Origin of the sequence: Edwardsiella sp. EA181011 (assembly GCF_000800725.1) — a bacterium.
GTDB classification, from domain to species: domain Bacteria; phylum Pseudomonadota; class Gammaproteobacteria; order Enterobacterales; family Enterobacteriaceae; genus Edwardsiella; species Edwardsiella anguillarum.
Window position 1 is genome coordinate 2469371 of the sequence record NZ_CP011364.1, and the last position, 115343, is coordinate 2584713.

The window sequence follows — 115343 nt, forward strand, 5'->3', positions numbered from 1 at the left end:
AAAGCCTTGGCCGCCGCCGGACGCCGATGGGCGGATGTGCCGTCCGGCAAGGGGCGCGGACGGCGGTGTGGCGGCGCTTAGCGCGGCGCCTGCTGGTTGAGGCGGGCGTAGGCCTTCTCATGAAAGCCCTGGCGGCGGGCATAGAACATCAGGATGCTCAGGCTGATGATGAAGGTCAGCGCCAGCTTGACCGACTCCGCGCCGCTTAACGCGATGAAGCAGAACAGGCAGCCCAGGGTGGCGGCCGTCAGGCTCAGCACGTGGTGCAGGGAGGGCCCCTCCAGGCGGATCAGCGCAACGCAAGAGTAGAAGTAGGGCAGCATGGTTAACAGCACGGCAATGCCGATCAAATCGCCGAAGATATCGGAGGTTTTGGCGCCGCTGGCGGCCAAGAAGGTCATCAGCGCCATCAGGGCGGTCATCTTCAGCGCCGACAGCACGATCCCTTTACGCGGTACCCCGTGGGCGTCAACCCCGCCGTAGATGCGGGGGAAGTTACCGTCGCGGGCGGCGCGTACCCCGGCCTGGCCCACCAGCATCATCCACGATCCCAGTGCGGCCAGACAGGCGAAGGCGGTGAAGGCCGAGACCACCGGAGCGGCCCAGGGGCCGAGGATCATCGAGGCGCTGGCGGCGAAGGGGGCGCCGGTGTTGGCCATGGTCTGCGCCGGGAACATTCCGCTCATCACCTGGGTCGCCAGAATGTAGATCAGTCCGGCCAGTGCGGTTCCCAGCATGGTGGCCAGCGGCACGGTGCGCTTGGCGTTCTTCACCAGCCCGGAGCTGACCGCGGCGCTCTCTACGCCGACAAAGGCCCACAGGCAGATCAGAATGCTGTGCAGTACGGCGCTGCCGCTGCTGCTCCGGGTGGTGTTCCAGTTGGCATGATACAGCGCCGGATCAAACCAGTGCCAGCCGGCGATGACGGTACCGACCACCGGGATCAGCACCAGGATCAGCCCCAGGGTCGTCAGACGGCTCACCCAGGTTCCGCCCATCATATTAATGAAGGCCATGATCCAGATGATGACGATACTGGCGATGCCCGCCGGTATCGGGTCGTTGAGCATCGGGAAGAAGACCGACAGATAGGCGACCCCGGCCAGGCAGTCGGCCAGGTTACCGATCCAGTTTGCGTGATAGTAGAGCACGGCGGTCTGGAAGCCAAAGGCTGGGCCCAGACGACCCGCGTAGGCGATAGGGCCGCCTACCTGTGGATCGCGTGTAGTCAAACGAGCGAAGACAAAGGCCAGCGACATTGCGCCGACCAAGGCAATTAACCAACCAAAAATAGAGATGGAACCAATTTTGGCGAGGTTTGCCGGCAGCAGGGCGATACCGCTGCCCATCATATTGCCGGCAACGATTCCCGTGCAGGCAAAAAGCCCGATTTTTTTTGTAGAAGACGCCATTTTAGCCCCGTTTTGTCTTATGTCAGACGTGGTGACCGTACTCCCTCACGGTGCGCGCCGCTTAATTAATCAAGTCCTGGTCGTAATTATATGACTATTTGCGAATCAGATCACAGTACAAGGTATGACCAATGCTATTTTGCATTCTAATCTGAGCAGTTGGTACGGTAATTTCCCGCTGCGCTGCGTCATTTTGAGCGGGGCGGCCGATCGGGGGTACCCGGCGGGGGGCGGGGAGACATTTTCACGCCAAAATGCGGCACAGTACGCATAGCAGGGGGGAAATCGCCCGACCTGAGGAGCGGGCATCTGAATATTTTAATGCAGTAGCAAAAAAAGATAATCGGCGCCGCCGGGTGGGGGGCCACGGCGAGACGGGCGGTGCAGCGGCCGCCCGTCTCGGGGCTAGCTGCGGGTGCGGTCGCGCAGGATCAGCTGGCTGGCGAGCACCAGCAGCAACGACAGCGCCAGCAGGATGGTGGCCAGGGCGTTGACCTCCGGGGAGACCCCCACCTTGACCATCGAGTAGATTTTCAGCGGCAGGATCTCATAGCCCGGACCGGTGACAAAGGAGGAGACCACGACATCGTCCATCGACAGCGTGAAGCTCAGCAGCCAGCCGGCGGCCACCGCCGGCATGGCCAGCGGCAGCAGGATTTTGCGCAGGATAACCAGCTCGCTGGCGCCGAGATCGCGGGCGGCCTCCAGCATGCGGACGTCAAAGCCCCGCAGGCGGGAGTAGACGGTGACCACCACGAAGGGCAGGCAGAAGGTAATGTGCGAGAACAGCAGGGACCAGAAGCCCAGGGAGACCCCTAGCAACATAAACAGCACCAGCAGGGAGATGGCCATGACGATATCCGGGGACATCATGACCACAAACAGCATGCCGCTGACGAAGGGCTTGCCGCGGAAGTGGTAGCGGAACAGCGCCACGGCGGTCAGGGAGCCTATCAGAGTGGCAAAGGTGGCGGAGAGCACGGCCATGGTGATCGAGTGGCCCGCCGCCTGCAGCAGGCTATCGTTGTTCATCAGCGTGCTGTACCAGCTCAGGGTAAAGCTTTTCCAGTTGATGCCGAAGCGCGAGCTGTTAAACGAGTTCGCGATCAAAATAATGATAGGGATATATAAGTAAGCGTAGATGAGGGACATGAAGCCCCCGCGCATCAGGCGTCCGAGCATGGCAGATCCTCCCGGGCGGCGCGGCATACGCACGCGTTATACTTATGCAGATTAGACAATTTTGTTATCTTCTCCAAACCATTCGACAAAATTTTGTCAAACAAAACAAATGGATATTAAACTTTGACCTCTCGGCACGGCGCGGGCGCCGCGCCTATCCGTCAGTCTGCCAAATCGCTGGCCTTGCGGTTGAGCAGCTTACCGACCCGGTAGTAGATCAGCAGCATTACCCCCATCACCAGCGTCAGGCAGATGCTGGTGGCGGCGCCAAACGGCCAGTCGCGGATATTGAGGAACTGGCTCTTGATGACGTTGCCGATCAGCAGGTTTTTGGCGCCGCCCAGCAGGTCGGCGATGTAGAACATGCCCAGCGACGGCAGCAACACCAGCAGGCAGCCGGCGACGATCCCCGGCATGGTCAGCGGGACGATGATGCGCATGAAGGTCTGTAGCCGGTTGGCGCCCAGGTCGCGCGCCGCCTCCAGCACCGAGCGATCCAGCTTTTCAATGCTGGAGTAGAGCGGCATCACCATAAAGGGCAGCAGAATGTAAATCAGCCCCAGCACCACCGCCGTGGAGGTGTACATCAGCCGCAGCGGCTGATCGATGATGCCGACCCAGAGCAGGAATTCGTTGAGGTAGCCGCGGGTGCTGAGGAACAGCTTCAGCCCGTAAATCCGGATCAGCGAGTTGGTCCAGAATGGGACGATCAGCAGAAACAGCAGCAGCGGACGTACCCGGTGGGGCAGCCGCGCCAGAATAAAGGCAAAGGGATAGCCGATGATCAGACAGCACAGGGTGGCGATCAGCGCCATGTTGAGCGAGTGCAGCAGCACCTCGGCATACAGCGGATCGAACAGCCGGGCGTAGTTGCCCCAGGTGAACACCATCTGTACCAGGTTGGCGTCGTCGCGGGTCAGAAAGCTGGTGCCGATGATCATCAGGTTAGGCAGGAAGACGAACAGCGACAGCCAGCCAACCACCAGTGCGATCACGACATTTTGAAACAGTTTACGCGATTTCTTCATCAGGCAACACCACCTCCCAGCTTTCGACCCAGGTGACCGCGACCTTCTGATCGAGCGAATGGTCTACGTCGGGATCGTCCTCGTTGAAAAACTCGCTGACCATCACCATCTTGCCGTTTTCCAGCTCTACGGTGGACTCCAGGGTCATCCCTTTGTAGTTGCGCTCGCGCACATAGCCGATGATACCGTCGACCTGCTCGCTGTCGCTGATCTCCTCCACGCGCAGGTCTTCCGGCCGCAGCAGCACCTTGAGCCGGTCGCCCTGGCTGACCGGCAGCGCCGGGTTGACGTAGATATCGCACTCGCGCCCCTCTACGTTGGCGCGCACCCGCTGCTCATCGATGCGCTGCAGCACTTCGGCATCGAATATGTTGATTTCGCCGATAAAGCTGGCCACAAACAGGTTTTTCGGCTCCTCATAGATCTCGCGCGGCGAGCCGTCCTGCTCGATACGCCCATCGCGCATCACGATGATGCGGTCGGACATGGTCAGCGCCTCTTCCTGATCGTGGGTGACGAAGATAAAGGTGATTCCCAGCTTGCGCTGCAGCGCTTTCAGCTCGTTCTGCATCTGCTTGCGCAGCTTGTAGTCCAGCGCCGACAGCGACTCGTCCAGCAGCAGCACCCGCGGCTTATTGACCACCGCGCGGGCGATGGCCACCCGCTGCTGCTGGCCGCCGGAGAGCTGATGCGGGCGGCGTTGGGCCAGCTCGTCCAACTGCACCATGCGCAGGGCATCCATGACGCGCGGCGCGATGTCATGGTGTGGGGTTTTCTGCATGCGCAGGCCAAAGGCCACGTTTTCAAAGACGCTCATGTGCGGAAACAGGGCGTAGCTTTGGAAGACGGTATTGACATGGCGCTGCTCGGCTGGCTGGTGGGTGATCTCTTCGCCGTCCAGCGCGACATGGCCGCTGTCGACCTCTTCCAGACCGGCGATCAGACGCAGCACGGTGGTCTTGCCGCAGCCGGAGGGGCCAAGGATGGTGACAAATTCACCGTGATTAATGCTCAGGTCGAGATCGGGAATGATCGCTTTGCCGTCAAAGGATTTGCGGATATGGGTCAGGCATACGACCGGAAGCGCCTGGGCGTCTACAGAGGAAGTTTCAGTCATTTAGTGGTTACTCTATCCCGAGAGATGTTGCAGATAGAACCGCCGCTGAAAAAGACTGCGTGAGCGCACCGGAACTCCCGGCGCTCGAAACCAGCGGCGTCGATCAAATTTTTAGAGCGCGCATGATAGACCCTGCGGACAATAATTGAAAGCTGAGGCGCGCAGAATTCACGGATTTCCTGCGTAAATCCCGGCATTTGCTTCGATTCGTTTACAAATCATTCACCGCTTTCGCTGAATCGGGGCAGAGGTCAGATTTTTTCTGTCAGGAGAAAAGGCAAACCCCGGTAAAAATGACCTGACGCAATATTTCGCCGGAGGTGGCTCCGCATAATGGGGCAACAAGAAGGGAGAAAATACCAAATGAATAACTTACTTGATCGTTTTCTTAACTATGTTTCTTTTGACACACAGTCCAAACCAGGGGTACGTCAGGTCCCGAGTACCGAGGGGCAGTTCAGGCTGGCCCGTGCGCTGCAGAGCGAGCTGCTGGCGCTGGGGCTGGAGCAGGTCACGCTCAGCGAACACGGTTGCGTGATGGCGACGCTGCCCGCCAACGTGGCCTGGCCGGTACCGACCATCGGTTTTATCGCCCATATGGACACGGCGCCGGACGCCAGCGGTAAAAACGTGAATCCGCAGATCGTCGAAAACTACCGCGGTGGCGATATCGCCCTGGGGATCGGCGATGAAATTCTCTCTCCGGTGATGTTTCCGGTGCTGCACCAGCTGCTGGGGCAGACCCTGATCACCACCGACGGTAAAACCCTGCTGGGGGCCGACGATAAATCGGGGATCGCTGAAATTATGACGGCGATGATGCGTCTCAAGCTGGGGAACACCCCCCACGGTGAGATCCGGGTGGCCTTTACCCCGGATGAAGAGGTGGGCAAGGGTGCCCAGCATTTCGACGTCGCGGCCTTTGGTGCGGAGTGGGCCTACACCGTGGATGGCGGCGGCGTGGGCGAGCTGGAGTGCGAAAACTTTAACGCGGCCTCCGTCAACATCAAGATCATCGGCAATAACGTGCATCCAGGTAGTGCCAAGGGGGTGATGGTTAACGCCCTGGGGCTGGCCAACCGCATTCACGCGCTGCTGCCGGCGGCGGAGGTGCCGGAGCAGACCGACGGCTATGAGGGGTTCTACCATCTGGTGTCGATGAAGGGCAGCGTAGAGAAGGCCGAGATGCACTATATCGTGCGCGACTTCAGCCGCGAGGGATTTGAGGCGCGCAAGAAGCACATGATGACGATCGCCAAGCAGGTGGGCCAGGGGATGCATCCGGACTGCTACATTGAGGTGACGCTGGACGACAGCTACTACAATATGCGCGACGAGGTGGCGAAGCATCCGCACATCGTCGCCCTGGCGCGTCAGGCGATGCGCGATCTGGCGATCGAGCCCATCGAACGGCCGATCCGCGGCGGCACTGACGGGGCGCAGCTGTCATTCCGCGGCCTGCCGTGCCCGAACCTGTTTACCGGCGGCTATAACTTCCACGGTAAACATGAGTTTATTACGCTGGAAGGGATGGAGAAGGCGGTATCGGTGATCATGCGTATCGCCGAGCTGACCGCCGAGCGCGCGCGCGTCGCCGAATAACCTAGACCGCTGTACGGCGGCCGGGGATGGCCACCGTATCCGGGGTGTCTCGCGATGGGCGAGACACCCCGTTTTTTTGCGTCGGATTCAGCGGGCGTCGTCGGTAAACAGGCGCGTCAGGTGCTCACGGTAGCGCGCCACGTTGTGCTCGACGTCCGGACGCTTGATGACGTCGGTGCACAGGAAGGTCGGCAGGGGCGCCATTCCGAGGAACTGGTTGGCCTTGTGAAAGTGCAGGTAGACGCCGTCGATTCCCTGGCCGTGGAAGAACTGGGCCGGATCGTCAAAGGCCTCCTGCGGCGCGTTCCAGGTCAGGGAGAGCATATATTTTTTGCCCTGCAGCAGTCCGCCGGAGCCATATTTCTTGCTGGCGTCGGCGCGGGTGCGGCCATCGTTGGTGTACAGACGGCCGTGGCCGGCGGTAAAGACCTCATCAAGGTATTTTTTGACGATCCAGGGTTCCCCCATCCACCATCCCGGCATCTGATAGATGATGCAGTCCGCCCACAGGAGATTCTCCACCTCTTGGGCTATCTGGTATCCCTGGTCGATCGTCGTCGCGCGCAGCGTGTGTCCCAGCGCGCCTAGGCACTCCCGGGCGGTATCGTGCAGCGTGGTGTTCAGCTGGCCGTTAGAGTGGCCGAAGGGTTTCATGCCGTTAAGCAACAGAATATGACTCATGACTGGCTCCAGTGCGCCCGGTGGGCGGCGTTAGGGATACGTAAATCAATGCGTGTAAAACTATCACTGTGATTACTATATTGGAACGCGTCGCGGCGGGAGAGGGCACAAAAAGGGCCGTTGGGCGTCAGGAGATCGCCTAAAAACTGGCCCGCGCGGGGCGGGCCAGAGCCTTCGGCATCAGGCGCTGAAGGGGCGGGCGATCAGGCTGCGGGTATCGAGACGTACCTCGCTCAGGGTCACCGGGATAGTATCGCCCTGGCGGTAGACGACGTTGCCTTTCACCTGAAGGGTGCCGTTCTCCTGGCTGCATACCATCTCGTCGCGCACGGCATGGATAAAGGAGGCCGGAATAAAGGCCACCGCGCCGTTCTCCAGCAGGCGGACGCGCATACCGCCGCGTGAGATATCGATGATCTCGGCGTTGAACGGGGTCGGGGCGTTGACCTTGTCCTTCAGGAAGCGGGCGTACAGCCAGTCGCCGACGTCGCGCTCCGCCATCCGGTTCTGGCGGCGGCGCTCGGCCAGCTGCAGCGTCATCGCTGAGTCCGGCCGCGTCGCCGGCTTACCGGCGATCAGCGCCTTCAGCAGGCGGTGGTTGACCATATCGCCATACTTGCGGATCGGCGAGGTCCAGGTAGCGTAGGCCTCCAGCCCTAGGCCAAAGTGCGGCCCCGGCTCGGTGCTGATTTCGGCAAAGGTCTGGAAGCGGCGGATACGGCTATCCAAGAAGGTGCTCGGCAGCGAGTCGAGATGGCGGCGTAGGGTGCAGAAGCCATCCAGCGTCAGCAGTGCTTCGGCGTTGGCGGCGACGTCGTTGGCGTTCAGTAACGAGACGGCCTGCTCCACCAGCGCCGGATCGAAGCCGGTATGGACGTTGTAGATCCCGAAGCCGAGGCGTTCGCGCAGCACCAGCGCCGCACAGACGTTGGCGGTGATCATGCACTCTTCCACGATACGGTTGGCCACGCGGCGCGGCTCCGCGACGATATCGGTAACGTCGCCGTGATCGTCGAGAACAAAGCGGTAGTCCGGGCGATCGCGGAACACCAGGGCATGCCGTTGACGCCACTGGGTGCGGGCGTTGGCCACGCGGTGCAGCAGTCGGATCTGGGCGGCGATAGCGTCGCTCGGCGGCTGCCAGTCGCCGCAGCCCTCCAGCCAGTCGGAGACCCGATCGTAGACCAGCTTGGCCCTGGACTCGATCCAGCCGCAGAAGAAGCGGATGTCGTCGCGCAGGCCGCCGTCGGCGTCGAGGGTAACCTCGCAGGCCAGCACCGGACGGCGCTGCCCTTCGCGCAGCGAGCACAGGTCGTCAGAGAGATCGCGCGGCAGCATCGGGATGTTAAAGCCCGGGAGATAGGTGGTGAAGGCGCGGTGGCGCGCTTCGGCGTCCAGCGGGCTGTCGGCGCTGACGTAGGCCGTCGGATCGGCGATGGCGATGGTCAGACGCAGGCTGCCGTCGGCGTTCTCGCGCACGTGCAGCGCATCATCCATGTCTTCGGTGCTGGCGCTGTCGATGGTGACAAACGGCAGCGCGCACAGATCTTCGCGCTCCAGCCCCTCTTCCTGCAGGACTCCCGCCTGCCACTGCGGCGCGCTGCGCGCCAGATCGTGGCGGGTCAGGGTCACCCACCAGGGGGCGAAGTGGTCGCCGCCGTCGGTGATGAAGGCGGTGATCTCGGCAAAGAAGCTGCGGTCACCCTTCAGCGGATGGCGGCGCATTTCGGCCAGCACCCAGTCTCCCTGCTTGAAGGCGCGATCCAGACCGCGTGCCGGACGACAGCCGATGGCGTCTTTCAGCAGCGGATGATCCGGGATGATGGACAGGCGTTCATCGTTCTCTTTTTTCTGAATACGCCCGACAAAACGGGTCAGGAACGGCTCCAGCAGCTCTTCCGGCTCGGCGATTTCGCGCTCTTTATCAACCTGAACGGCGGCACGGACGCGGTCGCCGTGCATCACTTTCTTCATTTGCGGCGGCGGAATGAAATAGCTTTTCTGCGCGTCGACCTCTAAAAAGCCAAAGCCTTTGTCGGTTCCCTTGACCACGCCTTCCACGCGGGGAGTCTGCGAGTGAAGTTGCTGTTTTAGCTGGGCAAGCAGCGGGTTGTCCTGAAACATAGTGTGAAATAGTGATTCCGGCTGGTGAGCGATCGTGATGACCAAAAAAAGTGGCTGCCATTGTTACGCAAAGTGGCCCGCCGGGGCAAGCGCGGCAGGCCAGAGAGGCGAATTCAGCTGCGTGGACGCCCACGCTAGCGGAACGGCGGCTCATTGAAGGTGCGCAGCTTGCGGGAGTGCATGCGGTCGCCCTCGGCGCGCAGCAGATCCAGCGCGTAGATCCCGATTTGCAGGTGCTCGGAGATGGCGCCCTGATAGAAGCGGTTGGCCTGGGCGGGCAGCTTGATCTCTCCGTGCAGCGGCTTGTCCGAGACGCACAGCAGGGTGCCATAGGGCACGCGAAAACGGTAGCCCTGGGCGGCGATGGTGGCGCTCTCCATATCGACCGCTACCGCGCGGCTGAGGTTAAAGCGCCGGGCCGAGGCGCTGTAGCGCAGCTCCCAGTTACGGTCGTCGGTGGTTACCACCGTGCCGGTGCGCAGCCGCTGCTTGACCTGTTCGCCGGGCATGCCGCTGATCTGCTTGGTGGCGTCGTACAGCGCCCGCTGCACCTCGGCGATGCTGGGGATCGGGATGTCCGGCGGCAGCACCGCGTCCAGCACATGGTCGTCGCGCAGGTAGGCGTGGGCCAGCACATAGTCGCCGATGGTCTGGCTTTGACGCAGGCCGCCGCAGTGGCCGATCATCAGCCAGGCGTGGGGGCGCAGCACCGCCAGATGGTCGCAGATGGTCTTGGCGTTGGACGGGCCGACGCCGATATTGACCAGGGTGATACCGGTGCCATCGTCGCCGATCAGGTGATAGGCGGGCATCTGATGGTTTTTCCATGCCAGATCGCTGACCAGCTGATCGTCGTCCGCGTTGGCGGCATCGATGTAAATGCCGCCGGCGCCGGAGAGCGCCCGATAGCCGCTGTTGGGGTTGCCTATCTGGCGCCGGGCCCAGCGTACGAACTCATCGACGTAGCGGGTGTAGTTGGTGAACAGAATATAGGGCTGCACGTGCTCGGGCGGGGTGCCGGTGTAGTGGCGCAGGCGGGCCAGAGAGAAGTCGGTGCGCAGGGCGTCAAAGTGGGAGAGTGGGGCATCCTGCCGCCCCAGCAGCGCACCGTCGGCGGTTTCATCGCCGATGCTGGCGAGATCCGGCGTCGGAAAGTGGCGGGCCAGCGCGGCGCTCAGCATGCGGTCAAGCCCCAGCTCGGCGCCGTCGATAACATAGGGGTAGGGGATCTCCTGGTCTGAGGGGTGAACCTCGATGCGGGCGCCATATTCGCGCACCAGCAGGGTCAGTTGCTCCAGCAGATAACCGCGGAACAGCTCCGGCCGGGTGACGGTGGTGACATAGTGGCCGGGATGGTTGAAGCGGCCGTAGGCGCGGGTGCGCTCGCCGGGCTTACCTTCACCGTCCCAGGAGACGTGCAGCGCCGGGTAGACAAAGCACCCGGCGGCGCGCGACGCGGGGTCGGGCACCTCGCCGCGCTCGACAAAGGCGCCGATGGCGTCGCGCAGGGCGCGCACGGCGCCGTCATAGTAAGCGCCCAGGCGATTGATCGCCTGCTCCGGCGTGAGTGGGGTCGCACTGCTGGCTGGACTCATGGCTTCTCCCTGATGGATAACAGTGACGCTGCCGACGCGCGCAGCGATCGGTACTGCAAGCCTAGTCGAGAGCGGCGTCGGGGAAAAGGGGGACACGCGGGACTTTTTCGCCGCGGACAACACATCAGAGCACCCAATTGGGGTACAATGCGCTATCTTATGCCCTGATTTCATCCATAAAACGGATAAGAGACACTATGATTATCAAACCCAAGGTTCGCGGTTTTATCTGCACCACTACCCATCCGGTTGGCTGTGAGGCCAACGTCCGTCGTCAGATCGCCTATACCCAGGCTAAAGGGCCGATTGAGAACGGCCCTAAAAAAGTGCTGGTGATCGGTGCGTCGACCGGTTATGGCCTGGCGTCGCGGATCGCCGCAGCCTTTGGCGCCGGCGCCGCCACCATCGGCGTGTTCTTTGAGAAGCCGGGTACGGAAACCAAGACCGGGAGCGCCGGCTGGTACAACGCCGCCGCGTTTGACAAGGCGGCCAAAGAGGCGGGCCTCTACGCCAAGAGCGTTAACGGCGATGCCTTCTCCAACGAATGCCGCCAGCAGGTGATCGAGCTGATTAAGCAGGATCTGGGGCAGGTGGATCTGGTGGTCTACTCGCTGGCCTCACCGGTGCGCAAGCTGCCGGAGACGGGCGAGGTGGTTCGCTCGGCGCTGAAGCCTATCGGGGAGGTGTATACCACCACCGCCATCGACACCAACAAGGATCAGATCATCTCCGCCAGCGTCGAGCCGGCGACGGAAGAAGAGATCCAGAACACCATCACCGTGATGGGGGGCAGGACTGGGAACTGTGGATGTCCGCGCTGCGTGACGCCGGGGTCCTGGCCGACGGCGCCAAGTCTGTGGCGTACTCCTACATCGGTACCGATCTGACCTGGCCTATCTACTGGCACGGCACGCTGGGCCGCGCGAAGGAAGATCTGGACCGCGCCGCGGCGGGCATCCGCGGCGATCTCGCCGCCCACGGCGGTACGGCCCACGTCGCCGTGCTGAAGTCGGTGGTGACGCAGGCCTCCAGCGCGATCCCGGTGATGCCGCTGTACATCTCGATGTCCTTCAAGATCATGAAGGAAAAGGGCATCCACGAAGGCTGCATGGAGCAGGTTGACCGTATGATGCGCACGCGCCTGTACGGCAGCGACATGGCGCTGGACGATCACGCCCGCATCCGCATGGATGACTGGGAGCTGCGCGACGACGTACAGCAGACCTGCCGCGATCTGTGGCCGTCTATCACCAGCGAGAACCTCAGCCAGCTGACCGACTACAGCGGCTACAAACAGGAGTTTCTGCGCCTGTTCGGCTTCGGTCTGGACGGGGTAGATTACGACGCCGATGTGAATCCGGACGTGCAGTTCGACGTGGTGACGCTGTAACGTACCACCGACGCCAACGTCACATGCTAAAAAGGCCGCGAATGCGGCCTTTTTTGATCGCCCCGAGCGCTGCCGATCAGCAGGTGACCTCCAGCCCCTGCGCGCTGGCGGCGTCGACGGTGTAGACGATCAGGCTCTGCCTGAGCGCCAGATAGACCTCGTAGTCACGGGTGTTGGCGAACAGGCTAATCAGGATCTGGATACCATCCTTGGTAATACTGTGCATATGAATGAAGGTATCCAGCTGTCCGTTGACCCGCGGATCCTGCGCCACTTTATCGCCGATCAGCCCCAGCAGGGCGTTGACCTGCTGTGCATCAAAGCTTTTGACGATCGCCGCCAGCTCGACCTTGCGGTAGTCGCTGCGCCCGGGATTTTCGATCATGATCGATGAAAAGACCGCGTTGGGAATATACAGCGGCTTCTGGTCGAAGGTGACGATCTTGGTGGTGCGCAGGCTGATCTCGGTCACCACGCCTTCGGTATTCTTCTCCGGCAGCCGGATCCAGTCACCGACGTTGAAGGGCCGATCGAAGTAAAGCATCACGCCGGACAGCAGGTTGCTAAGGATGTTGCGGCTGGCGATGCCGATGGCGACGCCGCCGACGCCGCCAAAGGTCAGCAGCCCGGACATATTCAGCCCCAGCTGCTCGCCGAATAGGGTCGCCAATAGGAACAGGGTGATGATGTTAATGGCGCGGATCACCACCAGGGTCTTCGAGCGGTTGATCCCGTTTTTAACCTGTCGGTCGGCGATGATATTGATGGCCGATGAGATGGCCTTAAACAGGACAAAGATGATCAGGATCGTCTGGCAGAAGGAGATATATTTAATCCACGGCCACAGTCCGACCATGACCAGGTATTTTTTGATCCCTTCGCACAGCAGCAGTACCAGCAGCAGCCACAGCAGGGTCTGCGCCACCTGGAGCAGGGCGGTGCCGCGGTTTCCCCGGCACTTGCGCAGGCCATATACCATCGCGCTGAGCAGCAGCAGTACGGCGGCCAGTATCAGATGCGCATGCAGTTTTTCGACAATCAGAGCCACAAGCAGTTTACCTCAAACAGATTCATGGACGCCCGCGGGTCGCGGCGTTCGTCTCCTTCGCTAAGGGGGGGCCGGGCGACGACGCCCGGCGCGGGTTAAAAGCCGCCGCCGTCGCGGCGCCAGGCGTCGGCGGTCAGGGCCTCGCCAAAGTGGCTGGTGATCAGACGCTTGGTCAAATCATGCAGCGGGGCGGCGAGCACCTCGGCGGTGCTGCCGCGCTCGACGACCTCGCCCGCCTGCATTACCAGAACCTGATCGCTGATGTGCTTCATCATGCCGAGGTGCTGAGTGACGTAGATATAGGCGATGCCGTGCGTTTGCTGCAGCTCCAGCATCAGGTTGATGATCTGTGAGCGCATGGACATGTCCAGAGAGGCCAGGGCCTCATCGGCGACGATGACCTTGGGCTGCAGGATCAGCGCGCGCGCCAGGGCGATGCGCTGCAGCTGGCCGGCGGCCAGCATATGCGGATAGTAGTAGGCGTGATCGTTGCGCAGCCCGACCTGACGCAGCGTCTGATTGATCCGCTCCTCGCGCGCCGGGGCATCCAGATCGGTATTCAGCCGCAGCGGTACGTCCAGGATTTGGCCGATGCGCTGACGCGGGTTGAGCGAGGTGGCGGGATCCTGAAAAATCATTCGGATACACTGGCTGCGGTAGCGGTAATCGCCGTAGCGCAGCGGCTGATCGTCGATGACGATCTCGCCGCCGCTCGGTTCGACCATGCCGGCGATCATCTTGGCCAGGGTCGATTTCCCCGAGCCGTTTTCACCGATGATCGCCAGCGTCTGTCCCTCGCGCAGGGTGAAGCTGAGGGGTTTGACCGCATCGACCCGCTGGCGGCGAAACCAGCCGGTGCGGTAGCGGAAGGTCTTTTCCAGGCCGTGGACCTCCAGCAGCGTTTTCATCACTGGGCCTCCTCCGTGTTGAGCGGGAAATGGCAGGCAAAACGGTGGTTTTTCACGCTGCGCAGGGTCGGGGTCTGAATACACTTTTTCTGGGCGTAGGGGCAACGAGGCCCCAGGCGGCAGCCGATCGGCAGATGCTCCAGCGACGGAATGGCGCCGGGCAGGGTATTCAGGCGGCTCTTGGGCGGCAGCGCCCGGCCAAAGTCGGGCATCGCGCGGATCAACGCCTGGGTATAGGGATGGTGCGGCGCGCTGAGGATCTCTTCACAGCTGGCGCTCTCCACCGTCTGCCCGCAGTACATGACGTTAATGCGGTCGGCCCACTTACTCATCGTCTGCAGATCGTGGCTGATCAGCAGAATAGTGGTGTTGTTGTTCTGGTTCATGCGCGCCAGCAGGCGGAAGATCTGCGCCTGGGTGGTCGGCTCCATGGCGTTGGTCGGTTCATCGGCGATCAGCAGACGCGGCTGGTTGGCCAGCGCGATGGCGATCATCACCTTCTGGCATTCGCCCTCCGTCAGCTCGTAGGGTAGGCTGCGCATGGCGTCACGGTGATCTTTGATGCCGACGCGGTGCAGCAGCTCAATGGCGCGGCGGTGGCGCCAGCGAAAGCGCTGCCACCAACGGCCTTTATAGGTCCAGCCGGGGATCGCCTGGATCAGCTGGCGGCCAATGCGCTCGGAGGGGTCGAGACAGGACTGCGGCTCCTGGAAGATCATTGAGACGTTATGGCCGACCAGGCGGCGTCGCTGACGTGGCGACAGGCGCAGCAGGTCGATGTCGTCGAAGCGCATTCGGTCGGCGGTCACCCGCCAGTTCTCCTTGGTTACCCCGCAGATGGCTTTGGCGATCAGGCTCTTGCCGGAGCCGGACTCACCGACCAAGCCGCGGATTTCACCTTCGCTGAGGGTCAGGCTGACGCGGTCGACGGCCTTGACCGGGCCCTCGGGGGTCATGAACTCAATGGTCAGGTTGCGGATATCGAGTAGCGGCATTATTTTACCCCGGCGTTGACGGCGCGACGCAACCCGTCGCCCAGCAGGTTGACCAACAGCACACTGATCATAATGGCGCCGCCCGGCAGCATGACGCTCCAGGGGGCCACGTACAGCAGCTCCAGCGAGTCCCCCAGCATGGCGCCCCACTCCGGCGACGGCAGCTGGGCGCCGAGATCGAGAAAGCCGAGCGCGGCAATATCGATGATCGCCATGGAGAGCGCGCGGGTGAATTCAGAAACCAGCACCCCGGCGATATTGGGCATCACGGCGTCCCACAGAATAAACCAGGTCGAGGCGCCGTCCAGGCGCGCCGCGACCACGTACTCCTTCTCCAGCTCCTCATGCACCGCGCTGTAGACCGCGCGCACGATGCGCGGCAGCAGCGCCAGCCATACCGCCAGCATGGCGTGCTCCAGGCGCGGCCCGATAAAGGCCACCACGATGATCGCCAGCAGCAGCGAGGGAATCGCCAGCAGGGTATCGAGAATATGGTTAAGGATCGCCGATCGCAGTCCGTGCGTGACGCCGGCCAGCACCCCGATCAGCACGCCGCACAGGCTGGCGGCGATGGTGACGGTCAGCGCGGCGCCAAAGGTTGGCGCCGCGCCGCACAGCAGGCGGCTGAGCAGATCACGTCCCAGATCGTCGGTGCCGAGGAAGAAGGAGACGTTGCCATAGCGCGACCAGGAGGGGGGCAGCAGCTGGTAGCCGAGAAACTGCTGATCCAGCCCATAGGGCGCCAACAGGCTGCCAAACAGACACAGCAGCAGCAGCGCGGCGACGCCATACAGGCCGATCATGGCCAGCGAGTCGGCGTGAAAGTGATACCAGGTCTGCCGCAGCGGACTGGGGACCTTTTTCTCGCGGTAGACGTTATCGAAGTGCATACCACTCCTTATGTTTCAGCGGACTGGTGACGGCGCCGATGATATCGCACAGAACGTTGACCACCAGAACCAGCGTGCCGATCACCATGACGCCGGCCGAGATGGCGGCGAAGTCCTGCTGGCGGATGGCGTTGATCAGCCAGCGCCCCAGCCCCGGCCAGCTGAACACCACCTCGGTGATCATCGTCAGGGTCAGCATGGTGGAAAACTGGAGGCCCAACTGGGGAATGATCGGCGGCAGGGCGTTGTGCAGCACGTGGCGGCGAATGATGGTCAGCCGCGATAGGCCGCGGGTTGCCGCTGCTTTGATGTAGTTCTGGCCGACCACGCCGTCGGTGCTGAGGCGCATTAGGCGGATGACTTCGGTCATCGGTACCAGCGCCAGCACGCTGACCGGCAGTACCAGGTGGCGCAGCACGCTGAGCAGCATCTGCCGGCGGTAGGGGGAGTCGGAGAGCCAGGCATCCACCAGGGCAAAGCCGCTGATGTTGGGCACCGGGTAGAGCAGGTCGTAGCGCCCGGAGACCGGCAGCCAGCCCAGGTGCAGGGCAAAAAACAGCATCAGCAGCAGCGCCAGCCAGAATACCGGCATGGAGTAGCCGAGCAGCGCCAGGGTGCTGATGGCGCCGTCCGGCCAGCGTCCGCGCATCATCCCGGCGGCAATGCCCATGGGGATGCCGCAGAACAGCGCCAGCAGGAATCCCAGGATACACAGCTCCAGGGTGGCGGGGACCACCTCACGCAGCTGTCCGACGATGGTCTGCCCGTTGATGCTGGAGACGCCGAAGTCGCCCTGCAACAGGCTGTGCAGGTAAAAGCGATAGGCGTCGGTGAGCGACGCCCCGGAAAGCGGAGCATGGGGCGTGAAGTAGAGCAGGCTGAAGCTGACGAGGGTCAGGAAAAACAGCGTGACCAGCAGCAGCAGCAGGCGCCGCAGGGTAAAAATAATCATGGTTTCTCCTTGTCCTGCGGCATGGGCGTGGGTGCCGGGGGCGGCGGGGGCATATCGCGATAGACCCCGGCGAACGAGGCGTTGCCGAACGGGCTGAGCACTAGCCCTTTGATGTCATGGCGATAGGCCTGCAGGCGCAGCGAGGAGGCCAGCGGCAGGATCGGCAGCTGCTGCTCCAGGATTTTTTGCGCCGCCTGATAGTCGTCAATTCGCTGGGAGAGCTGCTGGGACTGCAGCGCCTGGTGCAGGAGAGTATCGAACGCCGGATCGCACCAGTGGGCCAGGTTGGTCTGGGACTGAATGGCGGCGCAACTGAGCAGCGGCCGGAAGAAGCTGTCCGGATCGTTGCTGTCGGTCGCCCAGCCGGAGAGGGTCATATCATGGCTCATGTCGTTCAGACGGGCCTCCTGAAAGCGCCCCTCCACCGGCACAATGGTGACCTTGATGCCGACCTGGGCCATGTCAGCCTGGATCAGCTCGGCGGTTTTCAGCGGACTGGGGTTATAGGCCTGGGAGGCGGTCGGCACCCACAGCTGCAGGCGCAGGTTGCTGATCCCGGCGGCCTTAAGCATGGCGCGGGCCTTCTCCGGGTTGTAGTCGGTAACGCGCGCGTCGTTGTCGTAGGCCCAGGAGGCGCGCGGCAGCAGGGAGGCCGCCGTCTCCGCCGTACCATAGTAGATGGACTGCATCAGGCGCTGGTTATTGATCGAATAGGCGATGGCGCGGCGGACGTCGACGTTGTCCAGCGGCGGCTTGCGGGTGTTAAACGCCAGATAGGCGACGTTCATCCCCGGGCGCAGGGTGAGGCGCAGGCGCGGATCGTCGCGCAGGATACCCAGTTGGCTGGCCGCGGGATAGGCCAGCACATCGCACTCGCCGGTCAGCAGCTTGGAGATCCGCCCGGTGCCGCCGGCGCCCAGGTCGATGACCACCTGCGCCATGCGCGGCGTCCCTTTCCAGTAGCGGGGGTTACGCGCCAGACGGATAAACTGCCCGGCGCGATACTCCTCCAGCATAAAGGGGCCGGTGCCGACTGGCAGCCGGTCTATCTGCGCCTGGTGGCCGCGCTTGGCCAGCGCCTCGGCGTACTGGGCCGAGAGCACCGGCGCATAGTGGGTCGCCAGGTGCCAGAGGAAAGAGGCGTCGGGCTGCTTCAGGCGAATCTCGATGCTGTTATCGTCCAGCCTGCGGATGCTCTGCACCGCATTGCTGAACTGCAGACTGTCGAAGTAGGGATAGTGACCGCCGTTGACGTCGTGATAGGGGTGCTTGGGATCGAACATGCGCTCGAAGCTGAACAGTACATCGTCGGCGTTCATGTTGCGGGTCGGGGTGAACCAGGCGGTTTTCTGGAACGGGACATCGCGGCGCAGATGCAGAATATAGGTCGCGCCGCCGTCGAGCACCTCCCAGCTTTGAGCCAGCTCGGGGATCAGGCGATAGGTATAGGGATCGACATCCAGCAGCCGGTCGTAGAGCTGGGCCGCCAGGGTATCCACCGTCACGCCGCTGCTGGCCATCTGCGGATTGAACGTATTGACGATCCCGTTGACGCAATAGATAAATCCGCTCTGGCGGATATCCGGCACAGCGGGGGCAGGCTGCGGCGCCGGTTTCTCGGCCGCCGTGACCGCTGCCGACAGGAGCAGCAGCGGAATAAACAGTGTTTTCAGAGCGCGCATAGGGGTTTCAACAGGTTGTTGGCTGTGCTGCCGGGCGGCACAGGTAGGGACGCCCGGCACGCTGCCGGCGTCGGAACCATAACACGACGGAGCAGCGGCAGTTCATTGAACGATAGCCTAGTGTAACGTACATTGCCGGCCGGCCCAATCGCTGGCGCCGCCGATGCGGATTATTTGCTCTGTGATTAAACAATTGGCGCCGTGCGACGCCGGTTGGGCGCGGTTTTTATCGTCGGAGGCAAAAAAACTTTGCAAACGATATTGATAAACATTATCATTCAAATCGCACCTCAATGGTCTGTTTAACAGGCGCCTGCGAGGAGCACGACATTGCTCACATTGCTTACAGTTTCATTTTAATGCCAGCGCGGGTGCTGGCTTTTTTTTATCCCGTCGTCGGCCTCATTCGCGCGGTGCCATTGCCGCGGTATCGTCGGCCGTCTGCGGTGGTATCGCCGCGATCCCCTGCTTTTTCATAATGCCGCGCAGCTGATGGTAGGTGATGCCGAGCAGGTCGGCGGCGCGCCGCTGGTTATAGTGCGCCTGACGCAGCGCGTGTCGCAGCAGGCGGCACTCCTGCTCGCCCTGCCAGGCGCGCAGATCCAGCGGCAGCGCGGCAACCCTCTCATCGTCCGCGGCGACGTCGGGGGGGGGAAGGGATTAAGCACGATGTTCTCCAGCGCGCCCTCGCCGTCGCCGTGGCGAAACACAGAGCGCTCCACCACGTTTTTCAGCTCGCGGATGTTGCCGGGCCAGCGGTAGTCGAGCAGCGTACGCTGCGCGCGGGCGCTGAAGCCACCGAACAGCGCTCGCCCCAGCTCTCGGCACATCTGCATGGCGAAGTGCTCCGCCAGCGGCAGGATGTCAGCCCGGCGCCGGCGCAGCGGCGGCAGGGCGATGACCTCAAACGCCAGACGATCCAGCAGATCGGCGCGAAACTGCCCCGCGGCGGCCAGCGCCGGCAGATCGGCGTTGGTGGCACAGACCAGGCGTACGTCCACCTGCAGCGACTGGCTGCCGCCGACGCGCTCCAGATGGCCATACTCGATGACTCGCAGCAGCTTTTCCTGGATCAGCATCGGCGCGGTGGCCAGCTCATCGAGAAACAGGGTGCCGCCGTCGGCGCGCTCAAAGCGCCCTAGATGACGACGCTGGGCGCCGGTGAAGGCGCCGGCCTCATGGCCGAACAGTTCGGAGTCCAGCAGGGTCTCGCTGAGCGCGGCGCAGTTCAGGGAGATAAACGGTCCCTGCCAGCGCGGCGAAAGATAGTGCAGACGCTGGGCGATCAGCTCCTTACCGGTGCCGCGTTCGCCGAGGATCAGCAGCGGCTTGTTCAATTGAGCCAGGCGTGAGGTCTGCTCCAGCACCTCCAGAAACGCGTTGTCTTCGCCCAGCAGGGTATCGCGATCGGCCATCTCTCACCTTAATGTGGTTATTTTCACTATCTTTTAGTAAAACTCATCACTTCTTTTTCTGCAATCCTCCGAAGGGAATATAATTAACATTTTGAATTGTAATGATTATTCGCCACGGCGTAGACTTGGCATGGCTCTTGTATATATCAACGTACACCGTGGCGGCCGCGGGTATAGCACGGCGGCCGCAATACTGACTGAGCTGAGGATAACATCATGGGTATTTTTTCGCGTTTTGCCGATATCGTAAATGCCAATATCAACACGCTGTTGGATAAGGCCGAAGATCCGCAGAAGCTGGTGCGCCTGATGATCCAGGAGATGGAGGATACGCTGGTCGAGGTACGTTCCACCTCCGCCCGCGCGCTGGCGGAGAAGAAACAGCTGCTGCGCCGCATCGAACAGGCATCATTACAGTGTCACGAATGGCAGGAGAAAGCAGAGCTGGCCCTGCGTAAAGAGAAAGAGGATCTGGCGCGGGCGGCGCTGATCGAAAAACAGCGCGTCGCCGACCTGTTGCTGACGCTGCGGCATGAGGTGGAGAGCATTGATGAGACCCTTGAGCGAATGAAGCGTGAAATCAGCGAGCTGGAGAGTAAACTGAGTGAAACCCGCGCCCGCCAGCAGGCGCTGGCGCTGCGCCAGCAGGCCGCTGCCTCCTCGCGCGATGTTCGCCGTCAGCTGGACAGCGGCAAGCTGGATGAGGCGATGGCGCGCTTCGAGCAGTTTGAGCGCCGCATCGATCAGATGGAGGCCGAGGCCGAGAGCGTGGGGCTGGGCAAAAAGAAGAGCCTGGATCAGGAGTTTGCTGAATTAAAGGCCGATGATGAAATCAGTCGTCAGCTGAGTGAAATGAAGGCCCGTCTGCAGCGCGGCGAATAGGCGCGCCGCGGTTCGGCGCACTGACCCATCCATCCAAGGAGCATCTATGGGCTATCTGTTTCTCGCCATTCCATTGACTCTGTTCGTGCTGTTTGTCCTGCCTATCTGGCTGTGGCTGCACTACGGCAACCGCCAGCGCAGCGACAGCGTGCTGCAGGCGCAGGAGCAGCAGCGCCTGACTCAGCTGAGCGAGGAGGCGCAGCGGATGCGCCAGCGTATCGGCGCCCTGGAGGCGATTCTGGATGCGGAGCATCCCAGCTGGAGGGACGCCTGATGAGCCCGTCGTTGTCTCCGCGTCGTTTGTACCGCCTGCCTCAGCGCGGGGTGTTCAAGGGGGTCTGCGCCGGGATCGCCGACTACTTTGATGTTCCGGTTGCTCTGGTGCGGGCGATGGCGGTCGTGTCGATCTTCTGCGGCCTGTTTGTCATTACGCTGGCGGCGTACCTGATCCTGGCCTTTACGCTGCCGGTGGCACAGGGCGAACGGCCGCCCGAGGCGCCGGGCGTGCGGGCGCAGCTGGCGCGCACCGCCGGGGAGCTGGAGGCGTGCGAACAGCGGCTGCGTCGTCTGGAGCGCTATGTGACCTCGCCGGCGTTTAGCCTGAACCGGCGCTTCCGTCAGCTATAGCCCTATCAGCGCCGCCGGATACCCGAGGAGAGGCATATGACCTTCTTTCGTCAGGCGCGCCGCGCCGGACCGCTGTGCGCCGCACTGCTGCGTCACGCCGCACCGCTGCTGCTGTGCGCCGCCCCGGCGGGCATCGCCGGCGGCGTCACCCGCTATGTCGCCTGGCGCCCGCTGCGTCTGATCCTGCGCTGGACGCTGGCGTCCGCGCTGCGCCGCAGCGTACGCTATGTGACGGCGCACCATTTTCAGCAGGGTGTCCGGCGCGATGCGTCAGCCGGACAACGGCAAGGAGAGATATGAAGAAGAGGCTACAGCACGATATCAACGCGTTGGTTAATCGCGGCCTGGATCGCCATCTGTGTCTGGCGGTCACCGGCCTGAGCCGCAGCGGCAAGACGGCGTTCATTACGTCGCTGGTCAATCAGCTGCTGCATCTCCACAGCGGCGCGCGCCTGCCGCTGTTTTCCGCGGCGCGCGAGGAGCGGATCCTGGGGGTAAAACGGGTGCCGCAGCGTGAGCTGGGGGTGGCCCGTTTCACCTATGACGAAGGGATGGCCCAGCTGTACGGCGAGCCGCCCGACTGGCCCACGCCGACCCGCGGCGTCAGCGAAATCCGTCTGGCGCTGCGCTATCGCAGTCGGGAGTCGCTGCTGCGCCACTTCAAAGAGACCTCGACGCTGTACCTGGAGATCGTGGACTACCCCGGCGAATGGCTGCTGGATCTGCCGATGCTCGATCAGCGCTATCTGGCGTGGTCGCGCCAGATGAATGGTCTGCTGCAGGGTGAGCGGCGGACGCTGGCCGAGCCGTTTCTGCGCCTGTGCGCCGCCTGCGATCCGCTGGCGGCGGCGGACGAGCGCCAGCTGGCGGCCATCGCGCAGGCCTATACCGACTATCTGCTGCAGTGCAAACAGCGCGGCCTGCATTTTATTCAGCCGGGCCGCTTTGTGCTGCCGGGGGATATGGCCGGCGCGCCTGCGCTGCAGTTTTTCCCCTGGCCGGGGCTGGATGAGGCGGGTGAGGCCCGCCTGGCCAGCGCCGATCGGCACAGCAATATTGGCATGCTGCGCCAGCGCTACGACTATTACTGCCGCGAAGTGGTGAAGGGGTTTTACCGTCGGCACTTCGCACGCTTCGACCGCCAGATTGTCCTGGTGGACTGCCTGCAGCCCCTCAACAGCGGGCCGCAGACGTTTAATGATATGCGGCTGGCCCTCAGCCAGCTGATGCAGAGCTTTAACTACGGTAAGCGCACGCTGTACCGCCGCCTGTTCTCGCCCTGTATCGATCGGCTGATGTTTGCCGCCAGCAAGGCCGACCATGTGACCGCCGATCAGCACGCCAACCTGGTCTCGCTGCTGCAGCAGCTGGTGCAGGATGCCTGGCAAAACGCCGCCTTTGAGGGGATCAGCATGGACTGCGCCGGCATCGCGGCGATCCAGGCGACTCAGAGCGGCGTGGTGGATCACCAGGGGCAGACGATCCCGGCCCTGCGCGGGGAGCGCTTGAGCGATGGCGCGGCGCTGACGGTGTATCCGGGCGAGGTGCCGGCGCGTCTGCCGCAGGCCGCATTCTGGCAGCAGCAGGGGTTTCATTTTGAACAGTTCCGGCCGCAGCGCACGGCGGTGGATACGCCGCTGCCGCATATCCGTATGGACAGCGTGATGGAATTTTTGCTGGGAGATAAATTACGGTGAACGATCCGATTAAACCGCGCATCGATTTCGATGCGTCGCTGAGCGCGGAGCCGACGCCGTCGCTGCAGCCGGGCATGGCATTCGACGCGCATCAGGCCGAGGCATTTACGCCATCGGCGCCGCCAGAGACCGAGGCGGAGCAGGATGAGGGGCGGTTGGAAGGGATGGTCAGCATGGCCCTGCGTCCGCGTCGCAGCCTGTGGCGGCGTATCGCGGCGGGCGGGCATTCTGCGAGCGCCTGCTGCGCCAGGCCGGGCTGGATGGCAGCCACCCGGCGGTGCAGCGCTGGCAGGCGGCGCTGCACGAGACCCACAGCGACCGCGAGGTGGTCTCCCTGTACGCCACGCTGGTACAGCCGGTGCTGGACAGCCAGGCGCGGCGGGAGATCAGCCGCTACGCCGCCGAGTCGACCCTGATGATCGCCGTCAGTCCACTGGCGCTGGTGGATATGGCCTTTATCGCCTGGCGCAATCTGCGCCTGATCAATCGCATCGCCGCGCTGTACGGCATTGAGCTGGGCTATTACAGCCGCCTGCGCCTGTTCCGCCTGGTGCTGCTGAACATCGCCTTTGCCGGTGCGTCGGAGCTGGTGCGGGAGGTGGGCATGGACTGGGTCTCCCAGGATCTGGCGGCCCGGCTGTCGGCGCGGGCGGCGCAGGGGATCGGCGCGGGGCTGCTGACCGCGCGGCTGGGGATCAAGGCGATGGAGCTGTGCCGTCCGCTGCCGTGGATCGGCGACGATCGCCCGCGTCTGGGTGATTTTCGCCGAGAGCTGATAGCCCAGCTGCGGCGGACGCTACCTGCGGCAAAGGCAGAGCGCAGAACCTAGCCCGCCGCGGGGCTGTGCCCCGGCGGGCTCCGGCTGACCCTCGTCAGCATAGCCGGGTTATCGCGCAATGGGCAGCGTATCGTCTGCCCCCCATTCGCTCCAGGCGCCGTCGTACAGCGCCGTCTCCTCAATGCCCAGCGCCGCCAGCGCCAGCAGCAGCACCGCGGCGGTGACGCCGGAGCCACAGCTGGCGATAATCGGGCGCTGCAGGTCAATACCGGCCTGCCTGAACAGCGTCCGCAACTCTTCCGGCGTCTTGAGGGCGCCGTCCCGCACGACGCTGTCCCACGGCAGGTTATGGCTGCCGGGAATGTGGCCGCTGCGCAGGCCGAGGCGTGGCTCCGGCGCCGCGCCGCGGAAGCGGGCGGCGGCCCGGGCATCGATGAGTTGTGTATGGCTATCCCCCAGCGCGTCCAACACCTGCGCGGCGCTGCGCAGGCGGCGGGTATCCAACTGAGCAGGGAAGTGACCCTGCGGGGTGATGGCCTGCGCCGCCGGCCGCAGAGGAAGTCCCAGACGTTGCCAGGCAGCCAGCCCACCGGCGAGCAGCGAGACACGCTGCGCGCCGAAGGCCCGCAGCATCCACCAGGCGCGCGGAGCGCTGAACAGCGTACCGTCATCGTAGATCACCAGATGGCGCCGGCTGTCGACGCCCAGCGCCCGCATGGCGGCGCCAAAATCGGCGGCGGACGGCAGCATGTGGGGCAGCGGACTGGCGTGGTCGGACAGGGCATCGATATCAAAGCGCAGGGCGCCGGGGAGGCGCTCCGGCTCGACGCGGGCGACGGGATCGGTGCGCGGCCCCGGGGGGCCAGACGGGCGTCGAGCAGCTGAATATCCTGATCCGCCAGGTGGGCGGCCAGCCACTGCGGGGTGACAAACAGAGAGGATGACATGGTAGCTCCGGATGCGTGGCAAAGGGGATCCGATTGTATACCGCAACCTTGGCGCAGGGTATGGCCATGCGCATGGATGCATGACCTATGCCAGCCTTCCGCGATCTTCGGCTAAAATGTATGATAAATGTGTGGTAAGATGCTGTACGCGTTGGCTTACGCCCATGGCAGCCCGACGTCTGCGGCGTCCACACCCGCGATGGGGCGCTCGACGTAGGTCAACGGCGCTCATCAACCGATGAAAATCGGGGAAGATGACTGGCATATAACAGAAAAATCTGTCAACTTTGGGTGACAGGTAATAGCTTCAGCCGCTGTGCTGGTGGTTTGGGCAAACAACGGCTGTTTTTCGCGTACACACGCAGCATAAGCAGAGTAAGGTCAAAACTAATGCGTCTGGAAGTTTTTTGTGAAGATCGTATCGGTCTAACGCGTGAACTGCTGGATCTTCTCGCCGCCCGAAATATTGATCTGCGCGGTATTGAGATTGATACCATCGGGCGAATTTATCTGAACTTCAATGAGCTGGATTTTGAGGTGTTCCGTCAGCTGATGGCGGAGATCCGCCGCATCAGCGGGGTAACCGACGTCCGGACCGTGCCGTTTATGCCCTCCGAGCGTGAGCACCGGGCCATGTGGGCGCTGCTGGAGTCGCTGCCGGAGCCGGTCTTCTCCATCGACATGAAGGGCAAGGTCGAGCTGGCCAACCAGGCGGCGCTCTCCCTGTTTGCCACCAGCGAGGAGAAAATCTGCCACCAGACCGCGGCGACGCTGATCGGCGGCTACAACTTTATGCGCTGGCTGGAGGACGATGACGTCGCGCCGCACAGCGAGAAGGTGGTGATCCGTGGTCAGGATTACCTGATGGATATCATGCCCATCTATTTGGATGACAGCAAACAGACGCACCGCACCCCGGTTGGCGCGGTGGTGGTGCTGAAGTCGGCGGTGCGCATGGGGCGCCAGCTGCAGAATCTGGCGGTTAACGACAACAGCGAGTTCGACCATATCATCGGCGTCAGCTCCAAGATGCGTCAGTTGCTGGAGCAGGCGCGTAAGCTGGCGATGCTGGATGCGCCGCTGCTGCTGGTCGGCGAGACCGGCACCGGCAAGGATGTGCTGGCTCGCGCCTGCCATCTGCGCAGCCCGCGCGGCAAAAAGCCGTTCCTGGCTCTGAACTGCGCTGCGCTGCCCGACGAAGTGGCGGAGAGTGAACTGTTCGGCCATGCGCCGGGAGCCTATCCCAACGCGCTGGAAGGCAAGAAGGGCTTCTTTGAGCAGGCCAACGGCGGCACCGTACTGCTGGATGAGATCGGCGAGATGTCGCCGCGCATGCAGGCCAAGTTGCTGCGCTTCCTCAATGATGGCACCTTCCGCCGCGTCGGCGAGGAGCACGAGGTGCGCGTCGACGTGAGGGTGATCTGCGCGACCCAGAAGAACCTGATCGATCTGGTGCAGCGGGGGCTGTTCCGCGAGGATCTCTACTATCGCCTCAACGTATTAACCCTCAACCTGCCGCCGCTGCGCGAACGCACGCAGGATATCATGCCGCTGACGGAGCTGTTTGTCGCGCGCTTTGCCGACGAGCAGGGGATGCCGCGGCCTAAGCTGGCGCCGGAGCTGAGCGCGTTTCTCAGCCAGTATGGCTGGCCGGGCAACGTTCGTCAGCTGAAGAACGCCGTGTACCGTGCCCTGACGCAGCTACAGGGCTACGAGCTGCGCCCGCAGGACATTGTGCTGCCGGAGTTTGAGGCTGAGATGGCGCTGGGCGACGAGGTGCTGGACGGTTCGTTGGATGAGATTTGCAAGCGCTTTGAACGCTCGGTGCTGACCCGCCTGTACCGTAACTACCCGAGCACCCGTAAGCTGGCAAAACGGCTGGGCGTTTCCCATACCGCCATCGCCAACAAGCTGCGCGAATACGGGCTAAGCAGCCGCCGTCACCAAGAGGCCGATCCCCACCAGGGGGAGTAAAGGGCGTTCGACGCCGTAGCGCGGCCCGCACTACGGCGTCTGTCCAGGCGTTACCTCAGCGCGGCCAGGGCGGCCTCGTAGTCCGGCTCGTCGGCGATCTCCGCTACCAGCTGGCTGTAAATCACCCGATTCTCACCATCCAAAATCACCACCGCGCGGGCCGTCAGCCCGGCCAGCGGTCCCTCTGCGATCGCCACGCCATACGCCTGCTTGAACTCGCCGCCGCGCAGGGTGGACAGGGTAATCACGTTATTCAGCCCTTCGGCGCCGCAGAAGCGCGCCTGGGCGAAAGGTAGGTCGGCGGAGATGCACAGCACGACGGCGTTGGCGGCCTCGGCGGCCAGCTGGTTGAAGCGCCGCACCGAGGTGGCGCAGACACCGGTGTCAATGCTGGGGAAAATATTGAGAATTTTACGCTGCTGACCAAAGCTTGCCAGGCTCAGATCCGCCAGATCTTTCGAGACCAGGGAAAACGGCTGCGCCGCTTCGCCGGGGCGTGGAAAGTGACCGCTGAGCGTGACCGGTGTGCCACGGAATAAAACAGTCTGCGTCATAAATGCTCCCTCTTGTTTACGTATTGTTAACAATGGGTCAGTGTATGCCAATTACTGCGCGGTGAACAGATGATTTATGTTAAAAATTTGTTTCATTGTGTAGCGGTTCCGCCCGGCAATAATTAAAAGTGGTGATGAATGTGCGCTTCAGGCAGAGTAGGGGCATGGTGCCGACCGGGCGCCCTACGGGTAGAGTGACCAACACAGGATAGTGAACGATGCAGCTTTTTCGTCTGGCCGCCGCGGTGGCCATTGGGGTCGTAGTCGGAAGTCAGGGCGTCCTAGCGGCGCAGGTGCCGCCGGGCACAGTTCTGGCCGAGACGCAGACCGTGGTACGCCATCTGAAGGATGAGCCGGTGTCGCTGGATCCCGTCGCCGCCGTCGGCTTGACGGAGGCACAGGTACTGCGCGATCTGTTTGAGGGGTTGGTGAACCAGGGGCCGGACGGCAGCGTCCAACCCGGCGTGGCTGTCGCCTGGCACAGTAAGGATCAGCAGCGCTATGTCTTTCAGCTGCGCGATACGGCGCGCTGGTCCAACGGCGATGCCGTGACAGCCTATGACTTTGTCTATGCCTGGCGGCGACTGGTCGATCCGCAGACCCATTCCCCCTTTGCCTGGTTTGCCGAGACGGCGGGGATCGCCAACGCCGCGGAGATCGTCAGCGGTCAGCTGCCCCCCGATCGGCTGGGCGTGGCGGCTCCGGACGCCCGTACGCTGGTGGTGCAGCTGAACCGTCCGCTGCCCTATTTTCCACAGCTGTGCGCCCATTTCAGTCTATTCCCGCAGCCGCAGAAGGTGGTCGAGCGCTACGGTCAGGCGTGGACACGCCCGGGCAACCTGGTGGGCAACGGCGCTTTCCAGCTGGCGCAGCGGGTGGTCAACGAGCATATCGTGCTGACGCCGAACCCCTATTACTGGGATCACGCCCAGACCCAGCTGACGAGGGTGACCTTTGTTCCGATAAACCAGGAGAGCGCGGCGACCAAACGCTATCTGGCCGGGGATCTGGATATCACTGAATCTTTCCCGAAAAACCTGTATCAGACGCTGAAAAAGCGCATCCCCGGCGAGGTATTCACTCCGGTTCAGCTGGGCACCTACTACTATGCGTTCAATACCCGCCGGGCCCCGCTGAACGATGCACGGGTGCGGCGTGCGCTCTCCTATGCCATCGATCGCGAGATCATCGCCGGCAAGGTGGTAGGCAGCGGAGAGAAGCCCGCCTACCGGTTGACACCGGATGTGACCGACGGCGTGGTGCCGCAGCCGCTGCCGATGCAGCGGATGAGCCAGGCGGAGCGTAACCGTCAGGCGCGGGCCTGGCTGCGCGAGGCGGGCTACGGGCCATCGCGGCCGCTCCGGCTGACGCTGCTGTATAACACGGCGGAGAATCACCAGAAAATTGCCATCGCCGTGGCATCGATGTGGAAGAAGAACCTGGGGGTGCAGGTCAAGCTGACTAACCAGGAGTGGAAAACCTACGTCGATAGTCGTAACAGCGGCCAGTTCGACGTGGTGCGGGCGTCGTGGATTGCCGACTACAACGAGGCCTCTAGCTTTCTGGGGCTGCTGGGGAGTCGCCACAGCGGCAATCTAAGCGGCTTTAGCCAGCCGGGATACGATGCGCTGCTGCAGCAGGCCGCGCGGGAGGGGAACGGGCAGAAGCGCAGCGCCATCTACCAGCAGGCAGAGCGCATGCTAGCGGAGGCGGCGCCGATCGCCCCGCTGTACCAATACACCAATGCCCGGCTGATTAAGCCTTGGGTAAAGGGATATCCCATCAATAACCCGGAGGATGTCGCCTACAGCCAGCAGCTGTATATCGTACAGCACTAGCCGGTATTGCGAGGTGGCGATATTTTCCGCGCCGGGCCATGGCGCTAAAATAAGCGTGCCATGGCCATTCTATTATGCTTATTTAAGTAAAAAGCATATTTAACCTATTTTCCCTGACTATCCCGCGTAAATAGGCGCTCAGAATAAAGAAAAAAATAACGTTTTATTTCATTCCGCGTCTGTAATAGCGATAAAAACAGGCCTCATCTCCCCTCAGGCGCCTCATTTCATCTCAGAAGGTCAAAACTGACGTTTTTGGCTGTGCGCGCGCCGGTAACAGATCCTCCGCCGCATTCTCTCCCGTGGTTCCCCACGCGCGGAGGCCGCCGGGGATTTCTCCGGCTATATTTTAGTAATCATTTGAAAACAAGTGTAAATTGCAGAATTATTTAGAGCAATGCTGGCAGAATAAATTGCCATTACGTAAGTAAATATTAATATTTATGTAGAGCGCCTGCGGCTATCGCCTCAGGCCGGTATCCGGCGCGGCGGCGTCGGTGGACACAGAACAGATCGGGAACCCAGCATGAAACGTGCACTGACTGCAGTAAGCCTTGTGCTGTCGCTATGGATGGCGGCAGGGAGCGGCGCCCACGCGGCGGACTATCCATTACCGGCGACGGACAGCCGCCTCATCGGCGAAAACTTCATCCACACCGTTCCTCGCGATGGCAAACCGCTGGAAGCGACCGCTGCACGCTTTCAGATAGGGCTGCTGGGGATGCTGGAGGCCAATCCCGGGGTGGATCCCTTCCTGCCCCGGCCGGGCAGCGAGCTGATCATCCCGGCCCAGATGCTGTTGCCGGACGCGCCGCGCGAGGGGATCGTGATCAATCTTGCCGAGCTGCGCCTGTTTTACTATCCGCCGGGAGAGAATCGGGTGGAGGTGTATCCGATCGGCATCGGTCAGCTGGGGCGCAATACGCCGGAGATGGTGACCCGGGTCTCTCAGCATATCAAGGATCCGACCTGGACGCCGACCGCCAATATCCGCCGCAACTATCAGGCACAGGGGATCACTCTGCCGGCGGTAATGCCCGCCGGGCCGGATAACCCGATGGGGCGCTTTGCGCTGCGCCTGGCCGCCCAGGGCGGGGTCTATCTGATCCACGGCACCAACGCCGACTTTGGCATCGGTATGCGGGTCAGCTCCGGCTGTATCCGCCTGCGCCCGGATGATATCGAAGCGCTGTTTCGCAGCGTACCAGGCGGTACCCGAGTACAGATCGTCAATCAGCCGGTGAAGACGTCGGTGGAGCCGGACGGTAAACGCTACGTGGAGGTGCACCAGCCGCTGTCGCGCTCCGAGCGTGACGATCCGCAGACGATGCCGATCGCGCTGAACGGCCGGCTGTCCGCCTTCGCCGCCAGTCCGCTGACGGATCGCGCGGCGTTTGAGGGGGCGATGGCGCGCCGCTCCGGGATGCCGGTGCTGGTGAGCCATGCCGTGCCGGTCAACGACGGGGCTGCGGTGACCACGCAGGCAGCGGCTAGCGCGCCGGCTCCGGTGACTACGCCGGCATCTACTAGTACTAGCGCGCCGGCGCCGATCGACGCTGCGCTCCCCGAGGCGGTATTAAACGGCCGCTAAGGGGGCTAGGGGCGCGTGGTGTATCCTAAGGGGAGGGCAGCCTCCCTTTTTTCGGCGTGTCGCTGCGTGGCGCAGAGCGCCCTGTGGCGTGCGGGGACTGGATACGTTGAACGCTGGCGCTGAAGGGAGCGATAGAAATAAAAAAGGCGCACCGAGGTGCGCCTTTTTCGCTCAGCTCAAGAAATCTTATTTCTTGTAAGCGTGAGCCATGTTGTCCAGACGCTGGTTAGCGCGAGCTGCGTCGTCTTTAGCAGCCTGAACGTCAGCGCGCATTGCGTTCACGTCAGAAGACAGCTGGTCAACTTTGGTGTTCAGAGTCTGAACGTCAGAGGACAGCTGGTCGATTTTAGCGTTGGAAGAGCAGCCAGCCAGCAGAGTAGAACCCAGGATAACAGCGCCCAGTACCAGTTTAGTACGATTCATTATAAAACCCTCTAGATTGAGTTAATCTCCATGTAGCGTTACAAGTATTACACAAACCATTTTCTAAAGAGAATAAATTTTTCATGCTAAAGCGTTTTATTTTGATCGTTCGCTCAAAGAACCACCTTGTTTTGCGGGAAGGTTAAAAAAGAGAGACAAAACAGGTCGCTTCTATTGGAATCCTCTTATTTCACTATTCAGTTAATTCTATTAATAATATCAATTCAAGAGATAAAAATGTTGTACCAGGATAAAAAAAGCGCCGCAGAGCGGCGCTTGAATTTAATTATTTTTGTGCTATCAGAGCACGTGTACTGACGCGGTGTTGGTGGTGCCACTCGGTACCAGCGCGCCGGAAACCATGACCACGACGTCGCCTTTCTGAGCCAGGCCGCTTTCCAGGGCGGCATCTTTACCGATGCGGTAGAAATCGTCGGTAGAGGCGATCTCTTTGACCATCATCGGGATGACGCCTTTGCTCAGGATCAGCTGGCGGGCGGTGACCGGGTTGGTGGTCAGGGCCAGGATCATCGCATCCGGGAAGTATTTACGGATGGCCTTGGCGGATTTGCCACCGGCGGTGGCAACGACGATCAGCGGGGCATCCAGCTTCTCGGCGGTCTCTACCGCGCCGCGGCATACCGCTTCGGTGATGCGCAGCTTGCGTGAGTCGTGCAGGGTATCGATACGGCTCTGCATGACGCGATCGGTACGCTCACAGATGGTCGCCATGATGCCGACGGCCTCCAGCGGGTACTTACCCTTGGCGCTTTCGCCGGACAGCATGACGGCGTCGGTGCCGTCGAGGATGGCGTTGGCAACGTCACCGGCTTCCGCACGGGTCGGACGCGGGTTTTTGATCATGGAGTCCAGCATCTGGGTCGCGGTGATGACCACTTTGCGGGCGCGGTTGCATTTTTCGATCATCATCTTCTGCGCGAAGATAACCTCTTCTACCGGGATTTCCACGCCCAGATCGCCACGGGCAACCATGATGCCGTCGGAGGCTTCCAGGATTTCGTCGAAGTTGTTCAGGCCTTCCTGGTTTTCGATCTTGGAGATGATCTGGATCTGCTCACCGCCGTGGGCCTTCAGGTGCTCACGGATTTCCAGCACGTCGGCGCGCTTACGGATGAAAGAAGCGGCGACGAAGTCAACGCCCTGTTCGCAGCCAAAGATCAGGTCGCGCTTGTCTTTTTCGGCCAGCGCCGGCAGCTGGATGGAAACGCCCGGCAGGTTAACGCCTTTGTTCTCGCCCAGGTCGCCGTTGTTCAGAACCTTGCACACCACGGTGCTTTCGGTGACATCGGTCACTTCCATGCCGATCAGGCCATCGTCCACCAGCACGGTGTTGCCGATGCGCAGGTCGGCGGCGAAGCCCGGGTAGGTGACGGCGACGCGGTCGCTGTTGCCGATGACGCTCTGGTCGGTGGTGAAGGTGAAGGTCTGGCCGGCGGTCAGGGAGACGTCATTGCCGCCTTCCAGCTTCATGGTGCGGATTTCCGGGCCCTTGGTGTCCAGCAGGATAGCGGCTTTCTGGCCGGTCTTCTCCATGACAGCGCGCAGGTTTTTGATGCGCTGGCCGTGTTCTTCATAGTCACCGTGGGAGAAGTTCAGACGCATTACGTTCATGCCTGCGTTCAGCAGTTTACCCAGCATCTCTTCGGATTCGGTCTTCGGACCGATGGTGCATACGATTTTGGTCTTTTTCATGACATTCATTTCTGCAAGTTGTGATGGATTGGAAAAAGCTTACTCCCACCGCCAGTGGCTGGGAGGACAGGGGGTAAAACAGGTGATGCGAAAATAGAACTACTAAGAAGAATAGGCGACAGCCGACGTGCCGGGGCAAAAAATGCGTGCCCGTGGGGAGGTGACCAGTGCAAAGGCCGCGTTGTTATGTAGTAGGCGCTGCGACGAATCAAGGGCTGAAACCATTCAACAAAATTGACGCCGGGTATTATACGTATTTAACCGCAAGAAAGACAACGAATTTGGAGACCGAGCGCGCAATGATGAAAAAAGGGTGCGCAAAGGCCGGTTTCGTTGCGCAACCGCACGCTGTCAAGTGCGTAAGGTTACACTCTGCCGCGATCGGCGCGTCCCAGATGACGGCGCCGCCGCGGGCCGGGGGCATGGAGAGAGCCCCGCTTGGCCTGACTCAGCGCGGCGCTAGCCTGCGCTGAGGCAGGCGCGCAGGGCGGCGATCAGCCGCAGGTTGTCGGGGCGCAGGCGCACGCAAACCCGGTAGTAGCGCGAGTCCAGCCCCGGGTAGTCGGCGCAGCGGCGGATCAGTAGGCCGTGGGGCAGCAGGGCCTGCTGCAGGCAGAGCTGCGGACGATCGCAGCGCAGAAACAGATAGTTGGCGCGGCCGGGCCACACCTGAAGCGACGGCAGCGCCGCCAGCGCCGAGTGCAGAAAAGGGCGCTCCTGCGCCAGCCAGCGGTGGGTGGCCTGCTGATAGACGCGGTCGCGCAGCACGACCTCGCCGGCCAGTGCGGCGAAGGCATTGATGCTCCAGGGCATCTGTCGCGCCCGCAGCCGCGCGGTCAGTGACGCATCGGCGCTCAGCAGGTAGCCCAGGCGCAGTCCGGCGATGGCGTAAAACTTGGTCAGGGAACGCAGTACGCAGAGACAGGGAAAGCGCGCCAGCTGCGGGATCATCCCCGCCTGATCGGCGATAAAGTCCCAGAAGGCCTCATCGACGATCAGACGGATGCCCAGGCGCTGGCAGCGCTCCGCCAGCGCCAGCAGCAGCGCAGGATCGGGGGTGAGGCCGGTCGGGTTATTGGGAGTACAGATGAAGAGGCAGTCCAGATCGGCCGTCAGCGCCGCCAGCAGATCCGCATCCACCTGAAATCCATTCTCGGCCTTGAGCGAGTGGGTCTGAATGGTGCAGCCCACCCGCTGCAGCGCACGACGGTATTCGGCGAAGCCGGGCGTCAGCAGCAGGGCGCGCCGCGGACGCAGGGCATCGGCCAGGGCAAAAATCAGCTCCGTCTCGCCGTTGCCGGCGACGATCCATCCGGCGTCAACGCCGTGATGGGCGGCCAGAGCACGGTGCAGCGCGCGGTATTCAATGTCGGGATAGGGCTGAGCCAACGCTAGGTGGTCACTCAGGGCCTGGCGTAGGCTGTCGGGCATGCCGAGGGGGTTAATGTTGGCGCTAAAGTCGGTGAGACTGAGCGCGCTGACGCCTAGGTGCTCTGCGACGCCGATAACGTCGCCGCCGTGCTGGCTGTGTAACATCGCGGTGCTCCAAAAGGGAGGCCGGCGCCCCGCATCGTCGTCACGGCGGGTGCCGGCGCCCTCGGTTAATGGGACGCCCCTGATCGGATACATTCTGCGCACGGGGCGCCGTTTGTCTGTCCATCAGCTCCTTCAATGAGGGGTAAGGCTACTCTTTTGATGATTTTGCTGTAATTTATGCGCTTCGGGCGCCTTTCTGCAAGCGCGCCGTAGGCGCACGGCGGTTTATCGCTGCGATGCGTTCGGGAAGGCGGCGCGACTTCGCCGAAGGCCACCGATCGCCAGGGGGAAGGCGCGGGCACGCGTGAGTCCAAGCCAGAATACCGGCCGTCATGACATAGCGGCGCAATGCCCTCCGGTGAGAGGCGCAGGGGCGGCCGGCGCCGCAGAGCGCCGTTCGCGCGGCGGAGGGTCAACTCGCTTCGGCGGTTTTTTTATGGGGTAAACGACGATGAGAATGCGACGGTTCGGCGCCAGCGCTAACCCGGCCTTGACCGGCTGGCCGCCGCGCACCCAGGGGGAGGGAGAATGACTCTATCGATCATGATACAGGGCACCGCCTCCGACGCGGGGAAAAGCGTTCTGTGCGCCGGGCTGTGCCGGGTGTTTTCCCAGGATGGCTACCGGGTGGCGCCGTTTAAGTCACAGAATATGGCGCTGAACTCCGGGATCACCGCCGACGGCGGTGAGATGGGGCGGGCGCAGATGATGCAGGCCGAGGCCGCCAACATCGCCCCGGACGTACGGATGAACCCGATCCTGCTTAAGCCCACCAGCGATTGTCATGCCCAGGTGGTGCTGATGGGGCGGGTGCTGCAGGATATGGACGCCGTCCACTATCACCGCTACAAGCCCCGGCTGCTAGAGCAGGTGGCGCAGGTCTACCGCGAGTTGGCCAGCCAAGTCGACATCATGGTGCTGGAGGGGGCGGGCAGTCCGGCGGAGATCAATCTGCGCGATCGCGATATCGTCAATATGGGAATGGCGGAGGCGATCGACGCGCCGGTGCTGCTGGTGGCCGATATCGATCGCGGCGGCGTGTTCGCCGCCATCTATGGCACTCTGGCGCTGTTGACGCCGCAGGAGCGCGCGCGGGTCAAGGGGGTCATCATCAATAAGTTTCGCGGTGACGTTAGCCTGCTGACCCCAGGCCTGCGCCAGATAGAGTCCCTTACCGGCGTGCCGGTGCTGGGGGTCGTGCCGTGGCTGACGCTCGATTTGGACGACGAGGACGGCGTGGCGCTGCAGCGCGGCAAGTACCGTCACGCGGCGGGGCGGGCGCTGGATATCGCGGTGCTGCAGCTCCCCTATATCGCTAACTTTACCGACTTCTCGCCGCTGAATGCCCAGCCGGACGTTGCCCTGCGCTATGTCACTGAGCACGATGAGATTGGTCAGCCGGACCTGCTGATTCTGCCGGGCAGCAAAAGCACGCTGGCCGATCTGCGCTATCTGCGCGACTGCGGCCTAGCCCATCAGATCCTCTGCGCCCGTCAGTCCGGTACGCCGATTCTGGGCATCTGCGGCGGCTACCAGATGCTGGGACGGCGGATCGTTGATGGCGTGGAGTCGGCGCAGGCGGCCATGAGCGGCCTGGGGCTGCTGGACTGCGAAACCTGGTTTGCCCGGGAGAAGACCACCGCACAGGTGCGGGGCGCGGCGCTGGATGGGTTGCCCGGTCCGTGGGCGGGATGCAGTGCGATTTCGCTGGCGGGCTATGAGATCCACATGGGGGTGACCCAGCGTGGCACCGGATGTTCCCCATTCTGTCGCCTGCTGTCGGTCAATGGGACAGCAGACGAACGGGAGGAGGGGGCCATCAGCGCCGATGGTCTGGTGATGGGCACCTATCTGCATGGGCTGTTTGATACCCCGGCGCTAACGCGGACGCTGCTCGACGCGCTGCGCGAGCGTAAGGGGCTGGCGCCGGACGGTGCTCCGACCCTCAACTACCCCGCCTGGCGCGAGCAGCAGTTTGACACGCTGGCGGCGGCGCTACGCGAGCATGTGGACATCGCGCGGATCTATCAGCTGATGCGCGCCCACGCGTGCGGGGCGCCGTCATCATGATGATGCGAACGGTGCGCCCCGCATGACATTAACCTTAAGAGATACGCAACGATGACCCATTATGCACAGGCGTTGGCGGAGATCGTCGCCGCCATTCGTCCGCTGGACGACGCGGCCCAGGCGCAGGCGCGCCGGCGCCAGGACAGTTTACTGAAGCCCCCCGGCAGTCTGGGACGGCTGGAGCAGCTCGCCGTTCAGCTGGCCGGGATCTTTGCGCCGCGGCCGCCGGCCGTGACGAAGAAACAGATCTTCGTTATCGCCGCCGATCACGGCGTATACCGGGAAGGGGTCGCCATTTCGCCGCAGGCGGTGACCGCAATCCAGGCGCAGAATATGGCGCTGGGGATCACCGGCGTGTGTGTGCTGGCGCAGCAGGCCGGCGCCGCCGTTACGCTGGTGGATGCCGGCATTGACGCCGATCCCCTGCCACAGGCGGTCAATATGCGCATGGGGCGGGGCTGTGGCAATATTGCACAGGGTCCGGCGATGACCCGAACGCAGGCCGAAGAGCTGCTGGTGCGCTGTGCCAGGCTGGCGATGGCGCAGGCAAAGGCCGGGGTCGATCTGTTGGGGATAGGCGAGCTGGGCATCGCCAACACTACGCCGGCGGCGGCACTGGTCAGCGTGCTGACCGGCAGCGCGCCGGCGCAGACGGTGGGTCTGGGCGCCAACCTGCCGGCCGATCGCCTGCGCCATAAAGTGGCGGTGGTGGAGCAGGCCATCCGTATCAATGCGCCGGATCCCCAAGACGGCGTGGCGACGCTGGCGGCGCTGGGCGGGTTCGATCTGGTCGGCATGGCCGGCGTGATGATCGGGGCGGCGGCGGCGCGGGTTCCGCTGGTGCTGGATGGCTTTCTTTCCTATGCCGCGGCGTTGGCTGCCTGCCGGATCGCGCCGGGGGTGCACCCCTATCTGATCCCGTCTCACCATTCGGCAGAGAAGGGCGCCGCGCTGGCGCTGGCGGCGCTGGGTCTGACGCCCTATCTGCATATGGAGATGCGCCTGGGGGAGGGCAGCGGCGCGGCGCTGATGATGCCGATCGTGGAGGCGGCCTGCGCCGTCCATCAGCGGATGGGGCTGTTGAGCCAGAGCAATATTGTGCTGCCGTAGCCGTGCGCTAACGGGATATCCGGCGATCGCGGTGCGTAGGTATCGCGATCGCCGCGGTAAACGGCGGGGGAATTATCGGGGGCGTACTGGCCTTGCCATGAATATGTTGATGGGATCCCATATCGTTATTTATTGAATATGCCATAAATCCACCTCTTCTATTTTTATCGCGCTTGGGTGAAATGTTGCGAAAAGGTTTATTGGATATGCCAATAAATATATTGCGCAGCGCCAGATTATCCCTGGCTTAATTGTACCGATTAATTGAATATGCCACTCCAAAACCGTTTTATGTTAGCCGAACTACTCTTTTTTAAGCCCCGCCGCGGGCGTTATCCGAGGACGTATGCCGGCATCTACGGCAGCCCGCCGCGCATGGCGCGCCGTTCAGGGCAGAGACGCGTGAACGATGGAATAAAGAAATGAGACGCTATACTATTAGCGGCGTTTACTGTGTATTATTGCTTTATCTGGTAATGATATTTTTTATTTATCTATTTCTTTGATATATATCGATGCAACATATATTTACATTTATTTATCATGTTGGCTTCAGCACCGGAAAAATAATTTTGTGCGCGCTACTGATTTGCTGATGAGCTCAAATAATAAAGCTATTTTCTCCCTATAATCATTTTGTATAATAAAAAGGAGATTATATGAGCATCAGTCGTCGTTCTTTTCTTAAAGGCATTGGAATAGGCTGTAGTGGATGTGCCCTAAGCAGTTTTCCGCCCGGGGCGCTGGCGTTGAACCGACCCGATGAAATAAAAGGTAAGGCCAGGCTGACGCCCAGCCTATGTGAGATGTGCTCTTTCCGCTGCCCGATCCAGGCGCAGGTGGTGAATAATAAAACGGTTTTTATTCAGGGTAATCCGCAGGCGGCGCACCAGGGCACCCGGATCTGCGCCCGCGGCGGCAGCGGGGTGAGCCTGGTGAACGATCCGCAGCGTATCGTCAAGCCGATGAAGCGCAGCGGCCCGCGCGGCGCCGGGGAGTGGCAGACGATCAGTTGGCAGCAGGCCTACCGTGAGATCGCTGAAAAGATGAATGCCATCAAGGCGCAGCACGGCGCGCAAAGCCTGGCCTTTTCCTCCAAGTCCGGCTCCCTCTCGGGACACCTGTTCCATTTGGCCTCCGCCTATGGCTCACCGAATACCTTCACCCATGCCTCGACCTGTCCGGCGGGTAAGTCGATCGCCGCCAAGGTGATGATGGGCGGCGATCTGGCGATGGACATCGTCAATACCCGCTATATGGTGGCCTTCGGTCATAATCTGTATGAGGGGATCGAGGTCGCCGATACGCATGAAATGATGATGGCGCAGGAGCGGGGCGCCAAGGTGGTCAGCTTCGATCCGCGGCTGTCGGTCTTCTCCAGCAAGGCCGATGAATGGCATGCGATCCGCCCCGGCGGCGACCTGCCGGTGCTGATGGCGATGTGTCACGTGATGATCGCCGAGCGCCTGTACGATGCGGCCTTTGTCGATCGCTATACCCTGGGATTCGATCGGCTAGCGGAGGCGGTCAGTGAGACCACGCCGGCGTGGGCGCAGCAGCATTCGGATATCCCGGCGCAGGTCATCGTACGGGTGACCCGTGAGCTGGCTGCCAGTGCGCCCCACGCCATTGTCAATCCGGGCCACCGTGCGACCTATTCGCAAGAAGAGATCGATATGCGGCGGATGATCTTTACCCTGAATGCCCTGCTGGGTAACGTGGAGCGTCAGGGGGGGCTGTATCAGAAGAAGGGGGCCTCCGTCTATAACACGCTGGCCGGCGAGACGGTGGCGCCGACGCTGGCCAAGCCCGGCGTAAAGGGGATGCCATCCATCCAGGCGCCGCGTATTGACGCAACGGCGCCGCAGTTTACCTATATCACCGCCAGCGGCGGCGTGGTGCAAAGCATTATCGATGCCGCGCTGAAGCAGACGCCTTATCCGCTGAAGGGGTGGATTATGTCGCGTCATAATCCGTTTCAGACCGTCACCTGTCGGCCCGACCTGGTCAAAACCGTCGAGAGCCTGGATCTGGTGGTGAGCTGCGATGTGTATCTGAGCGAAAGCGCTGCCTATGCCGACTATCTGCTGCCGGAGTGCACCTATCTGGAGCGCGATGAGGAGGTCAGCGATGTGTCCGGCCTCAACCCGGCCTATGCGCTGCGTCAGCAGGTGGTGGAGACCATCGGCGAAGCGCGGCCCAGCTGGCAGATCTGGAAGGAGCTGGGGGAGGCGCTGGGGCTGGGCCAGTACTACCCCTGGGAGACGATGGCGACGCGTCAGCTGTTTCAGCTGGGTGGCGATCGGGCGCTGTACGGCGCGCTGCGCGAAAAGGGATATCTCAGCTGGGGGGTGCCGCTGCTGCTGCGCGAGCCGGCTTCGGTTGAGCGGTTTGTCGAGCGCTACCCTCAGGCGGCGGCGCAGCGGGATAGCGACGGCACACTGGGCGGGGCCCTGCGCTTTAAGTCGCCCAGCGGACGTATTGAACTCTATTCGGCGGCGCTGGAGGCGCTACTGCCGGGCTATGGCGCCCCGCGCTTTCGCGACCTGCCCCTTAAGCAGCCGGATCAGCTCTATTTCATTCAGGGCAAGGTGGCGGTGCACACCAACGGTGCGACGCAGTATGTGCCGCTGTTGAGCGAGCTGATGTGGGACAACGCGGTGTGGGTGCATCCCCAGACGGCGCAGGCGCGCGGTATCCGCAGCGGCGATACGGTGTGGCTGGAAAACGCGACCGGTCGGGAGAAGGGACGGGCGCTGGTGACGCCGGCGATCCGCCCCGATACCCTGTTTGTCTATATGGGCTTTGGCGCCAAGGCCGGCGCCCGTACGGAGGCCACCCGCCACGGGATCCACTGCGGCAATCTGCTGCCCCATGAAACCAGCCCGGTGTCTGGCACCGTGGTACACACCGCCGGGGTTACCCTGAGCCGCGCCTGAAGGAGCCGTCGATGAATCAGAACAACAACCACTACGTCATGCTGCATGACGAGAAACGCTGCATTGGCTGCCAGGCCTGTACCGTCGCCTGCCGGGTGCTGAACGATGTGCCTGTGGCGTACAGTCGGCTGCAGGTGCAGATCCATCTGCCGGAGCAGGAGATGGAGGGGCGCTTTCGCTTTGTCCGAGTCTCGTGCCAGCACTGCGCCGATGCGCCCTGCGTCAGCGTGTGTCCGACCGGTGCCTCTTTCCGGGATGATAACGGGATCGTGCAGGTCGATAAGTCCCGCTGCATCGGCTGTGACTACTGCGTCGCCGCCTGTCCTTTCCACGTGCGCTATCTGGATCCGCGCAGCGGCGTCGCGGATAAGTGCAACTTCTGCAGCGACAGCCGCCTGTCGGAGGGGCTGGCGCCCGCCTGTGTCTCGGTCTGTCCGACCGATGCGCTGCACTTCGGTCGCCTTGAGTCGGCGGAGGTGCAGAGCTGGATCGGCCAGGAGGAGGTCTATCGCCAGCGGGATGCGCGCAGCGGAGAGGTTAGCCTGTATCGTCGTAAAGAGATCCACCGGGAGGAGCAAGCATGAACAGCATTTGGGGTGCGGAGTTACACTATACGCCGGACTACTGGCCACAGTGGCTGGTGCTGGCGGCGGCGCTGGTCGCCGCGCTGCTGGCCGGGCTGGCGCTGCACGGGGCGCTGCGCTGCGCCCTGGCGCCGAAGCATGCCCCGGGGATACCAACGAGGCTGTATCTCTACTCGGCGGTGGTGCGCAGCTGGCACTGGAGCAACGCGCTGCTGTTTGTTCTGCTGCTGCTGAGCGGGCTGTGTGGCCACTTTTCGCTGGGGCCGGTGGCGCAGTGGGTCGCCCTGCATACGCTGTGCGGCTATGTGCTGATCGTCGCCTGGGTCGGCTTTGTGCTGATCAACCTGCTGAGCGGCAACGGACGCCATTATCGCGTCCGCTGGCGGGGGCTGATCTCGCGCTGCCTGAGCCAGGCGCGCTTCTATCTGTTCGGCATCATGAAGGGGGAGGCGCACCCCTTTATCGCGGATGCCCGGGGCAAGTTTAACCCGCTGCAGCAGCTGGCCTATCTGGCCATCATGTATGCGCTGGTGCCGCTGTTGATGGTCAGCGGTCTGCTGTGTCTCTATCCGCAGTTTAGCGCCGGACAGGCGCCGCTGATGCTGACGCTGCACATGCTGCTGGCGGTGGTCGCGCTGATGTTCCTGTGCGCGCATATCTATCTGTGTACGCTGGGGGATACGCCGGGGCAGATCTTCCGTAGCATGCTGGATGGCTACCATCGCCACCGCGAGCACGATGGCGCGCCGGACGCGCGTCCGTAGCGCGATAGGGGGAGCGGGTAAGACAGCGGGGGCGAATGCCCCCGCTGTGCTATCACCGCGGCGGCGTTGCCTCAGCCGCACTGCACCTTGATAGCCAGGCCGCCGCGAGAGGTTTCCCGGTACTTGGCGTTGATGTCTTTGCCGGTCTCGTACATGGTCTCAATCACCTTGTCCAGGGAGACGCGCGGCGCGGAGGTGCGCTGCAGCGCCATTCGGGCCGCGTTGATCGCTTTCACCGAGGCGATGGCGTTGCGTTCGATGCACGGCACCTGTACCTGACCGGCGACCGGATCGCAGGTCAGCCCCAGGTTGTGCTCCATGCCGATCTCCGCGGCGATGCACACCTGCACCGGGCTGCCGCCCAGCAGCTCAGCCAGCCCGGCGGCGGCCATGGAGCAGGCGACGCCCACCTCGCCCTGACAGCCGACCTCAGCGCCGGAGATCGAGGCGTTCATCTTATACAGGGCGCCGATAGCGCCGCTGGCCAAGAAGTAGCGTACGAAGACGTCTGGGGTCACGGGCTCGATAAAGTGGTCGTAGTAGGCCAGCACGGCCGGTACGATGCCGCAGGCACCGTTGGTCGGCGCGGTGACGACGCGTCCGCCGGCGGCGTTTTCTTCATTGACCGCCAGGGCAAACATGTTGACCCAGTCGATCACATTCATCGGATCGCGTGAGTATTTGTCGCTGGTGACCAGCATCCGGCGCAGCGCGGCGGCGCGGCGCGGCACCCGCAGCGGCCCCGGCAGTATGCCTTCGGTGTTCAGTCCGCGCTCGATGCAGGCCTGCATCGTGTCCCAGATGGCGGTGAAGTAGGCGTAAATCTCCTCTTTGCCGTGCAGCGCCAGCTCATTTTTCATTACCAGCCCGCTGATGGAGAGCCCGGTATCTTCACAATAGTCCAGCAGCGCCTGCGCGGAGTGGAACGGGTAGGGGACCGTGACGCCGTCGCTGTTTTCCTGGCCGAAGTGCTCCTCATCAACGATAAAGCCGCCGCCGATGGAGTAATAGGTTTTGCTGTACAGCGGTGCGTCACCGGCGCCGTAGGCGCGGATGGTCATGCCGTTTTCATGCAGCGGCAGGTTATCGCTGCGGAAGACCATTCCGCCGTCGCGGGGGAAGATGACCGGGTGGCCTTCGCGGCCCAGGGGCAGGCGTTCGCTGCTCTCCACGCTGCGGATAAACGCGGGGATGGCGTCGATGTCGACGCTGTCCGGCAGGTTTCCCGCCAGCCCCATAATGATGGCGATATCGGTGTGATGGCCTTTGCCGGTCAGTGAGAGCGAGCCGTAAACGTCAACGGCAACGCGCGTGACCGACGGCAACAGACCCTGCGCCGCCAAATCATCGACAAACTGTTTCCCGGCTTTCATCGGGCCGACCGTATGGGAGCTGGAGGGGCCAATGCCGATCTTGAACATGTCGAAAATGCTAATCACGCTAAAGCTCCTTAAAGAGGCTATGTCTTGTGCTGCTGGTGTAAAGTCGTCGACCGGCGCAATCGCGGGTCACGTGTCACCCAGGGGCGCCGTCGCGGCGGCGGCGGGTGGAGTTGTTATCGCCGATTCGCATTAAATAATTTAATGCTGCGCAGGCCCCTTTAATGGGGCGCCAACAATAACCGAACTGCGGCATCGGCGCACGCGCAATTGTGCCACTGGCGTGCTCTCCCGCGCGGGAACGCGGCGATCGGCGGTACGGCAAGCTGCGCAAAATAACCATGGGAATATGCTGCCAACTTCCACTTTTCTATCATATGACCCTGTGAAGAGTGAAAATCAAGACATATTCACATTGTTGCTCCGCTTAGGGCCGGCGACGGTCCGTTTTTGTCGGGTAGCTAGCAAAAACGCGCGCCGCGGCGGTGCGCTGCTCGGATAAACTGAGGTAGGGAGCGGGTGCCGATTCAGGGGGCGCGGGTCTGCAGGGCCAGGCGGCGGATCATCGCCGCCGTCAGTCCCCAGATCAGAAATTCCCGGTAGCGGGACAGATAAAGACGGTGCGCCGCGCCGGCGCGGGTCACATCCAGCGGGTGATAGCGGCCCGGCTCCAGCGCTTGCGCCAGGGGCAGCTCAAAGATCTGCGCGACCTCGTCGCGGTTGGGGCACAGGCGCAGCGGCGTAGCAAGGATGGCGACCACCGGCGTGACGCAGAAGCCGCTGCTGCTGTCCTGCGGCGGCAGATGGCCGAGGATCCTGACCCCGGCGGGATCCAGTCCGATCTCCTCCTGCGCTTCGCGTAGGGCGGTGGCATACAGAGAGCTGTCCTGCCTATCGCGCGCACCGCCGGGAAAGGCGACCTGACCGGGATGCTTACGCATGTCGGCTGCGCGTCGGGTCAGCAGCAGGGTCGGCTGTGGGCGGTTGACGATGGGGATCAGCACCGCCGCCTGGCGCGCGTGGTGCGTCGGGCGCTCCGGCAGCGGGCTATTCAGTTGAAAATGGGTCACAAAGCGGGCCAACGCCGGGCTTAGTCGCATCGCGCAGGCGCTCCGTCCGCCAGCAGCGGCAGGATCCGGCTGACCTTGTCCAGCGTCTCCTGGTACTCGGCCTCAGCCTCGCTGTCGGCGACGATGCCGCCGCCCGCCCAGCAGTGCAGGCGTCCATGCTCCGCCAACAGGGTACGGATCGTGATGCTAGTATCCATATTGCCGCAGGCGCTGATATAGCCAACGGAACCGCAGTAGAGGTTACGCCGCTGCGGCTCCAGCGCATCGATGATCTCCATGGCGCGGATCTTGGGGGCGCCGGTAATCGAGCCGCCCGGAAAGCAGGCGCGCAGCAGATCGCAGGCGTCCAGCCCCCCGGCCAGACGGGCGCGGACGGTGCTGACCAGATGGTGAACGGCGGGGAAGGTTTCCACCGCGAACAGTTCGGGCACGCTGACGCTGCCCGGCGCGGCGATCCGGCCAACGTCGTTACGCATCAGATCGACAATCATCAGGTTTTCCGCGCGATCTTTGGCCGAGGCGGCCAGGCGCAGACGCTGCTGGGCATCGTCATGGGGCGCCGGACACCGGGGCAGGGTGCCTTTGATCGGGCGGGTTACGATATCGCCCTGGGTGAGCTGCAGGAAACGCTCCGGCGAGACGCTGAGCACGGCGCTGTGCGGCAGGCGCAGGAAGGCGGAAAACGGCGCCCGGTTGGCCTGGGTCAGTCGCAGGAAGGCCTGCCATTCATCGCCGCGGTAGTCGGCGCTGAAGCGCTGGGTCAGATTGATTTGGTAGCAGTCGCCGGCCTGTAAGTGGGCCTGTATCCGCTGGAAGGCTTGGCGGTACGCGTGTCGGCTCAGGTTTGCCTGCCACGCAGACGTCAGGCTGAAGGGGGCGGCGGGGGCAGGCGTCTGCGCCAGCAGCCAGGCCAGCCGCGCCCCGGCGTCCCGCCAGCTGAGCAGCGTCACCCGGCGCCGCTGATGATCGACGATCAGCGCCCAGTCGTAGATCCCCTGCGCCATGTCCGGGGTCTGCAGATCGGCGCAGGCTAGGCTGGGCAGGCGTTCGAAGCGTCGCCCGAGATCGTAGCCCCACAGCCCGAGCGCCCCCCCGCAAAACGGCAGATCCGGCTGCGGCGGGCAGCGGGGAAGATAGCGCGCTATCGCCGCGCGCAGCAGGGTCAGCGGATCGCCATCGTCGTTACGGCAGGCGCCCTCCCGCGAGGCGATCTGTGTCCGTCCGCCGCGGGTCTGCAGTGTGGCGCAGGGGTCGGCCACGACAATATCATAGCGGTTGTGGGCGTGGTCGGCGGCGGCGGAGCTGAGCAGCATGGCCCAGGGATGGTGCGCCAGCGGGGCAAAGTAGCGCAGCGCCGCATCGGGCTGGTAGGGAAGATCACGCTGTGTCAGTTCGGGGATAGCGGTCATGGCGGCGCGGGTGTCTCATCGGTCTGTATATGATTTAGGTCAATTATCTACGGATGGCGCCTGCGCGGCAATCACCACGGCGCTGTTCCGTCCGCTGGCTTGGCTATATACTGCAGCGGAAATAACCGAGAGGAGACGTTGTATGGTTGGCGGTATGCCGGCATTAACCCATGAACAGCAGCAGGCGGCGGCGGAGCGCATCCAGACGCTGATGACGCAGGGGATGAGCAGCGGAGAGGCGATTGCCCAGGTCGCCGCAGAGATCCGCGCCAGCCACCGCGGTGAGCAGATCCGCGTGGCGTTTGACGAGACGGACGACGACGAGGCGTCGCAGTAGGGCGGGGCGCCAGCGGCACCCCGGGGACGCTCAGGGGCGGATAACCACCGACGCCGCGCTGTCCCTGGCGCGCTGGCGCGCCGTTTCCGTACTCTCTCCCCAGGCCAGCGCGACGCCGAGGCGCCGCACGCCGTCGATGTGCGGCTTGCCAAACAGGCGCAGCTGGGTTGCCGGGCGCAGCGCCTGCGAGAGATTGGCGAAGGTGACGTCGTCGCTGTGCAGCGACGGCAGCAGTACGGCGGATGCGCTGGGGCCAAACTGGCGAATCACGCCGATCGGCAGCCCGAGAAACGCGCGGACATGCAGCGCAAACTCAGAGAGATCCTGCGAGACCAGCGTGACCAGCCCGGTGTCGTGGGGGCGGGGGGAGACCTCGCTGAAGATCACCTCATCGCCGCAGACAAACAGCTCTACCCCAAATAGACCATATCCCCCCAGCGCTCGGACGACCGAGGCGGCGATCGCCTGCGCCCGCGCCAGCGCGGTAGGGCTCATCGCTTGCGGCTGCCAGGACTCGCGGTAGTCGCCCTCCTGCTGGCGGTGCCCGATCGGCGCGCAAAAGTGGATCCCGTCGCTGGCCTGTACGGTCAGCAGGGTTATCTCGAAATCGAAGCGAACCTCTCCCTCGACGATGACGCTGTCGGCGTCGCCGCGGGCACCCTGGCGGGCGTATTGCCAGGCAGGTGCCACGTCGTCGTCGCAGCGCACAACGCTCTGCCCCTTGCCCGATGAGCTCATGACGGGCTTGACGAAGCAGGGATAGCCGATCTCTGCCACCGCCTGGCGAAACGCCTCGATGCTGCCGGCAAAGCGATAGGGGGAGGTGGGCAGAGCCAGGGTCTCGGCCGCCAGGCGGCGGATCCCCTCGCGGTTCATCGTAAGCTGTACCGCCCGGGCGCAGGGAACGACCCGCTGGCCGTCGCTCTCCAGCTGCAGCAGCGTTTGCGTTGCGATGGCCTCTATTTCTGGCACGATATAGTCAGGGCGCTCGCGTTCGATAAGCGCCCGCAGGCTGTCGCCGTCGCGCATATCCATGACGTGGCTACGGTGGGCGACCTGCATGGCCGGCGCATCGGCATAGCGATCCACGGCAATCACTTCCAGACCGAGACGCTGGCTCTCAATAGCGACCTCTTTGCCGAGCTCTCCGGCGCCTAGCAGCATGACGCGGGTTGCGTGGGGACGAAGGGCGGTTCCGATTGGCTGCATGGATTCTGTTCCTGTTTACTCGGGGAAATCATCGTCGGCAGTATATACGAAACCGTTTGCGTGGCAACGGGAAAGATTTTATTACAATGAGCAACAAAGCGAAAATATTTAAATAACCATTTGTATTTCATTATGTTGACTATGATCTGTCGGGGCTGCCTTACACAATTGTGCGCTATGTCTCATTAGAGCGTTTTCGCCGTCGGAGGCAGGGATATACTGGAAAAACGGGGAATAGGCGGGGTGCCGGATGCGCACATTTAGCACTGTTTTTTCCTCATCGGCGCGCGAGGCGCCGCAACTTGAAGATTTGTATTATAAATAATATTGTATGATCAATTGATTTGGTCGGAAGGACGCCGGCCGCTTAAGACTCCAACAGCGTTGCGCAAATGCAGGAGTGCATCGGGTGCAGCGGGAAGGTATGTGGAATGAGTAGTGCGACCTGCATTGAAGAAAGCGGATTAAAACAGGATAACTGGTATCGTATCGCGGAAGAGATGCTGAGCCGGGCGGGGATTACCATCAATGGCACACAGCCTTATGATATTCAGGTAAAAAACCCGCAGTTTTTTCACCGTGTACTGCAAGAGGGATCCCTGGGACTGGGCGAAAGCTACATGGATGGCTGGTGGGAGTGCGAACGGCTGGATATCTTCTTCCAGCGCATTCTGACCGCCGGTCTGGATACCCAGCTCCCGAAGCACGTTGCTGACATGGTACGCATCGCGTCCGCGCGGATCTTTAATCTACAGAGCCGTAAACGCGCCTGGATCGTCGGGAAAGAGCACTACGATTTGGGGAACGATCTGTTTAGCCGGATGCTTGACCCGCATATGCAGTACTCCTGTGCCTATTGGAAAACGGCGCAGACGCTGGAGCAGGCCCAGCAGGATAAGCTGAAACTGATCTGTGAGAAGCTGCAGCTGCAGCCGGGCATGAGGCTGTTGGATATCGGCTGCGGCTGGGGCGGGCTGGCGCAGTATGCGGCGGAAAACTACGGCGTCTCCGTGGACGGCGTGACGATTTCTGCCGAACAGCAGAAGATGGCGCAGGCGCGCTGTCAGGGGCTGGATGTCAATATTCTGCTGCAGGACTATCGCGATCTGAACAACCGCTACGATCGCATTGTATCGGTGGGGATGTTCGAGCACGTCGGCCCTAAAAACTATCGCACCTACTTTGAGGTGGCCGCGCGTAATCTGAAGGCGGATGGCCTGTTCCTGCTGCATACCATCGGCTCTAACCAGACTGACCTGAACGTGGATGCCTGGATCAATAAGTATATCTTCCCTAACGGCTGTCTGCCGTCGGTGGCGCATATCGCCAACCACAGCGAAGGGCTGTTTGTCATGGAGGACTGGCACAGTTTTGGGCCGGACTACGATCGCACCCTGATGGCGTGGCTCCAGCGTTTCCAGACGTGCTGGCCCGAGATCAGCGATAGCTACAGCGAGCGTTTTTACCGCATGTTCTGCTATTACCTTACGGCCTGTGCCGGGGCATTCCGCGCCCGCAACATTCAGCTGTGGCAGGTCCTGTTAAGCCCGCAGGGAATTGAGGGGGGATGCGCGTACCGCGTTAATCTCAGCACCTGCGCGGGGGCGCAGAACAGAAAACAGGCGGCGCCGGATTAATGCCAGCGTCGCCTGCTGATTATGTCTGACAATATACGCGGGGCGAGGGGAAGGTGAGGCAAGGGGAGATGTTTTTATGCGCCGAGTAACGTTGATAAATGTGATTGCCATTTCGTAAATTGCGTTAAAAAACCATATTCTGCTGTTTGAAAGATTTGCGTGTATATCATAATGCAATGAAATTTATAATATTTTATATTTAATTTCATTTTATCAACATCCTGTAATAATAATCCGCAGTGCGGCCTTTTTTGCGCCATGATTAAAAATAACGGCTAATCATTTGCACCTTGAAGTGAAGTATGTCATTAATAATGGCGCCTTAAAACGGGGCGTTGTCTGCGCTGAGGAAATATCTGGATTGATGATTTCTTTAGCATGGCGACGACCTGATTAATAGAGTCAAGTATGCCTTAGGGCAGTTTTTCAAAGTGAAGGAAAGCGTAATGAGCAAGAAAACCGGTCAGGTCAAATGGTTCAACGAAAGCAAGGGATTTGGTTTCATCACGCCAGCTGATGGCTCCAAAGATGTCTTCGTCCATTTTTCTGCCATCCAGAGCGAGGGGTTCAAGACCCTGGCAGAAGGTCAGCAGGTTGAGTTCTCTATCCAGGACTCCCAGCGTGGCCCGGCCGCAGCCGACGTGGTTGCGCTGTAAGTAAACCGCTTCACCACGGTTGATAAAACCCGCCATCGGCGGGTTTTTCTGTTTTTGGCTGCGAAATCAACCGAACGGCAGCCATTGCTGCGCTGGAGGCTTGCAGATAGCCCCTCGGATCATTTACTGTATATAAAAACAGTATCAAGGTGAGAGTGGGTAAGATGGCCGTAAATATTCAATATGTTGTGGTGCGCGATGGGGTGGAAAAAATGACCTTTACCAGTAAGAAAGAGGCGGATGCCTATGACAGGATGCTGGATTTGGCGGATAGCCTGAGCGAGTGGCTGGCGCAGGCGCCGCTGACGCTGGAGGAGGGGCAGCGTGAAGCACTGAGCTTTTACCTGGCTGAACAGAAAGAGAGCCTGGGACGCCTGCTGCGCGGGGCTAGCGTGGCATCGCTGGTGGATGCGTCATCGTCGGCGCCGGCTAGCGCAGCGGCCGACGGGGAGGCACGCGCGGCCGAAAGGGCGCAGGCTGCCTAGCGTACCGTCGTCGTCGGCGAGCCCTCGACGGGAGCGCATGCCGATGCTGGCAGTGTTGGCAGCGGGGGGCGCGCAGGATATCATGCCGCTCTTTCCCGTTGATCGCCGCAGAGGAGCGACAGATGACACCCGATATCACTTTTTATCGCCGCTTTCAGGCGGATATTCTCGCTGGCCGTAAGACGATTACCATCCGTGATGACAGCGAGTCACATTTTCAGCCGGGACAGCGGCTTACGGTAGGGCGCTACGAGGATGGGATCCCCTTTTGTGAGATTGAGGTGATTGACGTGACGCCGGTGACGCTGGCGCAGCTGAACGCGCAGCATGCCGCTCAGGAGAATATGACGCTGGATGCGCTGCGTGGCGTGATCGGAGAGATCTATCCGCAAGTCGATCGGCTTTATGTCATCGCCTTTTCACTGGTGCGCGCGCTGGCGGGCTGAGGCCCGGGTGCAGACGCTTTTCCGCAGGCAGCGCTGCCGCCGTCGGCGATACGCGCTCTGATGACGCGCCGCCGCCGTTATTTCCACGGCGACTCGCCTTGGTGCCCTGGTTTATTCTTCGGCGACCGCTCTTTGTGGTTATATGCGCAATATATTACCCGTGGGGCCATCAATGGATGATTCTACGCACGGGGCCGCGTTATCGCCGATGCTATTGGCGGTAGGTATGGGGGGACGCGGCGTCCATTAATTTAGCCGCGGCTGTTGGGTTATTTTAATTCATGGCTAATTATTGCGTGCATTATATTAATGATGCGAATCATAATGCGCCTATGCTCTGCTCCCGCACGCCGTATCGATAGCGCAAAGGCGTGCGCTCTGCCGTGGCGCATCCCGCGGCGAGAGATCCCGTATGGCGTGCGCGGAGCATCGCCGGCGGGTGCGGCGGTTCCTGTCAAGCGCCGGCGTGGCTATCAATGTGCTTTTTGTATAATTCATTTATATTTAATAGGTTATTTTAATATACGGCGGGGCCGCCCGTCGCTGTCAGACGTTTGCGGCTGGTGAACGACGCCGCCGGCGCCAGTCGTCATCGCGCGATATTCCCCCGGCGCCCTGTACGCTTGACCCGTGCGGGGCAGGGCTATCCGGCGTGGGATAAGCGCATCATCGATACATTTATTAAATATTTTGCATGGTTACCATAGCGTTCGGTCATGATGCTGAAAGGGGGCGGGATATCCTCCGGCGCTGGCGTGTTAGCTGCGCCGTTCTCGATATCCTCGAGCCTCACTTCACCGGGGGAATTTATTGCATGCGCCGCGCGGCATCATCTTCCGCGCCGATGGACACGCCTATGGGATGAATAATTAAATGGATCATATATATCTTATTTTAAGTTGCCATTTTATCCTGTGATGAAAAGGAGACGCCTGCGGCGGAGAGGTCAAGGTATCGCCGGGCGCTGAGGCGGGTTGATGGGAGGAGAGAGCGCGACTCCCGTTGGCCCACGTCGCTCCGGCGCGTGAGTGCACCACCCGATCGTTTGGCTATCCGCCGGGCGCTATGCGCGAGGATGCCCCGTAGCCCTGCGGCGTTACCTGGCGCAGCGAGGGACGAGCCGATGGAGGGCTATCCGGCATACAAGATGCGCGCTAAACGCGGCGGATTGCGCGCGCCAAAGCCGGATGAGACGGCGTACGTATCTCTGACCCCGGGCGCGAGATTGTTAAGCTCAAAGCATCGTTTCCTTCACGAATGTGATCTGATAGACATATTAATATATTTAGCTATAAAAATAGGTTCTAATTCTGTTTTTTTTGATATATGAAGGTTTTTTGTTCTGATTTGCTGCAAATTATCGGATTATATCGTCATTCTCATCATATTACCCTCTAAGCGCATGGTTAATTATATCTATTCATTTACCCACTATCAGCTAGAATAGTGGCTGAATCCGCTGGATTAGATAAACTTTGCTAATATGCCAAGGATGATTGATGCAATGTTCCAGAATAATAAATATTCACTTTAGTAAATACTGACGTAGCAGATACTTTAGCAGCGATTAATTTTTGTTGTAATAATGGCAAGCTGTCAACTTTGACACTACACGCAGTCAATACCAGTGCCTCCTCATATGAGAAGGCAAATAGAATTAGATAGCATAATGAATAGTGAACATTACCATCTCTTAAGTGATGTCAGATCGGTAGCGCCGTCTCATAAGCAGGCTGAGGCGCTGCGGGTCAGGCTGCAATATGCACTCGCTAGCGACGAGTTTTATCTGGAGTACCAGCCGCAGTGGAATGTTCATGGGCACATCCAGGGCGCGGAGCTATTGATTCGCTGGCAGCATCCTCGCTATGGCGTACTGTTGCCCGAGCGGTTTATGGATGCGCTGATGAGCTGTCAACTGGGGCCCGCGCTATTTGGCTGGTTAGCCGAGCGCGCGCTGCCGCTGCTGCAGCGCCTGCGTAGCGAGATCACGCCGGACTTCAGCCTGTCCTTGGCCCTACCGCTGAGCCTTGCCGCCAATGAGGCCGTGCTGGCCCCCTTTACCCACCTGCTGTCCCAGTATGGTTTGACGCCAGCGGCGATTGCGCTGATCTGGCAGGGGAGCGACGATCTGCTGTCGAATCCCGCCTGCCTGGCGGGCATGCACGCCCTACGTGAGCAGGGATATGGGGCCGCGCTGGCGGAGTACGGCGAGGGATATCGGCAGCTGGCGGCCCTGAGCCAGCTGCCGCTGGATCGGATGCATATTCCCCCGGGGGTGATCGGCCTGCTGCCGCACCCGGATGCCATGGTGATGGTTCAGCTGATGCTGCGCCTGGCGGATAAAATGGCCATGCGCTGCTGCGCGCAGCGGGTCGACAGCGTACAGCAGTTTGAGTGTCTGTCGGCAGCGGGATGCCGCGATTTTCAGGGTTCCTATCTTTTCCGTCCCCTGAGCGCGGATCAGCTGGCGGTCGTATGCCACATTTTGAGCGACGCCGACGAAGAGGAGTCACCCTCAGGCGGGTGACCCGCCGCGTTATCTCACGTAATTCCGCTTATCCTATCAGGCATACGACGGTATTTTTGCATTTTCACCGCCCGCGGATTGTGTCACCCTGTTATAAGATGGCTTGTGTGATGAATCCGTTAGGCATTAACAATGAAAAAGGCACCAAAAGCAGCAAAACATCCCTATGAGATCGTGACGCATGGGGATCGCCGGGTTGATGATTATTACTGGCTGCGCGACGATACCCGCAGCGATCCACAGATGTTAGCCTACCTTAACGCGGAAAACGCCTATAGCGAGCGCTGCCTGGCGCCGCAGTCGGCGCTTCGATCGGCGCTCTTGGCAGAGATGGTGGCGCGTATTCCCCAGCAGGATGCCTCCGTTCCCTATGTGCGCAACGGTTACCGCTACCAGCACCGCTACCGGCCCGCCGCCGAATATGCCGAGTATTGGCGCCAGCCTGAGTCGGCGAGCCCGGAGAGCGAGACGGCGTGGCAGCTGCTGCTGGATACCAATCAGCGTGCCGAGGGGCATGATTTTTATGCGTTGGGCGCACTGGAGGTTAGCCCGGATAACCGTCTGCTGGCCGTCAGCGAGGACACGGTGTCCCGGCGGCAATACACGCTGCGCGTAAAATCTCTGACGGATGACGACGTCTGGCTGGAGGAGTCGATCGAGGGGTGCGATGGGCATATCGAATGGTGTAACGACTCCCGCGCCTTTTACTATATCCGTCTGGATCCACAGACCCTGCTGCCTTATCAGGTCTATCGCCACCGCCTGGGCACGCCCTGCAGCCAGGATTGCCTGATCTATCAGGAGTTGGATGACGCATTTTACCTGGGGCTGGAAAAGTCGCTCTCTCAGCGCTACGTGATGATCCATATCAGCAGCACGACGACCTCCGAGGTTCTACTGCTGGATGCCGATGACCCCGAGGCGCGGGCGCACTGCTTCCTGTCGCGTAGGCGCGACCACGAGTATTCGCTGGAGCACTATGACTCGCGCTTTTATATCCGCTCTAACCGGGAAGGGCAGAATTTTGCCCTGTACTGTGGGCCGGATGGCGATGTGCTGAGCTGGCAGACGCTGGTGCCGCCCCGCGATGCGGTCATGCTGGAGGACTTCTGCCTGTTTCAGGAGTGGCTGGTGGTGGAGGAGCGCACCCATGGGTTGACGACGCTGCGCCAGATCCGTCGCGACGGCGGAGAGGAGCGGCTGATCCATTTCGACGATCCAACCTATGTCACCTGGCTGGGCTATAACCCGCAGCCAGAGATTGCCAAACTGCGCTACGGTTACGCATCAATGACGACGCCGGGCAGCGTCTACGAGCTGGATTTGAACAGCGGTGAGCGGCGCCTGCTGAAGCAGCAGAGCGTGGCGGACTTTAGCCCGCAGGACTACGCCAGCGAACGCATCTGGCTGCGGGCGCGGGACGGCGTGGATGTGCCGGTCTCCCTGGTCTACCGGCGCGATCGCTTTGTGCGCGGACAGAATCCGATCCTGATCTATGGCTACGGTGCCTATGGCAGCAGCATGGATCCCGGCTTTAGCACCAGTCGTCTGAGCCTGCTCGACCGGGGCTTTGTGTTTGCGCTCGCCCACGTTCGCGGCGGCGCCGATCTGGGGCAGCAGTGGTATGAGGACGGTAAGCTGCTGCACAAGCTGAACTCATTTTATGATTTTATCGATGTCACGCAGGGGCTGGTCCGTCAGGGGTATGCCGCCGCCGATCAGGTCTATGCCATGGGCGGCAGCGCCGGTGGGCTGCTGGTGGGTGCGGTGCTTAATATGGCTCCCCAGCTTTATCGCGGGGCAGTCGCCCAGGTGCCTTTTGTCGACGTCGTGACGACCATGCTGGACGCCTCGATCCCGCTGACGACCGGTGAGTACGATGAGTGGGGGAATCCGGAGGATCCCGAATACTACCATTACATGCGGCGCTACAGCCCCTATGATGGAGTCCGGGCACAGGCCTATCCCCATCTGTTGGTGACCACCGGACTCCATGACTCCCAGGTGCAATACTGGGAGCCTGCCAAGTGGGTGGCACGCCTGCGTGAGATGAAATGCGATGATAACCTGCTGCTACTGTATACCGATATGGAGGCGGGGCACGGGGGAAAATCGGGGCGCTTTAAAGCCTATGAAGATATTGCGTTGGAATATGCGTTTATTTTAACGCTGTCTGGCGTAACACAATAGACCCACTTGGGTGAGCTTTAGCAAGGAGTCGTATGCCAATACTGCATTTACACCAGCGCGATATGTACTATGAGGACCACGGCAGCGGCTTTCCGCTGGTGTTGGGCCACAGCTACCTGTTCGATGCCGATATGTGGCGTCCGCAGATCGAGGCGCTGAGCGCCCGCTACCGCGTCATCGTACCGGAGCTGTGGGGACACGGCCGCTCTGCGGCGCTACCGGAGGGGCACCGCTCGCTGACCTGTCTGGCACAGGATACCCTGGCGCTGCTGGACAGCCTGGGGATCGATCGCTTTGCGATGGTGGGGCTGTCCGTCGGTGGAATGTGGGGAACCGAGCTGGCGGCGCTGGCCGGCGATCGCTGTGCGGCGCTGGTTCTGATGGATACGTTCGTGGGACGTGAGCCGGAGGTAACCCATCAGCGCTATTTTGCCATGCTGGAGGCTATCGAGCAGGCCGGGGCTATCCCGCCGCCGCTGCTGGCGCAGATAGCGCCGCTGTTCTTCCGCCAGACGCCGGAGCCCGACCTGATCGCCGCGCTGAGCCAGCGTCTGTCCAGGCTACCCGCTGAGACGCTGCGCAACAGCATCGTTCCGCTGGGGCGGATGATCTTTGGTCGTCCGGATCGCTGCGATCTGTTGAGCCGGCTGCGCATGCCTGCGCTGGTGATCACCGGGGCGGAGGATCGACCGCGCCCACCGCTGGAAGGATACCTGATGGCTGAGATGTTGAACTGCCGTCAGGAGGTGGTTGCTGAGGCCGGGCATATCTGTACGCTGGAGCAGCCGCAGCGGGTGAACCAGCTGCTGCTGGCGTTTTTGCAGCAGAGTCTGCCAGGCTAAGCCGGTATCGGCGTGAGACAGATAAAAAAAGGGGCCTGAGGCCCCTTTTTGCTATCCACAGGAGTGGAATTAGAACTGGTAAACCAGACCCAGCGCAACGATGTCATCGGTGTTGATGCTGTTAGCACGGGTGAAGTCATTCTCATCCAGCAGGTTGATTTTGTAATCAACGTAGGTGGACATGTTCTTGTTGAAGTAGTAGGTCGCACCCAGGTCAACGTATTTCACCAGGTCAGCCTTGCCACCGTTAAAGCCGTTGTAGGAGTTCAGCTCAGAGGCCTTAGACTGCAGGTAGGCGATGGACGGACGCAGACCGAAGTCGAACTGATACTGGGCCACGGCTTCGAAGTTCTTCGCCTTGTTGGCAATACCGGTGGAGCCGAACGGGGTCATGTTCTGGGTTTCAGTGTACATGGTAGCCAGGTAGATGTTGTTGGCATCATACTTCAGACCCGCGCCCCAGGACTGGGCTTTGTTACCGCCGGCAACGTTGGAGTTAGCCTGATTGCCGTGCCACTTCTGATCGGTAGTACGGTTAGAGGTGGTGTACGCCGCACCGGCGCTGATGCCCCAGCCCAGATCGTAGGAGGTGGACATACCGAAGCCGTCGCCGTTCTGCTCAGTCAGCTCGTTACGGCCGTTGTTGCTTTCGCCTTTGGCATCGTTTTTACCCTGATACTGCAGGGCGAAGTTCAGACCGTCAACCAGACCAAAGAAGCCGTTGTTGCGGTAGGTGGCCAGGTTGTTGGAACGCTGGGCCATAAAGTTATCGGACTGGGCAGAGGTGTCGCCGCCGAACTCAGGCAGCACGTCGGTCCAGCCTTCGATATCGTACAGCACGCCGTAGTTACGACCGTAGTCGATAGAGCCGTAGTTGCCATACTTCAGGCCGGCAAAGCCCAGACGGGTGAAGAAGTTAGAGGAGTTGCTTTCCGGCTGGTTAACGTTAGCCTGTGCTTCCCACTGGCCATAACCGGTCAGTTGATCGTTAATCTGGGTTTCGCCTTTGAAGCCGAAACGGACGTAGGACTGGTCGCCATCTTTGTTATGGTCCTGAGAGAAGTAATGCAGACCATCTACTTTACCGTACAGATCCAGCTTGTTGCCGTCTTTGTTGTAGATTTCCGCAGCGTTAGCTGCGCCTGCAACTAACAGAGCAGGAATAACGACTGCCAGCAGATTACGTTTCACAATAATATTCCTTCTTAGTTGCTGACCGGTGCGGTCAGGTATGAGATGCCACTGCTTATTTTGTCTTTTCGTGCTGCGAGTGAGAACTAAATTGCGTTCCATCTGTCGAAGTAAACACATCGGGCACGCCCTAATCATAGGTGTTTTTTCAGCTAAATAAAAAGCAGAGTTCCATTTAATTTATTAAATGGCGTAATTAATTATGTATAAATGTAAAATGCGCTATATTTTATGACATTACGTATGTTTTTTGCGCGCCCACCGGATGCTCAACATTTTGTTATTCATTACGCTCTTTACGCTCTTTGTCTTGACGGTGAGGTCGAATTTTTGGCGATCACACAAAATGTCAATGTTATTCCTATTGTTGTTGTATACTTAAATCTCATCATTGTTACTGCATTTTATTTTTACTGTGTCTTAAATATTTTTAAGCTAACCCTTCGGGTTGGCTTTTTTTTTATAAAAATACCTTACAAATCATCGAGTTCATCTGTTGTTGTTAGCCTTTGAACCGGCGGAACCTGGTCTAACTCATTAATAATATTAATTCAGGATACGCTTTTCTAGTTATTCTACGCTGTATTGTCAGACGCGTCGTGCGTGTCTCAGAATCATGCTTGATTATTTGTGCTGTGGCCTCGATAAGCGCTCAACCGGGTGAGGTGTCCAACGATACTTCTCCGGTGTTATATCGGTTTCGATTTTTATTTTTAACAAAAGATGCGTTTCGAAGATGGCCGGACAGGGTATAAACATAATGCTCTTGGCAGGTGTTTTTTAAGCGTTGTCTGAGATCTGAGAGGCGTCGATGGTGATTATTTTCCAAGAGGGAGAGGGGGAGAAACGTCACGGCATCGTCAATATCCGGCGAAGGTACCTATGCCAGTGCTACCTGCACTCCGCACGCCCATCGGGAGCTGCGCAGAGGATCCTCCGCTCCCGCATATAATACAAAAACCCGCCGTAGCGGGTTTATTTGCTAAGAATCATTGCCGTTTTTATTCTACCACATCCTCCGTGTGGGCGCGTTTAGCGCGTTTTGCCGCGCGCTTTTCCACCAGCGTTTTCTGCGGTTTTTTCTTAGCATTTTTTTTGCTATCCATTCCCTTACTCATAGTAGCCTCTCTTTAACTATCGTTGGGTAGGTTGCCTAGTTACTTAAGCGCCGTTGCGACTGAGTTGCAAGGCCATATTCATGGATTTGTGGCAATCTATTGTTATGAATGGAATTATTTGCAGGGGATAGCTGGCAAGTAACGCTGCCATGCACGGTTTTCACCCCGGCAGTGCGCCGTGGCGCCAGGGGTGGAAGATAGCGATCTCGGATCGGGGCAGCGCGGTCTGCGTGCCCCTGGTTTTTTAGGCTGCGGTTGGCATACCGCACAGCTTGGTCAGATTGCGGGCGCCGACCATGACGGTCGCGACATAGGATTGCCGTCGAGTGACGACCTCTACGGCAATGAGCTTATCTCGGTATTTAAGGTGGTAGATGCAAGGCCATCCCTGACGGGTGCGGCCGAAGGCGTTTGCATGTTGGTCGATGGCCGCATGGGCAACAACAAGGTGAGAGAAGTTTGTATCGCCTTTAATGATTCGCTTCATACAGGCTCCCTACATAAATCCATCAATTTGCTCTGTTCAGCCTAGGCTGACCTTTCTGTTATAACACCATTCCCTATACTTCGACATGTTTCAGTCAGAATTTCCGCTATTTAGTTAACCATATCGATCGACTACGCTTAGCGGGATCCCCTATCGCAATCCGTGGGATGCGGGGAGGCCAGGCATGCTACGCTAAAGCGAATCCTACCGATTAAGGAGCGCATATGAACCCTATCTATACCCTTACGCTGTCTCCCTCACTGGACTGTTCGACCAGCACGGCCAAAATATATCCGGAGGGTAAGCTACGCTGCAGCCAGGCCCTATACCAACCGGGCGGCGGTGGGATCAACGTGGCCAGGGCCATTCATCGTATGGGGGGAAGCGCCGTGGCCATCTATCCGGCGGGAGGATCGACCGGCGCGCACTTAACCACGCTGCTACAGGAGGAGGGGGTGGCGGTTGATCCGATCGCGGCACAGGCCTGGACGCGTCAGAATATGCATGTCAGTGCGACGGCGACCGGCGAGCAGTTCCGTTTTGTGATGCCCGGTGCAGCGCTGACGCCGCGGGAGTTCGATCTCCTAGCGCAGCGGCTTGATCAGATCCCCGCTGATGCCCTTTTGGTGGTGAGCGGGAGTCTGCCGGAGAACATTACGCCGTCGCGGTTTTCCGCGCTGCTGCGCCACCTTCGCCAGCGCGGTATTCGCTGCGTCGTCGATACCTCGGGCGATGCCCTGATGGCGGCGGTGAGCCTGGGGGACTGACGCTGATTAAACCCAATCAAAAGGAGCTGGCGACGCTGAGCGGGCGGGATATGACTCAACCGGCCTCGGTTCTGCAGGCGGCCCACGCGCTGGTATTACAGGGCGCCGCGCAGTATGTGGTGGTTTCGCTGGGGGCGCAGGGCGCGATCGCCGTCGATCGCCGGGCCTGGATCCAGGTGACACCGCCGCCGATTAAGGCGCTGACGACGGTGGGCGCCGGCGACAGTATGGTCGCGGCGATGACGCTGCAGCTGGCCCAGGGAGGATCGCTGAGCGCGCTGGCGATCGGCGGCGTTGCGGCCGGAACCGCGGCGACGCTGCGCCATGGCACCGAGCTCTGTCAGGCGAGCGATGTCGCCGAGATCGCGGCCTATATTGAGGCCCACCACCCGCAGCCGCACCCCTTTTAATCCGCCGCGGATGGCGTGGATCAGGAAAGACGCGGGGGGCATCCGCCGTCCCGCGTCGATAGCGCATCGCCTAGGGCTAGTCGGCCAGATGGGCCTCGATGAACCACAGAAACTTATCCAGATCGCGCGAGGCGGCGGTCAGCATGTCTGCGCTGTCCTCATCCTGGGTAGCGCTAATCGCCGCCCGGGTGTGGTTAGCGACGACGGCATAGCGCTCCGCCAGGGCGGACAGATGCTCGCGGACGCGGGTAATATTCAGCGGGTAGGGGGCCAGCGATGAGGCGGCGGCGGTCGTTTGCAGCGTCCCCAGAGCGACGCCGCCCAGCTGAACGATACGTTCGGCGAAGATGTCCTGGTGATTCAGTAGCGCGGTACGAAAGCCATCCAGCATTTCATGCACCGCGATAAAGTTTTTCCCTTTCATGTTCCAGTGCGCCTGCTTAGTCAGCAGAGCCAGATCGATGAACTCAGCGACCAGGGGCTGTAACTGGGCGATGGTCTGCTGCTTGATCTCCGGTGCCAGATCGTTGCGGGTGGTCGCCAGGGCGGCGTCCAGAGCGGTGTTATTCAGCGGGGTTACGTTCATTATTATTTCTCCCATTGATTTACTTCGTTTATTCAATTGGACAGCGCAAGAATACGTACTGTTTGTGTCAGTATAGGGAGCGAAGCGGGATGATAGCTAAGGGGTTGTCGGTATCGATTGAATAGGTATCACCTATCGTTTGTGGTCGTCGTGTGTTTTATTTTTCACTCTCTGGCCGCGGAGGCTACGCCGGCATGTGCCTTATCGCCGGATGTGCATGGCCGTCAGGCGCCCGATGCGTGACGGCTGCGGGCTATCGCGCCCGCGGCCTCGTCGGGGGAGGCAGCCCGACTCACGGCGGGGCTACTGCCCCAGGGGGGGCTGATGGCTTTAAACAGCGGGCATTCGGCGATACCGATGACGCCGTTGCTATCGTGGATCTGTGTCTGGGTTACCAGCGAACGGGCGGTCAGATACTGGCACTGGAGCCCCAGGCCGCCTAGGTTTTTACGGCTGCTGATCAGAAATCCATAGCCGCTGAATAGCAGGACCAGATAGATGACGATCAGCAGGATTAGGGTGGTTTTTAGCAGACGCATGACAACTCCTTAGGCCTGGCGCCGGCCTGCGGCGCTCACGGTAGAAAATTAGTGAAATATTATCATAATCAGTCAGATGGGCGAGCTTTTTCCCATCGACTGAGGCGCCGATATCCGTCTGCGTGCGGATAGTCGAGGGTGATTATTTTATGCGCTCCTTAAATACCAGAGATGGCCTTGTTTTTATTTTTTGCCTTTGCTATTAATGAGCCTGCGGATATGAAGATGTTTGGTTTCCCGAAACTGAGTACTATCAAAAATAAGCGAGGTGTTTATGAGTAGAGGAAAGGATAAGGCCACCAAGAAGAAATCAGAGAAGACGCTGAAGGAAAGGCGGGCGGAGAAAAGAAATAAACGCGACGCGCCAGAATAAGTATTCTAAATAACAACCCGGGATGCGCCGGGTTTTTTATTTTTCCGAGTGCGGCTCTATCGCGCTGGCCGAAGGCCAGGCTGCGGCTTAGCCTAGGGGGTTTTAGCGCGAGCGGGAGCCGGCGCAGACAATAAAATGGGTCGCCACGCTAAGCGCGGGGAGAGGTGTGAATGCGCGCGCAAAAGCGTAAAGAGGCCTCACGAATGAGGCCTCAGATAATGGAGTGCTACATATTAAGGGCATGACCACCGCGAGGCAGAAATCCCGCGCCGTTTACTCAGTGGCTTATTCCGGGCAGGCCAAGACGAGGGTCCGTTGGGTGCTACAACTCACTGCCGTCACGAACGTAATTAAATGTACCATTTAACTCCTTTCGTTGCCTCGGATGAAATAAACATAGCGGAATCTTCAGCGACCGAGTGTGATATAGCTCACCGATCTGTCTCTTTTTTTGCGCTCGGGGAAGAGCCTTGCGCAACGCCCGCCGCCTTGGCCACCGCGGGAAATTTTACCCTAGAGATTGAGTTGTGGCGTACGCTTGCTATCATCGCGGCCTACCTAGCGAGGAATATGTGATGAAACAATATCTTTCACTGCTGGCGGCGTGTCTGCTGGCCGGCTGCAGCGCTGGCCCGCAGGCGACGGAGAGCGTGCCGCAGACGCTGCGCAGCAGCTATCAGTGCGATGTGCCGCAGGCGCAGACGTTTCCCCCGTTACAGACGGCGGCGGATCTGGTGGTCAATATGCGCCATCTCTCTCAACATGCCCAGGCGCGAAACTTCGTTGCCGGTCAATGGCTGACCCACAGTGTCCCTCTGCCTGAGCGCGATCGCATCAACGCCTGCAGCACGCAGATCTTACAGGCGTCGCGCCAGATTATCGATGCCCAGTATCAGACGGTATACCCCACGCTCAATAGCCAGGCGCAGCGTGATGCGCTGAAGGAGAGCGTCGCGACATGGCGCGTGGCGATGCAGGGGATCACGCTGCAGGGCGTTAACGATACGGCGCTCTCGGCGTTCAATACGGCGGCGGAGCGCCTGCTTGCGCTGCTGCAGCCGCGCTGAGTCCGGATGCGCCGGGGCGGGGCCTGCGGTGAATTCGCGCGTCTTCGCCCGCCCGCCGCGTGGGCAGCGGGAACGCCTGACGCCGGAGCAATGCGCATGGCGCAAGCCATGCGTTAACGGGGGCAGGGCCTGGATTCGGTCGGGGGCAATCATGGCTGCCGCATCTCACGCCGCCGGGGAGAATGGGGGGATACCATCGTGATTGCCGGGCTAGCGCGGTTAATTATCGCCCCATTTTGCGCTAGATTATCGCCGTAAAATAGGCCGCCGCGAAGCCGATGATAAAGGGACGCCGCGCCGTGATAGCGCGCTTTTTTTGCGCCATCATTTCTGTAAAATTAGCTGTATTCATTGAAATCAACCATGTTTTTCCTTATGATCTTGCCGTTCTTCTTCCATCGTCCTCTCTTTTTTTGCTGCGGGCGTTCATTTTAACCGGGTAATTTTCACATTAAGGATGAGTAAATTGCACGCATTATAAACTCAACGTGAGGGTATAACATGAGTCATAATGGCACGAATATAGATAAGCAACATCGAACGATTAACCCCCCCGTATTTATTATTTCAGCCGTCCTTATTATTGCGCTTGTGCTGTTTGCCGGGATGTTACCGCAGCAGGCGGATCGCTGGTTTCAGTCCATACAACAAGGGATATTTGCCAACGCCAGTTGGTTTTATATTTTAGCCGTCGCATTAATTCTGTTAAGCGTGACCTACTTAGGATTTTCACGCTATGGATGCATTAAGCTTGGGCCGGATCATGCCGAGCCGGAGTTTAGCTATTTTTCCTGGTTTGCCATGCTGTTTTCCGCTGGCATGGGGATCGGTCTGATGTTTTTTGGGGTGGCGGAGCCCGCCATGCATTACCTGTCGCCGCCGCAGGGCAGCGCCGAGACGATCGCCGCGGCCAAGCAGGCGATGACGCTGACCTTTTTTCACTGGGGGCTGCACGCCTGGGCTATCTACGCCATCGTCGGCCTGATCCTGGCGTTCTTTAGCTATCGCCATGGGCTGCCGCTGACCCTGCGCTCTGCGCTGTACCCGCTGATCGGCGAGCGCATCTATGGCCCTGCGGGCCACGCGGTCGATATTTTTGCCGTCATCGGTACCGTCTTGGGGGTGGCCACCTCGCTGGGCTACGGCGTGCTGCAGGTGAACGCCGGGCTTAATCATCTCTTTGGCCTGCCCATTTCCGCCGGCGTGCAGGTGGCGCTGATCGTGGGGATCACGACGCTGGCGACGCTGTCGGTGGTCTCCGGGTTGGATCGCGGTATCCGTATGCTGTCGGAGCTGAACCTGGGGCTGGCGGTGCTGTTGATGATCCTGGTCGCTGCGCTGGGACCGACGGTGCTGCTGCTCAAATCCTTTGTTGAGAACACCGGCGGCTATCTGTCGCAGATTATTAGCAAGACCTTCAATCTTTATGCCTATGAGCCGAAATCGAGCGATTGGCTAGGAGGCTGGACGCTGCTCTACTGGGGCTGGTGGCTCTCTTGGTCGCCTTTTGTCGGCATGTTTATCGCCCGCGTGTCGCGCGGCAGAACCATCCGGGAGTTTGTGACCGGCGTGCTGCTGGTCCCCGCCGGTTTTACCCTGCTGTGGATGACGGTGTTTGGCAACAGCGCCATTGAGCTGATCGCCCACCGCGGCGCCGCCGATCTGGCGCGAACGGTGCAGACGGATGTCTCGCTGGCGCTGTTTAACTTCCTGGAGCACTTTCCGTTTCCGACCGCGCTGTCGTTTATCGCCATGGTGATGGTGGTGGTGTTTTTTGTCACCTCGGCCGACTCCGGGGCGATGGTGGTGGACACTCTGGCCTCCGGTGGCGTCAAACATACGCCGCTGTGGCAGCGTGTCTTTTGGGCTGCGCTGATGGGGGTGGTGGCGATCGTCCTGCTGCTGGCCGGAGGGCTGCGCGCGCTGCAGACCGTCACTATCGCCAGCGCGCTGCCGTTTGCGCTGATCCTGCTGCTGGCGATCTATGGTTTGCTCAAGGCGCTGCGGGTCGACATCTATAAAAAGGAGAGTCAGCAGATGACCACCATTGCGCCGCCGGCCAGCCGTAACCCGATCCCCTGGCAGCGCCGCCTGCGCAATATCGTCTATTATCCCAAGCGCTCGCAGGTGCGTCGCTTTATTGCCGAGGTGATCCGTCCGGCGATGCTGATGGTGCAGGAGGAGCTGGGGCGGCAGGGCAAGTCGGCCAGCCTGACGGAGGAGGCGGACGATCGCCTTAGCCTGCGGGTCGACTTTGGCGATGATATGGACTTTTGCTACGGCGTGCGGCCGCGTACCTATCGCAAGCCGGCCTTCGCCATGGCCGGGCTGGATGAAGAGGAGAGCCCGCGCGAGGATGAGGCCTACTATCGCGCCGAGGTATATCTGAAAGAGGGTGGCCAGGATTACGATCTGATGGGCTGGACCCAGGAGCAGGTGCTGCACGATATTCTGGATCAGTATGAAAAGCACATTCACTTTTTGCACCTGATACGCGGCGAGCGCGTGCCGGAGTAGGGCAATCCCTTCCGCGGCCGGGATTGCGGTTGGCAATTGCGGCCGCAGGGGGGTAATATTGCCCGGTGCGGTGTTAGTCCGCTGTGCTATCCGCAGAGTTGTTGATGGTGCAGCGTACGCGTCTTGCTAAGTAGAGCAGGAACGCACCGACAATCCTTGAAACTCAACAAAACTTTTTTCTATATGTGACCTGTCGTGTGGGTCACCACTGTAGATAAGGAATTCAAATGCCTGTTATTACGCTTCCTGACGGCAGTCAGCGTCATTTCGACCATCCCGTATCTGTCATGGACATCGCCCGCGATATCGGCCCGGGTCTGGCAAAAGCCTGTATCGCCGGCCGCGTCAACGGTGAGCTGGTCGACGCCTGCGATTTAATCGATGCCGACGCAACGGTCGCCATCATTACCGCCAAGGATCAGGAAGGGGTAGACATTCTGCGTCACTCCTGCGCCCATCTGCTGGGGCATGCCATTAAGCAGCTGTGGCCACAAACCAAAATGGCCATCGGCCCGGTGATCGACAACGGCTTCTATTATGACGTCGATTTGGATCACACGCTGACCCAGGAAGATCTCGATCGCCTGGATAAGCGTATGCATGAGCTGGCGGAAAAAGACTACGACGTCATCAAGAAAAAAGTCAGCTGGCAAGAGGCGCGTGACGCTTTTGTCGCGCGCGATGAGCCGTACAAAGTGGCGATCCTCGACGAGAACATCAGCCGCGACGATCGTCCCGGCCTGTACCATCATGAAGAGTATGTCGACATGTGCCGCGGTCCGCACGTGCCGAACATGCGCTTCTGCCACCACTTTAAGCTGCAGAAGTCCTCCGGCGCCTACTGGCGCGGCGACAGCGATAACAAGATGCTGCAGCGCATCTATGGTACCGCCTGGGCAGACAAGAAGCAGCTGAACGCCTACCTGCAGCGCCTGGAAGAGGCGGCCAAGCGTGACCACCGCAAGATCGGTAAACAGCTCGACCTGTATCATATGCAGGAAGAGGCGCCGGGCATGGTGTTCTGGCACAACGACGGCTGGACCATCTTCCGCGAGCTGGAAGCGTTTGTGCGCATGAAGCTGAAAGAGTACCAGTACCAGGAAGTGAAGGGTCCGTTCATGATGGACCGCGTGCTGTGGGAGAAGACCGGCCACTGGGAAAACTACAAGGATGCGATGTTCACCACCTCATCAGAGAACCGTGAATACTGCATCAAGCCGATGAACTGCCCGGGTCACGTACAGATCTTCAACCAGGGGCTGAAGTCCTACCGCGATCTGCCGCTGCGCATGGCCGAGTTTGGCAGCTGTCACCGCAACGAGCCGTCGGGCTCCCTGCACGGCCTGATGCGCGTCCGCGGCTTTACCCAGGACGATGCGCACATTTTCTGTACCGAAGAGCAGATCCGCGACGAGGTCAACAGCTGCATTAAGATGGTGTACGACATGTACAGCACCTTCGGCTTTGAAAAAATCGTAGTGAAGCTGTCTACCCGTCCGGAGAAGCGCATCGGCAGCGATGAGATCTGGGATCGCGCGGAAGAGGACCTGGCCGCGGCGCTGCAGGAGAACGGGATTCCGTTTGAATATCAGCCGGGTGAGGGGGCCTTCTACGGGCCGAAGATCGAGTTTACCCTGCATGATTGCTTGGATCGCGCCTGGCAGTGTGGTACCGTGCAGCTCGACTTCTCTCTTCCGGGTCGCTTGAGCGCCTCTTACGTTGGCGAAAACAACGAACGCGTGGTGCCGGTGATGATCCACCGCGCTATCCTGGGCTCCATGGAGCGCTTTATCGGTATTCTGACCGAAGAGTTTGCCGGCTTCTTCCCAACCTGGCTGGCGCCGGTACAGGCTGTAGTGATGAATATAACCGATTCTCAGGCTGAATATGTCGAAGAATTGAGCAAAAAACTGCAGGCCGCCGGTATTCGCGCAAAATCAGACTTGAGAAACGAGAAGATTGGCTTTAAAATTCGCGAACATACTTTACGTCGCGTCCCCTATATGCTGGTTTGCGGTGACAAAGAAGTCGAAGCCGGCAAAGTGGCAGTGCGTACGCGCCGCGGTAAAGACCTGGGCGTAATGAGCATTGACGACGTAATCGAGAAGCTGCAGCAAGAGATTCGCAGCCGTAGTCTTCATCAGTTGGAGGAATAAGGTATTAAAGGCGGAAAACGAGTTCAAACGGCGCGTCCTAATCGTATTAACGGGGAAATTCGCGCCCAAGAGGTTCGCTTGACAGGTGTGGATGGCGAGCAGATTGGTATTGTCAGTCTGAGAGAAGCTCTTGAGAAGGCCGAGGAAGCTGGCGTCGACCTGGTCGAAATCAGCCCCAACGCTGAACCGCCGGTTTGTCGTATCATGGATTACGGCAAATTCCTCTATGAGAAGAGTAAGGCTAGCAAAGAGCAGAAGAAAAAACAGAAAGTTGTCCAGATCAAGGAAATCAAATTCCGTCCTGGCACAGATGATGGCGACTACCAGGTAAAACTCCGCAGCCTGGTTCGCTTTCTGGAAGATGGCGATAAAGCCAAGATCACGCTGCGTTTTCGCGGTCGTGAGATGGCGCACCAACAGATCGGTATTGAAGTGCTTAACCGCGTCAAGAACGATCTGAGTGAACTGGCAGTGGTCGAGTCCTTCCCGTCGAAGATCGAAGGCCGCCAGATGATCATGGTGCTCGCTCCCAAGAAGAAACAGTAAGGCTATCAAGTAAGGGTTCTGCGGTTCGGTTTTCCGACCGTAGAACCGTTCGCCTCACTGATTCGTTGTAATTAACAATGCGAAGTGGAAATCGAAATGCCTAAGATTAAAACTGTGCGTGGCGCGGCCAAGCGCTTTAAGAAAACCGCCGGTGGTGGTTTCAAGCGTAAACATGCTAACCTGCGTCATATTCTGACCAAAAAATCTACCAAGCGTAAGCGTCACCTGCGTCCGAAGTCTCAGGTCTCCAAAGGCGATCTGGGTCTGGTTGTAGCGTGCCTGCCGTACGCATAAGTAATTTTTTTTGAATCAAGAATAAGACTTTAGGAGAGAGCATATGGCTCGCGTAAAACGTGGTGTGATTGCACGTGCACGTCACAAGAAAGTATTGAAGCAGGCGAAAGGTTACTACGGTGCCCGTTCGCGCGTATATCGTGTTGCCTTCCAGGCAGTGATCAAAGCAGGCCAGTATGCTTACCGTGACCGTCGTCAGCGTAAGCGTCAGTTCCGTCAGCTGTGGATCGCACGTATCAACGCTGCTGCCCGTCAGAACGGCATTTCTTACAGCCGTTTCATCAATGGCCTGAAAAAGGCTTCTGTTGAAATCGACCGTAAGATCCTGGCCGACATCGCTGTATTCGACAAAGTGGCGTTCACCGCCCTGGTTGAAAAAGCGAAAGCGGCTCTGGCGTAAGTCAGATGAAAGAGGGAGCTTGCTCCCTCTTTTGCTTTTGAGCCTGGAGCATTGTTCGTCAGAACTGCGCAGGGCTAGCGATAATTTATTGACATTCTCCGCGCTGGATCTTTCAATAGACAGAGATTTCAATACGTTCTGAATGTTCAAGGTAACGCAAGCATGAACGCTGCTATTTTCCGTTTCTTTTTTTACTTTAGCGCCTGATCGTCAGGAGGCTTTGCGCATAAGAAAAGAAACGGAAAATAGCGCCAAAAGCCTCCCTCGTGGAGGCTTTTTTTTTATTATCGCCGCGCGTTGCGCGGCGTGCGAAGCGGCGCGCCGTAGTACGATGAGCCGTCATCGCTCAACATCGACCATCGGGCCATACTGGCCGGAAGAAGAGGAAAGTCATGTCACATCTCGCCGAGTTGGTTGCCCAGGCGAAGGCAGCCGTAGAGAGTGCCCAGGACGTCGCCGCGCTGGATAGCGTACGCGTCGAGTTTCTGGGTAAGAAGGGTCATTTAACGCTGCAGATGACGTCACTGCGCGATTTGCCGGCAGAAGAGCGTCCGGCGGCCGGGGCGGTCATCAACCAGGCCAAGCAGGAGGTTCAGGAGACCCTGAACGCCCGTAAGGCGGCGCTGGAGTCGGCGGCGCTGAATGCCCGCCTTGCGCAGGAGACCATCGATGTCTCCCTGCCGGGCCGGCGGATGGAAAACGGTGGCCTGCACCCGGTTACGCGCACCATCGAACGCATTGAATCCTTCTTCTCCGAGCTGGGCTTTGCCGTTGCCACCGGGCCGGAGATCGAGGACGACTACCATAACTTTGACGCGCTGAATATTCCGGCTCATCACCCGGCGCGCGCCGACCACGATACCTTCTGGTTCGATGCGACCCGTCTGCTGCGCACCCAGACCTCCGGTGTACAGATCCGTACCATGCAGCAGCAGGAGCCGCCGATCCGCATCATCGCGCCGGGGCGCGTCTACCGCAACGACTACGACCAGACCCATACCCCGATGTTCCATCAGATGGAAGGGCTGATCGTGGATAAAGATATCAGCTTTACCAATCTGAAGGGGACGCTGCACGACTTCCTGCGCAACTTCTTTGAGCAGGATCTGCAGATCCGTTTCCGTCCCTCCTACTTTCCGTTCACCGAACCCTCTGCCGAGGTGGATGTGATGGGGAAAAACGGCAAGTGGCTGGAGGTGCTGGGCTGCGGCATGGTACACCCCAGCGTACTGCGCAACGTCGGCATCGATCCGCAGGTCTACTCCGGCTTTGCCTTTGGGATGGGCATGGAGCGACTGACGATGCTGCGTTACGGTGTCACCGACTTGCGCGCATTTTTCGAAAACGATCTGCGTTTCCTCAAACAGTTCAAATAAGGCAGGATTAACACATGAAATTCAGTGAGCTTTGGTTGCGCGAGTGGGTAAACCCTGCCATCAGCAGCGATGCATTGTCCGAACAAATCACCATGGCCGGCCTGGAAGTGGACGGCGTAGAGCCGGTTGCCGGCGTGTTCCACGGCGTGGTGGTCGGTGAGGTGGTCGAATGCCATCAACACCCTAATGCCGATAAGCTGCGGGTCACCAAGGTCAACGTCGGCGGTGAGCGCCTACTGGACATCGTCTGCGGCGCGTCGAACTGCCGTCAGGGGCTGCGCGTGGCCGTGGCCACCATTGGCGCCGTTCTGCCGGGTGACTTCAAAATCAAAGCGGCTAAGCTGCGCGGCGAGCCCTCCGAAGGGATGCTGTGCTCTTTCTCCGAGCTGGGCATCTGTGAGGATCACAGCGGCATCATCGAATTGGCGCAGGATGCGCCGATCGGCTGCGATCTGCGGGAATATCTGCAGCTGGATGACCACGCGATCGAAATCAGCGTGACCCCTAACCGCGCCGACTGCCTCGGTATTCTGGGCGTTGCCCGCGATGTCGCGGTGCTTAATCGCCTGCCGCTGAATCTGCCGCAGACGGTGCCGGTAGCGGTCAGCATCGATGACCGTTTCCCGATCGCCGTTGAGGCGCCGGAAGCCTGTCCGCGCTACCTTGGCCGCGTGGTGCGCGGCATCGACGTAACGGCGAAGACGCCGCTGTGGATGAGCGAAAAGCTGCGTCGCTGCGGCATTCGCTCCATCGATCCGGTGGTGGACGTGACCAACTACGTCCTGATGGAGCTGGGGCAGCCGATGCACGCCTTCGATCTCAACCGTCTACAGGGCGGTATCGTGGTGCGCATGGCCCGTGAAGGGGAGACCCTGACGCTGCTGGACAGCAGTCAGGCGACGCTGAGCGGCGATACGCTGGTCATTGCCGACCATCAGCAGGCGCTGGCGCTGGGCGGCATTTTCGGCGGCGAGCACTCCGGCGTTAACGCGGAAACCCGCGACGTGCTGCTGGAGTGCGCCTATTTTAACCCGCTGGCGATTACCGGCCGCGCCCGTCGCTATGGGCTGCACACCGACGCATCGCACCGCTATGAGCGCGGCGTCGATCCGCAGCTGCAGCTGCGTGCCATGGAACGTGCTACCGAGCTGCTGCTGGCGCTGTGCGGCGGCCAGGCCGGCCCGGTCATCGATGTGACCAACGATGCCTATCTGCCGCAGCCGGCCAGCATCGTGCTGCAGCGCAGCAAACTGGATCGTCTGATCGGCCATCATATCGATGACGCGCAGGTGCTGGATATTCTGCAGCGTCTAGGCTGCCAGGTCACGGCCGTGGACGGCGGCTGGCAGGCTGTCGCGCCGAGCTGGCGTTTTGATATGGCCATCGAAGAGGATCTGATCGAAGAGGTGGCGCGTGTCTACGGTTACAACAACATTCCGGATGTGCCGCTACGCGCCGATCTGGTGATGACCGCGCACCGTGAGGCGAATCTGCCCCTGAAGCGGGTCAAGACCCTGCTGGTCGATCGCGGCTATCAGGAAGCCATCACCTACAGCTTTGTCGATCCTAAAGTTCAGGCGCTGCTGCACCCGCAGCAGACGCCGCTGATCCTGCCGAACCCGATCTCCGCCGATATGTCCGCCATGCGCCTGTCGCTGTGGACCGGTCTGCTGGGCGCCGTGGTATATAACCAGAACCGCCAGCAGCCACGGGTGCGTCTGTTTGAAAGCGGCCTGCGCTTTGTCCCAGACGAGGGGGCGAACCTGGGGATCCGCCAGGACGTGATGCTGGCCGGGGTGATCGCCGGTCACCGCGACGAAGAGCACTGGGGCATCGAGCGCCAGGCCGTCGATTTCTACGATCTGAAAGGCGACCTGGAGGCGGTGCTGGAGCTGACCGGTAAACTGGACGCGGTGCAGTTCCGCGCCGAAGCCCACGATGCCTTGCATCCGGGGCAGAGCGCCGCGCTGTATCTGCACGGCGAGCGCATCGGTTTCATTGGCGTGGTGCATCCGGAGCTGGAGCGTAAGCTGGATCTCAACGGCCGTACCGTGGTGTTCGAGGTGTGCTGGAGTGCCCTGGCAGAGCGCCTGATCCCGCAGGCGCGCGAGATCTCCCGCTACCCCGCGAACCGCCGTGATATCGCGGTTGTGGTGGCTGAAAATGTGCCTGCGGAAGATGTTTTGGCCGAATGTAAGAAAGTTGGCGCAAATCAGGTAGTTGGCGTAAACTTATTTGACGTGTATTGTGGTAAGGGTGTTGCCGAGGGTTATAAGAGCCTCGCGATCAGTCTGGTGTTGCAAGACACCACGCGTACACTGGAAGAAGAGGAAATTGCCGCTACCGTCGCAAAATGCGTAGAGGCGTTAAAACAGCGATTCCAAGCATCCTTGAGGGATTGAATCTATGGCGCTTACAAAAGCTGAAATGTCTGAACACCTGTTTGAAAAGCTTGGGCTGAGCAAACGGGACGCCAAAGACCTCGTCGAGCTGTTTTTCGAAGAGATACGCCGCGCGCTGGAAAATGGCGAGCAGGTCAAGCTGTCCGGTTTCGGCAACTTTGATCTGCGCGACAAGAACCAGAGGCCGGGGCGCAACCCGAAAACCGGGGAAGATATCCCGATTACGGCGCGCCGTGTTGTGACATTCCGTCCGGGACAGAAGTTAAAGAGCCGGGTCGAGAACGCGACACCCAAGGATTAATCAGGCAAACAGGACAAAAGGCCGCCTTTAGGTGGCCTTTTTCTTGTGCTGTTCAGCGCTTTTGCGGGCGAAAGAGTGAGGCATTACGTTATGCAGGTAAACGAGCGGGTCAGTGTTAAAACGGACGGCGGTCCCCGCCGTATCGGGCGCATTCTGGCGCTGGAGACCTTCAGCGAAGGTACCATGTATTTGGTCGCCCTGGATGACTATCCCCAGGGCATCTGGTTTTTCAATGAGGCCGGCTGCGCGCAGGGTATCTTCGTTGAGCCGTACGATGACGCCGCGTCAGTCTGAGGCGGCGTCCGCCTTCAGCGAGCTGCTCCAGCGTCAGCGGCGACGCGATCGGCGGCGCTTGGCGCTGCTGGCGCTGCTGCTGCTGGCGGCGCTGGTGCTGGGGCTGAGCGCCGGGGAGGTCTGGCTGTGGCCTACGCAGTGGTTTACCCCCGACGGGCAGCTGTTTGTCGGGCAGCTGCGTCTGCCGCGGATGCTGGCGGTGATGGCGGTCGGCGCGGCGCTGGCGGTCAGCGGGGCCGTAATGCAGGCGCTGTTTGACAACACCCTGGCCGAGCCGGGGCTGCTGGGGGTCTCTAACGGCGCCGGCGTGGCCCTGGTGATCGCGGTGCTGCTGGGGCAGAGCCTGATGCCGATGTGGCTGCTCAGCGCGCTGGCCATCGTCGGCGCGCTGACGATCACGCTGCTACTGCTGCTGTTTTCCCGCCGGGGGCGGGTAAACAACGCCCGGCTGCTGCTGATCGGCGTCGCGCTGGGGATCGCCTGCAGCGCCGCCATGACCTGGGCGGTCTACTTTAGCAGCAGCCTGGATCTGCGCCAGCTGCTCTACTGGCTGATGGGCGGCTTCAGCGGCGTCGACTGGCGTCAAGGGTGGCTGACGGCCGCGCTGCTGCCGGTGCTGCTGTGGCTGCTCACGCGCGGTGATATTCTGAATCTGATGGCGCTGGGGGAGCTCCCCGCCCGTCAGTTGGGGCTGGGCATGACCCACTGGCGTAGCCTGCTGGTACTGGCTATCGGCTGGCTGGTCGGGGTGAGCGTCGCGCTGGCCGGCGTGATCGGCTTTGTCGGCCTGGTGGTGCCCCATATGCTGCGCCTGTGGGGCATCACCCAGCACAGAATGCTACTGCCGGGCTGCGCACTGGCGGGCGCCTCGATGCTGCTGCTGGCGGACGTCGTAGCGCGGATCGCGCTGTTTTCTGCCGAGTTGCCGATCGGGGTGGTGACCTCATCGCTGGGGGCGCCGCTGTTTATCTGGATGCTGCTGCGCCGATCTGCGGGAGGCCTCGATGGACGATAGTATGCTGCGCATCGTCGGGCTGACGGTGCCGGGACGGTTGGGCGCCGTTGATGCCCGCATCGTCCGCGGGGCGCTGGTGCACCTGATCGGCCCCAACGGCGCGGGGAAAAGTTCGCTGTTGCTACGGCTGGCCGGTTTAGTGAGCGGAGAGGGCGAGGTATGGCTGGCGGGGCAGTCGCTGCTGCGCCAGTCACCCGCGGCACAGGCGCGGCGGCGCGCCTGCCTGGTACAGCAGCAGATGCCGCATGCCCTGATGCCGGTATTTGCCTACCTGGCGCTGCACGCGCCGCGTCACGCCGACGCCGCGGCGCTGGACAACGTGCTGGCGTCGCTTAGCGGGCGCCTGAGCCTCGGCGATAAGCTGAGCCGTCCGCTGAGCCATTTGTCCGGCGGCGAGTGGCAGCGGGTGCGGCTGGCGGCGGTGCTGCTGCAGATCTGGCCGACCCTAAACCCAGAGGGGCGCCTGCTGCTGCTGGATGAGCCGATGAGCAGCCTGGATATTCGCCAGCAGGCCGCGTTGGACAGTCTGCTGGGCGAGCTGTGCGCGGCCGGGATCACGGTGATCGCCAGCGCGCACGATCTTAACCACACGTTGTACCACGCCGATACGGTGTGGATGCTCAGCCAGGGGCAGGTGGTGGCGCAGGGGGACGCGCGGGTGGTGATGCAGGTGGAGGCGCTGAGCAGGCTGTTTGAGGTGCCCTTTCGCCGCATTCGCGGCGGCGATCGCGACTGGCTCTATTATCAAAATGGTTAAAAAAAACTTGACCTTGACGCGCATTTTGCCGTTATGTGTTGACGAGGCCGCGCGCAACGCCGCGCGGCAAATAACGCTAACTCATGGGGGTTGCCCGCGCGGCTCTGTAAAGAGAGTCCGGGTATGATAGGGGCATAGGGAAGATGAGACGATTGACATCCGTATACCGCTATTGCGCATGGTGTACCGTCGCACTGATTCTGGCGGGATGTAGCAGCAAGCACCGCACGCCGCCGCCATCCGGCCGCCTGGCCGACCCGATAGTGGTGGTCGCGCAGCTCAATGACCAGCTGCGGCAGTGGCACGGCGCGCCGTATCGCTACGGTGGGATGGAGCGCAGCGGTGTCGACTGCTCCGGCTTTGTGTACCGCACCTTCCGCGATCGCTTTGCAATTCAGCTGCCGCGGACGACGCAGGAGCAAACCGCGCTGGGAACCCGGGTGTCGCGGGACGATCTGTTGCCCGGCGATCTGGTGTTTTTCCGCACCGGGCGCGGCGATAACGGGCTGCACGTCGGCATCTATGATACCAATGACACGTTCATTCACGCGTCGACCTCGCAGGGGGTAACGCGATCGTCGCTGGGCAACGTCTACTGGCGCAATGTCTACTGGCAGGCCCGGCGACTATAGCCTCAGCGGCGGGCTCTTATCCGCGCGGCAGCGGTGCTATTATCATGGCTTTGGCTCAGGAAAAGGGCATAGTTATGACGCCGTTATCGTTTTTTATCTCCGATTCTCACGATCCCTGGTTCAACCTGGCTGTGGAGGAGTGCATCTTCCGCCAGATGGATCCCGCGCATCGGGTCTTATTCTTGTGGCGCAATGCCGATACGGTGGTGATTGGTCGCGCGCAGAACCCCTGGCGCGAGTGCAATACCCGGCGCATGGCGCAGGACGGCGTGAAGCTGGCCCGGCGCAGCAGCGGCGGCGGGGCGGTGTTCCACGATCTGGGCAACAGCTGTTTTACCTTTATGGCCGGTAAGCCAGGCTATGATAAGCAGGTCTCCACGGGCATTATCCTTGCCGCGCTGGCCGGGCTGGGTATTGATGCCCAGGCCAGTGGGCGCAACGATCTGGAGCTGGATACCCCGCAGGGAAGGCGCAAAATTTCCGGTTCGGCCTACCGCGAAACCCAGGATCGCGGTTTTCATCACGGAACCCTGCTGCTGAATGCCGATCTGGGCCGTCTGGCCGACTATCTGAACCCCGATCTGAAGAAGCTGCAGGCTAAGGGCATCGCCTCGGTGCGCGCGCGCGTTGCCAATCTGTCGGAGTGGGTCGCGGACATCGACCATGCGCGTCTGTGCGATGCCATCGGCGAGGCATTTTTTGCCCATTACGGGCAGCGGGTCGCGCCGCAGCATATCTCGCCGCAGCATCTCCCGGATCTGCCCGGCTTTGCACAGCAGTTTCAGCGCCAGAGCAGCTGGGCGTGGAACTATGGCCAGGCGCCCGACTTTAGCCATGTGATGGAGACGCGCTTTGACTGGGGCGGCGTGGAGCTGCACTGCGAGGTGACACGGGGGACGATCGTTCGCGCCCGTCTGTTCAGCGATGCGTTGACGCCGGCGCCGCTTGAGGCGCTGGCCGTCGCGCTGGCGGGCTGTTCCTATCAGGGGGAGGCGGTCGCCCAGCGGGCGTTGGCTCTGGGGAGTGAGGATGCGACAGGGACGATGATGCCACAGCTGGCGGCATGGCTGCGCCGCCAGCTGGCCTAGGGCCGACTACAGGCGCGTGCGCGCCTGGGGAAAGCGGGCCTTCAGCTGCGCGCGGGTCGGCACGCCGTCGGGGCCGGGCTGACTGACCACGCAGGCGGCGACCTGATTGCCGAGATCGATGGCCTCCTCCAGCGCCAGGCCGAGGGCGAGCCCCGCCAGCACGCCGCCGCAGTGGGCATCCCCGGCGCCAATGGTATCGGCTACCGTTATCGGGTAGGCGGGCAGGTGCCGCTGACGGCCATCGCTGGCGCATAGCCAGGCACCGTGGGCGTCGAGGCGGCAGATCAGATGGATCCCGCGCTGGACGGCAAACGCCGACGCGGCCGCCACCGGATCGCCCGCGCCGCACAGCTGCGTGACCTCATCGCGGTTAAGGGTCAGCAGGCTGCCCGTGGGGAGCCGCTGCCACAGCGCCTCCGGCAGATGGGGCAGGCGCGGCCCGGGATCCAGCAGCAGGGTACAGCCGGACGGCAGGGCGTACATCCACTCGCACAGCGCCTGACCCCCGTCTCCCGCCAGCTCATAGCCGCTGAGATAAACCAGCGCCCCGGCGGGCAGCGCTATCTTCGCCAGCTGCGCCGCAGACCACTGCGTCTCGCAGCCGCTGACGCTGATAAACGTACGCTCCCCATCGGCCTCAACGCAGGCCAGACACCAGCCGTTATCCTGCTGCGGGTGACGCAGCAGCACCGGCAGCGCCAGCGCCGCCATGGCCTGTTCCGCCAGCGCGCCCCAGGGGCCGTTGCCGACCGGCATCCCGTTGATGACCGGGATCTCCAGGCGACACAGCGCCCGCGCCACGTTGAAGGCGCAGCCGCCGATGGTCCGCCCGTCTTCGCGGGCCTCCACATCCTCTCCCCGCCGCGGCAGACGCGGCAGGCTGAGGATCAGATCGCCGACGGCACCGCCGATGACGGCGACTGGGCGCGGCGTTTGCGTCGTTGTCATGCTTTTTTCCTCATGCCGACCAGCAGAGCGTAGCTAAACAGACTGATCAGGAAGGCGACGAACAGCCCCAGGCTGGAGTCGGCGAAGACGCCGATGGCCAGCGGGCCGTCGATAAAGCCGGTGCGGGTCACCATCAGCCCGCACAGCGCGCCGAGCAGCCAGCACAGCAGCGGGCCGACGCGCACGCCGGCGTTGCTGCCGCGCAGATCGAACAGCTGGCTGTCGCTATAGCCTTGATGGCGGCGCAGGCAGACATAGTCGACCAGGAAGATGGCTTCCCAGGCGGCCAGGAAGACGCCGCAGCACAGCAGGAAGGCGACGAAAGGCCCCATAAAGTCGCCGGCGACGAACAGAATGTACAGGGCGATGCCCAGCACGATCGCGGCATCGAGCGTTACCGCCCAGATCTGGCGGATCTTAACCCCGATGGTCAACAGGTTCAGGCTGGCGGAGTAAAGGCTGAGCACGGCGATGGTCACGATGCCCGCCGTAGCGGCCAGCAGATAGGGGATGGACATCCAGCGCGGCAGCACCGAGCCTATCAGGGCGATGGGGTTTTCTGCCGCGGCCAGATCGGGCAGGCGGGCTGAGAGCAGGATCCCGGCCAGCATCAGCAGGCACAGGGGCAGCGCGGCGCCGCCGGTGACGGCGGCGAAGATGTGGCTCTCTTTGCTCTTGGCGGACTGATAGCGGCTGTAGTCGGCGCCGGCGATAGCCCAGCTGATACCGGTGCCGGCGGCGATCACCGACACGGCCGGCAGGAAGGCGGTCAGCCAGCTGCCGGAGGGCATCGCCAGTACGGCCTGCCAGGGGGTGGTAAACAGGATATAGCCGACCACGATCAGGGTCATGGTGCCGAAGATGCGGGTAAACCAGCGCTGGATAGCGGCGACGGCCGTCTGTCCCAGCAGGCTGACGGCGATGGCCAAGCCGGCAAACAGCACCAGGCACACCAGGGTGAGACCGTGTCCGCCCGGGACGCCGCAGGCCTGCAGCAGCGCGGCCAGGGTCAGGGTTCCGGTGATGATGTTGACCGCCTCCCAGCCCATCAGGTTGATCCAGCTGAACAGGGTGGGGGCGATGTTACCGCGGATGCCAAAGATGGCGCGGGAGAGGGTCAGGGTAGAGGTGCGGCCGCGTTTACCGGCAAAGCTGAAGTAGCCGACCAGGCAGAAGCTCATCACCCCGAGCAGGGCGGCCAGTATCGCCTGTACAAAGGAGAGGCCAAAGCTGACGATGATCGCGCCGTAGACCACGCCTAAAATACCGATATTGGCGGCAGACCAGATCCAGAACAGCTCGCTGGGGGTACTGCGGCACGCCGGCTCGGGAACCCGATCGATGCCGATATTCTCTACCTGCCAGGCTGGGTTGGCGTTGGTTTCACTCATTCTACAATTCACTCCTTTGTCATTGGCTCGTGCTGCTTACACCGTGGCGGGTCGCATCATTCCCGGCCGTGCGACGGCGCCGCGCACGGGAGGGAGGGAAATCCATTCGCGCACAGTCTACTGGCACAGGCACACCCATAGGATGCCAATATAAAACCGCTATAGATAAGCCATGCTGAGGTGTTATTGCGGAGAAAACGGCGGGACTGCGCCCGCCGACAGGAGAAACGTTTGTCTTGGCTCAGCGCCGCAGGTGGATCTGGGGGCCGCCGGTTTCGGGGTGGCGTCCCGCCGCCAGATCGGCCCGATACCAGTGTGACAGCAGCGCCGGATCCAGTACTTGCTCCGGTGTTCCGCTGGCGACCAGCGTCCCCTGGTGCAATAGCAGGATGCGATCGGCATACAGGGCGGCCAGATTGAGATCGTGCAGGATACAGCAGACCGAGAGCGGCTCGCGGCGGGTCATCCCGTGCAGCAGGCGCAGCAGGTGCTGCTGGTGAAACAGATCGAGCGCAGAGGTCGGCTCGTCGAGAAATAGCCAGCGCGGCTGGGGGGTGGGATGCCACAGCTGGGCCAGCGCTCGCGCCAGCTGTACCCGCTGCTGTTCGCCGCCGGAGAGTGTGCGATAGTCGCGATCCGCCAGCGCCAGGCAGCCGCTCTGCTGCATCACCGTCTGCAGCGCCTGCTGCTGTCCCTCGGGGCAGGGTGAGCGCCCCATGGCGATCACCTCGCGTACGCTAAAGGGAAAGGCCAGCGCGCTGTGCTGGCGCATCACCGCCCGTCGCTGTGCCAGCTGCTGCGCAGGCCATGCGGCCAGCTCCTTCCCCAGCAGGGTGCAGCGCCCGCTGTCCGGGCGTAAATAGCCCGCAAGCAGTCGCATCAGGGTCGATTTTCCCGCCCCGTTGGGGCCGATAATGACCACCAGCTCGGCGCAGGGCAGGGTCAGCGACACCTGGCGGATCAGCGTTCGGCCATGATCGCTATAGGTGAGCTGCTCGGCCTGCAGTCTGGGGTTATTGGCCATGACTTACCTCCCGGTAGCGCAGTATCAGCCAGAGAAAATAGGGGCCGCCCAGTAGGCTGGTCAGCATCCCGACCGGCATTTCCGCCGGGGCCGCCAGGGTGCGGGCCAGGGTGTCGGCCAGCAGCAGCAGGCAGGCGCCGCCCAGGGCTGCGCAGGGCAATAGCCAGCGGTGATCGGCGCCGAGCCGCAGGCGGAACAGGTGGGGAATCACCAGGCCGATAAAGCCAATGACGCCGCTGACTGCCACCGCGCTGCCGACCAGGATGGCGCTGAGAAGCAAGAGCTGGCGCTTGGTGCGCGCCACGTCGAGCCCGAGGTAGTGGGCCTCCTCATCGCCCAGCTGCAGCAGGTTCAGGCGCTGGGCCCGGGTGAGCGCGAACAGGCTGGCCGGCAGGATCAGCAGGGCGCTGGCGCCCAGCGTATGCCATTCGCTGCGCGACAGAGTTCCCATGCTCCATAGGGTGAACTGACGCAGCTGCTGATCGTCGCTCAGGTAGCTCAGCACCCCGACCAGGGCAAAGCAGAGGGCGTTAATGGCGATCCCGGCGAGCAATAATCGTGACAGTGTCACTGATGCACCGCGGCTGAGGAGATAAATCAGCAGCGAAATGGCCAGGCTACCGCCAAACGCCGCCAGCATTTGGGCATACAGCGCTAGCAGCGGCGAGAGCGCCAGCGGGAGCACGATGGTCAGCGCCACGCACAGCGCAGCGCCGCTGCTGATCCCCAGCAGGGCGGGATCGGCCAGCGGGTTGCGGAACAGACCCTGCATAAGGGTGCCGGAGACGGCCAGCGCAATACCGATAACCGCCGCCAGCAGCACTCGCGGCAGGCGGATGTTGAGCCAGATCTGCCACTGGAGGGGATCGCCGTCGCGCAGCAGCGCGACGGGCGACAGGCGCAGTGCGCCCAGGTGGGCGGCGGCCAGCGTGGTCAGCATCAATAGACCCGGTAGAATGCCTGGCGCTCGGCGGCGTCGGCGACGCGGGCGCGGGCGTTGGCGACGGCCTTGGCCAGCGGCGTCGAGGGCAGCAGATTGAGCGCGTAGAGATCGACGCCGTCCAGCGGTAAATCGTTGACGATATCCAGATCGTTTTGCCACTCCCGTGCGGTCTGTCCCGGCAGACCAAACATCAGGTCGCAGATCACCGCCGCCCGGTCACGCTCGGCCAGCGCCCGCAGAAAGGCGATGGCCCGATCGCGATCGGCCCGCCGCCCCATGCGCTGGCGCAGACGAGTATCAAAGGTCTGGATACCGATGGAGAAACGGTTGGCGCCGGCCGCCAGACAGGCGTCGATACGCGCATCGTCAAAGTTCAGCACGCGTCCTTCGACGGTGATTTCGCCGTCGGCGGCCAGCGGTAGCGCGCTGCGCAGCTGGGTGATCAGGCGATACAGCTGCTCAGCGCTCAGGGCGCTGGGGGTGCCGCCGCCCAGGTAGACGGCGTGGATGGGCGCCGACTGCTGCAGCGGCAGGGCGCTCTCCAGGGCGATTTCGCGCTGCAGGTAGTCGCAGTAGCGGGCTACGGCCTGTTCGCTGAAGCGGTTTTGATAAAAGCCACAGAAGGTACAGTGGGTGGCGCAAAAGGGGATATGTACATAGACCAGGCGCTTATTGGGCGACAGGGTGCGCTGGCACAGCTGCTGCCAGCCCTGCGCCAGGGCGTCGGCGGGCAGGGGCTGCTGATGGCGCCAGGGCATGGTGGCCCAGCGTTCGGGGAAGGGAATGCCTTCGGCCGCGGCCAGATAGGGGGTAATGTCCAGCGTCATGGTAACTCTCCGTTAATACCTGAACTGCGCGGCATTGAATGATAATAGTTATCATTCGATCAACGGTAATGCGAATTGTTCATGATCTGGATCAAGCGAGAGAGCACAAAAAGATAAAGCGCGGGGGATCAGGGGATGTCGGGACGCCGCGGGCGGGCGTCCCGTTCGTGCTCAGAGGCGGCTGCCGGCCGCATCGGCCAGCTGGGCCAGCAGCCGTTCGCTGTCCTCCCAGCCCAGGCAGGGGTCGGTGATCGACTGCCCGTAGATCAGCGCCTGTCCGGGCAGATTTTTCTGCGCCCCTTCGGCGATGAAGCTCTCCGCCATGATCCCGACAATACTGCGGGAACCGGCGCGGATCTGGCCGGCGACCGCCTCGGCGACGTTAAGCTGCCTGCGGTGCTGTTTCTGGCTGTTGCCGTGGCTGGCGTCGACGATCAGGTAGGGCGGTAGATCGAACTGGCGCAGCTGCTGGCAGGTCTGCTCCACGTCGGCCGGATGGTAGTTGGGCACCTTGCCGCCGCGCATGATGATATGGCCAAACGGGTTGCCGCTGGTCTGGTAGATGGTCATCCGGCCATCCTTATCCGGCGACAGGAACATATGGCTGGCGCGGGCGGCGCGGATGGCGTCGATGGCGATGCGGGTGCTGCCGTCGGTGCCGTTTTTAAAACCGACTGGACAGGAGAGCGCCGAGGCCATCTCGCGGTGGATCTGGCTCTCCGTGGTACGCGCGCCGATGGCGCCCCAGCTGATCAGGTCGGCAATATATTGCCCGGTCACCATATCTAAAAATTCTGTCGCGGTGGGCACTCCCAGCTGATTGACCCGCAGCAGCAGCTCACGGGCCAGACGGATGCCGTGGTTGACGCGGCAGGCGCCGTTCAGATCCGGGTCGGAGATTAGCCCCTTCCAGCCGATAACGGTGCGCGGCTTCTCAAAATAGGTGCGCATCACGATCTCCAGACGATCCCGATAGCGCTGGCACAGGGGGGCCAGGCGCTGGGCGTAATCCAGCGCCGCTGCCGTATCGTGGATGGAGCAGGGACCAATGATGACCAGCAGGCGGGGATCATCGCCCTGAAGGATGCGTTCAATTCGTTTTCGTGACGTTGTCACGTGTTCTGCCACCGACGGATCGATAGGCAGTTGCTGCGCCAGTTCTGCGGGCGAAATCAGTGTATCGATGCGCGCAGTACGCAGTTCATCGGTTTTGTGCATGGCTGTCTCTAAAGCTGGTCTTCTCAACGGCAGGAGTACCGGGAAGTGATGGGGATCACGATAAAGCAATTACCGGACAAATCAATAGAGCGGCGCTGCTTTTGTGAGCAGTTGATGTACTTTCTTACTAGTACATGCGTCAGGTCGCACAATAAGCGCCTTTTTTGCCCGCCCCGCGACGCATGGATGCGGCGGCAGGGGCAGGCGCCATCTCAATACATGCGGCGATTGAGCCCCAGGGTATCGATGATTTTGGCGGCGATCTCTTCGACGGAGTGGTTGGTGGTATTGAGGTAGCGGATCTGGTGCTTGCGGTAGAGCGCCTCGACCTCACCCAGCTCCAGACGGCACTGGCGCAGGGACGCGTAGCGGCTGTTTTCCCGGCGTCCCTCACGGATCGCCGTCAGCCGCTCGGGGTTGATCGTCAGGCCAAACAGCTTGTCCTGGTGTTCGCGCAGCGCGGGGGGCAGCTGCAGGTTGTCCATGTCGTCGGCGGTGAACGGATAATTGGCGGCAAAGATGCCAAACTGCATCGCCAGATACAGGCTGGTGGGGGTCTTGCCGCAGCGTGAGACGCCCAGCAGAATCACCTGGGCGCGCTCCAGGTTGCGCAGCGAGATACCGTCGTCGTGGGCTAGGGTGTAATCAACCGCGGCGATACGCGCATCGTAGCGGTTCAGATTATGGGCCGTTAGACCATGGGTCAGGTTGGCAACGTGCACCGGCTGGATACCCAGCTCCGCCTGCAGCGGCGACACCAGCGCACGGACGATGTCCTGGCAGAAGCCCTCGCTGCTTTCGATAATCGTGCGGATGCGCGGCGAGACGATAGAGTAAAACACCAGCGGGCGATCGCCGCTGCGCTGGTAGATGGCGTTGATTTGCTGCCGTACGGCCTCTGCCCGCTCTTCGGTTTCGACAAAGGGCAGGGTATAGCTGGTGGCGTCCAACGCGAACTGCGACAGCACGGCGTGCCCTAGCACCTCTGCGGTAATGGCCGTTCCGTCGGAAATATAGAACACGCTTCTCTTCATGCTCTCCTCCTGTTGATGGGGGCTGGACCACCGCGACCGCGGTATGTCGCTGCCCGGCTGATAAATAGCACGAATGTATTTTTAAGACTACAGTTAATTGAAGACTGGTCAGGAAAGTCTTTGCTTTCAATATGCTGTAGCCATTCTGCCGCCACTGTGCCCCGCACTGCCGGTCGATACGCTGACGATCGCGCGCGGCGTGCTTCAGCATGGGCGTGACGGGGGGAATAATGGCTGACGTATTTCAGCACATCCAAGTAAAAAAGTGCGTTTTTTCCATTGAAGGCAAATTCTACGCTAGGTGTAACGATTCACCTATCTTGGTCTGTGCCGACATTGTGTTAGTCTGATTATGCCGCGTTGGCGGTGTCTTGTCTCCGAAACCCATGCTTTGAAATAAAAGGATTGCTTCGATGTCTAGTAATGGCGCGCAATTACAGAATGTGGTGTGGTACAACCAGCTCGGGATGCACTATGTCGAGAGGGTCGGCGGTAAAAATGCCTCTCTGGGAGAGATGATAACCAACCTGTCTGAGCTGGGCGTGTCGGTGCCGAATGGCTTTGCCACAACGGCGCAGGCGTTTAATGATTTTCTGGAACAGAGCGGCGTCAACCGGCGGATCTATGCGCTGTTGGATCAGACGGACATCGATGACGTAGACGCACTGGCGCGGGCGGGAGCGCAGATCCGCCGCTGGGTGATCGAAACCCCGTTTCCGGCGACGCTGGAGGCGGAGATTCGCAGCGCCTATGCCACCTTGGCCGCGGACAACGCCAATGCCTCCTTCGCCGTGCGCTCCTCGGCGACGGCGGAGGATATGCCCGATGCCTCGTTTGCCGGGCAGCAGGAGACCTTTCTCAACGTACAGGGCATCGATGCGGTGATGACGGCGGTGAAGCATGTCTTCGCCTCGCTGTTTAACGATCGCGCCATTTCGTACCGGGTACACCAGGGCTATGACCACCGCGGCGTGGCGCTCTCTGCCGGGGTGCAGCTGATGGTGCGCTCCGATCTGGCGGCCTCCGGGGTGATGTTTACTCTGGATACCGAGTCGGGATTCGATCAGGTGGTCTTTATCACCTCGGCCTATGGGCTGGGCGAAATGGTGGTGCAGGGGGCGGTAAACCCCGATGAGTTTTACGTGCACAAACCGACCCTGCAGGCGGGGCGGCCCGCCATCGTGCGCCGCACGCTGGGCTCGAAGAAGATCCGCATGGTGTATGCCGACAGTCAGGAGCACGGAAAGCAGGTGCGCATTGAGGATGTCCCCGCGGCGCAGAGCGGGCGCTTTAGCCTGAGCGACGGGGAGATCCAGCAGCTGGCCCGGCAGGCGCTGCTGATCGAACAGCACTATGGCCGTCCGATGGACATCGAGTGGGCCAAGGATGGGCACAGCGGCAAGCTGTACATCGTTCAGGCCCGTCCGGAGACCGTGCGGGCCAACGAGCAGGTGATGGAGCGCTATCAGCTGAGCCAGCGCGGCGAGGTGCTGGTGGAGGGGCGCGCCATCGGCCATCGCATCGGCGCCGGGCCGGTGAAGGTGATTACCCGCATCAGCGAGATGCACCTGATCCAGGCGGGCGATGTGCTGGTGACGGACATGACCGATCCGGACTGGGAGCCGATCATGAAGCGGGCCTCGGCGATCGTCACCAACCGCGGCGGACGCACCTGCCATGCGGCGATTATCGCGCGTGAGCTGGGGATCCCGGCGGTCGTCGGCTGCGGCGATGCCACCGAGCGCCTGCGGCCGGGGACGGCGGTGACGGTGTCCTGCGCCGAGGGGGATACCGGCTATGTTTACCGCGGGCAGATCGACTTCAGCGTGCAGAGTTCGCAGGTCGAGCAGATGCCCACGCTTCCCCTGAAGATCATGATGAACGTCGGCAACCCGGACCGCGCCTTTGACTTCGCCCGCCTGCCCAACGATGGCGTGGGGCTGGCGCGCCTGGAGTTCATCATTAACCGGATGATCGGCGTGCATCCGCGCGCGGCGCTGGAGTTCGATCGCCAGGATGCGGCGGTACAGGCGGAGATCCGTCAGATGATGCAGGGGTTTGACGATCCGGTGGAGTTCTACGTCAGCCGCCTGACCGAGGGCATCGCGACGCTGGCGGCGGCATTCTGGCCCAAGCGGGTGATCGTCCGCCTGTCAGACTTTAAGTCGAATGAGTATGCCAATCTGATCGGCGGTGAGCGCTATGAGCCCCATGAGGAGAACCCGATGCTGGGGTTCCGCGGCGCCGGTCGCTATGTGGCGGAGAGCTTTGCCCCTTGCTTCGCCCTGGAGTGCGACGCCATTAAGCGGGTGCGCAATACGATGGGGCTGACCAACGTCGAGGTGATGATCCCCTTCGTCCGCACGGTGGAGCAGGCGCAGGCGGTGGTCTCCCAGCTGGCGAAAGAGGGGCTGCGCCGCGGTGAAAACGGCCTGAAGGTGATCATGATGTGCGAGATCCCCTCCAATGCGTTGCTGGCCGACGATTTCCTGGCCCATTTCGACGGCTTCTCCATCGGCTCTAACGATATGACGCAGCTCACCCTGGGACTGGATCGTGACTCTGGGGTGGTCTCTGCGCTGTTTGACGAGCGCAACGCGGCGGTGAAGGCGCTGTTGTCGATGGCTATCCGCAGCGCCAAGGCGCAGGGGAAATATGTAGGGATCTGCGGTCAGGGCCCCTCGGATCATGAGGACTTTGCCCGCTGGTTAATGGAGCAGGGAATTGACAGCCTGTCGCTGAATCCGGATACGGTGGTACAGACCTGGATTAATCTGGCAGAAAAATAAGCGTTATTTTGGCCACAGGCTAAACGGTCGCTGCGATGCGGCCGTTTTTTCTAGCGCTTTTATTTCTTCTCGCCGCGATACAAATAAATGATCGGTTACCATTTGAAACATGGCGGATAAAAAAAAAGCCCATCAAAGCGATGGGCAAAGACTACACACAGCAATAGGGAGAGAAATCCGCAGGCCCGCGCTGGCACCGATGCACATTTCTGGATCCGGGGGAATCAGACGGTTTTGGGAGTGATTCTTATTGACACCGCGCTGAAGACATTACAGGGCTGGATTATATATCTAATTTATTACTATGACGATAGCTAATCTATAAAAAATGGAGAATACAGAAATTTCACTGGGCAACGGGAGGAAAGGAATATGTACAGCGATTTTCGTTTCATTACTTAAATAAAACCGCAGGCTGTTGAATAAATACCCGATGGGATTCATGTTGGCTATTTTAATCGCGCGAGCGCAGAGGACCTGCCGCATTTTAGGCGGCGTCTCCCGGGGCAGACGCCGCCCATTATCTTACTGCCGTTTATCTAACGCCTCGCTGACCTGGCGGGCATCTCTCAGCGGCGCCGGCGCCTCGCTGATCCAGACGGAAACCAGACGATAAGAGACCGCCAGCACGACGGGGCCGATAAACAGGCCGATCATGCCAAAGGCCAGCAGGCCGCCGATAACGCCGGAGAGCACCAGTAGCATCGGCAGATCGGCGCCCAGGCGGATCAGCGCCGGACGCAGCACGTTATCCATGGTGCCGACTACGCCGCTCCATACCAGCAGCACCGTTGCCCAGGTGTTATCACCGCTCCAGTACAGCCAGGCGACGGCCGGGATCAGCACCAGCAGCGGGCCCAGCTGGGCCAGGCAGCAGATAAACATCACCACCGTCAACAGGACGGCATAGTGGATGCCGCTGATCGCCAGCCCGATGCCCGCCAGCAGCGACTGGGCCAGCGCGGTGACGACGACGCCCAGCGCGACGGCGCGAATGGCCTGACCGCCCAGGATCACCGCCGCGTCGCCGCGGTCGGCGGCCAGGCGGATAGCGAAGCGGCGGATGCCAAAGGCGACCTCCTCGCCCCGGCTATACAGCAGGGCGCTGAACAACAGCATCAGAGAGCAGTGTAGGAAGAAGCCGCCGACATGGGCCGCCTGGGTAATAAACCAGGTGATCCCTTGGCCGATATAGGGCTGGATCTTGGTGACCAGAACCCCTTCGTTCATCAGCCCCTGCCAGCTGGCATACAGCTTGGCGCCGATCAGCGGCAGCGTCTGCAGCCACTCCAGCTGCGGCATCTGCCAGCTGCGGGCATTGGCTGCCCAGTCAAGGATCGGGCCTGCGTTGCCGATCAGGCTGGTAATCACCATGCCGATGGGCAGTACAAACAGCAGCAGAAGCAGCAGCGTCATCAGCACGACCGCGATCCAGCGCTTGCCCCACAGGTGATTTTGCAGCCAAATCAGCACCGGCCAGGTCGCAATCACCACCATGCTGGCCCAGGTAAAGCCCAGAATAAACGGCTGAACCACCCACAGACAGGAGATGATCAGCAGGGCAATAAACAGCGACCCAAAAATAATCCGGGCCAAATCATACTTCGGTAGTGGCTTATCCATAGTCTCCATCTCAATTGTGCGCGGCGGCGTGCGCGGCGCTTATGATGACTCAGGATAGTGGGAAAACCCAGCTCCTGCATGCAGATCTTTAGCGGCGTGCGCGCGGCGTAGAAAATTTCACCGCCTGCTGTTTTGTGATAGCGTGAGGAGTAACCGGTTGAATTCAGGCATGGCTACCGCACGGCGGGGCGCGGCCGCGCGACCGGGGCGTCGCATCGGCCAGTCGCGATACTCGGCGCGGCGTATGGCAGGGGGCGGGCCTGTGAGCCCGCGGAGCACACACTATGGACAGGATTTATGCGCATGATCCCTCGGCTTTCGCCATCGACGGGGTTTGACCCGGCGGTTACGGCGTTTATTCAGACCCTGAAGCAAAACGGTTTTAACGGCGAGTGCGATACGCGCTATGGGGCGCGTCTGACCATGGCGACGGACAACAGCATCTATCAGCTGCTGCCGGACGCCATTCTGTTTCCGCGCTCTACGGCGGAGGTGGTGGCGATCGCCCGCCTGGCCCAGGAGGCGGCGTTCCGCCACCTGAGCCTCACGGCGCGCGGCGGGGGCACCGGTACCAATGGCCAGGCGCTAAACGGGGGCATCGTGGTGGATATGTCGCGCCATATGCAGCGCATTCTGGAGATAAATCTGCAGGAGGGGTGGGTGCGGGTCGAGGCGGGCGTCGTCAAGGATCAGCTGAATGCCCTGCTCAAACCCCACGGCTACTTCTTTGCGCCGGAGCTCTCCACCAGCAATCGCGCAACCCTGGGGGGATGATCAATACGGACGCCTGCGGTCAGGGCTCTCGGGTGTACGGTAAAACCTCCGACTATATTCTGGGGCTGCGGAGCGTGCTACTGGGCGGCGATATTCTGGATACCGCGCCGCTGCCGATTCGGCTGGCCCAGACCCTGGCCCGCCAGGGCGATCGGATCGGCGAAATCTACCGCGGGGTGCTGGAGGTCTGCCTGGGGCAGCGCGAGGCCATCGTCGCCGCGTTTCCGCCGCTTAGCCGCTTCCTGACCGGCTACGATCTGCGCCACGTTCTCAGCGACGATCTGCAGCGCGTCGATCTGTCGCGGCTGCTGGCCGGCTCGGAGGGAACCCTGGCCTTGGTGACCGAGGCGCGTCTGCGCATCATTCCGCTGCCGCAGGTGCGCCGTCTGGTCAACGTGACGTATGACAGCTTCGATGCGGCGCTGCGCAACGCGCCGCTGATGCTGGAGGCCAACGCGCTGTCGGTCGAGACGATTGACTCTCAGGTGCTGGCGCTGGCGCGTCGCGACATCATCTGGCACGGCGTGCGCGATCTGATCGACGATCGCGCCGATCGTCCGCTGCAGGGGCTGAACATCGTCGAGTTTGCCGGTGATGATGCGCGCGCCATTGCCGCCCAGGTGACGGCGCTGTGTCAACGGCTGGAGGCGATGGCGGACGCGGGCGAAGGCGGCGTGATCGGCTACCGTCTGTGCAGCGATGAGGCCGATATCGAACGGATCTACGGCATGCGCAAGCGGGCGGTCGGCCTGCTGGGTAACGCCCAGGGGGCGGCCAAACCGATCCCGTTTGTCGAGGATACCTGCGTGCCTCCGCCCTATCTGGCGGACTATATCGCCGAGTTTCGCACCATTCTGGATCAATATCAGCTGAGCTATGGCATGTTTGGCCACGTGGACGCCGGCGTGCTGCACGTGCGGCCGGCGCTGGACATGTGTGACCCGCGTCATGAGGCGTTGGTCAGCGAGATCTCCGATCGGGTGGTGGCGCTGACGGCCAAATATGGCGGCCTGCTGTGGGGGGAGCACGGCAAGGGGTTTCGCGCCCAGTACAGCCCGGCCTTCTTTGGCGCGGCGCTGTATCACGAGCTGCGCCGTATCAAGAGCCTGTTTGACGCGGATAACCGGATGAACCCCGGAAAGATCTGCCCGCCGCTGGGCTGCGATGCGCCGATGAAGCAGGTGGATGCGGTGAAGCGCGGCACCTTCGACAGGCAGATTCCGGCGGCGGTGCGCGGCGCGTTTCGCGGGGCGCTGGAGTGTAACGGTAACGGCCTGTGCTTTAACTTTGATCGGCGCAGCCCGATGTGCCCCTCGCTGAAGGTGAGCGGCGATCGTCTTCACTCGCCGAAAGGCCGGGCGGCGCTGATGCGCGAATGGCTGCGCCTGCTGGCGGAGCAGGGCGTCGATCCCCTGGCGCTGGAGCAGCGTCTGGGCACGCTGGCGTCGCTGCGCGCGCTGATCGCCAAAACGCGTCGCGGCTGGCGCGCCCGCGCGGGTGAGTATGACTTCTCGCATGAGGTCAAGGCGGCGATGGACGGCTGTCTCTCCTGTAAGGCCTGCTCCAGTCAATGTCCGATCAAGATCGATGTGCCGGCGTTTCGCGCCCGCTTTCTGCAGCTGTACCACACGCGCTATCTGCGCCCGCTGCGCGACCATCTGGTGGCCGGTGTGGAGCGCTATACGCCGTGGATGGCGAGGGCGCCGCGGGTCTTTAACTTTTTCCTGCGTCAGCCGCTGCTGGGACGCCTGAGCGAACGCTGTGTCGGAATGACCGATCTCCCGCAGCTCTCAGCGCCGACCCTGCGCCACGCGTTGGCCGGCCATCCGGCGCTGCTGGACTCTCTGGAGTCGCTGGAGGGGCTGGATGCCGCGGCGCGCGCGCGCAGGGTGCTTATCGTGCAGGACCCCTTTACCAGCTACTACGACGCGCGGGTCGTCGAGGCGCTGATCCGACTGTGCGATCGGTTGGGCCTGCGGGCCCAGCTGCTGCCCTTTGTTCCCAACGGCAAGGCGCAGCATATCAAGGGATTCCTGCGCCGTTTCGCCCGTACGGCGCGCAGCGGCGCCGAGTTTCTCAACCGGGTCGCCCGGCTGGGGATCCCGCTGGTGGGCGTCGATCCGGCAATGGTGTTATGCTATCGCGATGAATATAAAACTATTCTGGGTGAGCAGCGCGGCGAGTTTCAGGTACAGTTGATTCAGGAGTGGCTGGCGCAGGCGCTGCCGTCCGCCGAGCGGCTCGGGCCCGCGGTTGACGAGACATGGTATCTGTTCGGCCACTGTACCGAAACCTGTGCCGAGCCGGCCAGCGTGGCGCAGTGGCAGCAGGTATTTGCCCATCTGGGCGCCCGCCTACAGAATGTCAGCGTAGGCTGCTGCGGCATGGCGGGAACCTATGGCCATGAGGTGGCCAACCAGGCGGCGTCGCGCGGCATCTATGCGCTGTCGTGGCAGCCCGCGCTGGCTGCGCTGCCGCCGGCGCGCTGTCTGGCGACGGGCTACTCTTGCCGCAGTCAGGTACTACGCCAGCAGGGGGTGGCGCTGCGCCATCCGGTTCAGGCTTTACTGGAGATATGTGATGATTTGGAAACGCGCGATAACCCTGGAGCAGCTTAATCAGGTCGGGGAGGCGTGCATGGTCGGCCATCTGGGCATTGAGATCACCCGGATGGGGAAGATACGCTGGAGGGCAGTATGCCGGTGGATCAGCGTACCCGCCAGCCCTTTGGCCTGCTGCACGGCGGCGCATCGGCGGTGCTGGCGGAAACGCTGGGTTCGCTGGCGGGCTACCTGTGCAGCGAGGGCAGTCAGCAGGTGGTGGGGCTGGAGATCAATGCCAACCATCTGCGCGCCGTGCGCAGCGGTACGGTGCACGGCGTATGCCGGGCGCTGCACCTAGGGCGCCGTCATCAGGTGTGGCAGATCGATATCCGCGACGATCGCGGTCATCTGTGCTGTACCTCGCGCCTGACCACCGCGCTGCTGGAGAAGCGCCAATGATGGGCGAGGATCTGCCGCTGGGGCAGGCGATATATGCTCTGCAGCTGGACGGTCAGGGCGGCTGTCGGGCGCTGACCGTCCAGGCGAAGGCTTCGCTGGCGCAGCCGGCCTGGCTACACCTGGACTACCGTGAGGCGCCGATCCGCAACTGGCTGGCGACCACGTCGCTGCTGCCGGATCCGCTGCGCCAAAGCCTGTCCGGGGAGAGCCTGCGCCCCCGGCTGACGCGCCAGGGGGAGGGGGTTATGATCACCCTGCGCAGTCTCCATCTCGATCCGGCGGCCGATACGCACCCGGATCCGTGGGTGGTGCTGCGCATGTATGTGACCGGCACGCTGATCCTCACCTCTGCGCATCGCGACAGCGCGGCGCTGGCGCCGGTGGTGGAGGATTTACAAGGGGGCAGCGGCGCCGTGAACAGCGCGGGGCTGCTGGTTGCGATCGCCGATGCGCTGGTGGATCAGCTCAGCGACGCCATCGACGCGCGCCATGACTGCATCATCGATATGGAGGATCGGCTGCTGGATCAGCAGTTTCCTCCCCGCGGCGAGCTGGCGATGCTGCGTAAGCAGCTGATCGTGATGCGTCGTTACCTGGCGCCGCAGCGCGATGTGCTGGCGCGATTGGCCTGCGAGCGGCTGGGCTGGCTGGGTGATGACGATCGGCGCCGGCTACAGGATATCGCCGATCGCCTCGGCCGCGGTCTGGAGGATTTGGATAGCTGTATCGCCCGTACCGCGCTGCTGGCGGATGAGATCGCATCGCAGGTGGCCGACGCGCTGAACCGCCGCACCTATACCATGTCACTGCTGGCGATGCTGTTTCTGCCTGCGACCTTTCTGACCGGCCTGTTCGGCGTCAACCTGGGGGGATCCCCGGCAGCGAATCGCCGCTGGCGTTCGTGCTGTTTTGCCTATTGCTGCTGATTTTGGCATTTTGCGTTGTTATTGGGTTAAAATGCAGTAAATGGTTGTAACCTATCGCGCGGGCAATCTTTGTGGCGTGTCAAAGTTCACGCGGCGGGCGGGGAAAAGACCGAAGGAAATTGAGCAATATCAAACTTCACTCGAAGTAGGTAGGGCAAACTTCATTTCGCAGGTGAATGCAACGTCAAGCGATGGGCGTTGCGCTCCATATTGTCTTACTTCCTAATTTTGAATTATTGCATAGCACAATTTAATTCGTCATATGCCGGTGATTACCGGCATTTTTTTTATTTCTGAACGCGGCGGGATGCCCAGATGTCCCGCCGGGAAGGTCACTTCACCTCGACGACGTCCAGGCGCATGCTGTCCGTTTGCGGCCGATCGTCGTCGTCGCTCAGGCCGACCGGCTGCAGCGGAATTGTCTGGCGATCGAAGGCCAGATCGCCGCCGTCGATGATCTCACCGCCCTGCTGCAGCCCCTTAAAGTCAAACAGGGTGCCGTCCGCCAGATGCGACGGCACCACGTTCTGCATGGCACTGAACATGGTTTCGATGCGCCCCGGATAGCGCTTGTCCCAGTCGCGCAGCATCTCTTTGATCACCTGGCGCTGCAGGTTCGGCTGGGAGCCGCACAGGTTACACGGAATGATCGGGAAAGCCTTGGCGGCGGCGAAGCGCTCAATGTCCTTTTCGCGGCAGTAGGCGAGCGGGCGGATCACGATATGCTGGCCGTCATCGCTCATCAGCTTGGGCGGCATCCCTTTGAGCTTGCCGCCGTAGAACATGTTGAGAAATAGGGTCTCCAGCATGTCGTCACGGTGGTGGCCCAGCGCGATCTTATTGCAGCGCAGCTCGTTGGCGGTGCGGTAGAGAATGCCGCGGCGCAGGCGTGAACACAGGGAGCAGGTGGTTTTACCCTCCGGAATTTTCTCTTTGACGATGCCGTAGGTGTTCTCTTCGACGATGCGGTATTCGATGCCCTGGGTCTCCAGGTAGGCCGGCAGGACGGTCTCCGGGAAGCCGGGCTGTTTCTGGTCGAGGTTGACCGCGACCAGGGTAAAGCTCACCGGTGCGCTCTGCTGCAGGTTGCGCAGGATCTCCAGCATGGTATAGCTGTCTTTGCCGCCGGACAGGCAAACCATCACCCGATCGCCCTCTTCAATCATATTGAAGTCGGCGATGGCTTCACCGACGCAGCGGCGCAGGCGCTTCTGCAGCTTGTTCAGGTTGTACTGTTCTTTTTTGCTGATCTCTTGATTCACTGACATCGTTTCTGTTACCCGGCATAGACAAAAGGGTTGCGGCGGCGCGTCGGGCGACGGCGCAATCATCGGGGGCTGTCATCGTGGACGGCGTGGCGTGTATGGTACGGATTACGGCGGCGAATGCCAGCAGGAATTATGCGGCGGCGGCGCCTCTGGGACGACAGATGTTGCATCGTCGCGGCCGTTGTTGTATTTTGTAATATTCAATACAAAACTGGGCGACGGGGAGGAGGAGACATGCAACGGATTCTGACGTGGGGACTGCTGATTATTTTTCTGGCCTCCGGCGTGGCGAAGCTGGCAGGGCTGGCGTTTGAGCAGGCGGCGTTTGCCCGCTGGGGATACCCGCTGTGGTTTATGTATGCGGTCGGCGCGGCCGAAACCCTGGGGGCGCTGGGGCTGCTGAGCCGCCTACGGCGCTGGGCGGCGGGAGGACTGCTGCTGCTGATGCTGGGCGCCCTGCAGACCCATCTGCGCTTTGGCGAGTGGGGAATGCTGCTGCTGGCCCTGATCCTGGCCGCCGGACTGCTGGTGCGCATCCGGCGCTGAGTCGCGATGAGGGACAGGGGGACGCGTTCGACGCGCGCCCCTCTGCGTGAAAAGGCGGTCGTGCCCGCCGATCAGGCGATATCCTGCACGCGGATATGCGGACGCTGTGCCTCAACGCCAAAGTAGCGCATCATGCCGGCAGCGGCGTGACGCCCTTCGGCGATGGCGGTGACCACCAGGTCGGCGCCGCGTACCGCATCCCCGCCGGCGAAGATCTGCGGATGGCTGGTCTGATAGGGGATCTCGCTGTCTACGCGGGCGATGATACGCCCGGCACGGTCAACTTTTACCCCCTGCGCTTCCAGCCATGGCATGGCGTGCGGGGTGAAGCCAAAGGCGATCACCACCGCATCGGCCGGCATGAGAAACTCGGAGCCGGGGATAGGCTTGGGACGGCGGCGCCCGGCGGCGTCCGGTTCGCCCAGCGCGGTGCGCAGCATGTGGATCCCGCAGACCTTGCCCTGCTCGTCGACGGCGATGGAGAGGGGCTGCACGTTAAACTCGAACTCGACGCCCTCTTCACGCGCGTTTTTCACCTCTTTCTTCGAACCGGGCATATTGGCCTCGTCGCGGCGATAGGCGCAGGTTACCCGGGTGGCGCCCTGACGGATGGAGGTGCGTACGCAGTCCATGGCGGTATCGCCGCCCCCCAGCACCACCACCTGCTTACCTTCCATGCTGATATAGGGCGCCTCATCGCTGTGCGGCAGCCCCATCACCTGTTTGGTATTGGCGATCAGGAACGGCAGGGCATCATAGACTCCCGGTGCCTGCTCGTTTTCTATCCCCGCCTGCATGGAGGTATAGGTGCCGGCGCCGACGAACACGGCGTCAAAGTCGGACAGCAGCTGCGCCAGGGTGACATCACGTCCCACCTCCGTGTTCAGGCGGAACTCGATGCCCATATCGCTGAAGATCTCCCGGCGTCGCGCCAGGATCGCTTTATCCAGCTTAAACGCCGGAATGCCGAAGGTGAGCAGGCCGCCGATTTCCGGATGGCGATCGAACACCACCGCCTGAATGCCGTTACGGGCGAGAATATCGGCGCAGCCCAGTCCGGCGGGGCCTGCGCCGATGATGGCGACACGGCGGTTGACCGGCTTGACATAGGAGAGGTCGGGGCGCCAGCCCAGGGCGAAAGCGCTGTCGCTGATGTAGCGTTCAATGTTGCCGATGGTCATGGCGCCGAACTCTTTCCCCAGCGTACAGGCGCCCTCGCACAGGCGATCCTGCGGGCAGACGCGGCCGGTCACCTCCGGCAGGCAGTTGGTTTGGTGGGAGAGTTCGACGGCCTCGAGGATCCGCCCCTCTTTGACTAGACGGATCCAGTGCGGAATATGGTTATGCAGCGGGCAGGTCCACTCGCAGACGCTGTGGGTGCCGCAGGCCAGGCATCGTTCGCTCTGCGCCTGCGCCTGTGGGCGGTCAAAGGTCGGGTAGATTTCGTCGAAGCGGGTCTTACGGATCGCCAGCGCGATCTTGACCGGATCCTGGCGCGGCGGGGTCTGACGCATCTGCGCCACCTTGCTACCGCCGCTGCCGCCGATCGCGGCGCCGCGGGCATCGGCCGCCGCGCTGCCGTTAAACATCCGTCCGGCCTGCTCGTTGAACACGGCGCGCAGCTGACGCTGCTGCCGCAGCTGGGTCAGGGAGACTTCGCTGATCAGCCGCAGGGCATTGCTGGGACAGGCGGCAACGCAGGAGGGGCCATCGGCCACCTCGTCGCACAGGTCGCACTTATGGGCGTTGGCGCGCACGCTGTCAGGATGGTTGCTGCGCGGATCGGACTGGGTAATGACCTCGATGGCGCCAAACGGGCAGGCGACGACGCAGGTTTTGCAGCCGATGCACTTCTCCTGCCTGACCTGGATGCTGTCGTTATATTTTTCAATGGCGCCATTGGGGCAGACGTTGGCACAGGGCGCATCTTCGCAGTGACGGCACAGCAGCGCGGTACGGCGATCGCCGCGGCGGATTACGTGGATGCGCGGCTGAAACTGCGCCGCCGTGAGAACATGCTCACCGTGGTTGTGGGCCATTACGCAGGCGACTTCACAGCTACGGCAACCGATGCAGTTGTTGGCATCGGCAATGACAAAACGATTCATAACGACCTCACCCAAAGACGAAAAGGAGACAACATGTTTGGGATATATGCACATCGCGTGCACAAATGACTGGAAAACCCTTATTAACGACAAGGAAACCTGACGGCTGCGCAATGTATCACAGTTTTTGTTATGAATTGATTAAAAAAGCGCTAAAAATGGGGAAATAATGAGTTGCATCAAAATAACAGGGCAAATTAATTAATCTGAATGTTTCTTTATTATGTATCACGATTATCACTGTGACACGGCGTGAGTTTTTCTATGCGCAAAGTGATAATCGATGTTGTAAATGTAATCGAAAAGTAAAGCGGCGCTGCCCGGTGAACAGCGCCGGTGGGTTACTCTGCGGCAGGGGGCGTTTTCCCCGCCAGCAGGCTGAGCAGGGCGAAACGCTGACGCAGGTTCTCCTCTGCCTCGCGGTATAGCGTCTGCGCCTCCTGCGGCGCCAGGCTGCTCAGCCGACGGAATCGCTGTTCGGCCAGCAGCGTTTGCGCCAGATCGCCGCTGGGCGGCCGGGAGTCCAGGGCCAGGGCGTTCTGCCCCTCGGCGCCGCGGCGCGGATCAAAGCGGTACAGCGGCCAGAATCCATTGGCCGTCAGGCGCTTCATCTGCTCATGGCTGTCGGCCAGATCGTAGCCGTGCTCCTCACAGGGGCTGTAGGCGATCACCAGCGAGGGGCCCGGGTAGGATTCGGCCTCCTGCAGCGCCTTGACGGTCTGGTTCAACTGGGCGCCCAGCGAGATTTGGGCGACGTAGACGTGGCCATACATCATCATGCTGACGCCGAGATCCTTACGCGCCTTGCGCTTGCCGTGCTCGCCAAACTTGGTGACCGCCGCCAGCGGCGTCGCCTTGGACTGCTGCCCGCCGGTATTGGAGTAGCACTGGGTATCCAGGACCAGAACGTTGACGTTTTCGCTCAGGCTCAGCACATGATCCAGCCCGCCGAAGCCGATATCGTAGGCCCAGCCGTCGCCGCCGATCAGCCAGATGGATTGCTCTACCAGGGCATCGGCCGTCTGCGCCAGCGCCTGAGCCTGCGGATCGGCGAGCGTCGCCAGGGCCGTGCGCAGCGTCGCTATCTGCTGACGGCGGGTCTCGGTGGGCGTCTCCGCCTGCTGCAGCGCCGCGACCAGCGCCGCCGGCAGCTGTCCGGCCAGCGCATGGAGCAGGCGCAGCGCCCGCTGACGGTGCTGCTGGGCGCTCAGGCGGAAGCCGAGGCCAAACTCGGCGTTATCCTCAAACAGCGAGTTGGCCCAGGCTGGCCCCCGTCCCTGCGCATCGGTGGTATAGGGGCTGGTGGGGAGGTTGCCGCCATAGATGGAGGAGCAGCCGGTGGCGTTCGCGATCAGCATACGATTGCCGAACAGCTGGGTCAGCAGCTTGATATAGGGGGTTTCACCGCAGCCGGAGCAGGCGCCGGAGTATTCAAACAGCGGCGAAATCAGCTGCGAGGTGCGAATGTCGATGCGCTCCAGGCGACGGCGGTCGATCTCCGGCAGGGCCAGAAACGCGTCGTAATGCGCCTTTTCCCGCGCCAGATGCGCCAGACGCGGCTGCATATTGATGGCCTTGACGCTGGGATCCTGACGATCCGCCGCCGGGCAGACCGTCACGCACAGGTTGCAGCCGGTGCAGTCTTCCGGCGCCACCTGCAGCACATAGCGCTCGCCGCGCAGATCGCGGGCGCGGACCTCCAGGCTCTCCAGCGTGGCCGGCGCGTGCTCCAGCGCCGCCGGCGCGACCACCTTGGCGCGGATCGCCGCGTGGGGGCAGGCGGCGACGCAGTGGTTACACTGGGTGCAGAGGGCGGGCTGCCAGATGGGAATGGCCTCGGCGATATTGCGCTTCTCCCAGCGGGTGGTGCCGATGGGCCAGGTGCCGTCTGGCGGGAAGGCGGAGACCGGCAGGTTGTCGCCCAGCCCGGCCAGCATGGTGGCGGTAACGGTTTTGACAAAGTCCGGCGCCTGGTCGGCGACGATCGGCGGCCGGCGAGGGCTTGTGGCGTCGACCGGACGCAGGGGAACGGCGTGCAGCGCGCCCTCGACCGCCCCCAGCGCCTGCCAGTTGCGCTCGACGATCTCCTGTCCTTTATTGGCATAGCTGCGGGCGATGGCATCCTGCAACAGCGGCAGGGCGCCGCCGTTGGGGATCAGGTCGCTGAGGTGCAGGAAGGCCATCTGCATGACGGTGTTGATGCGGGCGCCGAGCCGACACTCGCGGGCGATACGGGCGGCGTTGATGATGTAGAGCTTGGCCTGACGTGCGTTGAGCAGCGCCTGCACCTCCTGGGGCAGCCGCGCCCAGACCTCGTCTGCGGCATAGGGGGTATTTAGCAGGAAGATCCCCCCGGGCGCAGGCGTTCGACCATCTGATAGCGTTCAATGAACTGCCACTGATGGCAGCCGATAAAGTCGGCCTGCTCCACCAGGTAGGCGGAGTGAATGGGCGTCTCCCGCACTCGCAGGTGTGAAACGGTCAGGCCGCCGGCCTTTTTGGAGTCATAGACAAAGTAGCCCTGGGCATGCAGCGGCGTGCTGTTACCGATAATCTTGATGTTGTTCTTCGCCGCCGAGACGGTGCCGTCGCTGCCCAGCCCGTAAAACAGCGCCTCCAGCCGGTTGCTCACCGGGTGGACATCCGTCCGGCGCGGCAGGGAGAGGTGGGTCACGTCGTCGTTGATGCCGACGGTAAAACGGGGCCGGGGCCGCGGGCTCTCCAGCGCCTCAAACACCGCCAGGGCGCAGTCGGGGCCAAACTCCTTGCTGGAAAGGCCGTAGCGCCCGCCGATGGTGAGCGGCAGCGCGGCGCGCTCGCCGCTGCTGACCGCCTGCGCTAGCGCGGCGATGACGTCCAGATACAGCGGCTCACCCAGCGCGCCCGGCTCTTTGGTACGGTCGAGCACCGCGATGCGCTGCGCCGAGAGGGGGAGCGCAGCGAGCAGATGGCGGGCGGAGAAGGGACGGTACAGCCGCACCTTCAGTACGCCCACCTTCTCCCCGCGCGCGCGCAGCATGTCGCACACCTCAGCGCAGGTGCCGCAGGCGGAGCCCATCGCTACGATGACCCGAGTGGCGTCAGGATCGCCATCGTATTCAAACGGCTGGTAGCGGCGTCCGCACTGGTTGGCGAAGGCCTGCATGGCGTCGGTCACGTGATCACAGGCGGCGTCGTACCACGGGTTGCTGGCCTCCCGGGCCTGAAAATAGGTGTCCGGGTTGGCAGAGGTCCCGCGGATCACCGGGTGCTCTGGAGTCAGCGCGTGGGCGCGGTGGGCGGCAATGGCCTGCGCCGGCAGCAGGTTCTGCAGCGTGTCGTCGGCCAGCGGCACGATTTTGTTGATTTCGTGCGAGGTGCGGAAACCGTCGAAGAAGTGGATAAACGGCAGACGGCTGTTGAGGGAGGCGATATGGGCTATCAGGGCGAAATCCTGAGCCTCCTGCACGCTGGCGGCGCACAGCATGGCGCAGCCGGTCTGGCGCACCGCCATGACGTCAGAGTGGTCGCCAAAAATGGAGAGCGCATGGGTGGCGACGGTGCGCGCGGCGACGTGCAGAACGAAGGGGGTTAATTCGCCGGCCAGCTTATACAGGGTGGGGATCATCAGCAGCAGCCCCTGGGATGAGGTAAAGCTGGTGGCCAGCGTCCCCGTCTGCAGCGCGCCGTGTACGGCGGCGATGGCGCCGCCTTCCGACTGCATCTCCACGACGCGTGGAATATCGCCCCAGACGTTGCGGCGTCCGTCGGCGGACCAGGCGGAGGCCTGTTCGGCCATGCCTGAGCTGGGGGTTATCGGATAGATGGCAATGACTTCGCTGGCCCGATAGGCCACGGACGCCACTGCGCTGTTACCGTCAATGGTGATCATGAAGGTTACCTTTGGCTTCACATTGCGATGTTGTTATTAACAGGATTCTAGCAAACGCGATTTCAGCGTCTTATCAGTTTTATGGCAAATGGTAGTCCCGGCAGGTGATGAATGAATGTGTCCACGGGTGGATTGCCGCCGGCATCGGCGCCGGATAGAATTGCGCCATATAGAGGTAATATTAATAGGATGAATAAATGAACGGATATCTGTATCTGGCGATGGCGATCGGCGCCGAGGTGATCGCCACGACGGCCCTGAAAGCCACCCAGGGATTCAGCCGACTCGGCCCGAGCCTGGTGGTGGTGGTTGGATATGCCATTGCTTTCTGGGGACTTTCTCAGGTCGTGAAGAGCATTCCGCTGGGCGTCGCCTATGCGATTTGGTCCGGCATGGGCATCGTGCTGGTCTCGCTGGCCGCCTACTGGCTGTACCAGCAGGCGCTCGACTGGGCGGCGCTGCTGGGGATGGCGATGATCGTCGGGGGCGTGCTGGTGATTAATTTATTCTCCCACACGTCGGCACATTAAGTTACATTCTGCAACCGCTCTGCCCGCCGCGGACGGCGGCGCTCAGCGAATTTCGAGAAAGCGAATGGCGTCAAGCTTCTGCAGCTGCTGATACAGCTCACCGACGCGCTGCCGGGGGCGCAGGGTGATCTCCAGGCGGATCTCGCACAGCGTCTCCTCCTGTCGCTGGCGCAGCGACAGGCGCTCCGGCTTCAGATTCAGCTGCTGCAGCGTCAGCAGCAGCGCGCTGACCTCTTCCGGCGGCAGATGGATGATCAGGCCGTGGTGCTCTCCCAGCAGCAGATTGCTCAGCTGGCGGAATAGCTCCAGCACGATCAGCGTCATCAGCGTGCCGTAAATCCCAATCTCATACAGTCCGCTGCCGATCACCAGCCCAATCGCGGCCGTCACCCACATGCCGGCGGCGGTCGTCAGCCCTTTAACAGCCTGCTTCTGAATAATAATCGTCCCCGCGCCGAGAAACCCCATGCCGGAGACGACCTGCGCGGCGATACGGCTGGGATCCAGCCCGACGTGGGAGAGCCCGAGAATATCGGCAAAGCCATACTTGGAGACGATCATAAACAGTGCGCTGCCGATACCGACCAAAATATGGGTGCGCAGCCCGGCCTCTTTGGCCCGCAGCTGACGCTCAAGGCCGATTAAACCGCCCAGTAGCCCCGCCAGGGCGACGCGCAGCAATAAGTCGGTGACCATGCTAACCTCTCGTTGTTATCTACCCGCTTGTTTTCCGCCATTATTCGGCGTAAAAACCCATGCCACGCTATCCTTAGCCTGCGGGGCTATGGTAACAAAGATTCCGCGCGCTTGCCCCGTGCCGATGGCGCTCTGGCGCGGCGGGGCTGGGCGGCAAAGCGTTACGTTTTATGTCAGGGGAGTGATGAGCATGAGAGGGGTTGCTATGGGGGTCGGGGGGCTGCTGGCCGTGATGCTATCAGGCTGCGCCAGCGAGCCCGCGGCGCAGACGGCCGGCGGGCGCTCACCTATCGCCGCCAGCGCGGCGCTGAGCGAGGGGTGCGCGCTGGCCGGCGGCGAGGTCGCGCTGGCGCATCAGCTGGACGGGACGTCGCTGGTACAGTGCCAGCTGCCGGACGGCAAACGCTGTACGGAGCGGGGGGTGATCAGCGGCCGCTGCCCCAACTGATCGTGCGGCAGGCGCTACATCCAGTCGCGTAGCCTATAGCGCAGCACCGATCCCTGCGCATCGCGCAGCTCCAGGGTCTCTCCTTGCAGCGTGAGTCGGGCGCCGTGCCGCAGCATCGTCTCCAGACGGCGCTGCGTCGGCTGCCAGGCGGGATCGGGGCAGGGCGCCGGCGTGCGCTGCGGCGCCGCGATGCGCAGCGTGCCCTGCCGCAGGGTGGCCCAGCCACTCAGCTGGCCGCACAGGCTGGCGCTGAGCCACAGGCTTTCACCAAACTCCAGATCCGGGGTCGGCGCGCGGGGAGCCTCCGCGAGGGGATGGCCGTCGATCGCCTGCAGAACATAGCGATGGTGCAGCAGCTGCTGCGCCGTCGGCGGGGCGCTGCAGGCGCCGAGCAGGGTGCACAGCAGGGGGGCAGGATCCGTTTCATATCAGTTTCTCTCTCCAGAGGGGGTATCCGCGGGCGGAGCGTAGAATAAATGCAATGATGTCCCGCTTTTCACGGCAGCTTTCTCTGTCTCATCTATACTTGTTATTCGTACGGCAATCCCGCGAGACAACGGCGATGACGGGCACGATGTCCGTCAACCCGCTATCACCGTAGCGCAATGTGCGGCGCGTTTTCTGCGCCGGTCGCCACCGTCCGCAGCAGTCCGCAGCACGGACGCCGGCGATGATTTTGACAGGCAATTGGCATCAGCATCAATACAGAAAGAGGAGTGTGCGAATGGCGATGGTATCCGACCGGCCGGCGGCTGCGTTTAGCACAAACACCATGGATTTTCTGGCCAGCAGTATTGCAATGATGGAGTCACAGGGGCGCAATATCAGTGCGACCGAGGTACAGGGAAACATGACGGCGAAACAGCGGGCGCTGTTCAACGAGCGTCTCGCCTACTATCGCCAGCGCTATACGCAGGAGGAGTTGGTGTAGGCCGCCGCCGCAAATCGTGGACGAAAAAACCCGCCGCAGCGGGTTTTTTTGTGCGCCAAGGAGAGTGTGGCGATCAGGCGGTAAGCCGGTTCGGGCAGTGGCGATGCTGGATCAGATCATCGATGTTTTGCAGGGTGGTCAGCGAGATGCTGGTCAAGGCCTCTTCAGTCAGGAAAGCCTGGTGGCCGGTAAACAGCACGTTATGGCAGGCGGAGAGGCGGCGGAACACGTCGTCCTGGATCACGTCGTTGGACTTGTCCTCAAAGAACAGGTCGCGCTCATTTTCGTACACGTCCATGCCCAGGGCGCCGATCTTCTGTTGCTTCAGCGCATCGATGGCGGCGCAGGAATCGATCAGGCCGCCGCGGCTGGTATTGATGATCATGACCCCGTCTTTCATTTGGGCAAAGGCATCCTGGTTTAACAGATGGTGGTTCTCCGGCGTCAGTGGACAGTGCAGGGTAATGACGTCGGACTGGGCATACAGGGTCTTCAGATCGACATACTCTGCGCCGAGCTCCAGCGCCTGTGGGTTGGGATAGGGATCGAATGCCAGGATACGCATGCCGAATCCCTTGAGGATGCGCATCGTGGCGATCCCGATTTTCCCGGTGCCGATGACGCCGGCGGTACGGTTATGCATGTTGAACCCGATCAGCCCCTCGAGCGAGAAGTTAGCGTCGCGGGTGCGCTGATAGGCGCGGTGAATTCGACGGTTAAGGGTCAGCATCATGCCGACGGTATGCTCGGCGACCGCCTCCGGCGAGTAGGCCGGTACGCGAACCACTTCGATACCCAGCGCGTTGGCGGCATCCAGATCGACGTTGTTAAAGCCGGCGCAGCGCAGGGCGACGATACGAATCCCCATGGCGGCCAACTGCTCCAGCACTTCGCGTCCGCCGTCATCGTTGACAAAAATGCAGACCGCATCGAACCCCTGGGCGGTTTTCACCGTCTGTGGGCGCAGCAGAAAGTCAAAAAACTCCAGTTCAAAGCCGAACTGCTTATTTACCAGCTCAATATATTTTCGGTCGTATTGTTTGGTGCTGTAGATGGCGAGTTTCATAAATATTCCCCCAGCTGAAATTGTGATCATCATAGCAAAAATAGAGAAGGTGGACAAAATGGATGGGGAAGTGTGATGTAAATCATTTTTTCCTGTTAGCGCCTTGAATGGCAATAGATTAATCCACTGTCCTCCGGGGTACATTTAGCTAAACTGGTAAGTATGATAGGGTGCGGTGCCGTGGCGTAATGGGTGGGGAGTGCGAGTGAGGGAGTGCGAGTGAAAAAGCGATATATCGGTGCGATAGGCGTGGCGGTGTTACTGTCGGGCGGCGTAGCGGCGTGGTGGAGTTCGCCCTACTGGCTGTCTGCGGCGCTGCGTCCCTGGCTGCCGGCCGGCGCCGAGGTGATTATCCCCGCCCGGCCATACTGGTCCGACGGCGCCCTGCGGCTGCCGCGGCTGGACTATCGTCTGGCCGCGTGTCCGCTGCTGAGCCTGCGCGGCGCGGCGCTGAGCTACCGGCGTCCGCACTGGCAGCTCAATGCCGATACGGTCGATCTGGACAGCCGCTGTCTCTCTGCCGCGCCCAGCGGGGGCTCCATGCCGTCGATCGCCTCGCTGCAGCACTCCCTGCCGCCCCTGACCCTGAACATCGGGCGTCTCAATATCCTACCGTGGCAGCGCTACGGCGGGATGCTCCGACTGAATAATCAGGACGGCACCCAGCGTATCGGCCTGGACGGCGAGCAGCTTAAGCTGGATCTGGCGCTGGAGCATCAGGCCCTGAGCGTGCGATCGCTGCTGCTGCGACTGCCGCAGCTCGATGATGCCCTGCAGCTGCAGGGGAAGATAGCGCTGGGGCTGGATCTCGCGACCGTGCCGCCGGGAGGGCTGCTGCAGGCGCAGTTTCGCCTGTCCGGGCTGCCGCACCCTCTACGCCTACGGTTGGTCTGGCAGCGACAGGGAGGGCGCCTGCTGCTCAATGCTCTGGATCAGCCTCGTCCGCTGGTCGATCTACCCTGGCAACAGCTGCAGGGGGCGCTGACGGTCAGCGGCGGGCAGTGGTTTTGGCCCTATGGGCCTCAGCTGCTGCAGGGTGGCATCGACCTGCAACTGCGCGATTGGTTACAGGGGTGGCGACATGCCCAGCTGCAGGGACGGGTCAATATGCTGACGCGGGGGACGCAGGGAAAGGCCAACATGGTGATGCAGCTGGGGCCGGGGCGGCTGGATTTTCAGGCGCGGGCTTTTCCCCTGCGCCTGAACGGCTTGGCGAATCATGGCGGTCTGTCGTTTTCCGCCGCCCTCGATGCGCAGGTCAGCGGTACGCCCGGGGATCCCTCCCTGAGGCTGCTGCCCGGCGCGCTGCTGCGTATCTGGGGTAAAACCGATGACCAGACCACCCTGCAGGAGGTGCGCTGGCCGCTGGCGGGGGTGCGTATCAGCCGCGACGGCGTCAGCGGGCGTCTCCAGGCCATTCTGCGCGTCAGCCACCGCTACTGGGGTCAGGGGCAGCTGCACCTGGACGGCCAGGCCGAGGCGTTTCGCCCCGATAAGGGGCTTTGGCGCTGGCGCTATTGGGGAAAAGGGCAGATGCCGCCGCTGCGGGCGCGCTGGGACGTTAGCGGGCAGGGCGCCTGGCAGGATGATGCGCTGCACCTGGACTATCTCTCCGCCGGCTTCGATCGCCTGACCTATGGGCTGGCGCGGGTCATCCGCCCGCGTCTGACCCTGACCCAGCCGCTGATGTGGCTGCGGGCGTCACAGCATGCGGCATTCCGCGCCGGATTTGCCCTTGCCGCCCAGCGGATTGACTTTACCCACGGCGGCTATCTGCCCACGCCGCGTCTCCAGCTGACGGCGCAGGGTGAATCGCCGGCGGCGATGCAGCTGCGCGGCGATCTGCGCGCTGGCGCCATCGGTCCGATCCGGCTGGATGGACGTTGGGATGGTGCGCGTCTGCGCGGCCAAGCCTGGTGGGCCAGCCAGCCGGTCACGGTCTTTCAGCCGCTGCTGACGCCGTCGCTGGGGGTACGCCTGCGCGAGGGACGATTCCATGCCCAGGCGGCCTTTTCGGCGGCGCGCGGCCAGGGCTTTGTCGCCGGGGGGCATCTGCAGGCTAAGGGCGTTGGTCTGTGGTTAAAGGATGGCACGGTAGACGGTATGGATCTGACGCTGCCTTATCGGCTGCACGACAGTCGCTGGCAGCTCGGCCCGCATACGCCGGTCACTCTGCGCGTCGATCGACTGGTCAATCAGTTCGATCTGCGGAAGATCCGCGCCGATCTGCAGGGCTATTACCCATACGACGAGACCTACCCGCTGACCCTGAGCGACGTGACGACCGACATGCTGGGGGGCGAGGCCGGTTTTTCCAGTCTGCGTCTGCCGCAGCATCAGCCCACGCTGCTGCGGCTGCATGATATTGAGCTGAGTGAGCTGATCACCGCGCTGAAGGTGAAGCAGTTTGCCCTGTCGGGCAAGGTGGATGGCGAGCTGCCGCTTTATCTGCATAATCCGCAGTGGATTATTCACCGCGGCTGGCTGGGTAACGCCCGTCCCGTCACGCTGCGTCTGGACAAGGATATGGTGGATGCCATCGTCAGCAATAACCCCATCGGCGGGGCGGCCCTTGACTGGCTGCGCTATCTGGAGGTGGGGCGCTCCCACACCTGGATCGATCTCAGTAATCTGGGGGAGCTGACGCTGGATGCGACGCTGTACGGCATTAATCGACAGAAGGACCATCGGCGGGTTATCGAACTCAACTACCGCCAGCAGGAGAATGTATTCCAGCTGTGGCGCAGCCTGCGCTTCGGCGATAACGTACAGGAGTGGCTGCAGTCCCGCCTCTCCCGGGCAACGAGGAGTCAGCATGAGTAACCGTAATTTTGCGCTGCCGGCGTTGCTGCTGGCGCTGTGGGCCACGGGATGTACGCCGCGCATCGAGGTCGCGGCGCCCACCCAGCCTATCACCATCAATATGAACGTGAAGATTGAGCATGACATTCACATTACGCTGGATAAAGAGGTTGAAACCCTGCTGAAGTCCAAGCCTGGGCTGTTCTAAGGAGGAGGGGTGAAACGTTATCGGATTCTGCTGTTTTGCGCTGCGCTGGCACTGAGCCTGCCGCTGCGGGCGGTAACGCTGGATGAGGCCCGTGCTAGCGGGCGGGTCGGGGAGACCCTCAGCGGCTATCTGGCCGCCCGCAGTCAGGACGCCGAGACGCTGGCGCTGGTGGCGCGGGTCAACCGGGGGCGGGCGGAAAGCTATCAGGCGCTGGCGCAGAGCAACGGCGTCAGTCGCGACAGCGTGGCGCGCCTGGCGGGCGAAAAGCTGGTGGCCCGCGCTCGGCCCGGCGACTACGTGCAGGGCATTAACGGCATGTGGCTGCGCAAGCCGTGATCAGCGCCGGAGGTCGGGGGTAAAGTGCGCGCCCTGTCACACTCTGACCCCGTGCCCGTCTGTGGTAAGATAGGGAGATAACAGGATATCAACTGCCGCGCCGGGCGAATGCGTATCGCACCGGCGCCTTTCCAAGGAATTCTGAACGTGAAATCCCCGCTTGGTGCGCTGGCCGACCAGCTTGATGATGTCATGCTGCGCGATCGCCAGCGTTTGATGCGCCGTCTCCAGGGCGCCAATAAGATCACCCAACCCGATACCCTGCAGGCGACCGCCGCGACGCTGGCGGAGGAGATCGCCCGGGCGCGTCAGGCGACGGCCAACCGGCGCGCCGTCTGTCCGACGATTAGCTATCCGCCGGGGCTGCCGGTCAGCCAGAAGAGCGAGGCGCTGCTGGCGGCGATCCGCGATAATCAGGTGGTGATTGTCGCCGGGGAGACCGGGTCCGGTAAAACGACCCAGCTGCCCAAAATGTGTCTGGCGCTGGGGCGCGGGGTGCGCGGGATGATTGGTCACAGTCAGCCGCGCCGCCTGGCTGCCCGTTCGGTGGCAGAGCGTATCGCCCATGAGCTGGATACCCCGCTGGGCAGCTGCGTGGGCTATAAGGTACGCTTTAGCGATCGGGTCGGCGACAACACGCTGGTCAAGCTGATGACCGACGGGATCCTGCTGGCGGAGATCCAGCAGGACCGCCTGCTGATGCAGTATGACACGCTGATCATCGATGAGGCCCACGAACGCAGCCTGAACATCGACTTTATCCTGGGCTATCTGCGCCAGCTGCTGCCCAGGCGTCCTGACCTCAAGGTGATCATCACCTCGGCGACCATTGATCCGCAGCGTTTCTCCCGCCACTTCAATAATGCGCCGATCGTCGAGGTGTCCGGACGTACCTATCCGGTTGAGGTGCGCTACCGGCCTATCGCCGATGGTGAAGGCGATCGCGATCAGACCCAGGCGATTATCGATGCGGTGGATGAGCTGCGCCATGAGGCGCCGGGCGATATTCTGATCTTTATGAGCGGTGAGCGTGAGATCTGCGATACCGCTGATGCGCTGAACCGCCTTGAACTCCCCCATACCGAGGTGCTGCCGCTGTATGCTCGCCTGTCCGCCGCCGAGCAGAACCGGGTCTTTCACGCCCATAGCGGGCGGCGTATTGTGCTGGCGACCAACGTGGCGGAGACCTCGCTGACGGTGCCGGGGATCAAATATGTTATCGATCCCGGTACGGCGCGCATCAGTCGCTACAGCTATCGCACCAAGGTTCAGCGGCTGCCGATTGAGCCGATATCCCAGGCGTCGGCCAATCAGCGTAAAGGGCGCTGCGGCCGTGTCTCCGACGGGATCTGTATCCGGCTGTACGATGAACAGGACTTCCTGTCGCGTCCCGCCTTTACCGATCCGGAGATCCTGCGCACCAATCTCGCGTCGGTGATCCTGCAGATGACGGCGCTGGGGCTGGGCGATATTGCCGCCTTCCCCTTTGTCGAGGCGCCGGACAAGCGCAATATTCAGGATGGGGTGCGCCTGCTGGAGGAGCTGGGCGCGGTCACTGTCAATGCGCGTGGACACCAGCAACTGACCGCGCTGGGACGTCAGCTGGCGCAGCTGCCCATCGATCCGCGTCTGGCGCGCATGGTGATCGAAGGGGAGCGCAACGGCGCCCTGCGCGAGGTGATGGTGATCGCCGCCGGGCTGTCGATTCAGGACCCGCGTGAACGGCCCGCCGATCGTCCCCAGGCGGCGGATGAGAAGCACCGTCGCTTCAGCGATAAAGAGAGCGACTTTCTGGCGCTGGTCAATCTGTGGAACTATCTGCGCGAACAGCAGCAGGCGCTCTCCGCCAACCAGCTGCGCAGGCTGTGTAAAAGCGAATTTCTCAACTATCTGCGGGTGCGCGAGTGGCAGGATATCTATACCCAGCTACGTCAGTCGGTGAAATCGCTGGGATTCCATATTAACAGTACTCCCGCCGATTACCGGGCGCTGCACTGCGCGCTGTTGAGCGGTCTGCTCTCCCACATCGGGCAGAAAGATGTCGAAAAGCAGGAGTTTACCGGCGCACGCAACGCCCGTTTCGCCATTTTCCCCGGCTCGTCGCTGTTTAAGAAGCCGCCCAAGTGGGCGATGGTGGCGGAGCTGGTGGAGACCTCCCGCCTGTGGGGACGCGTCGCTGCCCGTATCGATCCGGAGTGGATCGAGCCCTTGGCACAGCACCTGATTAAGCGCAGCTATAGCGATCCGCACTGGGAGAAAAGCCAGGGGGCGGTGATGGCCAGCGAGAAGGTCACGCTGTATGGTCTGCCGATCGTCAACGAGCGGCGGGTCAACTACGGACGTATCGATCCGCTACTGTGCCGAGAGCTGTTTATCCGCCATGCCCTGGTTCAGGGGGAGTGGCAGACAAAGCACGCCTTTATGCGCGCCAATCAGCGCCTGCGCAGCGAGGTCGAAGAGCTGGAGCACAAATCGCGTCGCCGCGATATTCTGGTGGATGACGAGACGCTGTTTGCTTTTTATGACCGCCGGATCGGTCAAGAGGTGGTGTCGGTGCGCCACTTCGACAGCTGGTGGAAGAAAGCGGGGGCTGCGCAGCCTGAGCTGCTCAACTTTGAAAAGTCGATGCTGATCAAAGAGGGGGCGGCCCGCATCAGCGCGCAGGATTACCCCAACGCCTGGCAGCAGGGCAACTTTCGCCTGCGTCTTTCCTATCAGTTCGAGCCGGGCGCGGACGCCGACGGCGTGACGGTGCATATTCCGCTGGCGATCCTGAATCAGATCGAGGATCGCGATTTTGATTGGCAGATCCCCGGTATTCGCCGTGAGCGGGTGATGGCGCTGATCAAGTCGCTGCCGAAGCCGCAGCGGCGTAACTTTGTGCCGGCGCCCAACTATGCCGATGCCTTTCTGGCCCGTGCGACGCCCTTTGAGCTGCCGCTGCTGGAGTCGATGGAGCGTGAGCTGCGCCGCATGACGGGTGTGACGGTGTCACGCGATGACTGGCAGCTGGATCAGTTGCCCGATCACCTGAGCGTAACGTTCCGGGTGCTGGACGATCGTAACCGGCCACTGGCCGAAGGTAAGTCGCTGGAGGCGCTGAAGCAGCGTTTGAAGGATCGTGTGCAGCAAACCTTGTCGGCGGTGGCGGACGATGGCCTTGAGCAAGCGGGGCTGCATCTGTGGAGCTTTGGCCAGCTGCCACAGTGCTATGAGCAAAAGCGCGGCGGCTATGCCATCAAGGCCTACCCGGCGCTGGTGGATGAGAAAGAGAGCGTGGCGATCCGGCTCTTTGAGACCGAACAGGAACAGCAACAGGCGATGCGCACCGGCCTGCGCCGGCTGCTGCTGCTGAATATTCCATCTCCGGTGAAGTATCTACATGAAAAACTGCCGAACAAGGCCAAGCTGGGACTCTATTTTAATCCCTATGGCAAGGTGCTGGAGCTGATCGACGACTGCATCGCCTGCGGCGTGGATACACTGGTGGCGCGCCACGGCGGCGCCGTCTGGGAGAGCGCGGCATTTGAGGCGCTGCATGAGCGGGTGCGCGGCGAGCTGAATGAGACGGTTGTCGCGATTGCCGCACAGGTCGAGCGCATTCTGACCTGTGCCAACGGGATCAATAAGCGTCTGAAAGGGCGGGTAGACATGACGATGGCGCTGGCCCTCTCCGATATCAAGGCGCAGATGGGTGGGCTTATCTACCGGGGCTTTGTCACGGCCACCGGCGCGGATCGCCTGGCGGATGTGGAGCGCTATCTGCACGCTATCGAACGTCGCCTGGAGAAGCTGGGCATCGACCCACACCGCGATCGGGCTCAGATGCTGCGCGTTGAACAGGTACAGCAGGCCTGGCAGCAGTGGCGTAACCGTCTACCGTCGGTGCGGCATCAGGCGCCGGAGGTGCTGGCTATCCGCTGGATGATCGAGGAGCTGCGCGTCAGCTATTTTGCCCAGCAGCTGGGTACGCCCTATCCGGTGTCAGACAAGCGTATCCTGCAGGCGATGGAGGCGGCGGAGCAGCCATAGCCGCGCCGCCTCGGTGCATCAGCGCATCAGGCGCTGCAGCCCCGCGTTGATCGCGGTAACGGCGACGGCGCGATTATCGGCCAGCGCCCGGTTTTCCGCCGCTGGCGCCGAGCTTTGGATCGCGACCAGCGTCCATCCGGCCGCCTGGCGCATCAGCAGCGGCGATCCGCTGTCGCCCGGCAGCGTATCGCAGCGGTGGCTCAGCACGCCGCTCTGTGCCCAGCCGGTGATGAGGCAGTCGCGGTGGCGATAGAGGACATCCAGATGATCCTGTGGATAGCCGGCCTGGGTGACCTGGCGGCGCTGCGCCTTCAGCGCGGCGCTCAGCGCCTTCTGCGTCCCTTGCCATACCGGCAGCGGACGCAGATCGGGCAGGGGGCCGGCCGTGATTTCCACCAATCCATAATCCTGCGCCGCCGCCGCCGGTGGAACGATCCAGCCATCGCCGTCGGCCTTGAGCTTTTTGTACAGCTGCGGATTGACCCGCGTCTGTAGATGAGGTGACTGATAGCGCCACTTACCGTCCTGAGATATAAAGCGTAGCGCGACGGCGCGATCGATTTTCCCCGGCGGCGCCAGCAGGCAGTGACCCGCCGTCAGCGCCCAGCGCGGCGCTATCAGGGTTGCGGTACACAGATTGCCGCTGGCGGTTTCGACCTGACCGATGGCGTTCCATGGCCAGTCGGCGACCTCACTGACGCGATCGCGATCGTCGTGACCGAAAAACAGCTGTCGCTGCTGATAAGGAGTAAGCCCGTCATCCGCCAGGGCGGCGTGCGGTAGCCAGGGAGTTAATAACAGCGTAATGCTCAAAAGGGCAGGAAAGCGCATGGTTAATTCCGTGAATCGTCGTGTTATCTATCGACAGTGTAGTCAATCGGCGGTGCGCTATGCACGTCATCTGATGCAGCTAAACATAAAAACAGGCTGCGATGATGGCGCATAGAATGAGCAATAGCATCAACAGCTCGAAGCGATAGTGACGGAACATAGGAGTACCCAGAGTCAGAGCGGGCCGATAGGATAATGGTAGAAGATTGGCCGTGCCCCGACTGTGGGGGAATGGTTTCGGCATGTAACCCTTTGTACGCTGTCGTCGGATTCTTTAATTAGTTACAACATACATATGATTTATTTCCCTCATCTCCTGAGGCCAACGCCTTAACGGAAAGTCACAGCCGCTATTCAGAAAAGGAAGCGCTGCGGTTGACTCATGGCATAAAGCTCCTGGATTGGCGAAAGAGAGGTCTGGCGCACCGCCGGGCAAGGTGCTCTTTGACGGCCGCTCGATTGAGCTCACCCGCCGATTTATCTCTGATACTGATGAATGACCTCATGCGTATTGGCTGATGAGGTCATTCCCTCTGGCTCCCACGTTAGCCGTTTGCTCAATGCCAGGAACAAGCCTGATGATGGCACCGTTTTGCATCCGCTGATGCCGTAATGACTTCAGCGGCGATGGTGGACAGGCTCACGGAGGAAGAATTCATATTGTATCAGATCGGTAACCGGCGCCTTTGTTGGTAAGATTCGTGAGGAGGATGAAAAAGAAATTGTTGAAGGGAAACACCCTGTGTTTTGATAAAACTTAAGCTGAACAGAAAATGGCAGGTGGTTTCTGGCAGGCTTGGTTTGAGCTGTCGGGATTCGTCAAACCTCAGACTCCCGTGTTCAGCCAGTTCATCCCAGATCCGTTTCATTTTTCAACTTAGCGCTTTTGTTGATTAAGACTTCCAAAGTCCGTTATGGTTTGAGAAGTGTTTTATATTCAGTCACTCTCTTTTTATGTGCCGAAACTGACAGCTCCTTTCCGTCTATAATCGATTGATTTTTATCAAACCTGTTAAGGATAGTTTCATTTTTTTTGTTAATAACAGTAGCCGCTCCCTGTGGATTAGTATTTAAATATTCATCAAGGCGTTTTTTACCCTGAGTATGTTTGTAAAAAGTTACCGGGAGATACGGATCCAGCTTATCGTGGGGGAGGGGCGTTTCACTATCAGTTAATGTACCGTTGATATTATCTTCATGTATTTTCAACAATTCATTCCTCTCTGTATAAAGTTTTTTTGCCAGCGCTAGACTAAAAATACCACATTCAGATGAGCTTCGCTGAATATCCATTTCCACCATAGAGAAATGGCAATCAGGTAATTGATAACGCTCAATTGCTATTTTTGTCCTTAATGCCAACATCGCTGGCCCCATACTGTTGAAGTTTGCTGGCTCAAACAATATCAGAGATGTTTTTCCATTTATATGTTTATAATCAATTACACTAAAATGTATGCCCTTATCCCCCATATTAATTATGAACTTGGAAGACTCAGCCCCATTATCTATTTTATTTTTTATTTCTAGAGAAAGATCCTGTGGCGATTTAATGAAATTAAGATTCATTTCTGGAAATTTATTGTTCGCCTGTGCCACCAATGCGGGCATGATTTTCATATCCGTGCTTGAATAAATTTTATGGGGCCAGGAGCCATCCTCTATATCAGCTTCCAACTGTGTTATAATATTTTTAAGTTCTTCATTGTTAATTAAGGTGGGGGTGTCTTCGTTTAATAAACCACCGAATCCGTTTGTTTGTGATATGGGTCCAATCATTTATTTATCCTCATTCAGGGGAATACCAGTGATATGAATTTTATGTTCCGAATAAACGCTGCCTTGCAATAAGACGTCCAATCGTTGATGGGTGAACCCGGAACAGATGGACAGCATCAGCGCCTGTTTTCTGCCCCGATGTGACGAGCGAGACAATCTTTTTTGGGTGCTGGGAGGGTGATTTTTTAGGGCCTCGTCCATCTGTCCGCCCCTCCTGGTGTGCCGCCGCAAGTCCGTTTCTTGTCCGCTTACGAAGCATAGCACGTTCAAATACGGCAAAGGAGCCAGCGATCTGCATCATCATCCTTCCTGCCGGAGAGGATCTGTCAATATTTTCGGTAATGCTGCGGAAATCATCCCCTATGTTTTCAATCTTCTCCTGCGCCAGCAATAAATCCTTCAGATAGCGGGAAAGACGGTCCAATTTCCATACAATAACCTGATCATCCCTGCGTAACCGTTGCAAAAGTCGTGGTAACTCGAGGCGATCCCATCGTCTGCTCGATGCTCTTTCCTGGCGTATCAGTTCACACACGGCTGACTTTAGTGCTGAGATCTGAGCCTGAGTATCCTGTTCCTGTGTCGAAACTCGGGCATAACCGATGAGCATAATTTCGATTTCCGGTTACCATTTATTTTTATATTGCAATATATTTCTACAGTTCACAAGACGGTATGGTTACGTTGGGATAGGCATGGTTACAAAAACGTTCGTTGATGCGTCGTGATAAAGTGAAGAAACGTTGGCCGTTATCGCAGCTACCCGATCACTACCCCAAATCCGTTTAAAACTGAGCAGGCAAAAGAGATCATTCAGTCTACCAGAGAAAAATATCACAGC

At 61.2% G+C, this 115343-nt stretch carries 85 protein-coding genes, 12 pseudogenes and 1 other annotated feature (1 of these 98 cut by a window edge); of the genes and pseudogenes, 53 read left to right on the top strand and 44 right to left on the bottom strand.

Going from position 1 to position 115343, the window contains the following annotated elements:
* Positions 1-77 precede the first annotated feature (77 nt).
* The 4 genes from cadB to potA form a co-directional block, all read right to left on the bottom strand.
* The gene (gene cadB / locus QY76_RS10870; protein ID WP_045428099.1) at positions 78-1412 is read right to left on the bottom strand and encodes a cadaverine/lysine antiporter; all 1335 of its coding nucleotides are present in this window, start codon (positions 1410-1412) and stop codon (positions 78-80) included.
* Between the two features lie 405 nt (positions 1413-1817).
* Positions 1818-2594: a spermidine/putrescine ABC transporter permease PotC gene (gene potC, locus QY76_RS10875; RefSeq protein ID WP_012848720.1), complete on the bottom strand. Its 777-nt coding sequence runs from the start codon at positions 2592-2594 to the stop codon at positions 1818-1820.
* Between the two features lie 161 nt (positions 2595-2755).
* Complete coding sequence (gene potB, locus QY76_RS10880; RefSeq protein ID WP_034163314.1) at positions 2756-3622, bottom strand: spermidine/putrescine ABC transporter permease PotB; 867 nt, start codon at positions 3620-3622, stop codon at positions 2756-2758.
* Positions 3606-4739: a spermidine/putrescine ABC transporter ATP-binding protein PotA gene (gene potA, locus QY76_RS10885; protein WP_034163315.1), complete on the bottom strand. Its 1134-nt coding sequence runs from the start codon at positions 4737-4739 to the stop codon at positions 3606-3608. Before potA ends, potB begins: the two co-directional genes overlap by 17 nt.
* Before the next feature lie 363 nt (positions 4740-5102).
* Here potA and pepT point away from each other — a divergent pair, with 363 nt between their 5' ends.
* A complete protein-coding gene (gene pepT, locus QY76_RS10890; protein WP_049648817.1) occupies positions 5103-6341 on the top strand; it encodes a peptidase T in 1239 nt (412 codons plus the stop codon).
* An 87-nt stretch (positions 6342-6428) separates the two neighbouring features.
* Here the strand turns inward: pepT and QY76_RS10895 are convergent, their stop codons facing one another.
* The 3 genes from QY76_RS10895 to QY76_RS10905 form a co-directional block, all read right to left on the bottom strand.
* The gene (locus QY76_RS10895) at positions 6429-7022 is read right to left on the bottom strand and encodes an NAD(P)H-dependent oxidoreductase (protein ID WP_045428173.1); all 594 of its coding nucleotides are present in this window, start codon (positions 7020-7022) and stop codon (positions 6429-6431) included.
* Positions 7023-7202: 180 nt separating this feature from the next.
* Complete coding sequence (locus QY76_RS10900; protein ID WP_034163318.1) at positions 7203-9146, bottom strand: exoribonuclease II; 1944 nt, start codon at positions 9144-9146, stop codon at positions 7203-7205.
* A 134-nt stretch (positions 9147-9280) separates the two neighbouring features.
* Entirely contained in the window at positions 9281-10741 is a 1461-nt protein-coding gene (locus QY76_RS10905; RefSeq protein WP_034163319.1) for an AMP nucleosidase, read from the bottom strand.
* A gap of 197 nt (positions 10742-10938) precedes the next feature.
* Between QY76_RS10905 and fabV the strand changes: the two are divergent.
* Positions 10939-12131, top strand: a pseudogene (gene fabV, locus QY76_RS10910) (enoyl-ACP reductase FabV).
* A 76-nt stretch (positions 12132-12207) separates the two neighbouring features.
* On the opposite strand, the gene QY76_RS10915 reads toward fabV, so the two are convergent.
* The 7 genes and pseudogenes from QY76_RS10915 to pspF form a co-directional block, all read right to left on the bottom strand.
* Positions 12208-13179: a mechanosensitive ion channel family protein gene (locus tag QY76_RS10915; protein ID WP_045428176.1), complete on the bottom strand. Its 972-nt coding sequence runs from the start codon at positions 13177-13179 to the stop codon at positions 12208-12210.
* 95 nt (positions 13180-13274) lie between these two features.
* Positions 13275-14090, bottom strand: a complete 816-nt coding sequence (sapF, locus tag QY76_RS10920) for a putrescine export ABC transporter ATP-binding protein SapF (protein ID WP_095666567.1) — start codon at positions 14088-14090, stop codon at positions 13275-13277.
* Entirely contained in the window at positions 14087-15082 is a 996-nt protein-coding gene (gene sapD, locus QY76_RS10925) for a putrescine export ABC transporter ATP-binding protein SapD (protein ID WP_034163323.1), read from the bottom strand. The genes sapF and sapD overlap by 4 nt, the downstream gene beginning before the upstream one ends.
* The gene (sapC, locus tag QY76_RS10930; protein WP_034163324.1) at positions 15082-15972 is read right to left on the bottom strand and encodes a putrescine export ABC transporter permease SapC; all 891 of its coding nucleotides are present in this window, start codon (positions 15970-15972) and stop codon (positions 15082-15084) included. The genes sapD and sapC overlap by 1 nt, the downstream gene beginning before the upstream one ends.
* Entirely contained in the window at positions 15959-16924 is a 966-nt protein-coding gene (sapB, locus tag QY76_RS10935) for a putrescine export ABC transporter permease SapB (protein WP_045428179.1), read from the bottom strand. Before sapB ends, sapC begins: the two co-directional genes overlap by 14 nt.
* Positions 16921-18606 (bottom strand): ABC transporter substrate-binding protein SapA, encoded by a 1686-nt coding sequence (gene sapA / locus QY76_RS10940; RefSeq protein WP_045428183.1) that lies wholly within the window; start codon positions 18604-18606, stop codon positions 16921-16923. The genes sapB and sapA overlap by 4 nt, the downstream gene beginning before the upstream one ends.
* Positions 18607-19008: 402 nt before the next feature.
* Positions 19009-20021: pseudogene (gene pspF, locus QY76_RS10945) on the bottom strand (phage shock protein operon transcriptional activator).
* 216 nt (positions 20022-20237) lie between these two features.
* On the opposite strand from pspF, the gene pspA reads away from it, so the two are divergent.
* The 6 genes and pseudogenes from pspA to QY76_RS10975 all read left to right on the top strand — a co-directional run bounded on the left by pspA (position 20238) and on the right by QY76_RS10975 (position 24056).
* The gene (gene pspA / locus QY76_RS10950; RefSeq protein ID WP_034163328.1) at positions 20238-20903 is read left to right on the top strand and encodes a phage shock protein PspA; all 666 of its coding nucleotides are present in this window, start codon (positions 20238-20240) and stop codon (positions 20901-20903) included.
* Between the two features lie 46 nt (positions 20904-20949).
* Positions 20950-21177, top strand: coding sequence for an envelope stress response membrane protein PspB (pspB, locus tag QY76_RS10955; RefSeq protein WP_012848702.1), 228 nt, complete (start codon positions 20950-20952; stop codon positions 21175-21177).
* A complete protein-coding gene (gene pspC, locus QY76_RS10960; RefSeq protein ID WP_015871156.1) occupies positions 21177-21530 on the top strand; it encodes an envelope stress response membrane protein PspC in 354 nt (117 codons plus the stop codon). Before pspB ends, pspC begins: the two co-directional genes overlap by 1 nt.
* 36 nt (positions 21531-21566) lie before the next feature.
* Complete coding sequence (locus tag QY76_RS10965; protein WP_034163329.1) at positions 21567-21830, top strand: hypothetical protein; 264 nt, start codon at positions 21567-21569, stop codon at positions 21828-21830.
* Positions 21827-23227, top strand: coding sequence for a YcjX family protein (locus tag QY76_RS10970; RefSeq protein ID WP_034163330.1), 1401 nt, complete (start codon positions 21827-21829; stop codon positions 23225-23227). Before QY76_RS10965 ends, QY76_RS10970 begins: the two co-directional genes overlap by 4 nt.
* A pseudogene (locus QY76_RS10975) lies at positions 23224-24056 on the top strand (TIGR01620 family protein). Before QY76_RS10970 ends, QY76_RS10975 begins: the two are co-directional and overlap by 4 nt.
* A gap of 57 nt (positions 24057-24113) precedes the next feature.
* Here QY76_RS10975 and sseA read toward each other — a convergent pair.
* Positions 24114-24952: pseudogene (gene sseA, locus QY76_RS10980) on the bottom strand (3-mercaptopyruvate sulfurtransferase).
* Positions 24953-25342: 390 nt separating this feature from the next.
* Here sseA and tyrR point away from each other — a divergent pair.
* Positions 25343-26926, top strand: coding sequence for a transcriptional regulator TyrR (gene tyrR, locus QY76_RS10985; RefSeq protein WP_034163333.1), 1584 nt, complete (start codon positions 25343-25345; stop codon positions 26924-26926).
* Between the two features lie 50 nt (positions 26927-26976).
* Here tyrR and tpx read toward each other — a convergent pair whose 3' ends face one another.
* Positions 26977-27480, bottom strand: coding sequence for a thiol peroxidase (gene tpx, locus QY76_RS10990; protein ID WP_034163334.1), 504 nt, complete (start codon positions 27478-27480; stop codon positions 26977-26979).
* A gap of 218 nt (positions 27481-27698) precedes the next feature.
* Here tpx and QY76_RS10995 point away from each other — a divergent pair, with 218 nt between their 5' ends.
* Together QY76_RS10995 and QY76_RS11000 are read left to right on the top strand one after the other, a co-directional pair.
* The gene (locus QY76_RS10995; protein WP_045428193.1) at positions 27699-29318 is read left to right on the top strand and encodes an ABC transporter substrate-binding protein; all 1620 of its coding nucleotides are present in this window, start codon (positions 27699-27701) and stop codon (positions 29316-29318) included.
* Between the two features lie 526 nt (positions 29319-29844).
* Positions 29845-30909 carry a L,D-transpeptidase family protein gene (locus QY76_RS11000; protein WP_034163336.1) on the top strand — a complete coding sequence of 355 codons (1065 nt, stop codon included), beginning with the start codon at positions 29845-29847 and terminating at the stop codon, positions 30907-30909.
* 186 nt (positions 30910-31095) lie between these two features.
* Here QY76_RS11000 and QY76_RS11005 read toward each other — a convergent pair whose 3' ends face one another.
* The 3 genes from QY76_RS11005 to cobD form a co-directional block, all read right to left on the bottom strand.
* The gene (locus QY76_RS11005; protein WP_005285548.1) at positions 31096-31332 is read right to left on the bottom strand and encodes a major outer membrane lipoprotein; all 237 of its coding nucleotides are present in this window, start codon (positions 31330-31332) and stop codon (positions 31096-31098) included.
* Between the two features lie 300 nt (positions 31333-31632).
* The gene (gene pykF, locus QY76_RS11010; RefSeq protein WP_034163337.1) at positions 31633-33045 is read right to left on the bottom strand and encodes a pyruvate kinase PykF; all 1413 of its coding nucleotides are present in this window, start codon (positions 33043-33045) and stop codon (positions 31633-31635) included.
* Between the two features lie 459 nt (positions 33046-33504).
* A complete protein-coding gene (cobD, locus tag QY76_RS11020; RefSeq protein WP_034163457.1) occupies positions 33505-34581 on the bottom strand; it encodes a threonine-phosphate decarboxylase CobD in 1077 nt (358 codons plus the stop codon).
* 528 nt (positions 34582-35109) lie between these two features.
* Here cobD and QY76_RS11025 point away from each other — a divergent pair.
* From QY76_RS11025 to phsC, 5 genes are all read left to right on the top strand, one after another.
* Complete coding sequence (locus tag QY76_RS11025; RefSeq protein WP_034163339.1) at positions 35110-36651, top strand: cobyric acid synthase; 1542 nt, start codon at positions 35110-35112, stop codon at positions 36649-36651.
* 51 nt (positions 36652-36702) lie between these two features.
* A complete protein-coding gene (cobT, locus tag QY76_RS11030; protein ID WP_034163340.1) occupies positions 36703-37761 on the top strand; it encodes a nicotinate-nucleotide--dimethylbenzimidazole phosphoribosyltransferase in 1059 nt (352 codons plus the stop codon).
* Positions 37762-38420: 659 nt separating this feature from the next.
* On the top strand, positions 38421-40700 hold the full coding sequence (phsA, locus tag QY76_RS11035) for a thiosulfate reductase PhsA (protein WP_045427931.1): 2280 nt from the start codon (positions 38421-38423) through the stop codon (positions 40698-40700).
* An 11-nt stretch (positions 40701-40711) separates the two neighbouring features.
* A complete protein-coding gene (locus QY76_RS11040; protein ID WP_034163342.1) occupies positions 40712-41284 on the top strand; it encodes a 4Fe-4S dicluster domain-containing protein in 573 nt (190 codons plus the stop codon).
* Positions 41281-42048, top strand: a complete 768-nt coding sequence (gene phsC, locus QY76_RS11045) for a thiosulfate reductase cytochrome B subunit (protein WP_034163343.1) — start codon at positions 41281-41283, stop codon at positions 42046-42048. Before QY76_RS11040 ends, phsC begins: the two co-directional genes overlap by 4 nt.
* A gap of 71 nt (positions 42049-42119) precedes the next feature.
* Here phsC and QY76_RS11050 read toward each other — a convergent pair whose 3' ends face one another.
* The 3 genes from QY76_RS11050 to pabB form a co-directional block, all read right to left on the bottom strand.
* Positions 42120-43487 (bottom strand): L-serine ammonia-lyase, encoded by a 1368-nt coding sequence (locus QY76_RS11050; RefSeq protein ID WP_034163344.1) that lies wholly within the window; start codon positions 43485-43487, stop codon positions 42120-42122.
* 467 nt (positions 43488-43954) lie between these two features.
* Positions 43955-44527 (bottom strand): CoA pyrophosphatase, encoded by a 573-nt coding sequence (locus tag QY76_RS11055; protein WP_034163345.1) that lies wholly within the window; start codon positions 44525-44527, stop codon positions 43955-43957.
* Entirely contained in the window at positions 44518-45906 is a 1389-nt protein-coding gene (gene pabB / locus QY76_RS11060) for an aminodeoxychorismate synthase component 1 (RefSeq protein WP_034163346.1), read from the bottom strand. The genes QY76_RS11055 and pabB overlap by 10 nt, the downstream gene beginning before the upstream one ends.
* A gap of 142 nt (positions 45907-46048) precedes the next feature.
* On the opposite strand from pabB, the gene QY76_RS11065 reads away from it, so the two are divergent.
* A complete protein-coding gene (locus tag QY76_RS11065; RefSeq protein WP_012848677.1) occupies positions 46049-46243 on the top strand; it encodes a YoaH family protein in 195 nt (64 codons plus the stop codon).
* Positions 46244-46273: 30 nt separating this feature from the next.
* Here the strand turns inward: QY76_RS11065 and purT are convergent, their stop codons facing one another.
* Positions 46274-47452, bottom strand: a complete 1179-nt coding sequence (gene purT / locus QY76_RS11070; RefSeq protein WP_034163347.1) for a formate-dependent phosphoribosylglycinamide formyltransferase — start codon at positions 47450-47452, stop codon at positions 46274-46276.
* Between the two features lie 431 nt (positions 47453-47883).
* Here purT and cfa point away from each other — a divergent pair.
* From cfa to QY76_RS11105, 7 genes and pseudogenes are all read left to right on the top strand, one after another.
* Positions 47884-49037, top strand: a pseudogene (gene cfa / locus QY76_RS11075) (cyclopropane fatty acyl phospholipid synthase).
* Between the two features lie 498 nt (positions 49038-49535).
* A complete protein-coding gene (cspC, locus tag QY76_RS11080) occupies positions 49536-49745 on the top strand; it encodes a cold shock-like protein CspC (protein ID WP_034163349.1) in 210 nt (69 codons plus the stop codon).
* 164 nt (positions 49746-49909) lie between these two features.
* The gene (locus QY76_RS11085) at positions 49910-50230 is read left to right on the top strand and encodes a YebG family protein (RefSeq protein ID WP_034163350.1); all 321 of its coding nucleotides are present in this window, start codon (positions 49910-49912) and stop codon (positions 50228-50230) included.
* Between the two features lie 122 nt (positions 50231-50352).
* Entirely contained in the window at positions 50353-50676 is a 324-nt protein-coding gene (gene yqfB, locus QY76_RS11090; RefSeq protein ID WP_034163351.1) for a N(4)-acetylcytidine aminohydrolase, read from the top strand.
* 1669 nt (positions 50677-52345) lie between these two features.
* The gene (locus QY76_RS11095; protein WP_034163352.1) at positions 52346-53203 is read left to right on the top strand and encodes an EAL domain-containing protein; all 858 of its coding nucleotides are present in this window, start codon (positions 52346-52348) and stop codon (positions 53201-53203) included.
* 132 nt (positions 53204-53335) lie between these two features.
* Complete coding sequence (locus tag QY76_RS11100; protein WP_045427927.1) at positions 53336-55393, top strand: S9 family peptidase; 2058 nt, start codon at positions 53336-53338, stop codon at positions 55391-55393.
* Between the two features lie 32 nt (positions 55394-55425).
* The gene (locus QY76_RS11105; RefSeq protein ID WP_034163354.1) at positions 55426-56235 is read left to right on the top strand and encodes an alpha/beta fold hydrolase; all 810 of its coding nucleotides are present in this window, start codon (positions 55426-55428) and stop codon (positions 56233-56235) included.
* 69 nt (positions 56236-56304) lie between these two features.
* Here the strand turns inward: QY76_RS11105 and ompC are convergent, their stop codons facing one another.
* Together ompC and QY76_RS11115 are read right to left on the bottom strand one after the other, a co-directional pair.
* Positions 56305-57426 carry a porin OmpC gene (gene ompC / locus QY76_RS11110; RefSeq protein ID WP_034163355.1) on the bottom strand — a complete coding sequence of 374 codons (1122 nt, stop codon included), beginning with the start codon at positions 57424-57426 and terminating at the stop codon, positions 56305-56307.
* 1362 nt (positions 57427-58788) lie between these two features.
* The gene (locus QY76_RS11115; RefSeq protein WP_012848661.1) at positions 58789-59031 is read right to left on the bottom strand and encodes a DUF4060 family protein; all 243 of its coding nucleotides are present in this window, start codon (positions 59029-59031) and stop codon (positions 58789-58791) included.
* Positions 59032-59255: 224 nt separating this feature from the next.
* Here QY76_RS11115 and pfkB point away from each other — a divergent pair.
* A pseudogene (gene pfkB / locus QY76_RS11120) lies at positions 59256-60208 on the top strand (6-phosphofructokinase II).
* Positions 60209-60284: 76 nt separating this feature from the next.
* Here the strand turns inward: pfkB and dps are convergent.
* Positions 60285-60794 carry a DNA starvation/stationary phase protection protein Dps gene (gene dps / locus QY76_RS11125; RefSeq protein WP_034163357.1) on the bottom strand — a complete coding sequence of 170 codons (510 nt, stop codon included), beginning with the start codon at positions 60792-60794 and terminating at the stop codon, positions 60285-60287.
* A 314-nt stretch (positions 60795-61108) separates the two neighbouring features.
* A pseudogene (locus QY76_RS11130) lies at positions 61109-61333 on the bottom strand (YobH family protein); the annotation flags it as partial.
* A gap of 948 nt (positions 61334-62281) precedes the next feature.
* Here QY76_RS11130 and QY76_RS11135 point away from each other — a divergent pair.
* From QY76_RS11135 to QY76_RS11200, 15 genes are all read left to right on the top strand, one after another.
* Positions 62282-62773 carry a hypothetical protein gene (locus QY76_RS11135; RefSeq protein ID WP_045427917.1) on the top strand — a complete coding sequence of 164 codons (492 nt, stop codon included), beginning with the start codon at positions 62282-62284 and terminating at the stop codon, positions 62771-62773.
* Between the two features lie 501 nt (positions 62774-63274).
* Entirely contained in the window at positions 63275-65290 is a 2016-nt protein-coding gene (gene betT, locus QY76_RS11140; RefSeq protein WP_034163361.1) for a choline BCCT transporter BetT, read from the top strand.
* Positions 65291-65517: 227 nt separating this feature from the next.
* A complete protein-coding gene (thrS, locus tag QY76_RS11145) occupies positions 65518-67446 on the top strand; it encodes a threonine--tRNA ligase (RefSeq protein ID WP_034163362.1) in 1929 nt (642 codons plus the stop codon).
* Between the two features lie 3 nt (positions 67447-67449).
* Positions 67450-67992, top strand: a complete 543-nt coding sequence (infC, locus tag QY76_RS11150; RefSeq protein WP_034163363.1) for a translation initiation factor IF-3 — start codon at positions 67450-67452, stop codon at positions 67990-67992.
* 96 nt (positions 67993-68088) lie between these two features.
* On the top strand, positions 68089-68286 hold the full coding sequence (gene rpmI, locus QY76_RS11155) for a 50S ribosomal protein L35 (protein ID WP_005293643.1): 198 nt from the start codon (positions 68089-68091) through the stop codon (positions 68284-68286).
* A 43-nt stretch (positions 68287-68329) separates the two neighbouring features.
* A complete protein-coding gene (rplT, locus tag QY76_RS11160) occupies positions 68330-68686 on the top strand; it encodes a 50S ribosomal protein L20 (protein ID WP_015461533.1) in 357 nt (118 codons plus the stop codon).
* A gap of 157 nt (positions 68687-68843) precedes the next feature.
* Positions 68844-68969: a sequence feature (Phe leader region), on the top strand.
* On the top strand, positions 68849-68893 hold the full coding sequence (gene pheM / locus QY76_RS18760; protein WP_106120997.1) for a pheST operon leader peptide PheM: 45 nt from the start codon (positions 68849-68851) through the stop codon (positions 68891-68893). (Overlaps the previous feature by 45 nt.)
* Positions 68970-69078: 109 nt before the next feature.
* Complete coding sequence (gene pheS / locus QY76_RS11165; RefSeq protein WP_034163364.1) at positions 69079-70062, top strand: phenylalanine--tRNA ligase subunit alpha; 984 nt, start codon at positions 69079-69081, stop codon at positions 70060-70062.
* A 14-nt stretch (positions 70063-70076) separates the two neighbouring features.
* Positions 70077-72464 (top strand): phenylalanine--tRNA ligase subunit beta, encoded by a 2388-nt coding sequence (gene pheT, locus QY76_RS11170; protein WP_045427914.1) that lies wholly within the window; start codon positions 70077-70079, stop codon positions 72462-72464.
* A 4-nt stretch (positions 72465-72468) separates the two neighbouring features.
* Positions 72469-72765: an integration host factor subunit alpha gene (gene ihfA, locus QY76_RS11175; protein ID WP_005285818.1), complete on the top strand. Its 297-nt coding sequence runs from the start codon at positions 72469-72471 to the stop codon at positions 72763-72765.
* A gap of 90 nt (positions 72766-72855) precedes the next feature.
* A complete protein-coding gene (dsrB, locus tag QY76_RS11180) occupies positions 72856-73059 on the top strand; it encodes a protein DsrB (protein ID WP_034163366.1) in 204 nt (67 codons plus the stop codon).
* On the top strand, positions 73040-74074 hold the full coding sequence (btuC, locus tag QY76_RS11185) for a vitamin B12 ABC transporter permease BtuC (RefSeq protein ID WP_034163367.1): 1035 nt from the start codon (positions 73040-73042) through the stop codon (positions 74072-74074). The genes dsrB and btuC overlap by 20 nt, the downstream gene beginning before the upstream one ends.
* On the top strand, positions 74064-74831 hold the full coding sequence (gene btuD, locus QY76_RS11190; protein WP_081854135.1) for a vitamin B12 ABC transporter ATP-binding protein BtuD: 768 nt from the start codon (positions 74064-74066) through the stop codon (positions 74829-74831). Before btuC ends, btuD begins: the two co-directional genes overlap by 11 nt.
* Before the next feature lie 143 nt (positions 74832-74974).
* Positions 74975-75463 (top strand): C40 family peptidase, encoded by a 489-nt coding sequence (locus QY76_RS11195; protein ID WP_045427908.1) that lies wholly within the window; start codon positions 74975-74977, stop codon positions 75461-75463.
* Between the two features lie 74 nt (positions 75464-75537).
* Entirely contained in the window at positions 75538-76551 is a 1014-nt protein-coding gene (locus QY76_RS11200; protein WP_045427905.1) for a lipoate--protein ligase, read from the top strand.
* 6 nt (positions 76552-76557) lie between these two features.
* Here the strand turns inward: QY76_RS11200 and QY76_RS11205 are convergent, their stop codons facing one another.
* From QY76_RS11205 to QY76_RS11235, 7 genes and pseudogenes are all read right to left on the bottom strand, one after another.
* A complete protein-coding gene (locus tag QY76_RS11205) occupies positions 76558-77499 on the bottom strand; it encodes a PfkB family carbohydrate kinase (protein ID WP_045427902.1) in 942 nt (313 codons plus the stop codon).
* Entirely contained in the window at positions 77496-78890 is a 1395-nt protein-coding gene (locus tag QY76_RS11210) for a cytosine permease (RefSeq protein WP_034163370.1), read from the bottom strand. The genes QY76_RS11205 and QY76_RS11210 overlap by 4 nt, the downstream gene beginning before the upstream one ends.
* A 241-nt stretch (positions 78891-79131) precedes the next feature.
* On the bottom strand, positions 79132-79914 hold the full coding sequence (locus tag QY76_RS11215; protein ID WP_034163371.1) for a heme ABC transporter ATP-binding protein: 783 nt from the start codon (positions 79912-79914) through the stop codon (positions 79132-79134).
* Positions 79904-80854: an iron ABC transporter permease gene (locus tag QY76_RS11220; protein WP_045427899.1), complete on the bottom strand. Its 951-nt coding sequence runs from the start codon at positions 80852-80854 to the stop codon at positions 79904-79906. The genes QY76_RS11215 and QY76_RS11220 overlap by 11 nt, the downstream gene beginning before the upstream one ends.
* 11 nt (positions 80855-80865) lie before the next feature.
* Positions 80866-81684: pseudogene (locus QY76_RS11225) on the bottom strand (radical SAM protein); the annotation flags it as partial.
* 171 nt (positions 81685-81855) lie between these two features.
* Positions 81856-82902, bottom strand: coding sequence for a 3-deoxy-7-phosphoheptulonate synthase (locus tag QY76_RS11230; RefSeq protein WP_034163380.1), 1047 nt, complete (start codon positions 82900-82902; stop codon positions 81856-81858).
* 212 nt (positions 82903-83114) lie between these two features.
* Positions 83115-83936 carry a pyruvate, water dikinase regulatory protein gene (locus tag QY76_RS11235; RefSeq protein ID WP_034163381.1) on the bottom strand — a complete coding sequence of 274 codons (822 nt, stop codon included), beginning with the start codon at positions 83934-83936 and terminating at the stop codon, positions 83115-83117.
* 413 nt (positions 83937-84349) lie between these two features.
* On the opposite strand from QY76_RS11235, the gene ppsA reads away from it, so the two are divergent.
* Complete coding sequence (ppsA, locus tag QY76_RS11240; RefSeq protein WP_045427896.1) at positions 84350-86725, top strand: phosphoenolpyruvate synthase; 2376 nt, start codon at positions 84350-84352, stop codon at positions 86723-86725.
* Between the two features lie 525 nt (positions 86726-87250).
* Here the strand turns inward: ppsA and ydiK are convergent.
* Positions 87251-88348, bottom strand: coding sequence for an AI-2E family transporter YdiK (gene ydiK, locus QY76_RS11245; RefSeq protein WP_034163383.1), 1098 nt, complete (start codon positions 88346-88348; stop codon positions 87251-87253).
* Between the two features lie 303 nt (positions 88349-88651).
* Between ydiK and QY76_RS11250 the strand changes: the two are divergent.
* The 3 pseudogenes from QY76_RS11250 (at position 88652) to zntB (ending at position 93100) form a co-directional block, all read left to right on the top strand.
* Positions 88652-91740 (top strand): annotated as a pseudogene (locus QY76_RS11250) (FAD-binding and (Fe-S)-binding domain-containing protein).
* Positions 91703-92124: pseudogene (locus QY76_RS11255) on the top strand (hotdog fold thioesterase). The pseudogenes QY76_RS11250 and QY76_RS11255 overlap by 38 nt, the downstream one beginning before the upstream one ends.
* A pseudogene (gene zntB, locus QY76_RS11260) lies at positions 92121-93100 on the top strand (zinc transporter ZntB). Before QY76_RS11255 ends, zntB begins: the two co-directional pseudogenes overlap by 4 nt.
* 282 nt (positions 93101-93382) lie before the next feature.
* Here the strand turns inward: zntB and ttcA are convergent.
* Entirely contained in the window at positions 93383-94318 is a 936-nt protein-coding gene (gene ttcA, locus QY76_RS11265) for a tRNA 2-thiocytidine(32) synthetase TtcA (RefSeq protein ID WP_034163387.1), read from the bottom strand.
* Between the two features lie 234 nt (positions 94319-94552).
* Here ttcA and QY76_RS11270 point away from each other — a divergent pair, with 234 nt between their 5' ends.
* The gene (locus QY76_RS11270) at positions 94553-94864 is read left to right on the top strand and encodes a DoxX family protein (RefSeq protein WP_034163388.1); all 312 of its coding nucleotides are present in this window, start codon (positions 94553-94555) and stop codon (positions 94862-94864) included.
* 71 nt (positions 94865-94935) lie between these two features.
* Here QY76_RS11270 and aegA read toward each other — a convergent pair whose 3' ends face one another.
* Together aegA and nifJ are read right to left on the bottom strand one after the other, a co-directional pair.
* The gene (gene aegA / locus QY76_RS11275) at positions 94936-96972 is read right to left on the bottom strand and encodes a formate-dependent uric acid utilization protein AegA (RefSeq protein ID WP_034163389.1); all 2037 of its coding nucleotides are present in this window, start codon (positions 96970-96972) and stop codon (positions 94936-94938) included.
* Between the two features lie 341 nt (positions 96973-97313).
* Positions 97314-100843: pseudogene (nifJ, locus tag QY76_RS11280) on the bottom strand (pyruvate:ferredoxin (flavodoxin) oxidoreductase).
* A gap of 197 nt (positions 100844-101040) precedes the next feature.
* On the opposite strand from nifJ, the gene QY76_RS11285 reads away from it, so the two are divergent.
* A complete protein-coding gene (locus tag QY76_RS11285) occupies positions 101041-101373 on the top strand; it encodes a multidrug efflux SMR transporter (protein WP_015461516.1) in 333 nt (110 codons plus the stop codon).
* Positions 101374-101415: 42 nt separating this feature from the next.
* Here QY76_RS11285 and QY76_RS11290 read toward each other — a convergent pair whose 3' ends face one another.
* The gene (locus QY76_RS11290; protein ID WP_034163391.1) at positions 101416-102069 is read right to left on the bottom strand and encodes an MgtC/SapB family protein; all 654 of its coding nucleotides are present in this window, start codon (positions 102067-102069) and stop codon (positions 101416-101418) included.
* 190 nt (positions 102070-102259) lie between these two features.
* Between QY76_RS11290 and QY76_RS11295 the strand changes: the two genes are divergently transcribed.
* The gene (locus QY76_RS11295; protein WP_045428333.1) at positions 102260-102517 is read left to right on the top strand and encodes a DUF333 domain-containing protein; all 258 of its coding nucleotides are present in this window, start codon (positions 102260-102262) and stop codon (positions 102515-102517) included.
* A gap of 14 nt (positions 102518-102531) precedes the next feature.
* On the opposite strand, the gene QY76_RS11300 is transcribed toward QY76_RS11295, so the two are convergent.
* Positions 102532-102924 carry an META domain-containing protein gene (locus QY76_RS11300; protein WP_049648820.1) on the bottom strand — a complete coding sequence of 131 codons (393 nt, stop codon included), beginning with the start codon at positions 102922-102924 and terminating at the stop codon, positions 102532-102534.
* A gap of 317 nt (positions 102925-103241) precedes the next feature.
* Here QY76_RS11300 and QY76_RS11305 point away from each other — a divergent pair, with 317 nt between their 5' ends.
* Positions 103242-103448, top strand: a complete 207-nt coding sequence (locus tag QY76_RS11305; protein ID WP_015461515.1) for a hypothetical protein — start codon at positions 103242-103244, stop codon at positions 103446-103448.
* 73 nt (positions 103449-103521) lie between these two features.
* Here the strand turns inward: QY76_RS11305 and QY76_RS11310 are convergent, their stop codons facing one another.
* Positions 103522-104514 carry a 2-hydroxyacid dehydrogenase gene (locus tag QY76_RS11310; RefSeq protein WP_045428340.1) on the bottom strand — a complete coding sequence of 331 codons (993 nt, stop codon included), beginning with the start codon at positions 104512-104514 and terminating at the stop codon, positions 103522-103524.
* A 219-nt stretch (positions 104515-104733) separates the two neighbouring features.
* Here QY76_RS11310 and QY76_RS11315 point away from each other — a divergent pair, with 219 nt between their 5' ends.
* From QY76_RS11315 to hrpA, 4 genes are all read left to right on the top strand, one after another.
* A complete protein-coding gene (locus QY76_RS11315; protein ID WP_045428344.1) occupies positions 104734-107337 on the top strand; it encodes a YdbH family protein in 2604 nt (867 codons plus the stop codon).
* Positions 107330-107524 carry a YnbE family lipoprotein gene (locus QY76_RS11320; RefSeq protein WP_012848609.1) on the top strand — a complete coding sequence of 65 codons (195 nt, stop codon included), beginning with the start codon at positions 107330-107332 and terminating at the stop codon, positions 107522-107524. The genes QY76_RS11315 and QY76_RS11320 overlap by 8 nt, the downstream gene beginning before the upstream one ends.
* 9 nt (positions 107525-107533) lie before the next feature.
* Positions 107534-107860: a YdbL family protein gene (locus tag QY76_RS11325; RefSeq protein WP_012848608.1), complete on the top strand. Its 327-nt coding sequence runs from the start codon at positions 107534-107536 to the stop codon at positions 107858-107860.
* Positions 107861-108007: 147 nt separating this feature from the next.
* Positions 108008-111892: an ATP-dependent RNA helicase HrpA gene (gene hrpA / locus QY76_RS11330; protein WP_049648929.1), complete on the top strand. Its 3885-nt coding sequence runs from the start codon at positions 108008-108010 to the stop codon at positions 111890-111892.
* A gap of 18 nt (positions 111893-111910) precedes the next feature.
* On the opposite strand, the gene QY76_RS11335 is transcribed toward hrpA, so the two are convergent.
* The 3 genes from QY76_RS11335 to QY76_RS11345 all read right to left on the bottom strand — a co-directional run bounded on the left by QY76_RS11335 (position 111911) and on the right by QY76_RS11345 (position 115112).
* Positions 111911-112723: a serine protease gene (locus tag QY76_RS11335; protein WP_034163396.1), complete on the bottom strand. Its 813-nt coding sequence runs from the start codon at positions 112721-112723 to the stop codon at positions 111911-111913.
* Between the two features lie 912 nt (positions 112724-113635).
* The gene (locus tag QY76_RS11340; RefSeq protein WP_034163397.1) at positions 113636-114502 is read right to left on the bottom strand and encodes a YopJ/AvrA family T3SS effector serine/threonine acetyltransferase; all 867 of its coding nucleotides are present in this window, start codon (positions 114500-114502) and stop codon (positions 113636-113638) included.
* 40 nt (positions 114503-114542) lie between these two features.
* Positions 114543-115112 (bottom strand): recombinase family protein, encoded by a 570-nt coding sequence (locus tag QY76_RS11345; RefSeq protein WP_034163398.1) that lies wholly within the window; start codon positions 115110-115112, stop codon positions 114543-114545.
* 201 nt (positions 115113-115313) lie between these two features.
* On the opposite strand from QY76_RS11345, the gene QY76_RS17985 reads away from it, so the two are divergent.
* A protein-coding gene (locus QY76_RS17985) for an MmcQ/YjbR family DNA-binding protein (protein WP_256379298.1) crosses the window boundary here: on the top strand, positions 115314-115343 show its start. The gene runs 375 nt beyond the window's last position; only the first 30 of its 405 coding nucleotides appear in the window; its start codon is at positions 115314-115316; its stop codon lies off the right edge, out of view.

What these genes read in the sequence shown, in the direction of transcription:
- pspA (WP_034163328.1), top strand. Translation starts at nt 20,238, where the DNA reads ATGGGTATTTTTTCGCGTTTTGCCGATATCGTAAATGCCAATATCAAC.
- rplT (WP_015461533.1), top strand. Translation starts at nt 68,330, where the DNA reads ATGGCTCGCGTAAAACGTGGTGTGATTGCACGTGCACGTCACAAGAAA.
- QY76_RS10900 (WP_034163318.1), bottom strand. Translation starts at nt 9,146, where the DNA reads ATGTTTCAGGACAACCCGCTGCTTGCCCAGCTAAAACAGCAACTTCAC.
- QY76_RS10995 (WP_045428193.1), top strand. Translation starts at nt 27,699, where the DNA reads ATGCAGCTTTTTCGTCTGGCCGCCGCGGTGGCCATTGGGGTCGTAGTC.
- cobD (WP_034163457.1), bottom strand. Translation starts at nt 34,581, where the DNA reads ATGTTACACAGCCAGCACGGCGGCGACGTTATCGGCGTCGCAGAGCAC.
- QY76_RS11215 (WP_034163371.1), bottom strand. Translation starts at nt 79,914, where the DNA reads ATGGCCAATAACCCCAGACTGCAGGCCGAGCAGCTCACCTATAGCGAT.
- QY76_RS11335 (WP_034163396.1), bottom strand. Translation starts at nt 112,723, where the DNA reads ATGCGCTTTCCTGCCCTTTTGAGCATTACGCTGTTATTAACTCCCTGG.
- sapB (WP_045428179.1), bottom strand. Translation starts at nt 16,924, where the DNA reads ATGATTATTTTTACCCTGCGGCGCCTGCTGCTGCTGCTGGTCACGCTG.
- phsA (WP_045427931.1), top strand. Translation starts at nt 38,421, where the DNA reads ATGAGCATCAGTCGTCGTTCTTTTCTTAAAGGCATTGGAATAGGCTGT.
- purT (WP_034163347.1), bottom strand. Translation starts at nt 47,452, where the DNA reads ATGCAGCCAATCGGAACCGCCCTTCGTCCCCACGCAACCCGCGTCATG.
- QY76_RS10965 (WP_034163329.1), top strand. Translation starts at nt 21,567, where the DNA reads ATGACCTTCTTTCGTCAGGCGCGCCGCGCCGGACCGCTGTGCGCCGCA.
- QY76_RS10970 (WP_034163330.1), top strand. Translation starts at nt 21,827, where the DNA reads ATGAAGAAGAGGCTACAGCACGATATCAACGCGTTGGTTAATCGCGGC.
- btuC (WP_034163367.1), top strand. Translation starts at nt 73,040, where the DNA reads ATGACGCCGCGTCAGTCTGAGGCGGCGTCCGCCTTCAGCGAGCTGCTC.
- potC (WP_012848720.1), bottom strand. Translation starts at nt 2,594, where the DNA reads ATGCTCGGACGCCTGATGCGCGGGGGCTTCATGTCCCTCATCTACGCT.
- QY76_RS11195 (WP_045427908.1), top strand. Translation starts at nt 74,975, where the DNA reads ATGAGACGATTGACATCCGTATACCGCTATTGCGCATGGTGTACCGTC.
- sapC (WP_034163324.1), bottom strand. Translation starts at nt 15,972, where the DNA reads ATGCACTTCGATAACGTCTACCGCGAGAAAAAGGTCCCCAGTCCGCTG.
- QY76_RS11100 (WP_045427927.1), top strand. Translation starts at nt 53,336, where the DNA reads ATGAAAAAGGCACCAAAAGCAGCAAAACATCCCTATGAGATCGTGACG.
- QY76_RS11345 (WP_034163398.1), bottom strand. Translation starts at nt 115,112, where the DNA reads ATGCTCATCGGTTATGCCCGAGTTTCGACACAGGAACAGGATACTCAG.
- thrS (WP_034163362.1), top strand. Translation starts at nt 65,518, where the DNA reads ATGCCTGTTATTACGCTTCCTGACGGCAGTCAGCGTCATTTCGACCAT.
- potA (WP_034163315.1), bottom strand. Translation starts at nt 4,739, where the DNA reads ATGACTGAAACTTCCTCTGTAGACGCCCAGGCGCTTCCGGTCGTATGC.
- dps (WP_034163357.1), bottom strand. Translation starts at nt 60,794, where the DNA reads ATGAACGTAACCCCGCTGAATAACACCGCTCTGGACGCCGCCCTGGCG.
- QY76_RS11305 (WP_015461515.1), top strand. Translation starts at nt 103,242, where the DNA reads ATGGCGATGGTATCCGACCGGCCGGCGGCTGCGTTTAGCACAAACACC.
- QY76_RS11270 (WP_034163388.1), top strand. Translation starts at nt 94,553, where the DNA reads ATGCAACGGATTCTGACGTGGGGACTGCTGATTATTTTTCTGGCCTCC.
- QY76_RS11210 (WP_034163370.1), bottom strand. Translation starts at nt 78,890, where the DNA reads ATGAGTGAAACCAACGCCAACCCAGCCTGGCAGGTAGAGAATATCGGC.
- QY76_RS11340 (WP_034163397.1), bottom strand. Translation starts at nt 114,502, where the DNA reads ATGATTGGACCCATATCACAAACAAACGGATTCGGTGGTTTATTAAAC.
- rpmI (WP_005293643.1), top strand. Translation starts at nt 68,089, where the DNA reads ATGCCTAAGATTAAAACTGTGCGTGGCGCGGCCAAGCGCTTTAAGAAA.
- betT (WP_034163361.1), top strand. Translation starts at nt 63,275, where the DNA reads ATGAGTCATAATGGCACGAATATAGATAAGCAACATCGAACGATTAAC.
- pspC (WP_015871156.1), top strand. Translation starts at nt 21,177, where the DNA reads ATGAGCCCGTCGTTGTCTCCGCGTCGTTTGTACCGCCTGCCTCAGCGC.
- potB (WP_034163314.1), bottom strand. Translation starts at nt 3,622, where the DNA reads ATGAAGAAATCGCGTAAACTGTTTCAAAATGTCGTGATCGCACTGGTG.
- QY76_RS11220 (WP_045427899.1), bottom strand. Translation starts at nt 80,854, where the DNA reads ATGCTGACCACGCTGGCCGCCGCCCACCTGGGCGCACTGCGCCTGTCG.
- QY76_RS11230 (WP_034163380.1), bottom strand. Translation starts at nt 82,902, where the DNA reads ATGCACAAAACCGATGAACTGCGTACTGCGCGCATCGATACACTGATT.
- QY76_RS11235 (WP_034163381.1), bottom strand. Translation starts at nt 83,936, where the DNA reads ATGAAGAGAAGCGTGTTCTATATTTCCGACGGAACGGCCATTACCGCA.
- QY76_RS11055 (WP_034163345.1), bottom strand. Translation starts at nt 44,527, where the DNA reads ATGCGACTAAGCCCGGCGTTGGCCCGCTTTGTGACCCATTTTCAACTG.
- QY76_RS11310 (WP_045428340.1), bottom strand. Translation starts at nt 104,514, where the DNA reads ATGAAACTCGCCATCTACAGCACCAAACAATACGACCGAAAATATATT.
- ttcA (WP_034163387.1), bottom strand. Translation starts at nt 94,318, where the DNA reads ATGTCAGTGAATCAAGAGATCAGCAAAAAAGAACAGTACAACCTGAAC.
- QY76_RS11285 (WP_015461516.1), top strand. Translation starts at nt 101,041, where the DNA reads ATGAACGGATATCTGTATCTGGCGATGGCGATCGGCGCCGAGGTGATC.
- ihfA (WP_005285818.1), top strand. Translation starts at nt 72,469, where the DNA reads ATGGCGCTTACAAAAGCTGAAATGTCTGAACACCTGTTTGAAAAGCTT.
- QY76_RS11205 (WP_045427902.1), bottom strand. Translation starts at nt 77,499, where the DNA reads ATGACAACGACGCAAACGCCGCGCCCAGTCGCCGTCATCGGCGGTGCC.
- QY76_RS11005 (WP_005285548.1), bottom strand. Translation starts at nt 31,332, where the DNA reads ATGAATCGTACTAAACTGGTACTGGGCGCTGTTATCCTGGGTTCTACT.
- QY76_RS11085 (WP_034163350.1), top strand. Translation starts at nt 49,910, where the DNA reads ATGGCCGTAAATATTCAATATGTTGTGGTGCGCGATGGGGTGGAAAAA.
- cspC (WP_034163349.1), top strand. Translation starts at nt 49,536, where the DNA reads ATGAGCAAGAAAACCGGTCAGGTCAAATGGTTCAACGAAAGCAAGGGA.
- QY76_RS11000 (WP_034163336.1), top strand. Translation starts at nt 29,845, where the DNA reads ATGAAACGTGCACTGACTGCAGTAAGCCTTGTGCTGTCGCTATGGATG.
- cobT (WP_034163340.1), top strand. Translation starts at nt 36,703, where the DNA reads ATGACCCATTATGCACAGGCGTTGGCGGAGATCGTCGCCGCCATTCGT.
- pspB (WP_012848702.1), top strand. Translation starts at nt 20,950, where the DNA reads ATGGGCTATCTGTTTCTCGCCATTCCATTGACTCTGTTCGTGCTGTTT.
- QY76_RS11295 (WP_045428333.1), top strand. Translation starts at nt 102,260, where the DNA reads ATGAGAGGGGTTGCTATGGGGGTCGGGGGGCTGCTGGCCGTGATGCTA.
- ppsA (WP_045427896.1), top strand. Translation starts at nt 84,350, where the DNA reads ATGTCTAGTAATGGCGCGCAATTACAGAATGTGGTGTGGTACAACCAG.
- btuD (WP_081854135.1), top strand. Translation starts at nt 74,064, where the DNA reads ATGGACGATAGTATGCTGCGCATCGTCGGGCTGACGGTGCCGGGACGG.
- tyrR (WP_034163333.1), top strand. Translation starts at nt 25,343, where the DNA reads ATGCGTCTGGAAGTTTTTTGTGAAGATCGTATCGGTCTAACGCGTGAA.
- QY76_RS11065 (WP_012848677.1), top strand. Translation starts at nt 46,049, where the DNA reads ATGGTTGGCGGTATGCCGGCATTAACCCATGAACAGCAGCAGGCGGCG.
- QY76_RS11040 (WP_034163342.1), top strand. Translation starts at nt 40,712, where the DNA reads ATGAATCAGAACAACAACCACTACGTCATGCTGCATGACGAGAAACGC.
- QY76_RS10905 (WP_034163319.1), bottom strand. Translation starts at nt 10,741, where the DNA reads ATGAGTCCAGCCAGCAGTGCGACCCCACTCACGCCGGAGCAGGCGATC.
- QY76_RS10895 (WP_045428173.1), bottom strand. Translation starts at nt 7,022, where the DNA reads ATGAGTCATATTCTGTTGCTTAACGGCATGAAACCCTTCGGCCACTCT.
- pepT (WP_049648817.1), top strand. Translation starts at nt 5,103, where the DNA reads ATGAATAACTTACTTGATCGTTTTCTTAACTATGTTTCTTTTGACACA.
- ydiK (WP_034163383.1), bottom strand. Translation starts at nt 88,348, where the DNA reads ATGGATAAGCCACTACCGAAGTATGATTTGGCCCGGATTATTTTTGGG.
- pheS (WP_034163364.1), top strand. Translation starts at nt 69,079, where the DNA reads ATGTCACATCTCGCCGAGTTGGTTGCCCAGGCGAAGGCAGCCGTAGAG.
- sapD (WP_034163323.1), bottom strand. Translation starts at nt 15,082, where the DNA reads ATGCCGCTACTCGATATCCGCAACCTGACCATTGAGTTCATGACCCCC.
- yqfB (WP_034163351.1), top strand. Translation starts at nt 50,353, where the DNA reads ATGACACCCGATATCACTTTTTATCGCCGCTTTCAGGCGGATATTCTC.
- QY76_RS11105 (WP_034163354.1), top strand. Translation starts at nt 55,426, where the DNA reads ATGCCAATACTGCATTTACACCAGCGCGATATGTACTATGAGGACCAC.
- tpx (WP_034163334.1), bottom strand. Translation starts at nt 27,480, where the DNA reads ATGACGCAGACTGTTTTATTCCGTGGCACACCGGTCACGCTCAGCGGT.
- QY76_RS11025 (WP_034163339.1), top strand. Translation starts at nt 35,110, where the DNA reads ATGACTCTATCGATCATGATACAGGGCACCGCCTCCGACGCGGGGAAA.
- QY76_RS11135 (WP_045427917.1), top strand. Translation starts at nt 62,282, where the DNA reads ATGAAACAATATCTTTCACTGCTGGCGGCGTGTCTGCTGGCCGGCTGC.
- pykF (WP_034163337.1), bottom strand. Translation starts at nt 33,045, where the DNA reads ATGAAAAAGACCAAAATCGTATGCACCATCGGTCCGAAGACCGAATCC.
- QY76_RS11200 (WP_045427905.1), top strand. Translation starts at nt 75,538, where the DNA reads ATGACGCCGTTATCGTTTTTTATCTCCGATTCTCACGATCCCTGGTTC.
- aegA (WP_034163389.1), bottom strand. Translation starts at nt 96,972, where the DNA reads ATGAATCGTTTTGTCATTGCCGATGCCAACAACTGCATCGGTTGCCGT.
- cadB (WP_045428099.1), bottom strand. Translation starts at nt 1,412, where the DNA reads ATGGCGTCTTCTACAAAAAAAATCGGGCTTTTTGCCTGCACGGGAATC.
- pabB (WP_034163346.1), bottom strand. Translation starts at nt 45,906, where the DNA reads ATGACCGCTATCCCCGAACTGACACAGCGTGATCTTCCCTACCAGCCC.
- QY76_RS11290 (WP_034163391.1), bottom strand. Translation starts at nt 102,069, where the DNA reads ATGGTCACCGACTTATTGCTGCGCGTCGCCCTGGCGGGGCTACTGGGC.
- QY76_RS11320 (WP_012848609.1), top strand. Translation starts at nt 107,330, where the DNA reads ATGAGTAACCGTAATTTTGCGCTGCCGGCGTTGCTGCTGGCGCTGTGG.
- phsC (WP_034163343.1), top strand. Translation starts at nt 41,281, where the DNA reads ATGAACAGCATTTGGGGTGCGGAGTTACACTATACGCCGGACTACTGG.
- QY76_RS11095 (WP_034163352.1), top strand. Translation starts at nt 52,346, where the DNA reads ATGAATAGTGAACATTACCATCTCTTAAGTGATGTCAGATCGGTAGCG.
- pheT (WP_045427914.1), top strand. Translation starts at nt 70,077, where the DNA reads ATGAAATTCAGTGAGCTTTGGTTGCGCGAGTGGGTAAACCCTGCCATC.
- sapA (WP_045428183.1), bottom strand. Translation starts at nt 18,606, where the DNA reads ATGCGCGCTCTGAAAACACTGTTTATTCCGCTGCTGCTCCTGTCGGCA.
- dsrB (WP_034163366.1), top strand. Translation starts at nt 72,856, where the DNA reads ATGCAGGTAAACGAGCGGGTCAGTGTTAAAACGGACGGCGGTCCCCGC.
- QY76_RS11115 (WP_012848661.1), bottom strand. Translation starts at nt 59,031, where the DNA reads ATGAAGCGAATCATTAAAGGCGATACAAACTTCTCTCACCTTGTTGTT.